The organism is Sphingomonas yabuuchiae (assembly GCF_001477495.1).
Taxonomy (GTDB): domain Bacteria; phylum Pseudomonadota; class Alphaproteobacteria; order Sphingomonadales; family Sphingomonadaceae; genus Sphingomonas; species Sphingomonas yabuuchiae_A.
In genome coordinates this window covers 1-89,591 of the sequence record NZ_LDTF01000051.1, presented here as the reverse complement: position 1 = coordinate 89,591, position 89,591 = coordinate 1, and the positions used below count along the sequence as shown (strand labels likewise).

Sequence of the window (89,591 nt, the reverse complement as noted above, 5' to 3'; positions counted from 1 at the left end):
CCCCAGAGGCTCCCCCGCCATCCCCCGCCGGACCGCGCGTTCAGAACGCCGCGCAGCAGGGCGGCGGCGGGGACCCGCCCTGCCGCTACCAGCGGCCGCGCGCAAAAGGCGAGCGCGATCAACAGGCCATAGGCCGCCGCCAACGCCAGCGGCCCCGGCGCGATGGTCAGTCCCGGCGCCACCGGCAACACCGCTCCCACCATGATCCCGACCAGTGGCACCGCGACGATCCCCGCCAGCAGGCCGAGCAGAATGCCGACCCCGGCGACGGCAAGCAACTGCAGCAGATAGACTTTCGCCACCAACCCCGAGGTTGCGCCGAGAACCTTCAGCATTGCAATCGTCGAGCGTCGCGCCTCCAGATACGAGCTGACGCCGTTGCCAACGCCGATCCCCGCAATGACCAACGCGGCCAGCCCGACCAAAGTGAGAAATTCCGCCATCCGTGCGACGAAGCGGCTGGCGCCGGGCGAGGCGCGGTCGCGGGTCCGCGTTTCCCATCCGGCGGTGGCAAAACGCTGCTCGAACGCCTTGGCGATCGGCGACGGATCGCGGGGCGTGGCAAGCCGATACTTGCTCTCGAACAGGCTGCCGGGCTGGATCAGCCCGGTCCGGTCCAGCCCGCCGCGCGACACGATCGCCACCGGTCCCAGCGTAAAGCCTTCGCCAAGCCGATCGGGCTCGTCCGCGATGATGCCACCAACGCGGAATGGCGCCGTCCCGAAGCGAAGCACGTCGCCCCGGCGGACCGCCAATCGCTCCGCCAGTCCGCGGCTGATCCAGACCGTGTCGTCATCCGGGGATCGGACAACCCGCCCATCGGCCAGGGTCAATCGCCCATAGAGCGGATAGGCTGCGTCGACCGCTTTCAGTTGAACGGGCGCAGTCGATCCGTTCGCCGTGACCGCCATCGACTGCATTCGCTGGGTTTCAGAGACACGCCCGGCCGCTCGCATCGCCGCCAGCTCTGGCGGATCGGCTCGGCGCTGCGACACCGCGAATTCCAGATCGCCGCCCAGCAGCACTCGACCTCGCGCCGCCAATTCGCCGCCGATCGCGTCGCCCAGGCTACCGATCGCCGCCAGCGCCCCCACGCCGAGGAACAGGCAGAGCAGCAACAGCCGCAGCCCCCGAAAGCGAACCGAAAGCTCCCGTCGGGCGAGCTTCCACGCCAGCGCCCAACCCCTCACGCGGCAATCCGGCCATCGGCGAGTTCGACCACCCGGTCACAGCGTCGGGCCAGTGCAGGGTCATGGGTGATCACGACCAGGGTCGCGCCGGTCGCGGCGCGCCGATCGAACAGCAGGTCCATTACGCGCGCGCCTGTCGCGCCGTCGAGATTGCCGGTCGGTTCGTCGGCGAAGACGATTTGGGGGCGTGGGCCGAGTGCACGCGCGATGGCCACCCGCTGCTGCTCGCCACCCGATAGCTGGGCGGGATAATGGTTCATCCGGTGCGCCAGCCCGACCGCCGCCAATTCCGCCTCCGCTCGCGCAAAGGCGTCGGTTTCCCCGGCCAGTTCCATCGGCACCGCGACATTCTCGCGCGCGGTCATTGTCGGAAGAAGGTGGAAGGCCTGGAGGACGATGCCGATCCGCCCGCGCCGGGCGATGGCCAGCCCGTCCTCGTCCAGCGTCCCGAAGTCGGTGCCCGCCACCTCGACACGCCCCGACGTCGCGCGTTCCAGCCCGGAGAGCACCGCCATCAGCGAGGACTTGCCCGACCCCGACGCGCCGAGCAGCGCCAGGCTCTCGCCATACGCTACCTCCAGGTCGATACCCTTCAGGATATCGACCGGCGCAGCCCCGCCAAGCGTCAGCCTTACATCCGTGGCCCGGATGACCATATTGCCTACGACCATAGTTGCGGGGATTCCACGCCAGAGATGATGAAGATGCCATATGTGGCCGGGGCCGCGCTTCTCCAAGTCGCCGCACTCCTGTCGGCCTGCAACAGCCGGAGCGACGAGCCGTTGCCCGCGACCAATGCCGCCACGCCCGCGCCTGCTACCGCGGGGTCCGACGTACCGGTATCGGGTCCGAAGCGCGTCGTGCTGGCTTTCGGGGACAGCCTCTATGCCGGTTACGGTCTTCAGCGCGGGCAGAGCCTGCCCGACGCGATCCAGGCGCGGCTGCGCGGCCAGGGTATCGATGCGACGGTGGTCAATGCCGGTGTATCCGGCGATACCAGTGCGGATGGGCGGCGGCGGCTCGCCTATACGCTCGACCGAATGAAGACCAAGCCCGACCTGGTGATGCTGGGTCTCGGCGGGAATGACGTGTTGCGCCAGGTCGATCCGGCCGAGACGCGCGCGAATATGGCGGCGATGCTGGATGAGCTGGAACGTCGCGACATTCCGGTGATCCTGACCGGCATGCTGGCGCCACCAAATCTTGGGCCTGATTTCGGGAACAGGTTCAATGTGATATGGCCGGATCTTGCGCGTGAACATAAAGCCGTGCTCGACCCGTTCATCCTTCAGGGCGTGCTGGGGCAGCGGCAGTTGATGTTGGGCGATGGCGTCCACCCCAATGCGATCGGAATCTCGCGCATCGCCGATCGGGTGGCGCCACTCGTGGCCAAGCAACTCGACGACTGACGTTGCAAAGGGTCAAAGCCCTTCGGCATGAACGGTGATCGCTTCGCACAGTCCGTGCGTCGCAAGGATCGCATCGGAGGCGGTGGGGCGGCCGTCCTTCACGGCCGTCAGGAAGTCGGCACACATCGCTTCGAACCCGCGCTGCCTGCCGACCGTCGTCCAGTCGCCCCGGCGCTGATGCTGCTCGGTCCCGTCCATCCGCCGCTCGTCCGCCATGTTGAGCACCGAATGGCGAAGGCCGTTGCCGTGCACGTCCAGCCGCTCTTCGTTCAGCCCGCTATTGCGGTGCATGGTTCCGATCGCGGTAAAGCCGTCGCCGGCGAGCATCAGCGCGACCGAAAGGAGTTGGCCCTGATCGACATGCGTCTCGATCGTCTGGCGCAGGACCGGGCTGGGCGCGAGGAACAGCAGCGTGTCGACGACATGGATGAAGTCGTCGAAGATCACTCGACGCAGTATATCCGGCTGTCGGTGGCGGTGCTTTTCCATGACGATCATATCGGCTTGCAAGGATTTCAGCGCGACATGGCCGGGGGCGAAACGACGATTGAAACCGATCGTTAGCAGCACCTTCTGCCGCTCGGCCAGCGCGACCAGTTGCTCGGCCTCGCCTAGCGTGTCGGCGAGCGGCTTGTCGACCAGGGTGGGGATGCGCCGGTCGAGCAGGGTCCGTACCAGCGCGGGATGCGCATCGGTCGCGGCGTGAACGAAGGCGGCATCGAAACTCTCGGTGCCAAGGGCTTCATCCAGGCCGGAATATAGCCCCGCCACGCGAAAACTGCGCCCGGCCTGCGCGAGTACCTGCGTGTTGCGGGTCGCCAGGTGCAACTCGACCCCCGGCATGGCGGACAGGACCGGCAGATAGGCCTTGTGCGCGATGTCGCCCAATCCTGTGACCAATATCCGCATGTCGCCTCCAAGTCCTTCAAACCACGCCTATCGCATGTCGGCGCGCTTGTCGTCTGCTGGCGGCGCAGTGGAGGCGCGGATCGCCAGTTGGGCGGGGGTGACGACCGGGCCGCTCGGCATGTCCTGCCCGGCCTGCTCGGCGATGATGAGTTCGACCGCACGAGCAGTGACGGCGGCGATCGGCTGGACCACGGCGGTCAGCGGGGGATGGACGAAGCGCACGATGGGCGTGTCGTCGAAACTGACCAGCGACAGGTCGCGCGGTACGCTCAACCCCCGTTCGCGAGCCAGTTCCAGCGTGGCCAGCGCCATCTGGTCGTTGCTGGCGATGATCGCGCTCGGGGCGATATCGCCGTCGAATAGCGCCGAGGCGGCGGCGCGGCCGGAGGCGAAGCTGAAATCGCCCTGCGCCAACAAGCCTTCGCACGGCAGCCCCGCCGCCGCCATGGAGCTGCGCCATCCCGCGATCCGCCAGCCGCTGAGTTCATACTCGTCGGGCCCGGCGATGAAGCCTATGCGTTCATGACCCAGCTCGATTAGATGATCGGTCGCCTGTCGCGCCGCGCCTTCGTCATCCAGCGACAGGGCAAAGCCCGTTCCGGGCTTGAGCGATCCGATCCGGGCAAAGCTGATCCCCTGCGCCTCCAGCAGGCCGGTGATCAGCGGGTTTTCGGAATGGGGCGGGGTCAGGATTACGCCATCGGGTTGCAGCGCGGCGATCGCGGCCAGCAGCTCGCGCTCGATATGGTCACTATGCGTGTCGACCAGTTCGACGATCAGACGATAGCCATGTTCGGCGCAGGTCAGCATGCCCCCCAGCATCATCTGGTCGACCCAGTCGGTGCCCTGCCGGTTGCGCCAGTCGGCGATAGTGCGCTCCCGGTCGTTGAGCGCGACGATCAGATAGGAGCGCGAGCCCCCCATGCGCTGTGCCGCGATCGAGGGCACATAGCCCAGCTTGGCGATCGACGCCTGGACCCGCTCCATCATTTCGGGGCGGACATTGGGCTCCCTGTTGATGACCCGGCTGACGGTCTGAAGCGAGACGCCCGCATCGGCGGCGACATGACGGATGGTGACGGACTGGCGGCGACGCGGCGGCATGGCTGGGGTCAGGCCGCCGTGCCGCAATGGCGCGCGACATAGTCCGGATGGGCGGGCAGGCCGCGCACCGTCGTCGCGATATTCTGGCGCAGCGTGGACAGCAGTCGCTCCAGTTCCTCGTCGGTCAGCCGCGCGGTGATCGGGTGATGAGCTTCCGGCATGATGCCCTGGCCCATCATGACCTGTACCCAGCTATTCTCGGCGAACAACTCGTCATTGCGGCGGAAGACGCGACCCGTCTCGCGGAACAGCGCGATCCTGTGCGCCAGGCTGTCGGGCACCTCCATATCGGCGCATTGTCGCCAGAAGGCGCTGTCGCGGCGTTCGTGGACCTTGTAATGCAGGATCAGGAAGTCCCGGATTTGCAGCATGTCGGTCATCTGCTGATCGTTGAACTCGGCCACGTCATGCGCGCTGATCGGGCCGCCGGGGAGCAGGCGGATCAGCCGCAGGATCGCGCGTTGGATCAGGTGGATGCTGGTCGATTCCAGCGGCTCCAGGAACCCGCCCGACAGGCCGACCGCGATGCAGTTGCGATGCCATTGCTTGCGCCGCGCACCGGTTTGGAAACGCAGCATGTTGGGCTCGGTCAGCACCTTGCCCTCGACGGTCGACAACAGCCTCTCACGCGCCGCGTCGTGATCGATATAGCGGCTGCAATAGACGATGCCGTTGCCCGCCCGATGTTGCAGCGGGATGCGCCATTGCCACCCGGCCTCATGCGCGATCGCGCGGGTATAAGGGACGGGCGGCCGCACGCTTTCGGTCTGCACCGCGACCGCGGCGTCGCAGGGCAGGTAATGGCTCCAGTCGTCGAACCCGACATGCAGCGCCCGCTCGATCAGCAGCGCGCGAAAGCCGGTGCAGTCGAGAAACAGGTCGCCCTCGACCCGCCGCCCGCCGTCGAGCACCAGCGCGGCGATGTCGCCGGTGTCGCCATCGAGGTCGACCTCGGCGATCCGCCCCTCGATCCGTACGGCATTATCTCCCTCGGCCATGCCGCGCAGGAAGCGGCCGTACAGCGTCGAGTCGAGCTGATAGGCATAGTTCATCCGCTCGTCGGGGAGATGCGCGAACCGGCCCTCGCGCGCGGCAATCAGTTCCAGGCAGTAATCTTCATAGGGCGCGTCATGCCCTCGGCTAAGGCCGTCCAGCCAGAAATGCTGGAACCCCGCCGCCCAGTGATCCTTGCCGGTCAGGCCGAAGGAATGGAAATAGCGATCCTCCGGACCTTTCCACCCATCGAACTGGATGCCCAGCTTGAAGGTCGCCTGGGTTGCGGCCATGAACTCGGCTTCGTTGATGCCGAGCAGACGGTTGAAGGTGATGATCGGCGGAATGGTCGACTCGCCAACGCCGATGGTGCCGATGGCGTCCGACTCCACCAGCGTCACGGTGACCGCGCGACCCAGGGTACGGGCCAGGGCGGCGGCGGCCATCCAACCGGCGGTGCCACCGCCTGCGATGACGATCCGGCGCGGCGTGCTCATCGGCTGAGCGCCCGCAGCAGGAAGGCACGGATGCGCCCCGCCAGGTCCGGAGTCATCGGGGCTAAAATTCCGCGCCCGCCCTTGGGGATATGGCCGACGACGCTCTCATCATTGGCGAAGACATAATGGTCGAACATCTCGCGCCAATGCGCCTTCTGGTCGGCGGGCAGGTCGCGGATCGTCATCATCGCGTGGTTCAGCGCCTCTTGCGGCTGGCCCATCCAGCGGGGCGCGTCGCGCCACCAGTAATTCACCAGCACGTTGAAATCTTCCGTCCCCTCGACATGGTGCCACCACAGCGCGGGGATGAAGACCGCGTCGCCCGCCGCCAGATCGGCGACCTGCGCCGTTTCCAGTGCCTCGGCGAAGCGCGGATGGCGATCGAAATCGGGGGCGTGGAAGTCGACCATGCTGACCGCGCGGCCCGCTGGCGTATTGTCGACGGGGCCGAGATAGAGGTTGCGGAACTGCTCACGCGGGAAGAGCGTAAAGCGGCGTCGACCGACCGCGCAGACCGCCAGATTGTGCGGCACGTCGTTATGCGCCGCAATCCGGCTGCGGGTGCCGATCCAGATGCTGGCCAGCAGCTCGCGCTCGCCCAGATCGATATGGTTGGCCTCGTGCAGCCCGTCGAAATATTGCTGCATGTCGATGGAGGCGAGATAGATGGACGGTGCCTCCGGCTTTCCGGAGAATTCGGCGATGCGGGCGAAGATCTCGGGGAGGCCCGCCTCCATCATGCGGAAATTCATCGCCATGGCGTCGTCGTAGAACAATCGCCCGCCGCTGCCGGGCACGCCGACCGAGACGGTAAAGGGCCGGTCGTGATGATGGTCGAGTAGATACGCCCGCGCCACCTCCGCCGACCGCCGCCCGGCCTGGACCAGCGGCCAGTCGGCAGCGAGTCCACGCACGACGAAGGGGCGGTCGGCGGCGCGCAACATCCGGTCGAGTTCAGCGGCGTTGGCGACCATCACCTCGGGCACCGGGGGAAGGGCGGTCAGCCGCCCCGGATCGGCATCAGCCACGTGCAGCCCGCCGGTTGCGCCGCGCGATCAGGCCGCTGAATTGGCTGAGCGAGGCCATCGCCATATAGATGGGCTCCAGATGGCCTGCCGCCTGAAGCTCGGCCAGGGCCGTACCGCTCAGCGAGGCCAGTCGTGCTTCGTTGATGATGTGATAGCCGACCAGCCGATTGTCCGACCGATCCTCCAGCGTCACCTCCAATGTGAAAGGCTCTAGAAGTTCGTGACGCTGCAGTGCGGCGAAGAAATCGCTGGCTTCGCGAAAGCCATGGTCGAGTTCACCGATCTGTTCGATCACTCGATCCAGATAGGGCGTGGGGCGGCCATGCTTGTCGAATATGCGGACGCCTTCGTCGCCGGTCGCGATGCGGGGGGATTCGACATCGATATGGACTTGCTTGGGACCGTCCTCATCGGGGCGGCCGCCGATCAGGAATGGCTGGATATCGATCGCCAGCGGTCGATAGCGCGCGTCCCAGCCGCCGTCTGCCAGATACAGATTCTCGCCATTCTCGAACCCGAACATCGCCAGTGCACTGAACCGGTCGCGGGTTTCGTTCAGACGGAACAGGATGGGATACTCCGCCTGGAGCGCGCGGAACTCGGCGGGTACGGCGATGCAGGCCATGCGGGCATCGCCCAGCGCAGTGTCGCGGCGCTCCTGGATGCGCAGGTCACGATGATCGTCGGGGGTAAGGGCTTCGTGGCGGGGCATCAGGCGCGTCTCTCGGAAATGGGGGCCTGTTCGGCGCGCAGGGCGTCGAGATAGGCGCGATTGGTCGGCAGGCTCGCCGCCAGGGCACGACCGCGCTGGTCGATCTGGCGAAGCTGGCTCGATAGATCGGGGCGAAGTGGCCGCGGCACGGGCGAGGGCAGGGGGGCGGGGAAACCCATACCCCGAAGGATGTAGCGATAGCTGGCCGCCGGGAACAGTTCATCCTGCATGGGCAGGTCGAAAGCGGACGGGCTGCGGTAACGCCACAGCGCGAGCATCTCCGCCAGGCGATCGGGCTGGGAGGCGGGATCGCGATGGGCGCGCCAATAGGGCTCGTCGCGATGGCTGAGGATATAGTGCAGCTTCAGGAAGTCGACGATCCGTTCCCAGCGATAGGTCGCCAGCGCATTGAAACGCCGCGCCTGGATCGGCATCAGACTGGAGACGGCGGGAAAGTCGTCCAGCAGCGCGTCGAGCGACAGTTCGATCATGACGATGGCCGACGCTTCCAGCGGCTCCATGAACCCCGCCGACTGGCCGATGGCGAGGCAATTGGCCGCCCAGGGCCTTGACCGATAGGCGGAGCGGAAGGTCAGCCGACGCGGGGCGGGGCTATCGACCGAAATCCGGCGGCAATATTCCGCCAACACGCCTTCGGCCTCGTCGTCGCTCAGGAACGCGGAGGCATAGACGCAGCCGATCCCGCGTCGCATCGGCAGGCCGATGTCCCAGATCCAGCCCGCGCTGTGCGCGGTCGCCACGGTCTGCGACGCGATGGGGCTGTTCGGGGGGACGGGCAATTGCACCGCGAGCGCCCGGTCGTTGAACAGGACGGAGGAGGCGTCGACCGTCTCCACGCCCAGCGTCTTGCCGATCAGCAGGGCGGCATGGCCGGTACAGTCGAGGAAGAGGTCGCCCGCGACGATCTCAGATCCGCGGACATGGACCGCCGTGATGCCGCCGTGCTCGCCGCGCTCGACCCCGGTAACGTGATCGCGGACATGCCGCACGCCCAGACGAGTGGTCGCGTGCCGGGTCAGCAGCGCGGCGAGCTTCGTCGCGTCGAGATGGTAGGCATAGTTCAGCGCCCCCGCATAATCGGGCATCCCACGCTGGCGCGGAGCAAGGTCCTCGGCACAAACCAGCGGCTGGGGGCAGGTGGCGAGGGCATAGGGGATATCGCGGGGCAGGTCGGCGGGGTCGGCATCGATCGGTGGCACGAAGGGATGGTAATAGCGATCATCGCTCGCGCCGGTCGCCCATCCGTCGAAGCGAGTCCCCTGTTTGAACGACCCGTCGCAGCCGAGCAGCAGCTCGGTCTCGGTGATGCCGATCCGCTCCAGCGTGCGGCGGATGGTCGGCCAGGTGCCTTCGCCGACCCCCAGGGTCGGGACGTCGGGGGACTCGATCAGCGTGACCGTCACCGACCCGGCGGTTGCGGCGGCGATGCGGGCGGCGGCCAGCCACCCTGCGGTGCCCCCGCCGACAATCACGATCCGGGTGATAGCTTTGTCCACCGCAGTCCCGATCCCCGGCCCGTCATCCAAGCCCGCAAATTGCCCATATGGTCCGTAAAAAAGCCAGCCTCTCCGTGGCGGAAAAGCTGGCTTTACCGTCGTCAGAAGGTGAAGCGCACGCCCGCTGAGTAGCGCGCATCCTGCTTCGTCACGAAGTTGACATTGCGATCCGAACGGAGGTGACCGCTGCGGTTCTCACCCAGGATGTTGATCCCCTCGGCAAAGATCGCGACGCTCTTGGTCACCGCATAGCTGGCGCTGGCGTCCAGCTGGCCATAGCTGTTGACATAGGCAGGGTTAATTCCGGCCCCGTTCAGATAGCCCCGGCGCCAGTTATAGGCCGCACGCGCCTGGATACCGAACTTGTCGTAGAACAGGACGGCATTGGCACTGTCCGACAGGCCGGTGATCGCGAACTGCGACACGCTGGCGGGCAGGCGGTTGTCGTAATTCCGGTTCCCGTTGACGATCGTGTAATTCAGGATCGTGCCGAAGCCGGTGTCCCAGAAGCTGTGCTGGATCGCGAACTCGAAGCCGTCGACCTTGGCGGTCTGATCGCTGTTAAACGGCGTCGTGACGACGAAATTGACCAGCGGATCATTGGGCTGCGCGACGATCGTGCCGTTGACCACGCCGCCGGGGAAGTTGGCGCCGATATAGTCGCGGATCTGCGCGAAGGTGGCATTGGCCCCCAGCGCGTTGATCGCCGCCTGATAGCGCGGGCCATTCTGGGTCACGCCGTTGAAGCTCGTGGTGGGCGAGGTCAGGCCGGGCACCGTCAGGTTGACCTGCGTATTGCCGATATAGTTCGACACGACCTTGTGGAAGAAGCCGACCGAGATGTAGCTGTCCGGCTTGTAATACCACTCCGCCGACAGATCGATGTTCTTCGACTTGTACGGAATGAGATTGGGGTTGCCGACGCGGCCCGTGCCGCCGCCGATGCGGAACAGCTGATCCAGGTTGCGGCCGCCCTGCAGGCTGCCATAATCGGCGCGGGTGATGGTGTGGCTGTACGACGCGCGCAGCTTGACGTTTTCCAGCGGCTGGAAATCGAAGTCGATCGAAGGCAACCAGTTCTGGTAGCGGCCCTTGAAGGTAGTAAATCCGCTGCCCGAGAACAGGATGTTGAACTCGTTCTGCGAATTCTGCCGTGCGCCGACTGGCGTCGGAACCAGCGCGGAGGCCGAGACGTCGGTATTCTCAAACCGCAAGCCTGCGATCAGGTGTGCGGGGCGCGCAAACAGGTCCATCTTGCCGTTGAACTGGAAGTAGGGCGCAACGGTCTTCTCGCGGATGCGCGAATCCGTCGTGTACGGGATCAGGCACTGGCCGTTGCCGCCGCAAATGCCATAGGCCTTGTCGAGCAGCGACACCATCGACGGCAGGTCGAAGCCATAGAAGGACTTCACGATCGCCGCATTGTTCGCGCCACCGATGCCGGAAAATTTGTCGGGCACGCTGATCTGCTGGAACAGATCGTCGGGGATCAGGGCGGCGGCGGCCGCACGCTGCGCCGCGCTGTCGCCGCCGGTGCCGCCCCAGGTGTCGTTCTGAAGCACGCTATAGGCCGAGCGGACCTTGTTGTCGGTATAGTCGAAACCCCAGTCCAGGCTGTCGAGGAAGCCCTGTTCATGGTCGTAATGGCCACGGAACTGGACCTGATTGATCTCGTCGCGGAAATAGGAATTGCGGAAGGCACTGCCCGTGGGGACGATGTTCGCGGCGTTCAGCGGGTCGATGCCGGGCTGCATCGCGAAGGAGATGACGGGCAGCTTGTTGTCGAAATTGATCGTCTGGCTCTGCACGCCGAAGATCGCGGTGCCGACCGAGTTGCTGTTGCCGTAGGGGTTATCGGGCTTGGACTCGGCGGTCGAGTGATGCGCGTCGATCGACAGGGTGACGCCGCCCGGCGCCTTCCAGGTCAGGTTGCCGCCCAGCGACTTGTTGATGCTGCGGGTCGAGGTCTGGGTCGCCGAATAGGCCAGGTCCTTGGCCTCGGCGGCGGTGAAGCGCTCGGTATAGAAGACCGGCCCGGCGATCGGGCCGTTGGTCCAGGCGCTCGACGTGTCGTTGTGGTTGTACCAGATGCCGACATTGTTGTCGCGGATGTCGAAGGTGTTCTGCGAATAGGTATAATCGACCGTCGCGGTCAGATCGTCGATCGGGCGGAATTGCAGGACGGCCTGGCCGTTGATGCGCTCGCGGCGGCCGTTGACGATGTTATAGCTGGCGTTCTGCGGCACCTGATACACGTCATTGGCACCGGGACGGTTGGTGATGTTGGCGTAGCGCGGATCGCCTTGCTGCGCCAGCGAGCCCCAATTGTTCTCCGATCCCAGATAGCCGTCGCGCCAGCCGACATTGGCCTGGTTCTGGCTGAAGTTGCGGCGCTGATAGGCGCCGGTGACCAGCACGCCGATCCGGTCGTCGGCAAAGGTGTCGGAGAAGATGCCCGACACTTCGGGCGTGATGTCCTTGCCGCCATTTTGCGACGTGTCGATCACCCCGCGTGCCGAGATCGAACCGCGCAGGCCCGACTTGTCGAGCGGACGCGGCGTGCGGATGTTGATGGTCGAGCCGATACCGCCCGAGGCGACCGTCGCGCGGCCGGACTTGTAGACCTCCAGCGCGGCGACGCCTTCGGAGGCGAGGTTGGCGAAGTCGAACGAGCGCGAGCCCGGCGCGCTGTTGCCGTCGCCGATGGTCGAGGTCGGCATCTGCCGCCCGTTGAGCGTGACGAGATTATATTCCGGCCCGAAGCCGCGCACCGTCACGAACTGGCCTTCGCCGTTCGAGCGGTCGATCGACACGCCGGTGATGCGCTGGAGCGACTCGGCGAGGTTGGTGTCGGGGAACTTGCCCATCTCTTCGGCACTGATCGCGTCGACCACGCCCTGTGCATTGCGCTTGATATCGATCGACTGGCGAAGCGAGGCGCGGATGCCGGTGACGACGATATCGCCATCGCCCTGAGCGGGGTCCGTCGGGCCGGTCGTCGGCGCTTGCGGATCGGTCTGCGCGGGACCCGGATTGCCCATCGTCGCGGCGGCGTCCTGCGCCAGCGCGGCGGCGGGCAGGGTCAGAGCGACGGTGGAAACGCCAATAGCGAAATTGGATAGCAGGCGAGCACGAACGCTACGCATGGAAAACCTCCCCTCATGAAACCGACGCGGTTCTCCGCGCTCTTGAGAACGTTCACTCCGCCAAAGCCGAAAGACTGTCAAGGGTGTCCGCCGTTGATTTTACAGGATTGTGAACGTTCTCTGGACAGGCGTGCAACAATGCAACACAAGGCCGCAAAAGGTGTGTTCGGGAGAGGATGATGGTGACGAAGGGCAAGATGGCAGGCGGTCTGACGATGATTGCGCTGATCGCGGCGGGCACCGGAGCATCGGCGCAGACGCAGCAGCGCTCGCCGGAAAAGGCAGTACGCAACGGCATTGCCGACGCGAGCGCCCGCGCAGACCGGATTGTTGCGAAGATGACCCGCGAGGAAAAGATCCTGCTGGTCCACGGCCTGTTCCCGACCATGGCGGCGGGCAAGTCGAAGGAGGAACTGATTCCCTCTGCCGGACATATCGACGGCATTCCCCGGCTGGGCGTGCCGGTGGTGCGCGAGAGCGACGCCTCGCTGGGCGTGGCCAACCAGGTCGAGCAGCGGGTCGGTGACGTCGCCACCGCACTGCCCTCGGGCCTTGCGACCGCCGCCAGCTTCGACCCCGCCATCGCGCGCGCGGGCGGTGCGATGATCGGAGCGGAGGCACGCGACAAACGGTTCAACGTGCTGCTGGCGGGCGGCGTCAACCTGACCCGCGATCCGTGGAACGGGCGCAACTTCGAATATCTGGGCGAGGACCCGTTGCTGGCCGGAACGCTGGGCGGCGCGCATATCGCGGGCGTGCAGTCGAACCGCATCGTATCCACGATCAAGCATTATGTGCTCAACGCGCAGGAAACCGGCCGCAATATCCTGGACGCCCGGATCGGCGAGGCGGCGCTGCGTATGAGCGACCTGCTCGCTTTCCAGATTGCGATCGAGCAGGGTCGGCCCGGCTCGGTCATGTGCGCCTATAACAAGATCAACGGCGACTGGGCGTGCGAGAACCGGCATCTGCTCACCGACGTGTTGAAGCGCGACTGGGGCTATCATGGTTGGGTCATGAGCGACTGGGGCGCGGTGCATTCGACCGTGAAGGCCGCCAATGCCGGGCTGGATCAGGAGTCCGGGCAGGAGCTCGACAAGGCCATCTATTTTGCCGAACCGCTTGCCGAGGCGGTGGCCAAGGGCGAAGTGCCGGAGGCCCGGCTGAACGACATGGTCGCGCGCTATCTGACCGGACTGATCGAGACCGGGGCCTATGACGCCCCGATGCCCGCCCAGGCGGTGACGCCCGACTATGCCGCCCATGCCGAGGTTGCGCAGCGCGCGGCAGAGGCGGGGATCGTCCTGTTGAAGAATGACGGCAATCTCCTGCCCATCGCGCGCACTGCCAGGCGGATCGTGGTGATCGGCGGCAATGCCGATGTCGGTGTGCTGTCGGGCGGCGGATCGTCGCAGGTCCGCTCGGTCGGTGGTGCGCCGGTCGAGATCCCGCTGGCGTATGGCGGCTCGTCCTCGTTCGCGCGGATCACCTATCACGCCTCGTCGCCGCTCAACGCTTTGCGCAAGGCGCTGCCCGGTGTCGAGATCGAGTGGCAGGACGGGCGCAACCTGAACGCGACCGTCGCGGCGGCGAAGAAGGCGGACATGGCCATCTTCTTTGCGACCCAATGGACGACCGAGGCGGACGACGTGCCCGACCTGCGCCTGCCGAACCAGCAGGACGCGCTGATCGCCGCGATCGCGGCCGTCCAGCCGCACACCGTGGCGGTGATGGAAACGGGCGGCCCGGTGCTGATGCCCTGGATCGCCAAGGTCCCCGCCGTGGTTCAGGCCTGGTATCCGGGCCAGCGCGGGGGCGAGGCGCTGGCCGCGATCCTGACAGGCCAGGTCGACCCCTCGGGCCGCTTGCCGATCACCTTCCCCGCCGATGCCTCGCAACCGCCGCGCCCACGTCCGGTCGGGCTCGACAAGCTGAGCGAGGTTGAAGCTGCGGCGGCCGCCAATCCTGCGGCGACGCCGGCCCCGACGCTCCAGAGCTTCCCGGTCGATTATGTCGAGGGTGCCGATGTCGGCTATCGCTGGTATGAGAAAAAGGGGCTGAAGCCGCTTTTCCCCTTCGGTCACGGGCTCAGCTATACCAGCTTTGCGTATCGCAATCCCGTCATCACCGGCGGCAAGACGGTCCGCGTCACCGTCGATATTGTGAACACCGGCCAGCGCGCTGGGTCGGACGTGCCCCAAATCTATGTGACGCGTGACGGCAGCGGCGATCCGATGCGGTTGGCCGCGTTCCAGCGCGTGACGCTGAAGCCCGGTGAAACGCGCCGTATCACCCTGGTTGCCGAGCCGCGCCTGCTGGCGGATTACGACACCACGCTTCCCGGCTGGCGGATTCGGGGCGGTACGTATCGTGTCGCGGTCGCGCATGACGCGACCGACCGGGCGATGGTCGCCACCACCCGGATCGATGCGCAGACGATGAAGCCGTAAGGAAGCTGTCACGGCCGTTGCCCTTGGTGTACGATCGGGGGCAAGGGTGGGCGATGGCCCCGTCCTCCGATCGCATCCATCCGCGCCAGCGTCCACCCTTGGGGCTTTATGCGCTGGCCAATATAGGCGGGGTGGCGGCGTATCTGCCGCTGCTGACCCTGTTGGTGCCGATGAAGGTCGAGGCGGTGAGCCCCGATGGCCGGATCGCCTTGCTCTCGCTGGTCGCGGTCCTGGGCGCGGCGACGGCGAGCCTGGCGAACATCCTGTTCGGCTGGCTGAGCGATCGGTCCCGGCGGGCGGGGCGTGGTCGGCGGGGCTGGATGGCGATCGGCTTGGCGGGGGTGGCGGCCAGCTATGCCGCCATCGGCATGGCGACGACGCCCGTGATGCTTGTCGCGGCGATCCTGTTCTTCCAGTTCGCGGTCAACGCGCTGCTCGCGCCGCTGATGGCGATCATGGCGGAGGAGATACCCGATGCGAAGCGCGGGCTGACGGGCGGCCTGATCGCGCTCGGCAATCCGGCAGCCTCCGCCCTCTCGACCTGGCTGGTGGGCGCGCCGCTACTGGGTGAGCAGGGGCGGCTGGCGGTCGTAATGATCGTCGTCATGCTCTGTGCCCTGCCGTTGCTGCTGGTCGGAGCAGGGGGCGCCATGCCGGGCGAGCGTGTCGCGGCAATAGGGGCGCGCCCGCCGAGGCGGGATTTTGTCATTGCGGGCTTGGCGCGGCTGTGCATCCAGGTCGCGGCGGTGGTGACCCAGGTCTATCTACTCTATTATTTCGAGACGATCGTACCGGCCGCCGACTATGCCGATCTGCCCCGCTGGGTCGGACAGGTCTTCACCTTTGCCTTCGTCCTGCCCTTGCCGATCGCCTTGCTGCTGGGGCGGCTGGCGGATCGAATGGAGCGACGCCGGTACATCCTGTCGATGGCGGCGCTGGTCGCGGCGCTGGGTTTGCTGGCCATGGCTGCGGCGGACAGCCGACAGGCCGCCGCCGCAGCGTTCATCCTCTACACGGCCGGATCGTCCGTCTTCATCGCGCTGCACGTCGGGTTGAGCTTCCAGCTTCTGCCCGATCCCCGGCATCGGGGGCGCGACCTGGGCCTGTTCAACCTGACCAACACCCTGCCGACGATCATCGGCGCAGGCCTGACCTGGATGTTCGCCACGCCGCACGACTTCGACGTAGTGCTGCTGGTGCTCGCGCTGATCACCTTGGCGGGCGGCCTCGCCATCCTGGGCGTCCGGGCGTGGCGATAGAATTATTGTCGGAGCAATACCCGCTCAAGCTCGACGGAGCGGTCCGTTGCCGACCGGCTCGCCGAAATCGGGCGAGCCGTCCGCGCGGTAACCGAAATACTGCATCCGCGTATCCCGATTGGGGTCGAACAGCGGGTCGCCCTTGATCTCCAGATAGTCGCGCGCGTGATAGACCAGCACGTCGCGCCCGCGCTCGTCGACCGTGAAGCTGTTATGCCCCGGTCCGTAGACCTTGTGCGCGGCCGAGGTCCTGAAGACCGGCACCGGCGACTTGGACCAGTTGGCCGCGTTCATCAGGTCGGCATCGGCGTTGCAGGTCAGCATCCCCATGCAATAGCGGGCATCGGTCGCGCTGGCCGAATAGGTCATGAACAGCTTGCCGTTGCGGGCAAGCAGGGCGGGCGCCTCGTTGACCTTGAAGCCCTGGATCTCCCAGTCCAGTGTCGGCACCGACAGTCGCACCGGCTTGGCGGCCAGGGTCAGCGCGGTCTTGAGCGGGGCGAGATAGAGGTTGGAATTGGTCGCGATGCCCGGCTCGCTCTGCGCCCAGGCCAGATAACGTTGGCCCTTGTGGACGAAGCTGGTCGAGTCCAGGGTGAAGCTGTCCCATTCGGTCTGCAACTGTCCCAGCACCGACCAGTTGCCGGTCATCGGGTCGGGGCCGTCGCATATGACCGAGAAGGTGCGGATGCGGAACACATCCTCGCCGCCGCCGCTCGGCCCCGCCGCGAAATACATGGTCCAGCGGCCGTCGATCAGATGCATCTCGGGGGCCCAGATGAAGCCCGACATCGGCCCGCTCGGCAGATGCCGCCACAACACCCTTTCGGTCGCAGTGGTCAGACCCGCCAGAGTCTTCGAGCGGCGCAGGACCAGCCGGTCATATTCGGGCACCGATCCGGTCATGTAATACCACCCATCGGTGTGGCGGAAGACCTGCGCATCGGCGCGCTGACGTACCACCGGATTGACGATGGTCGGCGTACCCGCCGCCTGGACGATCGAGGGTACGGCCATGGCGGTGGTCGCACCAGCCATGAAGGAACGTCGGGTCAGCATGGTCCATCCTCCGCCTGTCGGCCGCGTCGTCCCGAAAGGGATCGTCTCGGTCCTTGTTGTTCGAATCGCCACGGGGCACATCGAAGCCACAGCCCTAACCCAAAACTCCGACATTACAAATGCGTGGATTTGAAGATCTTGGGCATCCATTGGCGCGGGGCGACGTTGACGCGCCATGTCTTCTTCCGATCCGGGTCGCTACCCCTTTCGCCCCATCATCGACCGCCCCGCCTATGACTGGCCCGAGGGGCGCAGGGTCGCGATCTATCTGGGCGTCAATCATGAGGTCTTCGATTTCGGCGGCGGCCTCGGCGCCGAACTCGCGCCGTCGCAGAACCAGCCGGACGTAATGAACTATGCCTGGCGCGATTATGGCAATCGCGTCGGCGCATGGCGGCTGTTCGAACTGTTCGACCGGCTGGAACTGAAGACCACGGCGCTGCTGAACGCGGATGTGCTGGATCGCTGTCTCGGACTGGCCGAGGCGTGTCGCGACCGGGGCGACGAGATCGCCGCGCATGGCGGCAGCAATGCGAAGGCGCAGGGCAAGCTGGGTCAGCAGGAGGAACGCCGCCTGATCGCCGATGTGACCGACAAACTGGCCGCGCTCGGCACGCGACCCACGGGCTGGCTTGGGCCATGGATTTCGGAGAGCAAGTCGACGCCCGATCTGTTGAAAGCGGCTGGCTATCGCTACGTGCTGGACTGGGCGCATGACGACCAGCCGACCCGGTTGGCGACCGAGCATGGCGAACTGCTGTCCATCCCCTATTCGCAGGAAATCAACGACCTGCCCGCGGTTATCCAGCGCAAGCAGGAGGCGGATGTCTTTGCCGCGATGATCCGCGATGCCGTCGCGCAATTGCTGTCCGAGGCTGATCGCCGTCCCTCGGTCCTCGGGATCGCGCTGCACCCCTATATCATGGGGCAGGCCCACCGCGTCCCGCCGCTTGCCCGCGTGTTGACGGCCCTCCGCGAGGCCGACGATCCCCGGATATGGTGGACGACCGCCGGAGCGATCGCCGACCATGTCGAGGCGAACGGGCTCGCCGCCTAGCGTCCCGACGCCAAGAAGCGGTCCGCCGTGCGCAGCGACAGGGCCATGATCGTCAGCGCAGGGTTCGCCGCCAGCGCGCTGGGGAAGACCGAATTGTCGCAAATCCACAGATTGGCGATGTCGAAGCTGCGCCCGTCCGCGTCGACCACGGCTTCGTCGCCATTGTCGCCCATGCGGCAGGTGCCGATGGTATGCGCCGAGCGATCGACGGCAAAGATGTCCTGCGCGCCCGCCGCTTCCCAGATGGCGGTCATGACGCGGCGGGAATGCTGGTCGATGGCGCATTCATTGGCATGATAGCTGAAGTCGATCCGCGCCTTGCGATGGCCGAACGCGTCGGTTTCGTCCGACAGGGTCAGGCGGTTGTCGGGATGCGGCAGGCAATCGCCATTGATGCCGATCCCCGCCATGCGGTTGTAATTTCGCAGGATCGACTGAAGCCGCGTCCCCCACATGCCCGCCCCGCGCGCCAGTCCGGTGGCGAGGTTGACCGGCAGCACGCCGAGGCTTTGCATCAGATAGCCCCCGACGCAATCGGCATCGGCGGGGCGCATCATGTCTTCGCTGATCAGCGAGGAGGGATAGCCCCGGTTCATCCGCATCTCGTCATCGAAGCGTCCCCAGACCTGGGTCGCGACATGCGCCATGAAGTTGCGGCCGACCTGTCCGCTGGAATTGGCGAGACCCAGGTTCAGCAGCAGGCGCGGACTCTCGACCCCGCCTGCGCACAGGAAGACGGCGCGGCAGCGCTGACGATGCTCCTGACCGCCCTGATGATAGACGACCCCGTCGATCAGCCCTTGCTGGTCGAACTCGAAGGACAGCACGCGCGCTTCGGAACGGATCTCGGCTCCATGCGCGACGGCCATGGGCAGATAGCTGGTGTCCATGCTGGTCTTGGCTGCATTGCGGCAGCCTTGGTGACAGGTACCGCAATTGACGCAGGCCTGACGCTGTCCCCAATGCGGCTGTTCGCGGTCGCGCGAGACAAGCGCGGCCGGAGCGTCCGTCGCCGTGATGCCCAGCGCCTCGCACCCCCGCGCCATCACGTCGGCGGAGGCATTGCGGGGGACCGGCGGATAGGCATAGCGGCGGCTGTCGTCCCAGGGGTAACGGGCGGGGCCGGAAACCCCGGTGAACCCCTCCACCTCTTCGACATAGGCGATCAGTTCGGCATGGGGGACGGGCCAGTCCGCGCCTTGCCCCGTCATGGTCTTCAGTTGCAGATCGCGCGGATCGGGGCGCGGGCAAAAGGCACCCCAGTGAAGTGTCGAACCGCCGACGCCCATGCCCGAATTGTTGGAGCCGAAGGCGGTCGGGTCGTTGCCGCCGCTCAGTCGCTCTTCCATCCAATAGATATCGGCGGCGAGTTCGTCCGCGACATGCTCGCTCGGGGTGAAGGACCGGCCCGCCTCCAGCGCGACAACCGACAGCCCGGCCTCGGCCAGCCGTGCCGTCAGCGGCGCACCACCCGCACCGGTGCCGATGACGACGGCATCGACCGTCTCGGTCTTGGCATAGGGGGCGCGGCTCATGCGATCTTCTCCTCTACCGACTGCCAGGCCTCGACGTCGTTTGCCCCGGTTCGGCGATAGCCCTGTTTGCGCGGACCATCGCCGCCGACCGCAAAGCCGTCATAACCGATCGCCGCCATCGTGGAGGGAAGGGCGGCCCATTGGCGCACGACCTCCGCGCGGACGTCCTGGAACCATAGGGCCATCTGGCGGGGCGAGAACGGTCCCGTGCTTGCGACCCCATCATCGCCATTGGCGATCCGGTCCAGCCATTCGGCCTGGGTGCCGTGGTCCAGCGCGGCGAAACCGCCGGTGAGCGTGTCGAGCGTCTGCAAACCTTGCCGCCAGGCCTCCGGATCGGGCGGCAGATCGGCGAAGCGCCAACCGTCCCCCGACCCCAGCGTGATCGTCGCCTCGACCCGCCGGGCAAGATCATGTGCGGAGACATCCTCCGGCAGGATTTGGGCGATCAGGGCCCGGACCGTTGCCCGCTCGGTGTCCGACCATGGAAGCCCGGCGTCGGAGACTGGTCGCGTCCGTTCCAGCATGGCGGCGCGGGCACGGCGGCTGACCCGGTCGGAACTTAGGATGTCGACGAACCCGCTCGGCAGGACCGATGGGGCCAGCGATGCGGCATGGTCCAGAAGCAGCCGGGCCAGCGCTTCGGGCTTTTCATAGGGGATCATGTGGGCAGCACCGTCGACGACGCGAATATCGGCGTGACGGTAATGCGGAGCGTTCAGCCTGCGTTGTGCATCCTCGTTCAGATCGCCATCCTCCGAGCCCGCGACGATGAGGGCAGGAACAGAGATTTGGCCGACCTGACCACTCCAATCCTCCAGACTGCCCCGCTCCAGCCAGCCGAGCCAGGCTTCACGACTTGAGCGCCGTACGTCCGCCACCGCCCGGTCATGCAGTTCGGGCGGCAGAGCCGAGGCGGTGTTGGCCACCACGAACGTCTCGGCGTCGTCCTGTCCGATCGATCCACCGTCGACCCAGCCGATCATTTGCGTGCGCCGCTCCTCGTCCATCGGCTCGAGAGAGGGCGGTGAAGCGGCGACCAGCACGACGCCGACGACCCCGGCCAGCCCGATCTCGCCCGCCGCCGCGCGGGCCGCGACGATGGTGGCGATCTTGCCGCCCATGCTGTGGCCGACCAGGATACAGGCGGTCAGGCGATGGCGGCGGATCGTGTCGGCCAGGTCGTCGGCCATCGCGGCGACATCGGCATAGCCTTCCTCGACCCGCTCTCCAAAGCCCGGCAGGTCTAGTGCGATGCAGGGTGCGCCGTTGAGATGGCGGCACACCAGCTCCCATTCCCGGTGGCTGGAACCCAAAGCGTGGAGAAAGACGAAGGTGGGTTGACTCATGCGGCCGGGTTCCTCGAAAGCCCATGCTGGACGCCGCACGGCACGGTCCGTTCCGGACAAATGCCTCTCAATTAAAATTAATTTGGATCACAGGCGATAATTCTTGCGGGTCGCGCGATGCCGCAAAATTCATGGAACCGTGCGCGGCGGCAAGCGCTTGGCCTCGGTCCTTATCCATGATCGGAGTAAAGTCGTGGCCGATACCGACCAGGCGCAGCCGCAGTACAAGATCGAATATCGTGAAATCCAGCCCTTCGGCACGCTGAAGGATTTGCCGCTGGGGCTGTCCGACAATGCCCGCAAGCAAAGCGTGTCGATCCTGAACCAGGTTCTTGCAGACACAATGATGCTGCGCGATCTTTACAAGAAGCATCATTGGCAGATGTCGGGCGCGACCTTCTATCAGCTGCATCTGCTGCTCGACACCCATTACGAAAAGCAGGCCGAACTGGTCGACATGGTGGCCGAGCGTATCCAGGCGCTGGGCGGCATCAGCATCGCGGTACCGCATGACGTTGCCGAGATGACCCGTATCCCTCGTCCGCCACGAGGCCGTGAAGACGTGCCGACGATGCTTGCCCGCCTGCTGGACGCCCATCGCATCGTGCTGGAACAGGCGCATGAGGGCGCCAAGACCGCCGACGAGTCCGGCGATGACGGCACCAACGACCTGTTGGTCAGCGACATCATCCGCTCCAACGAGCCGCAGGTCTGGTTCATCGGTGAACATCTGGCGGCGACCGCGCTCCAGCGCGCCGACTGACCCCGAGAAAGCAGGAAAGGCAAGAGGCGATGGCGGATCGTGATCTGGCGAAGGGCATCGCCTCTGGCGAGGTACAGGAAGGGCATATCGTCGCCGGTGTGCTGGACGGGCAGGATGTCGTGCTCGTCCGGCACAAGGGGCGGGTCTGCGCGCTGTCTGGCCAGTGTACGCATCTGAAGGCGCCCTTGGCCGATGGGATCGTCGCCGACGGTACGCTGCGCTGCCCTTGGCATCATGCCCGGTTCGATATCGAGACCGGCGAGGCCGTGGGTGCACCCGCCTTCGCACCGTTGGAGCGGTTCGAAGTCGTCGAGAATGACGGCCAGTTGCGGATCACTGGCTCTGCCGAGCCTGGCCCAGCGCCCGAGGCGGCGGATACCGCAGGACTGGGCCGCATCGTCATTATCGGAGCAGGCGCAGCCGGTCATGCCTGTGCCGAGATGCTGGCGCGTCACGGCGCGGGCGAGGCGGTAACGGTCATCAATGAAGAGGGCGACGCGCCCTATGATCGCACCTTCTGTTCGAAACAGTATCTGGCGGGGAAGGCGGATCGAAAGGAAGCCGCCTTGCCGGCGCTGGACGGGGTGGCCGTCCGGTCCGGCATCGCAGCGTCGCGCATCAATCGCGAAGCAAAGATCATCGTCCTGAAAGATGGCGACGTCATACCCTATGACCGGCTGGTTCTCGCAACCGGCGCGGCGGCGGTTGCTCCCGACTTTTATGGTTCGGATCGTAAGGACGTTTTCGGCCTACGGATTTTGGCGGATGCCGACCGGCTGATCGCTGCGGCGGGGCAAGCGAAGCGCGCCCTCGTGGTCGGGTCGAGCTATATCGGCCTGGAGGTCGCGGCTTCGTTGATCGCACGGGGGCTGGCAGTGGCGGTCATATCCGATGATGCACTGCCGTTGGAGAAGACGGCCGGGCCCGAAGTCGGCGCGATGATCCGCAATCTGCACGAATTCAAGGGCGTCACCTTCCACCTGAACCGCCGCATCGCGCGCTGGGACGGCCATGTCGCCATGCTCGATGACGGGTCCGAAGTGATGGGAGACATGGTCGTTGCCGGGATCGGCGTACGGCCACGGGTGAACCTGGCGGAAGCAGCTGGACTCGATCTAGCGGACAAGGCCGATGGCGGCGGCGTGAAGGTCGATGCTCAGCTGCGGACGTCCGATCCTGCCATTCACGCGATCGGCGATATCGCCAATGCACCGGATCCTCGTCTCGGTCATCCCATCCGGGTCGAGCATTGGGTGGTGGCGCAGCGCATGGGGCAATGGCTTGCCCGATATTTCATGGGACAGGCGAGCGGAGACTATCGCGAGGTGCCGTTCTTCTGGTCGGGCCACTACGACCTCAGCCTGCGCTATGTCGGCCATGTCGCATCATCCGAAGATCGGACCATCGATGGCGATGTTCCGGCCAAGGACTTCGCAGTGTCGTTTGCCGAAGACGGCCGCGAACAGGCAATTCTGACGGCGGGGCGCGACGAACTGGCGCTGCAAAAGGAATTGGAATGGGAGAAGGACGGCGGCTCACAGGCTGGAGACAAGATGCCACTGGGGTGAATAATCGGTCATCATGAGTCGCCGAGCTTGATTTGGGGGCGAGCTCGACGATCTTGCGGGGCACAAGACAGGAGTGCCCCGATGAACGCCGAAGAACGCACGCTGCTGACCCGCTTTTTGGATGAATTGTCCGCCGCGCGCACGAGCGCGAAGGACCCCGAAGCAGATGCTATGATCGCCCGGACGCTGTCCTCCAATCCGGACGCGGCCTATCTGCTGGTCCAGCACGCCATCGTTGCCGACCAGTCGCTGCACGCGGCACAGCAGCGCATCGCCGAGCTGGAGCGCCAGCAACAGGCGCCCCCCGCACCGGCAAGCAGCGGCTTCCTGCCGCAGGGCGCTGGCGGCCCCTGGGGTACGCATCCGCAGGACAGCTATTCGCCACCTCCGCCCGAGGCCCGGCCCGGCGTCTTCTCCGGCGGTGGCGGGCTGGGCAGCTTCCTGCGCAGCGCGGGCACAACGGCGGCGGGTGTCGTCGGTGGTGAGATGCTGTTCTCAGGCCTGTCGGACATGTTCGGCCATCGCGGCGGCGGTGGCGGCATGTTTGGCGGTGGCGGTCAGGGTTTTATGGGGCAACCGGAGAATGTCACCATCAACAACTTCAACGATGACGATGGCGGCCGTTTCGACGACAGCGCTTCCGACTTCGACAATTCCGACGATTATTAGGCAATGATCGGCTGGGCGGCGTCCCCTTCTTCGGGGGCCGCCCGGCGTCCCGCAGACGACGCCCCGATGGCGGCCAGACTTGCCGCCAACTCCTCGCTCCGGAACGGCTTGGTCAGCCGCGCGATCTCGACGTCCAGCCCCTCCGCCTCGGCATAGCCCGATACGATAAGCGAACGAAGTCCGGCCAACTTGTCCTGCAACTCGCGCGCGAGCTGCGCGCCGCTCATACCCGGCATGAGGTGATCGGTGACGAGCAGGTCGGGGCGCAGCCCGGCCTGGACCAGTTCCAGCGCCTGTTCGCCGGACGATGCCTCGACCACGCCGTAACCCAGATCGGCCAGCATGTCGGCGGTGCTCATCCGTACCAGATCCTCGTCGTCCACCAGCAGGACCGTGCCGATGCCATCGGCCCTTGCCGAGGCGGGGACCACGGGCGCAGTCGTCGCCGTCTCGACACTGCTGAGCGGCAGCCAGAGCGTGATCGACGTTCCATGCCCCAGCGCACTCGAAATCGTCAGTCCACCGCCAAGCTGCGCGGCCAGGCCATGGACCATGGACAGGCCCAGGCCCGTCCCCTTGCCGACGCCCTTGGTCGAGAAAAAGGGCTCGATCGCGCGCACGCGAGTCTCCTCGTCCATGCCCATGCCGGTATCGCCGACACTCAGGCAGATATAATCACCTGCCGGCACGTCGGTCGTCTGCTGCCCGTCGACCTCGCAGCGATGGACCTTGACCGACAGCGTGCCGCCGCTCGGCATCGCATCGCGCGCGTTGACCGCCAGGTTGAGCAACGCCATTTCGAGCTGGTTGGCATCGGCATTGGCCGGAGGAAGGAGGTCGGCGATCTCCACCTTCAGCGTGATGGTCGGGCCGACCGTGGATTCGATCAGATCGGCCATGCTGTCGACCAGCTTACCCAGATCGACGGCGGTTGGCTGGAGCGGCTGGCGGCGGGCAAAGGCGAGCAGGCGTTGGACAAGCGTCTTGGCCCGTTCGGCCGATTGCAGCGCCCCGTCGATCAGCCGTTGTTCGCGCGCCGTGCCGGACCCTCTGCGCGTCAGCATGTCGAGCGAGCCGATGATCGGTGTCAGCAGGTTGTTGAAGTCGTGCGCGACGCCGCCCGTCAGGCTGCCCATGGCCTCGACCTTCTGGCTTTGTCGCAGGGCATCCTGCGCCGCCTCCAGTTCGGCCGCGGCCTCCAGCCGCTCGGAAATGTCGGTGGCCTGGTGAAAGGCCGCGATCACCCGGCCCGCGCTATCGCGAAGCGGCGTGTAGGTGATTTCCCAGTTCGGCTTGGCAAGCTCAGGGCTGCCAAAGGCTTCGACGACGGTGAAATGCTCGCCGGTCAGCGCCCGGGTCATCAGCGCCCGAATGGTATCCCGCTGGTCCGGCACGAACTGATCGGGAAACACGTCGCCGATCTTGGTGTCGAAACCGAAGACCCGGCGGAATTCCTGATTATGCGCCTTGTTGAAGGCGATCAGCCGATAGTCGGTGTCGAAGGCGCAGATGGGCGAAGCGATCGCCTCGACGATCTCATGATAGCGGCGGATTTCGACGGTGCGCTCGACGACCTGCTGCTCCAACGTGTCCTTCAACTCGCGCAGGGCCATCTCGGCGCGGGCTCGCTCGATCGCGACCTTGACCCGTTCGCCGACATTCTGGATCAGCGCTTCTTCCTCGGGGCTCCAGGTGCGCGGCGTGGCGCTCTGGACCGCGAGCAGGCCGACCCATTCGGTTTCCTCGAACAGCACGACATCGACGAATGCGCCGACCTCGCGCGCCTGAAGCCCCGAACGCGCGCCGTCGCTCAGGCGGTCGTCGGCGCCGACATTGGTGACCACCACCGGCGCGCCGCCACGATAAGCGGCCAGCAGGTCCGGCCCGAAACTGACCAGCGAATGGCGGCCGACGATCGAGGATACGCCGCGCGCATAATCGCGCTCGACGGTCATCCAACCCTTGCTCGTGATCTCGGCATAGAAGACGCGGCTGGCCGACAGTTCCTCGCCCAACCGTTCCGCCGCCAGCGCCATGATTGCGGTGGGCGTCTCCAGCGCCCGCATATGATCGGCCAGGGTCAGCAGGAACGCCGCGCGCCGCTCCGCCAGAACCCGCTGCGTCGTATCGGCCAGCAGGCACAGGACGCCGACCGGCTTGCCCTGCGCATCGACGATGGGCGACGTATCGAAATTGGCCCAGGCCTGCGTTTCCTGCCCATTCCGGTAGAGGGTCGCGGGCAGGTCCGGGAAGTGCAGCGTTTTGCCGCCGAGACCGGCGGTCATGATGACGTCGTTAAAGGCGGCAAATTGAGGCCAGCCGTCATGGACCGTTTTGCCCAGTAATCCCGGATGGCCGTCCCCGACAAAGCGGGCATAGGCGTCGTTGTACAGCATCACCCCGTCCTCGCCCCAGAACAGCAGGTACGGCACGGCCGAGCGCAGCACCAAGGCGAGCGTCATCGTCAACGAGATCGGCCAGCTTTCGACCGGGCCGAGCGCCGTGGCGGACCAGTCCAGTCGCGCGATCCGATCGGCACAATCGCCACTGCCGATGAGAGAGGGGGGCATTTCCACGCCGCTACTGATGGCAGCGACGCCCTCGCCATGCGGCACGCTGGAGGAAGGGGAGGGGGCGGTCACCGGTGCACGATACTCGATAAAGCCGAAAGCGCGAAACAATCATTGATCGACGCTAGAGTCAGACGGTGCTCCGCTGATGACAACAGCACCGCCCGCAAAAAAAAGGCCCCGGTTTTCACCGGGGCCTCTGTCCGATCGCGAGGGATGAACGATCGAAAGCTTAGAAGGTGCCGCGCAGACCGATCAGGAACTGGCGACCCGGCTTGTACTGGGTGAACGTCGCGTTCTCGAACTGGAAGTAGGAGCGCAGCGTCGCGTTGGTGAAGTTGGCGACGTTGACGGTCAGCTGCGGCGCCCCCGGAATACCGAAGATTTTGTCGAGGTCGAACGCCGACGAGAAGTCATAGGTGGTATAGTCGGTACCGAACAGCGCGGCGGCCGGGATGCCGTTCTGCGCCGCGCCGCTGTTCTGCGCGCCCTGACGCGAGGTCGTGGCGACCCGCAGCATCACGCCGTTCTTTTCGTAATAGCCGGTGATGTTGTAGGTGAAGGGCGCGACGCCGAAGGCGATGGCCGGGCCGTCGCTGCGCTGGTCGACGATCGTAGCGTTGGCGTTGAACCCGAAGCCCGTGATGCCAAGCGACCGGGTCAGGAAGTCTAGCGGCTGAACCCACTGGAATTCCAGGCCATTGATGGTCAGCTTGTTGGGTACGTTGACCTGCGAGGTAACCTGCACCTGCGCCTGGCTCGGGCCACCACGCGAGTTGATCGCGATCTGCTGCGTCGGGTTCAGCGTGTCATAGGTGATGCCGTACTGCGCCAGGTTGGAGAAGGGCACCGTGCTGATCGCGGTCGTCGTGAAACCTTCCAGCGACTTGCGGAATGCGTTGAAGCTGATCACGCCCTCACGGCCGGTATAATATTCGAAGCCCAGGTCGAGATTGGTCGACAGATAGGGCGCCAGCGCCGGATTGCCGATCGAGGCCTGGTCGGCTGACGGCGCGCCGAAGTTGATGCCCGGCAGCTGCGCCGACGGGTCCGGACGGGTCATGGTGCGCGAACCCGCGACGCGGACCACCGCATGGTCGCCGATGTCATAGGCGAAGGTCGCGGCGGGCAGCCATTCCGAATAGACGTTCCGCGTTTCGGCGATGTTGATGATGCTCGGGTAGCGGCTGCCATCGGGCAGCGTCGCGCCGCTGGCGGTCGTGTTGCGGGGATCGGGAAGCGAGACGCGGCCCGAGATGGTCTGGATCGTGTTGACGTAGCGCAGGCCGACGTTGAAGCGCAGCGTGTTGCCCCCCAGTTCCTGCGCGCCGTTGACGGTCGCGAAAGCCGACTTCACGACCTCGCGGATGAAGCCTGCGCTGGCGCCGGTGTTCGCGCCGCCATTCTCGGGCGCATTGTCGTGGAAGAACTGGTAATTGCTGGCCTTGGCGAAGGCGGGCCAGTTGACCGTCACGAAACCCGCCGGTCCGGGCGACAGATAGCTGGACGCCGCGCTGTTGGGGATCAGCGAACCGCCATAGCTGACGGGGCCGCTCATGCCCGAGCTGAAGCCGGTGCCATAGCCCGGATAGGTCGGATAGCCGGCAGGGGCCGCACCCGGCGCGTTCAGGCCTTCGCAGGGCGGCTGCGAGTTGGGCGAGGGGACGGCGACGTTCGGATTGTTGCCGCAGACCGCATTCTGCCAATATTGGCTGTTGTCGAAGCCCCGGATGCGGCGCGACGTATCGTCATAGGCGCCACCGACCTTCAGGTTTAGCGCGGTATCGCCCCAGGTCAGGTCGCCGCGAAGCCCCTTGTTGATGTTCAGGCGACGCTCGTCCTGCAGGTTGACGCGGCTGCCCGCATACCAGCCAAAATTCTTCGGATCGTTCAGGTCCAGCGCGCTGGTGATCGTCGGAATGCCGCCGGTGTTCGAGAAGGTGACGGTGTTGCCGACGCCCAGCGGCGTCGTCATGCCGACGGTCGGGCTTTCGCGGTGGAAGGTCGAGCGGGCATAATTGCCTTGGAAGTTCAGCTTCAACTTGTCGTTGATCTGCCACTCGGCACCGGGATTGACGCTCCAGAGGCGCGTCGTCTCAGTATAGGGGCGGAATTCGTTGAAGAACTGGGCGTTGGCGAAGGTGCCGCCGGTGACGGTGCAGCCCGCGCTGCAATCGGACTTGTCGAAGGTCAGGTTGGTCGGGATGATCGCGCCGTTGCGGACGATCCAGGCCATGTTCTCACGGATCAGCTCGTTCTTCTTGAAGCCGTACAGACCGTCGACATAGAAATGCAGCTCGTCGGTCGGGCGATATTCGGCGCTCAGGATCGCGTTGATGCGGTCGCGCGGGCCACGAATGCTGGTGACGCGGCCCAGGCGCGGCAGCAGGCCGTTGTCGATCTGCTGGATGGTCGCGCCCGGATTGTTGGCGAGCAGGAAGTTGCGATCGATCACCGTGCCGGGAACGAGGCCCGCACCGGCGCCGACCGGCACCGTCGCCGGGATCGTCCAGTTGCCGCCGCCGGTGCTGTTGCAGCCGCTGGTCGCGCCGCACTGCGCCGCCGTCAGCGCCGGGTTGGTATAGCCGATCGTCTCGAAACCGCGCGTATCGGTGAACAGCCGCTGCGCCGACACGCCCGCCAGCACGCCGAACGTTTCGTTGCGCCAGCTGCCGATCAGCGAGCCGCGTGCACCGATACGGTCTTCCGGCGTCTGCTTCGATCCCTGGATATTATAGGCGAGGAAGGGGCCGCTGCGGTCGAACGGACGGGCCGAACGCAGGTCGATATTGCCCGCCGCGCCACCTTCCAGCAGGTCGGCGGTGTAGCTCTTGTTCACGGTCAGCTTGGTGAACAGGTCGGTCGGGAAGAAGCTGAGGTCGACCGAGCGATCGGTGCCCTGCGCGTCGGTCGAACCCGACGAGGCGACCGCGATCGGCGCGCCGTTCAAGGTCACGTTGGTGAAGTTCGACCCCAAGCCGCGAATGGCGACGTTGGTGCCCTCGCCGGTCACGTCGCGGGTGATGGTGACGCCTGGAATGCGGTTGAAGGACTCCGCGATGTTGGTGTCCGGGAACTTGCCGATATCCTCGGCGAAGATCGAGTCGGTGAAGCCGGTCGACGCGCGCTTGGCGTTGGTCGACTTGGCTAGGCTCGAGCGATAACCGGTAACGACGATGTCCTCGGACGGGGTCCCCTGGGTCTGGTCGGTCTGCGGCGCGGGCGGCACGGAGGGGCCGTTATCCTGGCCGTCATTGAGTATCTGCCCTTGCGGGGCCGGAACCGCCTGCGCCCAGGCGGTCGATGCGCTCATCGCGCCGACGGCCGTGGCGCATAGCAGGGCGATGCGGCTGAGGCGGATGGTGGGCACGGATTTCATGTCAGGTCCTCTCTTGCGGTCCGCTGTCGTTCGTCGCGACATGCGGAATAATTTGGGATGTATCGGTGTAGGTGGCGGCGGCGGATCAGCCGGCCGACGGGGCGCGACAGTGGCCGGGGCGCTGCGCCACGCGGTCTGCCACTGAGTCGCCCGTGATGATGCCGTCAACCATGCTATCCCCTCCGACCGTCTGATGCGGCGTATGCTGATAGCGCTATCGTTCTGCGCTATTGGTCCACAAGTCAATGCAAATTGGTTAGGCCGCAGTGGGATCATGTCGAACTATGGCTGTTCTGCCACAGCTTTGCCGTCTCGTGTTGAGACATCTGCATTTCAACTTGCCAAGTTCGATAGCAGGCAAGTTAAACTGCAATCGATTTATAATCTGGCAAGTATAGGCCGCATCGGCCCGACCAAATCGGGACTCGCTGGTTTTGCCGATGCGGTGGAGCGGATGGTCGCAGCCAGGGCGGGCTGCGACCAACGATTGTCCTACGAGGTATGGCCGGGCGCGTAGGGGGAGCGCTGTGCCTTGTACCAGGCCAGATCATGGTCCGGCGCGCGTACCCCGGCGGGCAGGGGGCGGTGGTTGACCGACATCCAGTAGGCCAGGCTTGCATCGCGCCACCAGCGGGCTTCCCGCTCCTGGACGGCAAGATAGGTCGCGGTCTTCTGCCACCGTTCGGCATCGATCTTCGGGCGCAGGCCGTCCCACTGTTTTTGCATCTGTGCGACATAGGCGACGCCACGGTCGTAATGGGCCACCAGATCCTCCCAAAGGGTGCGACCGCTCGCCATCCGCCTGTCCCAGGGCACATGGTGAAACCAGAGCAGCAGGGCCTCCGGTGTCGTCTCCGGCTTGGCAAAGGCCTTGGCGACCGGCCCCGCATATTGGCTGACCGCATTGCTGCCCGTGGCGGTGCGATCGAAGCCGATCCCGTTCGCGTCGGCGCGGTGATAATAGGTCGGGTTCCATTCCGGCCGTGCCAGTTCGGACACCCATGGCCCCGGTCCATAATGATGACCCGTCGCCATCAGATGCGCGAGGCCCAGTGCACCGGTATAGTCGACCACCGCCTCCCGGCTTCCCATCATCATCGCGGTGACGGTATCGATGACCTGGCGGTCGGTGCCAAACGTCTGGGCGGCCCAGGCGCGTGCGATATCCTCTGCGGACAGATCGGGGTCCCAGGCCAGACGGCCAAAGGCGTACCAGTTCGCCTGGTTGAAGGTCGATCCGCTCCAGTCGCGGTCGCGCCCGATATTGGCGACGCCCGCCATGCCGGAGAGTTTGTGATGCTCGGCCTGGCCGTCGACGACATCGGCCACCGTCTCGCCCGGCTTCTGCCCGGTCTTTGCGTCCAGCACCTCGGTGAAGAGCGGGCCGAGATAGGCGAGGTGAGTCGCAAACCCCAGATATTCCTTGGTGATCTGGAATTCGATCATCAGCGGTGTGCGCGGCATCGCGCCGAACAGCGGGTGAAAGGGTTCGCGCGGCTGGAAGTCGATCGCGCCGTTTTTCACTTGTACCAGCACATTGTCGGCGAACTTGCCGTCGAGCGGCTTGAATTCGGTGTAGGCCTGTTTCGCGCGATCCTCGGGATCGGTTTCGGCGTAGACAAAGGCTCGCCACATCACGATGCCGCCATGGGGTTTCACCGCAGCGGCGAGCATGTTCGCGCCATCGGCATGGGATGCGCCATAGTCACGCGGGCCGGGCTGGTCCTCGCTATTGGCCTTGACTAAGAAGCCGCCGAAATCTGGGATGGTGCGATAGATTTCGTCGGCCTTCGCCTTCCACCATGCCGCCACCGCCGGATCACGCGGATCGGCGGTCTTCAATCCGCCCAACTCGATCGGTGCGGAGAAGCGGACCGACAGATAGACCTTGATGCCCCAGGGCCGGAACACGTCCGCCAGCGCCGCGGCCTTGGCGATATAGGGCGCGGTCAGGCTGTCGGCCTTGGCGTTGACGTTGTTCAGGACGCTGCCGTTGATGCCGATCGAGGCATTGGCGCGGGCATAGTCGGTGTAGCGGGGATTGCGGAAGTCTGGCAGCGTCCACCAGTCCCATAGTGACTGGCCCGCATAGCCGCGCTCAACCGTCTCATCGAGATTGTCCCAATGGTTGAGCACGCGCAGCTTGACCTTGGGCGCCGAGCGGAGCGCAACGCCATCCGCCGTACCGCCGGTGGCGAGATGGCGGATCAGCGCGAAGGCACCATAGAGCGCACCGAGATCGCTGTTTCCCGCGACCAGAATGACCCTCTGGTCACCCAGCATGACCGCGCGGACCAGATACCCTTCCTCACCCAGTCCCTCGAACGGCAGGCGCAATGGGCGAAGGGCGAGGTCCGATGCGGTCGCCACCAGCACGGGCGGCGTACCGGCGCGCAGCGCGCGGCGCAGTTCGGCGCCCGCCAGATCCAGCGTCGGCGACACCCCTGACACTCTGACATTCACCTGTCCGACCGATGGTGCGACGTTGCGCAGCCATAGCGCATAACCATCTTCCGCCGCTGCCGGAAATGGCAGTGCGACCAATGACAGGGACAGCGCGGTGGTCCATGCGCGAATCCGTTTCATCCATACTCTCCCGATGTGTCGGCGATTGACAAGCCGACGCTTGGCCCGCACGTTACCGCTATCAGACCAATTGGCAAGTCGGGTCGGACCGGCTGCCTGACAGGAGGGGCCTGAATGACCAGGTGGCAACCTATGACCCGCCCCATGACCGGCCATGCCGCTTCGTGCGGCCGTCCCTTCGTCGCGCCCCCATTCGCCTGAAGGACGTTCCCATGCCCAAGATCGTTTCCGCCCGCCTGATCGTCACGTCGCCAGGACGCAATTTCGTCACGCTGAAGATCGAATGCGACGACGGTACCACCGGCCTGGGTGATGCCACGCTCAACGGGCGCGAGATGGCAGTCGCCAGCTATCTGCAGGATCACGTCATCCCCTGCCTGATCGGGCGCGAGGCGCACCGGATCGAGGATATCTGGCAGTATCTCTACAAGGGAGCGTACTGGCGGCGCGGGCCGGTGACCATGACCGCGATCGCGGCCGTCGACATGGCGCTGTGGGATATCAAGGGCAAGATCGCCGGACTGCCCGTCTATCAGTTGCTGGGCGGGGCGGCGCGGGAAGGCTGCATGGTCTATTGCCACGCCAATGGCACGTCGATCGAGGATACGATCGCCACCGCGATCCGCCACCGCGACGAGGGGTATCGCGCGATCCGCCTGCAATGCGGCGTGCCGGGCCTCGCCTCCACCTATGGCGTCGCCAAGGCGGGACAGCGTTACGAGCCCGCCGATGCCGACCTGCCCAGCGAAAGCGTCTGGTCGACCGAGAAGTACTTACGGGTCGTGCCCGAACTTTTCGCGGCGGCGCGCGAGGCGCTGGGTTGGGACGTGCATCTGCTCCACGACGTCCACCATCGGCTGACCCCGATCGAGGCGGCGCGGCTGGGCAAGGATTTGGAACCCTATCGCCCCTTCTGGATCGAGGACGCGACCCCGGCCGAGGATCAGGACGCATTCCGCCTGATCCGCCAGCATACGACGACGCCGCTGGCGGTGGGCGAGATTTTCAACTCGGTCTGGGATGCCAAGCATTTGATCGAGAACAGGCTGATCGACTATATCCGCGCCACCGTCGTCCATGCGGGTGGCCTGACCCATTTGCGGCAGATCGCCTCGCTGGCGGACCTTTACCAGGTGCGAACCGGCTGTCACGGCGCGACCGATCTGTCGCCCGTCACCATGGCGGCGGCGCTGCATTTCGGGCTGTCGATCCCCAATTTCGGCATCCAGGAACATATGCCGCACACCGATGAGACGGATGCGGTCTTCCCGCATCATTACCGGTTCGAAGACGGCATGATGCATCCCGGTGATGCCCCCGGCCTGGGCGTCGAGATCGACGAGGCGTTGGCGGAAACCTATCCTTACAAGCGGGCCTATCTGCCGGTGAACCGTCTGGAGGACGGGACCTTGTGGAGTTGGTAAGGTGAGCGACCTGACCCAGGCCGCCGCCGCAGCGCCCGACACCGTCGCCCAAGCCGTGCCGCCGCCGCGCGGGCGAGTGCGCTGGGTCATCTGCGGATTGCTCTTCGCCGCTGTCGTACTGAGCTACATCGACCGGTTGGTTCTCGGTGTGCTCAAGCCGCAGCTGACGGCGCTCTATGGGTGGACCAATAGCGGTTACGGCGACATCACCGGCTATTTCCAGGTCGCCTATGGCCTGGGTTTCCTGCTGTTCGGTTGGCTGATCGACCGGATCGGGCCGCGGGCGGGCTATCTGCTGGCGATGGGGGCGTGGACGGTCGGCCATTTCGCGCAGACGCTCGTCACCTCGACCACCGGCTTCGCGCTCGCCCGCATTCCGCTGGCGCTGGGGGAGGCGGGGACTTTCCCCTCGGCACTGGCGGCCGCCTCGCAATGGTTCCCGAAGAAGGAACGCGCCATGGCCATCGGCATCTTCAACGCCGGGGCCAATGTCGGCGCGGTGGTGACGCCGCTTCTCGTCGGCTTCCTGATCGCCGATCTGGTGCTCGACTGGCGCTGGGCCTTCATCATCACCGGGCTGTTCAACCTCGTCTGGCTGACGGCGTGGTGGCGGCTGTACCACCCGCCCCACAGCCATCCGCGCATCAGTTCCGAGGAGCGAGCGTGGATCGAAGCCGAGCCGGTCGAAACGGTAGGCCGCGCAGGCTTCCTGACCGTGCTGCGGCACCGCGAGTCCTGGTCCTATATGACCGGACGCTTCCTGATCGATCCGGTCTGGTGGACCTTCCTGTTCTGGCTGCCGGACTTCTTCCACAGCCGCTACGGCTATGACCTGAAGAATTTCGGTCCGCCGCTGGTCGCCATCTATATCATGGCCGATGTCGGGGCGATCGTCGGCGGCTGGTATTCTTCACGGCTCTTGAAGCGCGGCGTCGAAACGGGCCGGGCGCGCAAGCAGGCGATGTTCGCCTGCGCGCTGTTCGCATTGCCGGTGATGTTCGCCGCCCAGGCGAGCAGCATCTGGGTCGCGGTGGCGATGATCGGCCTGGCCTGCGCCGCGCATCAGGGCTTTTCGACCAATCTCTTCGCGCTGCCCGGCGACCAGTTTCCGCGTTATGCGCAGGGGACCTTGATCGGGCTGGGCGGTTTTGCCGGGGCGACCGGCGGGTTCATCGCGTCCAAGGCGTTGGGTGCGTTGCTCGACCGGGTGGGGAGCTATCAGCCCTTCTTCATTGCATGCGGCGTCGCCTATCTCGTCGCGCTGTTGATCTTCCATATCCTCAATCCGCGCTACCGCGACGTGCGCATCCACCCCATGTAACATTTCATGTCCCGATCGCGGCGGCGGACATATGGCCGGATCGGGTGGTTCCTCGCTGCAAGCAGCCGGGAGCCAATATGAACAGGATCGCCTTCGCCCATCTTCTTCTCGCCTCGACCATGGTCGCAGGCGGGGCCTCTGCCCAATCGGCGTCAAAGGTCGTCGGACTGCCGCCCCAGCCCGAGCCCTATGCGACGGAGTCGGTGGTCAACCATCCCAAGACCATCGGCTGGCCGGAAGGACGCAAGCCCGTCGCCCCGCGCGGCTATGAGGTGGTGAAGTTCGCTGGCGGGCTCGATTATCCACGCCAGGCGCTGCTGCTGCCCAATGGCGATGTGATCGTCGCGGAGGCGCGGACCAAGCCCAAGCTCGACGCCGATCCCGAGGTGCAACGTGGGCAGGCTTTATCGAAGACCACCGGCTTCAGCGCCAATCGTCTGACGCTCTTGCGCGATGCGGACCGGGACGGGGTGGCGGAACAGCGCTTCGTGCTGCGCGAGGGACTGAACCAGCCATTCGGCATGCAATATGTCGACGGGCGGCTGTATGTCGCGAACACCGACGGCGTGGTGAGCTTTCCCTTCCAGCCCGGCCAAACGACCATCACTGCCGCACCCAAGCCGCTGATCGCGTTGCCCGCCGGGGGTTATAACAATCACTGGACCCGCAATCTGCTGCTCAGCCCGGATGGACGCACGCTCTACGTCTCGGTCGGCTCGGCCTCGAATGTCGGCGAGTTCGGCATGGACGAGGAAAAGCGGCGCGCCGCGATCCTGGCGGTTGATCTGGCGAGCGGACGCGAGCGGCTTTACGCCTCGGGGCTGCGCAATCCGGTCGGCATGGCCTGGGCACCCGGCGGGGTGTTGTGGACGGCGGTCAACGAGCGGGACGAAATCGGCGACGATATCTCGCCCGACTATTTGGTCGGCGTGAAGGAAGGCGGCTTCTATGGCTGGCCGTACAGCTATTACGGAAAGCAGGATCCCCGCCACGCCAATGAGCGTCGCGATCTGCTCGCGACCACGCTGATGCCCGACGTTGCGGTCGGCGCCCATGCCGCCGCGCTGGGTATGGCGTTCGACAAGGGGAATAACGGGCAAACCGCCTATGTCGCACGACATGGTTCGTGGAACCGGTCCAGCTTCAGCGGCTATGATGTGCTCGCCGTGCCGTTTTCGGGTGGCCGCCCGACCGCCGCGCTGCAGCCCTTCCTGACCGGCTTCGTCGCCGATGCCAGGAAGGGCGAGGTCTATGGTCGCCCGGTCAGCATCCAGACGCGCGAGGACGGCGCAATTTTCGTGCTGGATGATGCGGGTGATACAGTCTGGCTGGTCCGCCGGGCTTCGTGAGACGCGGACATGGTGCGGCGATGGCGGCTATCTTGTTAGCCATCGTCGCGGTCGCTGGCCCTGCCAGGGGTCAGTCCATTCCGTTTGCCGATACCGAGGATGCCACGCTTTCCGAGATCGACGTAGAGGACCGGGGCAGGAATTGGCATCCGGTCGTAACGCTCGACATCCGCAACGGTGATTATGCTCGCGGTGCGCTGGATGACGATGATGCCGCGCTCGACCGGGTGCCGGTGCATGTCGCCTTTGGCGGTGCGTTGGTGCTTCGGCGCGGACGGGATGGCAGCGGCGACCTGTTCCTCATCGGGCAAAGCTCCAACGGCTTTCATGCGCCGCAAGCGGATGAGCGCGTCGCGCCGCGTGCTTGGTATGAAAGCAACAATCTGCTTGGGCTTGCCTGGCGTCCTGCGGAAGGACTGACCACCGCCGCGACCTATACGATCAAGACCAGCCCTAATGGGGTGGCATCGACCACGCATGAAGCGAGCCTGAGCATCCTCTATGCGGCGGATCGTGGTCTTGGTCGATTGAAGCCCCGCGCGGCGATCACCCGCCGGACGCAGGGGCAGGGTGGTCTTTACACCATTGCCGGGATCAGTCCGTCCTTCGCACTTTCGCGGCGCGAGGACGGACCGTCGCTCAGCGTGCCGCTATTGGTCGGTATCGGCTGGCACGGCTTTTACGCCGAGCAAAGCGGCACGCGGGTTTATGGCAGCGGAGGGCTCTCCATCGCCTATCCCGTCAAGCTCGGCGGCAGCGCCGCGACCTTGCAAGCCGATATCCTCGCGCTGGTCAGGGACGACCGACTGCGCCGACTGGACGCGCCAAGTGGGACGACGGCGACGGTGGTCCCGCATGCCACCATCGCGCTGATGCTGGCGTGGTAGGCCAATCCAGACGAAGCGGGAGCCGACTTCATTTCGGTGCGTTTACGATCTGAAATGAGGGAGCGACGAACGGATATGCGGACGGGATCGGTATTGGCGCTGGGGCTGCTGCTGTCGGCATGTGGTGGTCAGGTCGCGACGGATCAGAATGCCACGTCTTCGACGAAGGAGCAGGCCGGTCCCGCCCAGTGGAGTGATCGCACGCGCGGCCAGTTACGTGAGGCGATCGATGGGCGGGCTGCGCATGGCCTGGACCATATGACATTCGACATGTCGGGCAGCGACGAGGCCAAGACCAGCGAACAGGCGCTCCGCTTCGCCACGGCCCTGGCGCGGGGTGCGACCGATCCCACCAAGCTTTACGACGTCTATACTGTGCCGCGCCCGTCGCCCGACCTGAAGGCCGGACTGGCGGCGGCGTTGCGCAGCGGCGACCTGACCAAATGGCTGAACAGCCTCGCGCCGCAGGACGGCAATTACAAGCGGCTCTCCGACGCCTATCTGAAGCTGCGTCAGCAGCCCCAGGATGCCGAGGTGAAGATCGCGGGAACCGGCGAGCCGATCAAGCCGGGCGCGACTGACCCGCGCCTGCCGGTCATCATGCGCGAGCTGGTCATCCTCGACTATCTGGCGCCCAAGGCGGCGCAGGGAACCAGCTATGGTCCGACCGTCGTCGATGCGGTGCGTCGGATGCAGGCCGATTACGGGATGAAGCCCGATGGTATCATCGGCAGCGAGGCGCTGGCGATTCTCAACATGTCAAACGCCGACCGGGCGCGCGCCATCGCGGTTGCGATGGAACGGCTGCGCTGGCTGGAGCGGACGCCGCCCGCCACGCGGATCGACGTCAACATTGCCGCCGCCCGCCTGACCTATTGGCGGGACGGCAAGATCGTCGATAGCCGCAAGGTCGTCGTCGGCGAGCCGGACACCGAGACGCCGCAGCTCGGGTCGCCCATCTATCGTCTCGTCGCGAACCCGACCTGGACCGTGCCGCGCTCGATCCAGCAGAAGGACTTGGCCAAGAAGGGCGCTGGGTATCTCAAGGCCAACAACATGGTTTGGAAGGATGGCTGGATCGTGCAGCAGCCGGGGCCGAAGAATTCATTGGGGCTGGTCAAGTTCGACATGCTGAACGACCATGCCATCTATCTGCACGATACGCCTGCCAAGGCGTTGTTCGGCATGGTCCAGCGCCAGCGGAGCCATGGCTGCGTCCGTGTCGACGACGCGCTGGGCTTTGCCGAGATGCTGGCCAAGGACGAGGGTGTGCTGGACGAATGGCACAAGGCCCGCGAGACCGGCAAGGAGAGCTTCGTCAAGCTGCCGCGACAGATCCCCGTCCGGCTTCTCTACCAGACAGTGCTGTTCGACGATGGTGGCGAGCCGATCGTGCGCAACGATCCTTATGGCTGGGACGACCGGGTGGGCGCGGCATTGGGCTTCAAGGCGGGCAAGGCGCTCCGCGTCGTGACCGGCGCGGCGGATGTCGGGCCGTAATCGCCGGGCGGCTTAACCTCTCAGCATGGTGACATGCGACAGGAAATTGGCGATTTCGCGGCGGCGCAACTGTTCATCTGCGAATTCGCCATCCACCCCCAGCCGCCAGCGAAGCGCCCGGTTGTCGGGCGTTTCGTAAAGTGCATCGAGATCGCCGCACCATGCTTCGACATCGTTTTCGGCATTTGCCAGCCCCGCCTCGACAAGGTCACCGGCCTGTGCGGTGATGGCCAACGCGATCTCGCGCAGCGCCAGTTCGGGATGATATTGCACGCCCCAGAAAACCCCAGATTCAAAGCGGATTTCCGCCGCCTGCACACGGGTCACGGCGTTGCTCGCAAGCAGCGTAGCGCCGGGCGGTAGTTCCTCCACTTCGTCACCATGAATAGCGGGCGCATCCCAACAGGGCGGCCGACCCGCGAGCAGCGGATGGCCGCGCCCCGCCTCGGTCGGGGCGATGCGGCGGGCGATACCGGCCTCCATCCGTTGCGGCATCTTGCGCACCCGTCCGCCTGCGGCCGCTACGGCGATCTGCAATCCGGCGCAGGAGCCGAAGGATGGCACGCCTGCCGCGAATACCCGGCGCATGAAGTCGAGTTGACGCCGGACCTCGGGACTGTCGTCATAGACGTGCATCGGCGAGCCGGTGAGGAAGACCGCATCAAACGCCGCCAAGCTGTCGGTTGAAAAAACGGGGGCTGCATCGTCGGCCGGGGAGACGATCGTCGTGGCAACGCCCGGCTGCATTTGTTCCAGCGTCGCCGCATAGGTCTCACCGGAACTTTTGCCGGCACGGCGGCGACGGGCTTCGCGTTCTTCGGGCAACTCGCTTTGCGCGATCAGATAATGCGGCACAGGATGCTTTCGATGATGAACCCCACCAACGCGTCCCTGAACCGGACGGTCCATCTCTAAGCTTCGAGTATTTCGCCGAAAATGCCTGCGGCTGGTACGCAAATAAGGGGCTGGTGTCCGATGAAGAACAGGATTGGTGCCATCCAGCTAATGCGACCGATTTGCAATTTTGAATTCTTTTGCCTAAGAGCCGCCACCACAAAGGGGGTGGCGGATATGAATATCGGTTGGCGGCTTCTGGCGATGACCTCGGTCGCGCTCTATCCGGCGATAGCTCAGGCGCAGGATAAGGCGGAGGCACCAGAAGCGGGCGATATGCCCGCGCAGGACATCGTCGTGAGCGCGGCGCGCTCCGTCCTGCCGCCCAACGCCTTGCCGCTGACCATCGACATCATCGACAAGCAGGCGCTGGATCAGCAGATCGCCATCTCCGGCTCGGTGGTCGATGCCGTCGCGACCCTGACTCCATCTTTCTCGCCGACCCGCCAGAAATTGTCCGGTGCAGGCGAGACGCTGCGGGGGCGCTCGCCGCTTTATGCGATCAACGGTATTCCGCAGACCACGCCGCTGCGCGACGGCAGCCGGGACGGCTATACGATCGACGGCTTCTTCATCGACCGGGTCGAACTGATCTATGGCTCGAATGCGCTGCAAGGTGTCGGCGGGACGGGTGGCATCGTCAACCAGGTGACAGTCGGCGCGCCCCGTCGTGAAGGACTGAGCGGCCGCGCACTGGTGCAGGGCACGGCCGACGCCGATTTTCACGGCGACGGGCTGGGCGGCAAGGTTGGCGGGCTGCTGCAGTACAAGTCGGGCCGCTTCGATATCAGCGCAGGCGCGGTCTATGAAAAGCGCGGCGTTTTCTATGATGGGGAGGGGCGCCGGGTCGGCCTGAACCTGACTCAGGGCGAGACCCAAGATTCGCGAACCACCTCGCTGTTCGCGCGCGCGGGCTATGCGGTGACCGATACGATGAGGCTCAACCTGATAGCCAGCCGGTTCGAACTGAAGGGTGACGGCGATTATGTCGCGGTGGCGGGTAACCGCGTCACCGGCCTACCGACCAGCGCCCAGCGCGGCGATCCGCCGGGTCGCAGTGCTGCGAGCCGAACGGAGAGCGTGGCGCTGTCGCTCACCGATCCGGACCTGGCCCGGGGCAACCTCGTCACCCAGATATTCTGGAACCGCACCCGTGACACCTTCGGGGCGGAGATCAACCCGATCGCAACCTTCCAGGACTCACTGATCGCGCCGGTGGGGACTCTGATCGACCAATCGCAAAACCGCAGTCGCAAGATTGGCGGCAAGATCAGCTATGAGCGCGCGATCCCCGGTTTCGAGGCACTGACCGCGATCATCGGTTTCGATGCCTTGTGGGACAAGACCGAGCAGCGGCTGATCCTGACGAACCGCGTCTGGGTGCCGCCCAGCGACTTCCGGAGCCTAGCGCCGTTCGGCCAGCTGAACCTAGCGCTGTTCGACAAGGCGGTGCGACTGGCGGGCGGGGTGCGATGGGAGAATGTCCGCATCGGTATTGCCGACTATACCACGCTGGCGACGTCGAACCGTGTTTCGGTAAAGGGCGGTACGCCGACCTTCCAGGACGCCCTGTTCAACGGCGGCGTCATCGTCGAGCCCATCCGGGGCATCCGTGCCTATGCCAGCTATGCCGAAGGTTTCACCGTCCCCGATATCGGCCGCATCACCCGCGCGGTGAACCAGCCGGGTGTTTCGATCGACACCTTCCTCGACATCGCGCCCATCGTATCGAACAATCGCGAGATCGGTATCGAGGTGAAGCGCGGGCCGTTCGATGCCAGCACCGCCTATTTCTGGTCGTCCAGCGACAAGGGGCAATTGTTGATCGCCAATCCGGGCGGCATCTTCGACGTCCAGCGTCTGCGAACCGAAATCCAGGGGCTGGAGATCAACCTGGGCATGCGCCTGCCGCTGCCGGGCACGCGCCTGTCGATCGGCTATGCGCATCTGTCGGGCCGCTATGACAGCAATACGCCGCCCGACGGGATCGTCGACACCGATCTGGACGGCACCAACATCTCGCCAGACCGGCTCAACCTGGCGGCCAGCTATGATCGCGGGCCGTGGTCGGCGCGGTTGCAGAGCCAATTCTTCCTGTCGCGGACATTCAAGGGGCGGCTGCGCGACCCGCGCAACGATTTTGGCGGCTATACGGTCGTCGACGGCACCATCGCCTATGATACCGGCAAGGGTACGATCTATATCGCGGCGCAGAACCTGCTCGACCGCTTCTACATCGACTATTCCAGCGACACCCGGCTGCCGACCGACAATTTCAGCTATTTCGCCGGGCGCGGGCGCACCGTTACGCTGGGCTGGGACGTAAGGTTCTGACGATGAAGTGGCTCGATCTGCTCCACCGCTGGACGGGCGGCATCATCGGTCTGGTCCTGGGTCTGCTGGGGCTGACCGGGTGCCTACTGGTCTGGAAGACCGCGTGGATCACGGTGCCGGGCAAGACGATGCCGCTGATCCGCGATCCGGCCTCCGTCGCGACGGCGGTCCAGCGTCTGCTCCCTCAGCCTGAGGGCGGCGAGAGCGTGGTGTTCGCCGATAACGGCTTTGCCCTGCACCAGCTTCGGCTTGCCCATGGGGCGGGTGCCTATGCCGATCAGGGCGGGCGGATCGTCGAACGCTGGAGCAGCCAGTGGGAGCGACCGGAGCTGTGGCTGTTCGACTTCCACCATCATCTGTTCGCCAGCGATATCGGCGAGACGGTGATCGGGATTGCGGGGCTGTGCGGGCTGTTCTTCGTGGTGTCGGGCACGATCCTGTGGTGGCGGACCCGGCGAACGTTCAAATGGCGGCTGCTGCCGAAACGCATGAGCCGTCCGGCGATCGTCATGCATCACCGCGATCTGGGTATCATCGTCGCACCGCTGCTCTTGCTGTCGAGCATTACCGGCGCGGCGATGGTGTTTCGCCCGGTGGCGATGATCGTCGTGGCGCCGTTCGGCTCCCCCGCCAAGGCGCTGGCGGCGTTGCGGCCGGGCAAGGTGCATGGCGGGTCGCTGTCGGCCAATCCGCCCTGGCGCGCGATGCTGACGACGGCGAGCCAGCGTTTTCCCGATGCCGTTCCTCGTATCCTGTCCATGCCGCGCAAGCGGGGAGACCCGATAACACTGCGAATGCGACGGGCAGACGAGTGGTTGCCCAATGGGCGAACTACCCTGGTCTTCGATGCCGCCACCGGCCGCCTGCTGTCCAACACCGACGCGATGGCGATGCCGCGAGCCGCCCGCGTCTATACCATGTTCTATCCGCTTCATGCCGGGCGTGTGGGTGGGCTGGCGTGGAAACTGCTGATGACCGTCAGCGGTCTGGCGCTGAGCTTGTTGGGATCGTTGGCGGTCTGGACCTTCTGGTTCCGGCGACCGCGCCGTCCGGTCCGCGCGTCCCGGCCTTAGCCCGCCGCCTAAGGCTTGCGCAGGGCAGAGGCGAGGGCGATACCGGCCGCCAGTTGCAACAAGCCATAAGCCCGGCGGCGTAGCGGATGGTCGGCAAAGGGACGGACGAGCAGATCGACTGCCGGAACATCCGATCGCCAGAGTTCGACATGCCGTTTCGGTTGCAACAGGCCGAGCAGGCCATCGCCGATCATGAAGACGGCGGCCATTTCGCCGCTGCGGCGCAGGCCGATCTGAAGGTTGGTCCGGTCGCTCATCGCCGCTCTCCCAAAACTCCCCAACGCGAAAGCGGGGCTATGGTCGCATGGCGGCAGGCCTGTAGAGAAACTCAGGCGGCGGCGCGTTCTTCGTCGATGATGGCGCGTGCCAGGACCGCGCACTGGCCGCATTTGGGCTGGCGACCGAGCGCCTGATACATTTGACACGGGGTCATGGAACCGGCGCGCGCCGCATCGCGGACCTGGGATTCCCGAATGGCATTGCAGACGCAGACGACCAAGGCGCTCTCCATCGATTACGTCCTCTGTCTAGCGCTAATGAGAGTGGATCGCAAGCATATTGCGAGCCGTTTGCAGAAAATTATCCCGCCCGGCCGACTACGCCTCGACTTGCCAATCGCCATAGGCGCTCGAGTGGACCTTGCCCGAAACGGGCCAGCCAGGGCTTCGACCAGAATATCATCAACCCCCACATCATGGGCGCCAGAATATAGAGTTCTGCCCGGCTCCAGCGGGCGAACTGCCCCAGACCATGACCGTAAAAAACGGCCGTCATGAGGAGGCTCGTCGCGATATAATTGGTGAAGGCCATGCGCCCCGCCGCGGCGATCCGCACCGTCCACCAGCCGCCGGGCCGCATCAGCAGCAGTATCAGCGCGGCATAACCGATCGTCCCGATCAGTCGAAAGGGCACGTTCAGGAGCAGTTCGACCAGGGTCACCGCGCGAACGTCGTATCCACTGGCCATGATACCCGACGCCATCGCGGCATAGGCGGGAATGGTCAGTCCAAGGCCCCATACCGCCCAGCGGCGATAGGCGGCGCGCGGCCAGCCGCCCGTCAGGTAGCCCGACTTGAATGTAGCCATGCCCAGCAGCATCGCGCTGAGTGTGTCCGGGCCGATCTGGATGAGATCGATCAACGGATTACCGTTATTCTCCAGCCGAAAGGCCGTCGCCATAACCCAGGACCCGCGCATCGCGGTGATTTCCGGGGCGAGGCTGGCGGTGGGAGGCGTGCCGAACGCCAGTTGATAGCTGTCCCATAGGCTCGCCATTTGCGGCGTGTTTCGCGCGGCGGCGACGAACAGCCCCAGACAGTCCAGCGCACCGAATGCCATGGATAGTCCGGCGCAGCCCAAGGCGGTCCAGCACAGGGCCCGTGGCGTCAGGCCGACAAAGGCGAGCGCGACGACGCCGACGAGCGCATAATGGGCCAGGATATCCCCGGTCCAGATGAAGGTCAGGTGGACCATTCCCAGAACGAACAGCACCGCCATCCGCCGCAGGTGGAAGGACGCTCCGTTCCACCCCGCCGCATCCGCCCGCTGGATGACCAACAGGGTCGATGCGCCGAACAGCAACGAGAATAGCCCGCGCATCCGCCCGTTGACGAAGCTTTCGGTCAGGAACCACATGACGATGTCGATCGGTCGTCGCCCGCCCCACCCCATCGGGTTGGAATAAGCGGAGTCGGGCAAGGCAAAGCCGGGCAGGTTGGCGAGCAGGATCGCCATCACCGCTACGCCGCGCAACACGTCCAGCGACAACAGCCGCTCACCGGGGGCGGCCGAACACAGGGGAGGGGCAGGGGCAGGACCGTCGGCCAAGGAATAGCTCCGTCTAACTTGCCGGGGCTTAGCCCGCGTTGGTGGGGATGCAACCACCGTGCTGGCGAGGCATTGGAATCCCATGGGATTATCGCCTCGTCTGACCGGCCGCACCATCGCGCGTGCGCATCATTCGCCCGCCGCGTCGGCGTTCCTGCGCAAGATCGAGCCGCTGTTCGCAGGACGGGAGGTCACGGGCGGCCCGTTGCTGCTCGCGACGATCCTGGCGCTGGCGATGACCAACAGTCCCTGGGCGGGCGGTTTCGAGCGTTTCTGGGACACGCCCGTCACCATCGGGTTCGGAACGGGCGAGGTGTCGCACCGGCTGGCCGAGTGGATCGACCATGCCCTCCTCCCGCTATTCTTCGTGATCGTGGGGGCGGACGTGAAGCGGGAAATGGCGATAGGGCCGTTGGCGCACTGGCGCAGCGCAGCGTTTCCCCTGTCGGGGGCCTTGGGCGGGATGCTGGTGCCGGTGGGGCTCTATCTGGCGGTCGCCGGAGGCACGCCCGCGCAACCCGGCTGGGGCGCGGTCATCACCACCGACACGGCTTTCGGTCTCGCGCTGATCGCCGTCTTTGCGAACCGGCTGCCAGCGGGTTTGCGCGCGACAATGCTGGCCTTTGCCGCGGTCGACGATGTCGGCGGGCTGCTGGTCATCGCCTTCGCCTATAGCGGTGCGATCGATCCATGGGGGCTCGTTGTCGCGGCGGCTGGGCTGGCGGGCATCATGGGGTTACGCCGGATAGGCTGGGTGTCGTCGGTGCCCTATGTGCTGCTCGCGTTGCTCGTATGGGGCGGCGTGCTGGAGTCCGGCATCCATGCGACGATCGCCGGGGTTCTGATCGGCCTGACCGTTCCCGTCCAGCCCCGGCTGCAACAACATGCCTTTGCGCAGCGGGTCCAGCGGCGGGTCGACGAGTTTCGCGACGCGCATGATGCGGCCGAAGGGGCTGATGATGACGAGGAGGAGCATCGGCACCGCGAGCGGGCCGAGGAACGGCTGGGCTATCTGCACGAAATGGCGTCGGCCACGCGTGAAGCGAGCAGCCGGTTGATCGAGGTGCTGACCCCCTGGGTCAATTATATCGTGCTGCCGCTGTTCGCACTGTCGAACGTGCGCATCCACATTTCGGGGGATTTGCTATCGATGATCGGCGGGCCGCTGGTGATGGGCGTGGTGCTGGGCCTCGTGATCGGCAAGCCGCTGGGCTTCCTGACCTTCACCTGGGCGGCAAGCGCGCTGGGGCTGGCGCGGCGGCCCGATGAGGTGACATGGCCGATGGTGGCGGGCGTCGGCGCCTTGGCCGGGATCGGCTTCACAATCTCGCTGTTCATCGCGGGGCTGGCATTCGGCGATGGCGAAATGCGCGAGGCGGCGTCGCTGGGCGTGCTGTTGGCCTCGGTACTGGCGGCGGCGATCGGCTATGCGATCCTTCGCCACTGTGCGGAGCCCCGGCACGCCGCCGAGGCTCCGCCAGAAGGTTAGGCGAGGGCGGCGTCCGCGCCCATCAGCGCGGGGAAGAAGCCCTCATGCGCGCCCCGCAGGTCGTCGAGCGCCACGACGAAATCGCCGTCCTCGCGCTCGAAGATCAGGCGCGTGCCCGCCGTGCGACCGATCCGCTCGACCTCGACGCCCGCCTGATGTGCGTTCGCCAGGAAGTCCATCAAGGCGGTGTCCTCGACCGTGGCGATGTAAAGTCCCTGGTCCTCGGCGAAGAGCTGGCGGCAGGCCTCGCCTTGCTCGGGGAACTGGATCAGCGCGCCGATATTGCCAGCCAGCGCCATCTCGGCGACCGTCACCGCGATGCCGCCGTCCGAGACGTCGTGCACGGCGGTCAGGTGACCGGCGGTGATCGCTTCGCGCACCAAGTCACCGGTACGACGTTCCGCGTCCAGGTCGATCGAGGGGGGCGGCCCCGCCTCGCGGCCCTCGATCCCGTGCACTTCGCGCAGCCACAGCGACTGGCCGATTTCACCCTTGGGGGTTCCGATGAGGACGATGACGTCGCCGGCGCCCTTGAAGGCGATCGTCGCCGACTTGGACCAATCGGCCATCAGGCCGACGCCGCCGATCGCCGGGGTCGGCAGGATCGCCGAGCCGCCGCCGGTCGCCTTCGACTCATTGTAGAGCGAGACGTTGCCCGACACGATCGGATAGTCGAGCGCGCGGCACGCCTGGCTCATGCCTTCCAGGCAACCGACGATCTGGCCCATGATCTCTGGGCGCTGCGGATTCGCGAAGTTGAGGCAGTTGGTGATGGCGAGCGGCTTGGCGCCGACCGCCGTGATGTTGCGCCACGTCTCGACCACCGCCTGCATGCCGCCGGTAACCGGATCGGCATAGCAGTAGCGGGGCGTGCAATCGGTGCTCATCGCGAGCCCCTTTTGCGTGCCATGGACGCGAACCACGGCGGCGTCGCCACCGGGGCGCTGCACCGTGTCACCGCCGACCATATGGTCATACTGCTCCCAGATCCACCGACGCGAAGCGATGTCGGGCGAACCCATCAGCTTGAGCAGGTCCGCCGCCGGGTCCTGACAACCCGGCGACGTGATCGCAGCCGGAACCTCGGTCGGCACATGCGGCCGGTCGTAAAGCGGTGCGTCGTCGGCCAGCGGCGCGAGCGGGATGTCGCACACCACTTCGCCCTTGTGGCGAAGGACCATGCGGCCGGTCTCGGTGACATGGCCGATGACCGCGAAGTCCAGCTCCCACTTGCGGAAGATCGCTTCGGCGAAATCCTCGCGGCCGGGCTTCAGCACCATGAGCATCCGCTCCTGGCTTTCCGACAGCATCATCTCATAAGCCGTCATGCCCTCTTCGCGTTGGGGCACATCGTCCATGATCAGTTCGATTCCGACGCCGCCCTTGGACGCCATCTCGACCGACGAGGAAGTCAGGCCCGCCGCGCCCATGTCCTGGATCGCGACGATCGCGTCCGACGCCATGAGCTCCAGGCACGCCTCGATCAGCAGCTTTTCGGTAAAGGGGTCGCCGACCTGCACGGTCGGGCGCTTCGCTTCCGCATCTTCGCCGAAATCGGCCGACGCCATGGTCGCGCCGTGGATGCCGTCGCGGCCGGTCTTGGAGCCGACATAGACGATCGGATTGCCGACGCCGCTGGCGGCCGAGTAGAAGATCTTGTCCTGATCCGCGACGCCGACGGTCATCGCGTTGACGAGGATGTTGCCGTCATAGGCAGGGTGGAAGTTCACCTCGCCGCCCACGGTCGGCACGCCGACGCAGTTGCCGTAACCGCCGATGCCATGCACCACGCCCGAGATCAGATGGCGCATCTTGGGGTGATCGGGACGCCCGAAGCGCAGCGCGTTCAGGTTGGCGACCGGCCGCGCACCCATGGTGAACACGTCGCGCAGGATGCCGCCGACGCCGGTCGCCGCACCCTGATAGGGCTCGATATAGGAAGGATGGTTATGGCTCTCCATCTTGAAGATGGCGGCCTGGCCGTCGCCGATGTCGATGACGCCCGCATTCTCACCGGGACCGCAAATCACCTGAGGCCCTTCGGTCGGCAGCTTCTTCAGGTGGATGCGGCTCGACTTGTAGCTGCAATGCTCGGACCACATGACCGAGAAGATGCCAAGCTCCACGAGGTTCGGCTCGCGGCCCAGCGCGGTCAGGACGCGCTGATATTCTTCTTCGGACAGGCCGTGGTCGGCGACGATCTGGGGCGTGATCTCGGTCATGGCCCGCGCCTTTAACGCGGTGTCGCGGGTTCGTCACTATCGGGATGCGAAGATGTTATCCGAAGTGCAGCGCGATCGCGATGGCGACGCCGGAAAAGGCCAATGCGGCCGCGATCCAGCCTGTGCCGGTGCGGATCGCCGCTTCGATGCCGCCGGTGGAAGGGGCCGCCGGTTCGCTCTCCATCTTGCGCGTGGTCGCGCGGATCAGGCGGGGGAGGTCGTCGCCCAGGCGGTCCAGCTCCAGCGCCAGTGAAGCCGCGCGTCTGGTCCAGCGTTCGGGGGCAAGACGCGCCTCGACGATTCGCGCGCTGGCCCGACGAAGCGCGGCCGACAAGTCGAAGTCGGGCTCGATACCGCTCAACACGCCGTCGATGGTGATGAGCGCCTTGAACAGCAGCAGCATGTCGGGCTGCAGGACGATGCGCTCTTCGCGAAGCACCGGGAATATGTCGCCGAGGATCGCCGCCAAGCGCAACGCGCCGCCGCCATGCCGGGCCACGAGCCGGTCGGCGACCGCCTGAAAACGTTCGGGCGCAATATCGTCGGTTTGCGACCAGTTCTTCAACGTTTCCGTGAGCAAGGCGGGGTCGCTGTTCGCGATCGACTGGGTAAAGGCGATCACCTCTTCGCGTCGACGCGGGGACACATGGCCGATCAGACCCAGGTCGAGCATGGCGATCCGATTGCCGGGCAGGCAGAGCAGGTTGCCCGGATGCGGGTCGCCATGGAAACGCCCGTTGATCAGCGTCATGTCGAGCACGATGTCCGCCCCGGTCGAGGCGATGGCGGAGGGATCGATCCCGGCCTGTCGAAGGATCTCGGCATTGCGCGGCGGCACGCCATCGATGAAGTCCATCACCAGCAGCGTTTCGGAGGTCTGTGCCCAGTGGATCGCCGGGACGATCACGCGGGCATCGCCAGCAAAATCCTCGCGAAGTCGGTCGGCGTTATGACCTTCATTGGTGAAGTCGAGTTCTTCGAGGATGTCGCGGCCGAGTTCGCGTACCATCCGTACCGCGCCGTAACGCCGGGCTTCGGCGTTGGCGGCCTCGACCAGCACCGCCAGCTGGGTCAGGAGGCGGAGGTCGGCTTCCATCACCGGCCGGATGCCGGGGCGGCGAATCTTGAGGACGACCTCCGTGCCATCCGCCAGCGCGGCGCGATGGACCTGCGCCATCGAAGCCGCGGCCAACGGCTCGGGATCGAACCGGGCAAAGGCGCTTTCGGGCGGCTCGCCCAGCGCGGCTTCGACCTGTTCGCGCAGATCGGCGAAGGGCAGGCGGGGAGCGGCACTATGCAGCCGTTCGAACTCGGCGATCCATTCCGGCGGCAGCAGGTCGGCGCGGGTGGCCAGGATCTGGCCGAGCTTGACCCACACTGGACCAAGGGCCTCCATCGCCTGCCGGGTGCGCGCGGGCAGGTCGAAGGGCAGGGCATCCGGATCCCGCCGCGCCGGGTCGAGCCCGAGCCGCGCCAACAGCACGTCCAACCCGAAGCGCGAGGTGGTGGCGATCACCTCGGCCAATCGGGCGCGGTCGCGTGCCGCAACCCGGATCGCACCCAGCATCATGGCGTCAGATATAGGGCGGTTGGGTATAGCCCGCCGGGCTGAGCGTAAAGATTTCGCAGCCCTCTTCGGTGATGCCGATCGAATGCTCGAACTGCGCCGACAGCGAACGGTCTCGCGTCACCGCCGTCCAGCCATCGTCGAGCAGCTTCACGTCCGGGCGACCGGTATTGATCATTGGCTCGATGGTGAAGATCATACCGGGCTTCAGTTCGGGGCCGGTGCCGGGGCGACCGACATGGACGACCTCTGGCGCATCGTGGAACAACAGGCCCAGGCCATGGCCGCAAAAATCGCGGACCACGCCGTAACGATGCTTCTCGGCATGCTGCTGGATGGCATGGGCGACATCGCCCATGTGGTTGCCGGGCTTGGCCTGTTCGATGCCCAGCATCAGGCACTCATAGGTCACCTCGACCAGCTTGCGGGCCTTCAGCGGCACGTCGCCGATCAGGTACATGCGGCTTGTATCGCCATGCCAGCCGTCGACGATCGGGGTCACGTCGACATTGACGATATCCCCGGACTTCAACGTCTTTTCGGACGGAATGCCGTGGCAGACGACATGGTTGATCGAAATGCAGGTCGAATGCGTATAGCCACGATAACCCAGCGTCGCGGGTACGCCGCCACGTTCCAGGATGAACTGGTGGATCAGCCGGTCGATCTCGGCCGTGGTGACGCCCGGCACCATATGCGGGACGAGCATGTCCAGCGTCTCGGCGGCCAGGCGGCCCGCCTTGTGCATCCCGTCAAACGCCTCGCGGCCCCAGAGCTTGATCGCGCCGGTCCGCCCCTGAGGCGCGTCGGCGGAAACGGTCACATAATCGGTCATGGCCGCGATATAGCGTGGCGCGACCGTTTTTGCGAGGCTATGTCGGGCGCATGGAAACCGCGACCTCACCTGAGCGTATCTGGACCGCAGCACTGATCGTCATCGGTGACGAAATCCTCTCGGGTCGGACACAGGATCGCAACATCGCGCAACTGGCCACCTGGTTAAACGTACAGGGAATCAGGCTTGCCGAAGTTCGGGTCGTCGCTGACCGGCCGGATGCGATCGGCGAAGCGGTGAACACGCTGCGCGTACGCAACGACTATCTATTCACGACCGGCGGCATTGGGCCGACGCATGACGACATCACGGTCGACGCGATCGCCGCAGCGCTGGGCGTGCCGGTGATCGAGCATCCCGAAGCTCGCGCGATCCTGGAGGATTATTATACGACGCGCGGCGGGGTGACTGCCGCCCGCGCGCGGATGGCACGCACGCCGGAAGGTGCTTCGCTGATCCCCAACCGCGTCTCCGGCGCGCCGGGCATCCGCATCGGCAACATCTTCATCATGGCCGGAGTGCCGCACATCACCGCGGGTATGCTCGACGCGTTGACCGGAACGCTGGAAGGCGGCCGACCGGTCGTGTCGGGCACGATCGGTTGCTGGGTCGGCGAGAGCGAGGTCGCCGAACTGCTCCGTCAGGCCGAAAAGGCGCATGAGGGTGTGGCGATCGGAAGCTATCCCTTTTTCCGCGAGGGTCGGACGGGGGCGAATTTCGTCGTGCGAAGCCCCGATGCGGCGCAGGTCGACGCCTGTCTGCGGGACTTGACCCTCGCGCTGGAAGCCGATGGTCGCGACGTCATCGCAGGCGGTATCTGAACCGCCGATCCATTTGCATTTTTGTACTTTTTCAAGACTGACGCCCTAGAGGCGGGTCATAGGGACGATTGTGCCCGTCCTGAATGACCGAAGAGATGGAGTGCTTGGATGCGGATTACGGTGACTGGAACGGGGCGGAACGCCCGCCCCGGCGCGGTTCTGGGTAGTTAAGCCGATGGCCGCACCCATCCTCGTCACCGGCGCGGCGGGCTTTATCGGTCACGCCACCGCCCATTGCCTGCTTTCGCGTGGTGAGACGGTGATCGGGATCGATAATCTCAATGACTATTACGAACCGGCGCTGAAACGGGCGCGGCTCGCCAGTTTGCAGAGCGTTCCCGGATTTTCCTTCCATATGATGGACGTGGCGGATGCCGGAGCCGTCGCCGAGCTATTGAGGGAGCATGGCGCGGACCGCGTCGTCCATCTCGCGGCACAGGCGGGCGTGCGCTATAGTATCGACAACCCCTTTGCCTATGAACGCTCCAATATTGGCGGCCATCTTGCGATACTGGAGGCATGTCGCCACCAGCCGGGCTTCGTCCACCTCGTCTATGCCTCGTCCAGCTCGGTCTATGGCGACAAACCGATGGGCGGGCAGGGGTTCAGCGAGGATGAGCCCGCGGTCTCCCCCGTGTCGCTCTATGCCGCGACCAAGCGCGCCTGCGAGTTGATGAGCCAGTCCTATGCGACGCTTTATGGCTTTCCGCAGACGGGGCTGCGCTTCTTCACGGTCTATGGCCCATGGGGACGGCCGGACATGGCCTATTTCTCGTTCACCCGCAAAATCCTGAACGGCGAGCCGATCGAGATTTTCGGCGAGGGCCGGATGGCTCGGGACTTCACCTATATCGCGGATATCGTCGACGGCATCGTCGGTGCACTGGACCATTCGCCCGAGCGCGGCAGCCACCGTATTCTCAACATCGGCGATAGCCAGCCGGTCGGTTTGATGGACATGATCTCCACGCTGGAGCGGGCGCTGGGTCGCGATGTGATCAAGATTATGAAGCCGATGCAGCCAGGGGACGTGACCGCCACTTACGCCGATGTGTCGAAACTCAACGCACTGACCGGCTATGCACCCAAGGTCGCTCTGGCCGAAGGACTGGAGCGCTTTGTCGCCTGGTATCGGGATTATTACCGCATGTAAAAATATGCGGTGACCATTGAGGTGATGGAGCGGGTGAAGGGATTCCGTTCCATGATTTGGCCACACTGAAACCCGCAGAAAACTGCGGTTTCTAGATCGTCCGAAAGGCTATGTGCTACAGTTTGGTGCCCAGATCAATGCGCCTTCCCTGCAACAGATTCAATAGCCTCGATGGATCGAAGATGCGCGTTTTGCAGCCGAAGAAACGGAGTAGTCGCGCCGCCTCTTAGATGCACACGCGCGAATAAGACCGCTCATGCAGTGGCCCGTAGAGCCGCAGGATGTGGGGCGGCGGATCTCCAGCGCCCAGCCCAAGAGCGGGCCGGTCGCGCGCATAGCGCTGGTTGAGCGCGGCCAGATGGTCGGGGTCGGCAAGGTCACGGAGAGGCATCAGGTAATTCCAATTCGCAGCGCGAGCGCCGCCAGCGTTATGAGCAGGACAGGCACGGTCAGCGTGACCCCGACCCGGAAATAATAGCCCCATCCGATGCGCACGCCCTTCTGCCCCAGAACGTGCAGCCACAGCAGCGTCGCGAGCGAGCCGATCGGCGTCAGCTTGGGGCCGAGGTCGCAGCCGATCACGTTGGCGTAGATCATCGCTTCCCTGACGGCCCCGGTCGCGTGCGTTGCGTCGATCGACAGCGCGCCCACCAGCACGGTCGGCATGTTGTTCATCACCGACGACAGGACCGCTGCGATGATGCCCGTGCCCAGCGCAGCGCCCCATACGCCGCCTTGCGCGCTGCTATCGAGCAGCGCCGCCAAATGATTGGTCAACCCTGCGTTCCGTAGGCCATAGACGACCAGGTACATGCCGAGCGAGAAGATCACGACCTGCCACGGGGCGCCGCTCAGCACCTTGGCCGTTGGGATAACGTGGCCCCTCCCTGCGATCACCAGCAGCAGGATCGCGCCGGCAGCGGCCACGGCGCTGACCGGCACGCCGAGTGGTTCGAGCAGGAAGAAGCCGGCGAGCAGCAAAGCGAGCACGATCCATCCAGCGCGGAACGTTGCAGCATCGCGGATCGCCTCGCGCGGCGCGCGCAGCGCCCGCACGTCGTGGTCTGTGGGTATGTCGCGTCGGAAGAACAGCAGCAGCGCCGCCAACGTCGCGGCGATCGACACGAGGTCGACCGGTACCATCACGGACGCATAGTCACCGAACCCGACTTGGAAGAAGTCGGCCGACACGATGTTGACGAGGTTCGACACGACCAGCGGCAGACTGGCGGTGTCGGCGATGAACCCGGCCGCCATGACGAACGCCAGCGTCGCCTTATCCTTGAACCCCAGCGCCCGCAGCATGGAGATGACGATCGGCGTCAGGATCAGCGCAGCACCGTCATTGGCGAACAGCGCGGACACGCCTGCGCCGAGCAGCACGATCAGGACGAACAACCGACAACCTTGCCCCCCGCCCCAGCGGGCGACGTGCAGCGCCGCCCACTCGAAGAGCCCGGCTTCATCGAGCAACAGGCTGATGAGGATGATCGCGACGAACGCAGCGGTCGCGTTCCATACGATGCCCCATACCACCGGCACGTCGGACAACGTGACGACGCCCGCGAGCAGCGCCACGACGGCCCCGCCTATCGCGCTCCACCCGATTCCGAGGCCTTTGGGTTGCCAGATGACGAGCGTGATCGTCGCGACGAAGATCAGGATGGCAAGAAGCATCAGGCGACGCGCTGACCCAAAGCATCTACCACCTGTTCGCCGTCCTCCTTCGCGAACGCGGCAAGCTGTTCGCTCGGCAGCAGATCGAGGACGGTTTCGGACGGGCGGCACAACTTCACGCCGAGCGGCGAGGCGATTAGCGGCCGGTTGATGAGGATCGGGTGTGCCATCATCGCATCGACCAGCACATCGTCGGACAGCGACGTGTCGCCCAGGCCCAACTCCGCATAGGGCGTCCCCTTCTCGCGCAGCAGACCGCGGGGCGTCATGCCGGCGCGGTCGATCAGCTCGACCAGCAGCGCACGCGCGGGTGGGGTCTTTAGATACTCGACCACATGCGGCTCGATGCCGGCATTGCGGATCAGCCCAAGGGCGTTGCGCGACGTGCCGCATTCCGGATTGTGATAGATGACGATATCGACAGCCACGGGGCGTTCTTTCAGCAGCAGGGGGCGAGTTCGGCGATGAGCGGCGCGCACAGTTCCGCGTTGCCCGCGCAGCAATCCTTGACGAGGAACAGCGTCAGCGCCCGCAGGCCGTCAAGGTCGGCACGGTAGATGATCGACCGGCTATGCCGTTCGGAGCGGGCCAGTCCCGCGCGGGCGAGAATACCAAGGTTCGCGGACATGGTGTTCTGCGGGACATTGAGTTGGCGGGCAATCTCGCCAGCCGCCATCCCGACGGGTTCGTGGAGCACCAGCAAGCGGAACACATCTAGGCGCGTTTCCTGCGCGAGAGCGCCGAGCGCAATGATTGCCGAATCGGTTTCCATATATCCAGCATAGCGGATTTGTTGCTATTGTCATCGTGATGGATAGCGTCGGCCTATCCACTCCTACCCAAGCCAGATTCTGCTAGGGGCAGAATTTCTTCATGCTACTACCGTCGAGTTGGCGGCGAGACGCGCCAATGCACAACCACAGACGATGGTCAGTTCGGCCCGTTATCATACCCTATCAGCGCCCTTCAGCGCCCAGCGGTGTAACGCGATCGGAACACTGCTTGCCGTCGTGTAGCGCATCGTTGGTGCAATGGCTGACCGCCGTCGCGGCAGCGCCGGTGTCTATCGTTGCTTGCCCGCCACCTCACAAATGCATTTTGGCGTTCACGCGTGGAAAACAGACCTTTGTTCGCCGCGATCCGATCCGCCTGTCCGTCCAATAATACGCGCGCATATGTCCGCCAGACTGTCGCGCATTCGGCCCGGTTGCGGCCCACTTCTCGATCGGCGCGGTAATGCTTCGCACCTTCATCCATATTCTGTTGGTGCGATCGATCCGCGCCGCGTTTGACGCGTCGCGAACAGCGCCGTTATCCTGCCGCGTCCCGCCTCGTAACCGTGACCGTCTTGACAGTTGCCGTGCCCCCCACTTAGAGAGCCGTGGCAACGGATTTCCGTTGATTTGCGGGTGTAGCTCAATGGTAGAGCAGCAGCTTCCCAAGCTGAATACGAGGGTTCGATTCCCTTCACCCGCTCCATCTCCGCACTACACTGAACCCATGGATTTCCGGCGTCCGGCCAGGCTTCGCGGGATACGTGGCTGTAGCACCAAGCTGTGCACACGCTGCCGTCGTCCGCCCGCAATCGAAGCCTGTGCCAGCGACCGGACGAGACGGGGACATGGCCTCGATCACCTATCTGTGCCAGCGTGGTGCGCGCTATCACTATCGCTGCCGCCTGGACCGACAGAGCGTCGAGCTTAGTGCGGTTACAAAACCCCTGCACAACCGCCGTGCCAATCCCCCTGGCATCATGACACGCCGAAGGTCCAGCCCTCCGTTTGCGCAACTTGACGGGTGAGGCCCGCTGGACGCCAGAGATCGTCGCGCGTCGCCATGGCGCGGAGCCATGCGGCGGTCAGGATCGCATCAGTACTGTGATCGTCGTAGCGATCGAGCGGATCGTGCAGTTCGCTGCCCAAGGCGATCAGCGCATTGTTCAGCGCTTCGGCACTTCGTATCTTGCTCCGCCCACGCGGGCGGCCAGCATCACGGGCGGCGATCGAGGTATAGATTTCGACGACCAGCGCGCCCGATGGCGGAACTGGATCGAACGGCCAGATCGCGACATGTCCATCCAGACGCCGCAACATCCGCATTCCGGCAAAGCTCGCCTTCGCTACCTGCGACGCGCCGATCGCGTCATAGACGGTCGAAGGCTTGCGCGCGCCGCCGATCGCGATCTCGCAGGTTCGCCAATGGAGAAAGTCCGCCTTTCGCCCGTCTGCGGCCCCGAAATAGAAATGCCGCCCGCGACGCGCCTCAAGGAAACTGCGTGCGCCCAGATCGGGATCGTCGCAACTATCGTCGACATAGGCCCAGAGCGCCCGCGCATCCGCGGTCGGCCTGTCCCCCGGCAAATGCGCCCCGCGCATGACGAACGGGGCCGAAAAGCTGAAGTCGAAGCCGATCAGCAGCGGCTCGTCCGCCCGCGTGAGCAGCCAATCGGCTACGCCTTCGCGCGACCAGGCCCGACCCGGCGGCGCAACGATGACGGGCGCGGCGTTTCCCGAATGGCACAGGGCGACCTGGATACCCGGATGCGCAACACCGTGCGCACCCGACCAGTCGATCGCGACGAAGCCGCTGAAACGGTCAGCCGTGACGGTCATCGCCGCCATCCTGCAAGGCCCGACGGCGCTCGTCCCACCAGGCCATGCGCTCGGCGATGCGCTTCTCCAGGCCGCGCCCAGACGGTTCGTAGAAGCTTTGTGGTGGCAGTTCGTCGGGCCAGTAATTCGCACCCGAAAAACCGCCATCCGCGTCGTGGTCGTACTGATAGCCTGCGCCATAGCCGATCTGCTTCATCAGCTTGGTCGGCGCGTTCAGGATATTGGCGGGCGGCATCAGCGATCCGGTGTCCTTCGCGGTCCGCCATGCCTGCTTCTGCGCCTTATAGGCCGCGTTCGATTTGGGCGCGGTGGCGAGGTACAGGCACGCCTGCACGATCGCCAGTTCTCCCTCCGGAGAGCCCAGGAACTCATAGGCATCCTTGGCCGCGAGGCACTGGGTCAACGCTTGCGGATCGGCCAGCCCGATATCCTCGATCGCCGTGCGGGTCAGGCGACGCAGGACGTATAGCGGCTCTTCGCCCGCCGTCAGCATCCGCGCGAGATAGTAGAGGGCCGCCTGCGGGTCCGATCCCCGGATCGATTTGTGCAGCGCCGAGATCAGATTATAATGTCCCTCGCGGTCCTTGTCATAGACCGCGACCCGGCGTTGCAGGAACGCCGACAACCCAGCCGCTTCGAGCGGTTCGGGAAGGTCGACCGCAAACAAGGTCTCGGCCTGGTTGAGCAGGAAACGGCCATCGCCATCCGCGCTGGCAAGCAGCGCATCGCGGGCGGGCGGTTGCAGGGGCAGGGGGCGCTCCATCAACGTCTCGGCCCGCTCCAGCAACTGTTCCAGCGCAGGTTGGCCAAGCCGGTGGAGGATCAGCACCTGCGCGCGGCTCAGAAGTGCGGCGTTGAGTTCAAAGGAAGGATTTTCCGTCGTCGCGCCGACCAGCGTGACCGTGCCATCCTCGACGAAGGGCAAAAAACCGTCCTGCTGCGCGCGGTTGAAGCGGTGGATCTCGTCCACGAACAGCAGCGTTCGCTGGCCGAGCCGGGCATGATCGCGCGCCTCGGCGAAGACCTTTTTAAGGTCCGCGACGCCGGAAAACACGGCCGAAATCGCGGCATAGCGCAGCCCCACTTCGGCGGCGAGCAGCCGGGCGATGGTCGTCTTGCCCGTGCCCGGCGGTCCCCAAAGGATCATGGATGACAAGCGCCCGGCCGCGACCATCCGCCCGATGGCGCCCTCCGGCCCGGTCAGGTGATCCTGCCCGACGACCTCGGCCAGCTTTAGCGGGCGCAAGCGATCCGCAAGCGGCGCATCGACCGAGGAAGAGGGCTGGACGGGGGCGGGGTCCATACCCGCGAAGAGATCGGCCATAGCGGTCATGTAGGGGCGCCGAAGTCCCCCGTCACCATTACTATCAAAGATATATCGTGAGTCATCTTGACGAACTTTCCGTGCGATATATCTTGAGCGTATCAAAACCCAATTCGGAGTATCAGAATGCGACATTTTCATGAGCACGGACATGGTCAAGAACATCACCAACGGCGCGGCCGGTGGAGTTTCGGGCCGCAGGAAGTGCAATGGAATTTCGAAGACCCACGGGGCGGACTGCGAGGGCCGGGCGGTGGTCGCCGGGGTCGGATGTTCGATGGCAGCGAGCTGCGGCTTGTGCTGCTGAAGCTGATCGCCGACGAACCGCGCCACGGCTATGACCTGATCCGCGAGGTCGAGGCGATGACCGGAGGCGCTTATGCGCCCAGCCCGGGTGTCATCTATCCGACGATTACCCTACTCGACGAAATGGGCTTTATCGAGGAACAACGTTCCGAGGGGGTGAAAAAGCGTTTCGCCGCGACGGATACCGGCCGCACGCACCTGACCGAGAATGCCGAACAGGTCGAGGCTTTGCTCGCACGGCTGCGGGCCCTTGGCGAACATCGCCAGCGGGTCGATGCGGCGCCGATCCGGCGTGCCATGGGCGGGCTGAAAATGGCCGTAATGGACCGCTTTGGCAGCGGCGATGCGCCTCAGGAGATGGTGCATGAAGTCGCCGCAATGATCGACGAACTCGCGCAGAAAGTGGAACGCCTGAAATGAGCCTGTCCGTCGCCCGCGTGCCGACCCAGTCGGCCAGCCGCTACCTCCAGCAACTCGCCAAGCACTGGAGCCACAAGATGGAGGTGTCGTTCACCGCCGAAGAGGGCATGATCCTGTTCCCCAACGGGTCCAAACTGGACATGCGCGCAGCCAGCGAAACGCTGGATATCGTGTTAACGGTGCCCGTGGACGGCGATGTCGCCCAAATGCGACAGGTGGTCGCCAGCCATCTCGACCGCTTCGCCTTTCGCGAAGCGCCGCTGACCTTCGACTGGCGCGAAGGTTAAACGAACAGGGCGCGATAGGCGTCGAGCACCGCGTCATTGACCCTGTCCCACCGGTAATCGGCGACGCGGGCCTGTCCCGCTTCGCTGAACCGGTGGCGCAGGGCCTGGTCGGTGGCGATCCGCTCCAACGCGTCGGCATAGCCGGTGATGTCGCGCGCGCCGACCAGATAGCCGGTCTCACCATCCGCCACGAGGTCCATCGCGCCCGTCGCGTTGGCCGCCACCACGGGGACGCCCGCCGCCATCGCCTCGGTCGTGACGTTGCCGAAGGTTTCGGTCACGCTGGGATTGAAGAAGATATCCATCGATGCGACCGCCCGACCCAGGTCGTCGCCGGTCTGATAGCCCGCGAAGATGGCATCGGGTGTCGCCTTGGCGAACCAGTCCTGCGCGGGCCCCTTGCCGACGACCAGCACCTTGTGCGCCACGCTGCGCCGCCGAAGCTCCGCCAGCGCCTCGGCAAAGACGTCGAGGCCCTTTTCCTTGACCAGTCGCCCCAGGAACCCGATCGCCACCTCGTGATCGGCGATGCCCAGCGAGCGCCGCCATTCCAGGCTGCGGCGCGACGGCCGGAAACGGTCGTGATCGATCCCGCGCGACCAGATGCCCATCGGCGGTGTTACGCCCCAGCCACGCAGCAGTGCGATCATGCTGGGGCTGGGCGCCACGATCCGGTCGAACTTGTTGTAGAAGCGGGTCAGCAGCTTGATAATCGCCGGTTCCAGGAAACCCAGATGGTAATAGGCCGGATAGGTCTCGAAGCGGGTATGGACCGAGGCGATCGACGCCACGCCGTTCTCCTGTGCCCAACGCACGGCAGCGTGACCGAGGAATTCGGGCGCCGAGACGTGGACGATGTTGGGCGCAAATGCCTCCAGATCGGCCCGCACCTTGGCCGGAAGCCCGCGCGCCAGCTTGTAATCGGCCCGGAACGGCAGCGGGATGGCGGGCACATCGACCAGATCGCCGACCGGCGGAAAGGCGGGCGTGGACGAGGTTGGCGAATAGACCCGCACAGCGACGCCCCGCGCCAGCAGATGGCCGACAAGCAGGTTCAGGCTCTGGTTCGCGCCGTCGCGCGTATAATTATAGTTGCCGCTGAACAGCGCGACACGAAATTGTTCTGGGATCATGGAGTTCGCCCCATAGCCGTGTGGGCCTCCAAAGACCACTCCCGCCGCCCGATCAAATCCGTTCCATTTTCGTTCCGCTCCGGCTAGAGCATCGGCATGGCCAAGATCCAGAAGCGCTATGTCTGCCAATCCTGCGGTTCGGTGTCCTCCCGTTGGCAGGGGCAATGCCCCGATTGCTCCGAATGGAACACGATGCTGGAGGAAGCGCCGGTCCAGCTGACGCCCTTTGCTGCGAAGCATAACCTGCAAGGCGGCGGTAGGGCGATTCAATTGGTCGGACTGGACGCCGATATTCCGCTGCCCGACCGGATGGCGACCGGCATCGCCGAACTCGACCGCGCGCTGGGCGGCGGCTTCGTCGAGGGCTCGGCCACGCTGATCGGCGGCGATCCGGGGATCGGTAAGTCGACCCTGCTGCTCCAGGCAGCGGCGAAGCTGGCGATGGCGGGCAAGCCGGTCGCCTATGTCTCGGGCGAGGAAGCCGCCGATCAGGTCCGGCTGCGCGCACGGCGACTGGGGCTGGGGCAGGCGCCCGTGCGGCTGGCGGCGGCGACCTCGGTTCGCGACATCCTGACCACCCTGTCGATCGGGACGCCGCCCGCGCTGCTGATCATCGACTCGATCCAGACCATGCACTCCGACCTGATCGAGGGTGCGCCGGGCACCGTCAGCCAGGTGCGTGCCTCGGGACAGGAACTGATCCGCTTCGCCAAGGAGCGCGGTACCGCCGTCGTGTTGGTCGGTCATGTCACCAAGGACGGTTCGATCGCGGGGCCGCGCGTGCTGGAACACATGGTCGACACCGTCCTCGCCTTCGAAGGCGAGCGCAGCCACCAGTATCGCATCCTGCGCGCAATCAAGAACCGCTTCGGCGGCACCGATGAGATCGGCGTCTTCGCCATGCAGACCGAGGGGCTGACAGAGGTCGGCAACCCGTCGTCGCTCTTCCTGACCAATCGCGAGGAAGGGATTACCGGCGCAACCGTTTTCCCCGCGCTGGAGGGTACGCGGCCGGTGCTGGTCGAAATCCAGGCGCTGACGGTCCGCCTCGCCTCGGGCGCGACGCCACGCCGTGCGGTCGTCGGCTGGGATACCGGACGTCTGGCGATGATCCTGGCGGTGCTGGAGGCTAGGTGCGGGCTGAGTTTCTCATCGGCCGAAGTCTATCTGAATATCGCGGGCGGCTACCGGGTACAGGACCCGGCCGCCGATCTGGCGGTGGCGGCGGCGCTGATCTCGGCGCTGTCCGAACGGCCGGTGCCGACCGACGCCATCGTCTTCGGCGAAATCGCGCTGTCGGGCGAAATCCGCTCCGTCGCGCATGGCCCGTTGCGATTGAAGGAGGCCGGCAAGCTCGGTTTTGAAAAGGCGATCGTGCCGCGCGCCATGGCCAATGACGAGGGCGGCCTGCGCATGACCGGCTTTCGCACCCTGGCCGAGTTCGTTGACCATATGCTGGGGCGGGGGTAGCGAAGGGGCCTGAAGGCGCCATGCCCCGATGATCGTGGCTCATGGGCTGTTTGAGATATGGGATAACAGGCGTTGACGGCCCTAGATATTCTTGTCCTGATCGCAGTGTTCGGCGCGGCGATACAGGGGTTCATGCGGGGCTTCGTCACCGAGGTTCTGGCACTGTTCGCCTGGGTCGCGATCGTCGCCGCGCTGAAGATGTTCCATATCGCATTGGCGCAGGCGCTGACCGGCGTGGTCGGCACGGTGTCCGGCGCGGCCGTGCTGGCCTTCGCACTGATCGTCGGCGTGACCTATCTGGGCGGCCGCATGATCGCGCGGGCCATCGGTTCGCGCACGCGTACCTCGATCCTGGGGCCTGTCGATCGCGCCCTGGGCTTCGGCTTCGGCGCGCTCAAGGGCCTGATCCTCGCCAGCCTCGTCTTTCTGGTCGTCGCCCTCATGGTCGATACGGTCAGCGGCGGACCGGCGCGGCGGCCCGAATGGATGGTCAAGAGCCGCACCTACAAGCTGTTGAATGCAACCAGCGCCGGGATCGCCGATTTTGTCGATCGCCGTCGCCGGGGCCTGCCGGTCTTCGGCACCCCAACACCCACCAGCGCCTCTGGCCTGTCCAATAGCAGCGAGACCCCGTGATGAACGCGCCCCTCTACAACGCGGAGATTTTGCGCCTGACCACGGCGATCCCGCATGACAAGCGCCTGACCGACCCCATGGCCAGCGTCGAGCGCCGCTCGCCCATTTGCGGCAGCCGGGTGACGGTGGACGTCAACCTCGACGAAGCGGGCCACGTGGCCGAGGTCGGAATGCTGGTCCGCGCCTGTGCGCTCGGGCAGGCGTCGGCGGCCCTGCTCTCGGCGCATGTCGTCGGGCGAAGCGTAACCGAACTGGTCGCCGCGCGAGACGAACTGACAGCCTGGCTGGCGTCGGGGCAGGGGGATGCCCCCGCCTGGCCCGGCCTCGACATCTTCACCCCGGCGCTGTCCTACACCGCCCGCCACCCCTCGATCCGGCTGGCGTTCGAGGCGGCGGCACAGGCCGCCGAGGATGCAGCGGCCGGAGCCAAGAGCTGATGCACGGCGAGGTGTCGCTGTTGCGCGACGGCGCCATCCTGTTCGGGTTCGGGCTGGCCTTCGTCCTGATCTTCCGGCGGCTGGGGCTTGGCGCGACGCTGGGATATCTCGTCGCGGGCGCGGTCGTCGGCCCGCACGTTCTGGGGCTCGTCGGCGACGCCGAGTCCAAGCTGGGCATCGCCGAGATCGGCATCACACTCCTCCTGTTCATCGTCGGGCTGGAACTGAACCCCGCCCGGCTGTGGCGAATGAAGCATGAGATTTTCGGCCTCGGCCTGCTTCAGGTCGCGATTTGCGGTCTGGCGATCACCGGCATCGTCATCCTCGCGCATTTCTCGCCGGAAGCGGCTCTGGCGCTCGGCCTGCCGCTCGCACTGTCCTCGACCGCGCAGGTGCTGCCGATGCTGCAGTCATCGGGGCGGATGCGCACGCCCTTCGGCGAGCGGGCCTTTTCGATCCTGCTGTTCCAGGACCTGTCGATCGTCCCGCTCATCACCATCGTCGCGGCCATGTCGCGCAACCCGGCCGATCATACCGGGCCGCCGGGATGGATCCTGGCGCTGGAGACGATCGGCGCGATCATCGGCCTGATCCTGGCGGGGCGCTTCCTGCTGCGGCCCCTGTTCCGCCTGATCGGCAATATGGGCGAGCGGGAGATGTTCGTCTTCGCCGGGCTGTTCACCGTGGTCGCCAGCGCGGCGGTAATGGAGTTGCTCGGCCTGTCGACGGCGCTGGGCGCGTTCATCGCGGGCGTCATGCTGGCCGACAGTCCGTATCGGCACGAACTGGAAGCGGATGTCGAGCCGTTCCGCTCGATCCTGCTCGGGCTGTTCTTCCTGGCGGTCGGCATGATGCTCGACCTGCCCGCCATCGCCGAGCGGCCGGTCTTCGTCGCGATCATGGCGATGGCGCTGATCGCCACCAAGACGCTGGTCATCACGCTGATCGGGCTGGCGTTCAAGATGAAGTGGCGCTCTGCCCTCGCGCTCGGCCTGCTCATGAGCCAGGGCGGCGAGTTTGGTTTCGTGCTGTTCGCCCAGGCCCAGCAAGGCTATCTGATCGCGCCGGAGGCGGCGACCCTGTTCGGGGCGATCATCACCCTGTCGATGGCAACGACTCCATTCCTGATGGGCGCTACCCGCCGTATCCGCGAAGAACCGGTCATCACCCGTGGCAGCCAGCGCGAGGGGCCGGTGACGGACGGGGCCAATGCCTTGATCGTCGGCTATGGTCGCTTCGGCCAGACCGTCGCGCAGATGCTGATCGCCAGCGACGTTCCCGTGACCCTGATCGACCGCGATATCGAGATGATCGACATCGCCGCGTCCTTCGGTGCCAAGGTCTATTATGGCGACGGCACCCGGCTGGACCTGCTGCGTCAGGCGGGCGCGGCGGAAGCGGAACTCATCCTGTTCTGCCTGGATGACGATCAGATCACGTTGGAATTGCTGGAAAGCGTCCATGCCGCTTTTCCCGACGCCTCAATCTTCGTCCGCGCCTATGATCGCCGCGCGGTCCTTCGGCTCAAGGGCGGTCCGGCCTCCTATGTCGTTCGGGAGGTGCTGGAATCCGCGGTCAAGATGGCTCGCCTGGCGCTGGGCAGCCTGAAGATCGACCATGCCGAGATCGACCGGGTGGAAATCATGTACCGGGCCCGCGACAAGGAACGGCTGGCGGCGCAGGCGGCCGCAGGTGACCTGCGGGCGGCCAGCGACCGGATCATCACCCAGGACGAAAGGAACGGCTGACCTATGGGACTGGTGGCAATCCTGGCGGCGCTCTCGGGAGCGATCGCGATCGCAGCCGGAGCCTTCGGCGCACACCGGGCCGAAGGCGTGGCCGTCGAATGGCTGCGCACCGGTGGACAATATCAGTTGATCCATGCCGTCGCGGCGCTCGTTGCGTTGCGGATGGAGGCGAGGGGGGTCGCTTGGACCTTCGTCATCGGTGCGGCGCTCTTTGCGGGCACCCTCTACGCCATGGCCTTCGGCGCCCCGCGTTGGTTCGGCGCGATCACCCCGATCGGCGGCACGTTCCTGATCGGCGGATGGCTGTGGCTCGCATGGTCGCTGCGCTGACGCTTCACGGCGGGCTTCACCTGCGCCTGGGGATGTTCTAGGGACCGGCCATGGCCGATCCATTCTACATCACCACCGCCATCCACTATCCCAATGGCCGCCCGCATATCGGCCATGCCTATGAGATGGTGGCGGCCGACGTCATCGCCCGGTTCCAGCGTCAGGCGGGCCGCGATGTCCTGTTCCAGACCGGCACCGACGAGCACGGGCTGAAGATGGCCCAGGCGGCGCGGGCGCGCGGCATCTCTACGCGCGAGTTCGCGGACGAAATGTCGAGCCATTTCCATGTGATGGCCGACCGTCTTGATATCTCCTACGACCGTTTCATCCGCACCGTCGATACCGATCACTATGCCGCCAGCCAGGCGATCTGGAAGGCCATGCAGGACGAGGGCGACCTGTATCTCGACCGGTATGAGGGCTGGTACTCGGTCCGCGACGAGGCGTTCTATGACGAAAGCGAACTGACCCTAGGCGAGGGCGGCACCAAGCTGTCGCCGCAGGGCACGCCGGTCGAATGGACTGCAGAGGAGACCTGGTTCTTCCGCCTGTCGAAGTATCAGCAGCCCTTGCTCGATCTATACCGGGACAACCCCGATTTCATCCGACCAGAGAGCCGCCGCAACGAGGTGATGCGCTTTGTCGAAGGCGGCCTGTCCGACCTGTCCGTGTCGCGGACCAGCTTCGACTGGGGGGTGCCCGTGCCCGACAGTCCGGGCCATGTCATGTATGTCTGGGTCGATGCGCTGACCAATTATCTGACGGGCACCGGTTATCCGAACAAGGACAGCGATCTGGCGCGCTTCTGGCCCGCCAATCTGCATCTGATCGGCAAGGACATTGTGCGGTTCCACACCGTCTATTGGCCTGCCTTCCTGATGTCGGCCGACCTTCCTCTGCCGCAATCGGTGTTCGGCCACGGCTTTCTGCTCCACCGGGGCGAGAAAATGTCCAAATCGGTCGGCAATGTCGTCGACCCGATGGGACTGACCGATGCCTTCGGCGTCGATGCACTGCGCTACTTCTTCCTGCGCGAGGTCAGCTTCGGACAGGACGGTTCCTATTCGGCGGAAGCCATCGTCACCCGCGTCAACGCGGAACTGGCCAACAGCTTCGGCAATCTGGCCCAGCGCACTCTGTCGTTCATCGCCAAGAACCTGGGCGGCGAACTGCCCCGGGTCGGCCGCAGCGATCCGTCCGACGCCATGCTTCTGGAAGAGGTGGTCGTCGCGTGCGCCGCGCTGAAGACCGCCTTCGACGATCTGGCGCTCAGCCACGGGATCGAGGCATGGATGCGCGGCGTCTATACCTGCAACCAATATATCGACGTGCAGGCCCCCTGGTCCTTGCGCAAGACCGATCCGGAGCGCATGCACGCCGTGCTCGGCACACTGGTCCGCGCGATCCGTATGCTGGCCATCGCCATCCTGCCGGTGACGCCGCGTGGCGCTGGACTGGTGCTCGACACGCTCGGGGCCGAGGAACGCGATCATGCCGCGATCGACGATGACGGCTGGTATGCCCGTCGCGCTGGCAACGGCGTACCGCTGGCCGCCCCGACCCCGGCATTCCCGCGTCTCGAAATCCCGGCAGAGGCCGACGCCTGATGCTGGCCGACAGCCATTGCCACCTCAATTATAAGGGGCTGGTCGAGGAGCAGTCGGCGATCCTGACCCGCGCACGGGATCGGGGCGTCACCGCGATGCTCAACATCTCGACGCGGGAAAGTGAATGGGATGCGGTGATCGCCACCGCCGAGCGCGAGCCCGATGTCTGGGCGACGGTCGGCATCCATCCGCATGAGGCCGATGCACACCCGCATATCGACACCGCCAAGCTGATCGAGCGGGCACGGCATCCGCGTGTCGTCGGCATCGGTGAAAGCGGCCTCGACTATTATTACGATCACAGCGACCGTGCGCGTCAGCAGGCGAGCTTCCGTTCACATATCGCTGCCTGCCGTGAAACCGGCCTGCCGCTCGTCGTCCACACCCGCGACGCCGAGGAGGATACCGCCGCTATACTGAGTGAAGAGATGGGGAAGGGGGCCTATCCCGGCGTCATCCACTGCTTCACGGCCAGCGGAGACTTCGCCGATAAGGCCCTGGCATTAGGCTTTTATATATCCATATCGGGTATCGTGACGTTCAAGAGCGCGAAGGATCTGCAGGAAACGGCTGCACGCCTGCCGTTGGAGCGATTGCTGGTCGAGACCGACGCGCCGTTCCTAGCCCCGGTACCCCATCGGGGCAAGACGGGGGAGCCGTCCTTCGTCGCCGACACCGCAAAGTTCCTCGCCGATCTGCGTGGCGAGACGGTTGAACAATTGACCCAGGCGACTGCCGAAAACTTCCATCGGCTGTTTGCAAAGACCCGCGCGTGAAAATCCGCATCCTCGGTTGCGGCACCTCGTCGGGTGTCCCACGGATCGGCAACGACTGGGGGGCATGCGATCCGACCGAGCCTCGAAACCGGCGAATGCGCTGTTCGGCCTTGATCGAGCATGACGGCACCCGCATCCTGATCGACACCGGACCCGACATGCGCGAGCAGTTGCTGGCGGCCGATATCGGGACGGTCGATGCGGTCATCTGGACCCATGATCATGCCGATCACTGCCATGGTATCGATGACCTCCGTCAGATATTCCACGCATTGGGCGAGCCGGTGGCGGGCTATGCGAGGCCGACCACTGCCGCGTCGCTGGAAGGGCGTTTCGGTTATGTGTTCCGGGGAAAGACGGGTTACCCACCGACCGCAACCATGACCCAGATCGACGGCGAATTGACGATCGGCCCGATCCGCATACGGACGGTGGACCAGCCGCATGGCCGCATACTGTCGGCAGGCCTGCGCTTCGAATGCGACGGGAAGAGCATCGGCTATGCCACTGATTTCCATGACTTAACGCCTAAGATGTCTGAGCTCTACCGTGACGTCGACCTTTGGGTGGTCGATGCACTCCGCCGCCACCCGCATCCCGCGCATGCCGACCTGCCATCGGTTCTGCATTGGATCGATATTCTGAAGCCACGCCGCAGCGCGTTGATCCATATGGATCAGTCGATGGACTATGCGACCCTGTGTCGCGAACTGCCCATAGGCGTCGAGCCTGCCTATGACGGCATGGAGTTGATCCCTTGAGTGGCGATCGGGCCATGGACATCGTCTATTATGGTCTGATCTTTCTTCTACCGCTCAGCGCGCTCGCAGCCCGGCGTATTCCGATCGGTCAGACGTTGCGAATGGCACTGGTCTGGATCGCGATATTCGGCGCCGCTTTCCTGATCGTTGCACAACGAGACCGGCTGACAGGTCTGTGGTCCCGTGAGGCTATGCCCGAAGGCGTGGTCCACATTCCGGTGGCGCAGGATGGGCATTTCTACACCGTCGTTCGCATCTATGGGGTTGAGCGCCGGATGCTCATCGACAGTGGCGCAACGACCACGGCCTTGTCCGAAGCAACCGCACAGGCCGCAGGGCTCGACCTCGACGAAAGTCCGTTCGGCAGCCTGATCGAAACCGCCAACGGCCGCGTTACGGCATCGCATGTCACCATCGCCGAGCTCGGCATCGGCCCGATCCAGCTCAAGGAAGTCGGCGCCGACGTATCGTCAAACTTTGGCAATCAGGATATCATCGGCATGAACGTGCTTCGGCGCCTGCGTTCATGGAGGGTGGAGCGAGGCACACTCGTCCTGAATGCCGTGCCCTAAGTAAATTTTACATAATATATATTATCAACTTCGAGAATTATAAGCACCGTGGATGTTCACCGATCGACCTTTCTGCGGCGAAAATCAAAATCCGTTACAGCCGCGGTTTGAGTTACAGCGCTTAGACGATAGCGATCGGAGCGAGGGTTTATGAGCCCTTCGGGTGTCGGGTCGTAGAACCCTAGAAAAGGTCAAAGCCTCGCTTTTATGGAAACCCCTTCTACAAGGGCGATCTACGGGTCTTGGCTAATTTTGAAGGCTTAAACCCGCCTTCTCTTTCGAGCCGGTAGAGCATGACAATCAGCGCCGCCTCTCACACTGCTCAGGTATGAAAAAGGTTCGGAAAGGCTGCCGATTTTGGATTGACCCGCTCCACGCGATGATTCAATGCAGCGAAACCCACGGATTTGTGCGGGCTCTGGGTCTTTTGCCGGATTAGCACAGCGGTAGTGCAGCGGTTTTGTAAACCGAAGGTCGGGGGTTCGATCCCCTCATCCGGCACCATTTCCAACCTATTATGGAATTGGCACCAAAAGCCTGTCGCTGCGTTACAGTGGCGGAATGATCAAGGTCGCCAGCTACAATATCCGGAAAGGGATCGGCGCCGACCGGCGGCGCAATCCCGATCGCATCCTGGATGTCCTGCGTGAGGTCGATGCCGATGTCATCGCCCTTCAAGAGGCGGATCGTCGCTTCGGCGAACGTGAAGGCGTGATCCCTCTCCATTTGCTCGATGACCATAGCGACTGGAAGCCCATCGTCTATGGCATGAAGGCCCGCTCCATGGGGTGGCACGGGAACACGATCCTGGTGCGCAAGAGCATGCAGGTCCTGGATTTCGAGGCGATCCACCTGCCCTCGCTGGAACCGCGCGGTGCGGTGATGGCCGATCTGCGGACCAGGGCCGGAGTGATTCGGGTGGTGGGCATGCACCTCGACCTGTCGGGGCTGTGGCGGCGGCGGCAGGCGGCGGCGATCCTCGCGCATCTGACGAGCTGTGCGCACCGGCAACCGACCGTCATGATGGGCGATCTGAACGAATGGACCCGAGCCGCCGGGTGCCTGAAGGACTTTACCCGCGACTTCGCCGTGGCGGAAACGGGGCCGAGCTTCCACGCGATGCGGCCGATCGGACGGCTCGACCGCATCATGGTGTCCTCAGAGCTGACGATCGGCACATGCGGTGTCCATGCGACCCCGATGTCGCGGCGCGCCTCCGACCATTTGCCCATCTGGGCCACGATCGGGCCTCGCTGATGCGCGAAAAGGAGCTGCGGCTGGCGCTGGTCTGCTATGGCGGGATCAGCCTGGCCGTCTACATGCACGGCATCACCAAGGAAATTTGGAGGGTCGTGCGGGCGAGCCGGGCTTCGCATGAGGGCGATCCCCCGGCGTCGGCGGTCGATGCGGTCTATCATGATCTGCTGGACGAAATGGCCGAGCGCGGCGGGGTTCGTGTCCGCATCCTGGCCGACATCATCGCAGGCGCGAGCGCCGGCGGCATCAACGGCATATTCCTGGGCCATGCGATGTCGACCGGCCAGTCCCTCGATCCGCTGACCGACCTTTGGCTGGAAGCGGCCGATATCGAATCGCTGATCGCGCCCGAAGCCGCGCCGACCTCGCGCTTCTCCAAGATGTGGGCGCTGCCCATTGCCTGGATGGCGGCGGGGCGCAGTGGCGAGAAGGTCGCGGCGCTGGATGAGGAGACCCGTGAGGAGGTGCGCTCCAAGCTCGGTCACCTGATCCGTTCGCGCTGGTTCGAGCCGCCTTTCGCCGCCGACGCACTTACCGGACGATTGCTCGAAGCGTTCGATCGTATGGCGAACGGTCCGGTCGGCAAGCGACTGATCCCGCCGGGCCAGCCGCTCGATCTGTTCGTGACCGTAACCGACTTTACCGGCCAGCCGCAGCGGTTGCGGCTCCATTCGCCCGGCGAGGTGGTCGAGACCGAGCATCGCATGGTCGTCGACTTCACCGATAGCGGCGGCGGCAAGCTGGCGGCGATCCCGGAACTGGTCTTTGCCGCCAGGGCGACGTCGAGCTTCCCCGGTGCCTTCCCACCCTTCACCGTCGCCGAATTGGACCGGGTGCTGGCAGTGCGCGAACAGGACTGGCCCGAGCGTGATGACTTTCTGCGCCGCGTGCTTCCCCGCCATCATGCGGCGGGCGCGGCGGACAAGGCGGTCTTGATTGACGGATCGGTGCTGGTCAACGCGCCCTTCCGCCCTGCCATCGACGCGCTCGGACGCCGCCCGGCGCGGCGTCAGGTCGACCGTCGCTTCGTCTATATCGACCCGTTTCCGGGCATGCATTTCCGTCTGCCCGGCGGTGGCGGCCATCCGGGCTTTTTCCAGACCATCATCGGCGCGATCAGCGAACTGCCCCGCCAGCAACCGATACGCGACAATCTGGAAGCGATCGCCGCCCGGTCCGGCCGGATCGATCGCATGCAGGCCATCCTCGCGGCCATTCGCGAGGAAGTGGAGCAGGAGATCGAACAACTGTTCGGCGGCACCCTCTTCCTCGACCGCCCGACCGCTGCGCGACTGGCTTCGTGGCGGGTTCGCGCGCAGGCTGCTGCCGCCGCGAAGGCGGGGTACAGCTATGCCGCTTATGGTCATCTGAAGCTTGCCAATGTCATCGACGGCATGACGACGATCCTGACCGAGGCCATGGGCGACGATGGTCAACCGAGCCGCCATCGCCTTCGCGCGATGATCGAGCGGACGGTCGCGACCCGCCATGTCGGTGGCGAGGCGATCAGCTTCACCGGCGGATCGAGCGGTGGCGCGCGGACGTTCCTGCGCGCCTTCGACCTCGGCTATCGCATCCGTCGCCTTCGGTTGCTCGCCCGGCGGCTGACTGAATTGGAGGCGGATCACAGCGAGGCGGAACTGGCACCCGTTCGTGATGCCATCTACGAATCGCTGGCCGAATTTCTGGAGCGCCAGAGCGGTGTCGGTCTGGAGGAATGGGCGGAGGATATCCGTGCCGTTCGCGATGATGGCGGTCCCTTGCTCGATCGACTGGAAGCCAGGCTCGACCTGATCCGGCTGGACGGTGAGACCGATGCCCGGCTGGCCGCCGCCTTCGCAGGGTTGCCCCGTGCCGCCCGGCGGACCCTATTGCTGACCTATCTGGGCTTTCCCTATTTCGACGTCGCGACGCTGCCATTGCTGCAGGGCGAAGGGCTAGACGAGTTCGACCCGATCAAGGTCGACCGCATATCCCCCGACGATGCCACCGCCATTCGAGCAGGCGGCGCCGAAGCGACGTTGAAGGGCATCCAGTTCCTGACCTTCGGCGCGTTTTTCAGCCGCAGCTACCGCGAGAATGATTATCTCTGGGGTCGGCTGCATGGGGCAGAGCGGATGATCGACATCGCCGTCTCCACCCTACCCCCGACCATACGGCTGAAACCCGGTGCGGTGGCCGCGTTCAAACGGCGCGCTTTCCTGGCCATACTCGACGAGGAAGAGGCGCGATTGACCGCCATCGCGCCCCTGATCGCCTCGCTTCGCCAGGAGATCGGCTGAAGGCTGGTCATGCAGGACCAACGCCGCTAGACCGCATCGCCGAACCCGGTGATGCGGAGAAACCCATGCAGTTCCTGAAAATGCTCTTCTGGTGCCTGCTGGCCTTTCTGGCCGCGGCTTTCACGCTGGGGAACTGGACGACCGTGCCGATCCGGCTGGTTGGCGGATTGGTGGCAGATGTGAACCTGCCGCTGCTGCTGTTCCTGACCTTCCTGCTCGGGCTGGTGCCGACGCTGATCTGGCAGCATGCCGCGCGCTGGAGGCTGCGTCAGCGGTTGAGCGCCGCCGAGCGTTCGCTGGCCGCGGTATCGGCCGAGACCAGCGCCTATGTCGCCCCCGCGGCGTCCAACCCTGCCACCTCCAACACCCAGCCGATGGTCTGATCCCTTCATGAGCAATCGCATCTACGTCGCCATCGATACCCCCGATCTCGCTCGCGCCCAGGCGCTGGCGCAGAAGGTCCGCCACCATGTCGGCGGGCTGAAGCTGGGACTCGAATTCTTCTGCGCGCACGGCGCGACCGGCGTGCGCGAGATGGCGCATATCGGCCTGCCCATCTTCCTCGACCTGAAACTGCACGACATCCCGAACACCGTGGCCAAGGCCGTCCAGTCGCTCGGCCCGCTCGCCCCCGCCATCCTGACCGTCCATGCCAGCGGCGGCCGCGCGATGCTGGAGGATGCCAAGGCTGCAGCGCCGACCGGCACCAAGGTGGTCGCCGTCACCATGCTGACCAGCCTGGACGCCAGCGACCTGAGCGACACCGGCGTCATCGGCTCTCCTGCGGATCATGTCCGCCGCCTGGCCGATCTGGCCGCCGAGGCAGGCGTGGACGGTATCGTGTGCTCCGGCGAAGAGGTCGCCGCCGTCAAGAAGGCGTGGCCCAAGGGCTTTTTCGTCGTCCCCGGCGTGCGTCCGGTCGACGGTATGATCGGTGACCAGAAGCGCGTCGTCACTCCGCGTGCGGCGGTCGATGCTGGCGCTTCGATCCTGGTGATCGGCCGTCCGATCACCCAGGCCGAGGACTCCGATGCCGCCGCACGCGCGATCGCGGCCACGCTCTAATCCCGTTTTTCGGACCCTCCCATTCGGGAAACGACCATGCCGACCACTGCCAAGATCTGCGGATTGACGTCGCCCGCCACGCTCGACGCCGCACTGGGCGGCGGGGCGAGCCATGTTGGCTTCGTCTTCTTCCCTGCCTCTCCCCGGCACCTGACGTTCGACGTCGCGGCGGGACTGGCGGGACGGGTGCCCGACCATGTCCAGCGTGTCGGTGTCTTCGTCGATCCCGATGACCAGTTGCTCGAGGCGGCGGTCCGTGCCGGAATGCTCGACGCCATCCAGCTTCATCGCACGGCACCGGCGCGCGTGGCCGCGATCCGATCGAAGTTCGACCGGGAAGTCTGGGCGGCGGTCGCGATCAAGCTGCGCGGCGATGTCGAAAAGGCTCGCGACTATGCGGGGGCGGCCAGCCTGATCCTGTACGACGCCAAGACGCCGGACGACGCATCGTTGCCCGGCGGCATGGGCCTCCGCTTCGACTGGAGCCTGCTCGACGGGGTTCGCCACCCGCTGCGCTGGGCCTTGTCCGGCGGGCTGGATGCCGGGAACGTCGCCGAGGCGATCCGGCGGACGGGGACGCCCTTGGTCGATGTATCCTCTGGCGTCGAGAGTGCGCCGGGCGTCAAGGATATGGACAAGATCGCGACGTTCCTTAAAGCCGTTGCGACAAATCAGTGACAGGATCGTTTGCAGGGGTCGCCCCGCAAATGCCCAAGGGAAACGAGATGAACGCCCCCAATTCCTTCCGTGCCCAGCCCGACGAGCGCGGCCATTTCGGTGATTTCGGCGGGCGCTACGTCGCCGAGACGCTGATGCCGCTGATCCTCGACCTGGAGCGTGAGTATCGCGCCGCACAGGTCGACCCGGCTTTCAAGGCCGAGTTCGACGATCTGATGACCCATTATGTCGGTCGTCCCAGCCCGATGTACTATGCCGAGCGCATGACCGAGACGCTTCGTGCGAGCGCGCCCGAGGGCAAGGGGCCGAAGGTCTATTTCAAGCGCGAAGAGCTGAACCACACCGGCGCGCACAAGATCAACAATTGCATCGGCCAGATCCTGCTCGCCAAGCGGATGGGCAAGACGCGGATCATCGCCGAGACCGGCGCGGGCCAGCACGGCGTGGCGACCGCCACCGTCGCGGCGCGCTTCGGCCTGCCCTGCACCATCTTCATGGGTGCGCGCGATATTGAGCGTCAGGCGCCGAACGTCTTCCGCATGAAGCTGCTCGGTGCGGAAGTGCGCCCGGTCACGTCTGGTGCGCAGACACTGAAGGATGCGATGAACGAGGCGCTGCGCGACTGGGTCGCCAATGTCCACGACACCTTCTACATCATCGGCACGGCGGCGGGCCCCCACCCCTATCCGGAAATGGTCCGCGACTTCCAGTCGGTGATCGGCACTGAGTCGAAGGCGCAGATTTTGGAAGCCGAGGGCCGCCTGCCCGACCTGCTGATCGCCTCGGTCGGCGGCGGGTCGAACGCCATCGGTCTCTTCCACCCGTTCCTGGACGATGCCGAGGTCGCGATGCTGGGCATCGAGGCGGCCGGACACGGCCTGAACACCACCCAGCATGCGGCCAGCCTGACCGGCGGCAAGCCCGGTATCCTGCATGGCAACAAGACCTATCTGTTGCAGGACGAGGACGGTCAGATCGCCGAGGCGCATTCGATCTCGGCCGGGCTCGACTATCCGGGGATCGGGCCGGAGCATAGCTGGCTGAATGATACCGGCCGCGTCGTTTACGAAGGCGTGACCGATACCGAGGCGCTCGACGCATTCCAACTGTGCTGCAAGGTCGAGGGGATCATCCCCGCGCTGGAATGCAGTCATGCTTTGGTCGGCCTGATCCGTCGCGCGCCGCTGATGGATCGCGATCAGATCGTGCTGGTCAATATTTCGGGTCGTGGCGACAAGGACATCTTTACCGTCGCCGACGCGCTGGGAGCCAAGATGTGAGCCGGATCGCCGATACCTTTGCGGCCTGTGCCGATGCGGGGCGTGCCGCGCTCGTCAGTTTCGTGACCGCCGGCGATCCGACGCCGGGCGACACCGCCGCCATCCTCGACGCGCTTGTCGAGGGGGGCGCGGACGTGGTCGAGCTCGGAATGCCCTTCACCGATCCGATGGCCGATGGCCCCGCGATCCAGAAGGCCAATATCCGCAGCCTAAGCGCGGGCACCCGCACCGCCGACGTGCTGGCGATCGCGACCGCCTTTCGCGCCCGTCACCCCCAAGTGCCGCTGGTCCTGATGGGCTATGCCAACCCGATGACGGTGCGCGGCCCCAAATGGTTCGCCGAGGCGGCGGCCCAGGCGGGGGTCGATGGCGTAATCTGCGTCGACGTGCCCGCCGAGGAAGACGATGCGCTGGGCGTTGCGCTGCGCGAGAAGGGCATTGCCTCGATCCGCCTCGCCACCCCGACCAGCGATGCGGTGCGCCTGCCGACGATTTTGACGGGGGCGGATGGTTTCCTCTATTATGTCTCGGTCGCAGGTATCACCGGGCAACAGCAGGCGGTGCAATCCTCGATCGAGGATGCGGTCGCCCGGCTGAAGGCGGCGACCCATTTGCCGGTCGCGGTTGGCTTCGGCGTCCGTACCCCGGAACAGGCGGCGGCGATCGGTCGCGTGGCCGACGGTGTCGTCGTCGGCTCGGCGATCGTCGATCTGGTGGGCGAGCATGGGGCGAACGCCCCCGCCCCGGTCCGCGCCTATATTCAAACCCTGTCGTCGGCACTGGCCGATGCACGCAAGGAACTCGCATGAGCTGGCTCAACAGCGTCCGCAACGTCATCCCCTTCGTCGTCAAGAAGGAGACGCCCGATCATCTCTGGCACAAGTGCAAGGGTTGCGGGCAGATGGTCTTCACCAAGGAGCTGGAAGACAATCTGAACGTCTGCCCGAAATGCGATCATCATGATCGCATCGGGCCGAAGGCGCGTTTCCGGCATCTGCTCGATGAAGGCAGCTGCAACGAGCTTCCGGCGCCCAAGGTGCCCGAGGATCCGCTCAAGTTCCGCGACTCCAAGCGCTATGCCGATCGCCTGAAGGCGGCGCGGACCAGCGCGGCCGAGAACGATGCACTGGTCAATGCGCGGGGCACGATCCAGGGCCATAAGGTCGTGGTCGGCGTACAGGACTTCGCCTTCATGGGCGGGTCGATGGGCTTGGCGGTCGGCGAGGCTTTCGTGCGCGGCGTCGAGGCGGCGATCGCGGACAACTGCCCCTATGTCATCTTCACCGCCTCGGGCGGCGCGCGCATGCAGGAAGGCATTCTCAGCCTGATGCAGATGCCGCGCACCACCGTGGCGATCCAGATGCTGCACGATGCGGGCCTGCCCTATATCGTTGTGTTGACCGACCCGACGTCGGGCGGGGTGATGGCGGCCTATGCGATGCTGGGCGACGTACAGATCGCCGAGCCCAAGGCGATGCTCGCCTTTACCGGCCGCCGCGTGATCGAAAGCACGATCCGCGAAAAGCTGCCTGACGATTTCCAGACCTCGGAATATTATCTGAATCACGGGATGCTGGACATGGTGGTCCATCGCCACGACCTGCGCGAACGTCTGGCGACCGTGATCGGCTATCTGACCGGGTCGCGTCAGGCCGCCTGAGCCGTCGCCTTTTTCAACTGATGGCATTAGAGGGGCGGGCCGAGAGGTCCGCCTCTTGTCATATCCGCTTTCCAAGAGTCCGGCCGATGCCCGATCACGCCCGTTCCGACCATCCGGCCGTCCAGGCACAGCTCGACCGGCTATGGAGCCTGTCGCCCGGTGCGGATGTTCTCGGTCTGGAGCGGATCACGACCCTCCTCGGACGACTGGGGGATCCGCAACGGCATCTGCCGCCGGTCTTCCATGTCGCGGGCACCAACGGCAAGGGCTCGACCTGCGCCTTTCTGCGCGCCGCGATCGAGGCATCCGGGCAAAGCGTACATGTCTATTCCAGCCCGCACCTCGTCCGCTTCAACGAACGTATCCGGCTGAATGGCCGCTTGATCGGGGACGATGCGCTGGCGGCGGTGCTCGACGAGGTGCTGGGTCGAGCCGAGGGGATCGGCGCCAGCTTCTTCGAAGTGACGACGGCGGCTGCGTTCCTGTCCTTCGCGCGCAATCCGGCCGCCGCGACGATCGTTGAAGTGGGCTTGGGCGGTCGTCTGGACGCTACCAATATCCTGCCCCCTCCTGCCGTGTGCGGTATCGCTGCGCTGGGTATCGATCACGAGGCGTTTCTGGGCCGCCAACTGACCGGCATCGCACGCGAAAAGGCGGGGATCGCGAAGCGGGGCACGCCGCTGGTCACCATGGACTATGCCCGCCCCCTGCGAGACGCGATCGCCGACGTTGCCGCAACCGCCGAGGCTCCTGTCTTCGCGCGGGGACAAGCTTGGTCGAGCACGTCCACGCGCCATGGCGTGTCCTACGAAGACAGGCACGGACAAATCACGTTGCCCCGGCCGGGCCTGACGGGTGGGCATCAATCGCGCAACCTGGCGCTGGCGGTGGCGATGCTTCGGCATCAAAAGGCCTTGATCGTGCCGAATGCTGCTTTGATGCAGGCAGCGACTAGCGTCCGGTGGCCGGCTCGGATGCAGCGTTTAAGGCACGGGCCGTTGACGCGGGTGCTGCCCGCCGAGACCCAATGCTGGCTGGACGGCGCACACAATCCCTCCGCTGCGACGCCGGTGGCGCGGGCCATGGCGGGATGGCGTTCCAATGGGCCGACTGCACTCGTTCTGGGCATGCTGGCGAACAAGGAGGCCGGGCCGGTTCTGGAGAAGCTCGGCGGCATGGTCGACCTGATCGTCACCGTGCCCGTGCCCGACCACGCTTGCCACTCGCCCGAAAGTCTTGTCGAACAGGCCCACGCCTTGGGCCTGAAGGCCGTTTCTGCCCGTGGCCCTTCGCACGCGCTCGCTCTGATCGCCGATCGGTTTGAGAACCCGGCCCATGTCCTGATCGCGGGATCGCTTTACTTGGCCGGACAAATTCTCTCGGAGAATGACGAGGCGCCGCATTGATGCGACGAGCCGACAACGTCGCCTCCTTTATTTGCGATTGACTATCAATAGCGAGCGTTTAGCATGGGATCCGTAATTACGGAGTCCCCGCCGATGGCCGAAACCACCACCCTCGCCGCAGCGTTGCCCCACATGCTGCCGGCCTGCCCCCATGCCCGGATTGCCCTGTTCGCGATACGTCGGATGGGCGCGCACGGGCTGGCGGATGCCCGCGCGTCGCACACGCTGTTCACTATGTTCGGGCAGGATTTCCGGCGTCCGCTGATCCTGATGCGGACGCTGATGGCCGATCTGGCCGCCCATGCCTCGGGGCAGATTGCGATTGCGCCGTGCTGCTGTGCGCGGATGACGGCGGCGGAGGCAGCGCTGATGACCATCCTTGCCCAGATGGAAACAGCACCGCAAAAGGCGCATTTTCTCATGACCGATCTGCTCGGCGTTCGGCGGGTCGACAGCGTGCTGGTAAGCGCCGCCGCCGTCGCGGCGGCCTTTGCGGACGAGGGACGGCCGATCAGTTACTGACCGGCGCCTCGCGACGGGCGTCGCCTTCTCCGGCGACGCCTGCGCTGCCGATCGAACGGTCGACCAGGCCCGACCTCGCCATCCACCAGAACAACAGGACGCCCGGCACCGCGACGACCGTGGTCAGCAGATAGAAATCGACATAACCGAATTGCTCGACCAGCGCGCCCGCCGTCGTACCGCTCAGGATACGCCCGACCACGCTCGCCGCCGCCGAGATGAGCGCATATTGCGCGGCGGTGAAGCGCAGGTCGGTCAGCGCGGAGAAATAGGCGACGACGGTGACGCCGCCGATCCCGCTCGAAAAATTCTCGAACCCGATCGCCCCCGCCATGCCCCAATTGGAATGACCCAGCGCGGCAAGCCCCGCAAAGGACAGGTTCGACACCGCCATCAGCACCAGACTGATCAGCACCGAGCGCTTCATCCCCAGCCGCGCATAGAGCACGCCGCCGACGAACACGCCGATCAGCAGTGCCCAGAAGCCGACGCCCACATCGTACAGCGCAATCTCGTCCTTGCTGAACCCCAGGTCGTTGAACAACAAGCGGAAGGTCAGGTTGGCCAGCGTGTCGCCGATCTTGTGGACCAGGATGAAGGCCAGGATGACGAGCGCGCCCTGACGGCGGAAAAACTCGGCAAAGGGGCCGACGACCGCGCGGACGATCCCCTCGCTAGGGCGCTTGGCGGTGATTTCGTTATGCCGCTTCGGCTCGCCCATGAACAGCGCGGTCAGGACTGCGGGCAGCGCGAAGGCACAGCTTACCATATAGGCCACGCTCCACCCCGCCCGTGTCGCGATGACCAGCGAGAGCGAGGCGATCAAGGCCGATCCGATCCGCCAGCCATATTGGCCCATGCCCGCCCCCACGCCTAACTGGCGCGGCTCGAGCAACTCGATGCGATAGGCGTCGATCACGATGTCGAACGTCGCCCCCGCAACTCCCAGCGCCAGGGCCGCCATCGCCGTCTGTGCCAATGACACGCGCGGATCGGCGAGGCCCAGGCTGATCGCCGCCGCACACACCAGCGCCGCCACGACCAGCAACCACGAGACACGCTGGCCCAGCCGGTGGAGGACAGGAATCTTCACCCCCTCGACGATCCAGGCCCAGAGCCATTTCAGATTATAGGCCAGGATCACCAGCGCAAAGGCCGTGACGCTCTTCTTCTCGATCCCCGCTTCTGCCAGCCGGCTGGCCAGCGTCGCGTTGATCATGGTCAGCGGAAAGGCCGACGAGATGCCGAGCGCAAGCGAGGCCAGCGGTGCGGGCTCGACATAAGGCCGCACTCCATCCAACCAACGCGCACTCGCCATAGAACCGCTCACCTTACCGGAAAGCGGAGACCCTATAAGGCTTGGCCATCAGGGGCAACGGGGCCGGACGATCCGGTCCGGGTGAAAAGCCGAAAGCCCGACGGCAGGCGGCCGGGCGCCTTTCCCGCGCGACGCTCCTCGATTGCATCGATCGCGCCCAGCAGTTCGCGCGAGCCATAGGGCTTCATGAGCAGCCCGTCGGCGAGTTGCTCGACGCCGTCGGGCGGCGTGCCGGTGATGAACAGAACGGGGATGTCGCGGGCATGGGCCGCCCGCGCGACATCGACACCGCTGCCATCCGCCAGCCGCACATCGGCCAGAACCAGATCGATCCCCGCCCCCCCATCGATCAGGGTGACGGCTTTGCTGACCCGGTCGACGGTGGCGACCACCTCATAATCGGCATCGGTCAGGACGTGTTCGGTGTCGAACGCGACCAGCGGCTCGTCCTCAACGACGAGCAGCTTGACCAGCTGTCGTTTCTTTCGCCCGAAGAATCTCATCCCTCTATCGGCCTGTCCTGCTGTCCCGCTCGCTCGCGTAACGCTTTGTCTGCGAGAAACGACGCAATTAATTTCCTTTGGTCGACACCCTCTGTATCAGCGTGGATCATGACACCAGATCAACGTATAGCAAAGCTGCTCGCGCGGGCAGGAGTCGCGTCGCGTCGCGAGGTCGAGCGGATGATCGCCGAGGGACGGATCGCCCTGAACGGCGTGACCATCGATACCCCGGCGACGCTTCTCTCCACGCTCGACGGCGTGACCGTGGACGGCGACCCCGTAGCGGCACCCGAACCGACGCGTCTCTTCCTCTACCACAAGCCCACTGGTCTGCTCGTTACCGAGCATGATCCCGCCGGGCGGCCGACCATCTATGACCGCCTGCCCGAGGGGTTGCCGCGTCTGGTGCCGGTCGGACGGCTTGACCTCAACACCGAGGGGCTGCTGCTGCTGACCACCGACGGCGGGTTCAAGCGTCAGCTGGAATTGCCCGCCACCGGCGTCGAGCGCACCTATCGCGCCCGCGCTTATGGCGACATCACCCAGGCGCAGCTGGAAGAGCTGATCCACGGGATCGAGATCGACGGCATCCGCTATGGCCAGATCGACGCCAATCTCGAGCGGCGGACCGGCGCGAATGTCTGGATCGAAATGACGCTGCGCGAAGGCAAGAACCGCGAAGTGCGCCGCGTGCTCGAACATCTGGGACTTCAGGTCAGCCGGTTGATCCGGCTGCGCTATGGTCCGTTCGTGCTGGACGAGCTGCCGGTCGGTGACATCGGCGAGGTCCGTGGTGCCGATATCGTCGAGTTCCGGCGATCGCTGGAGGGCGGCATTCCCGCCGATGCGATCAAGCCCGCGAAGATCAAGCCCGGCTTCCGCACGCCGCCGACGCGCGCCGCAGCAGGTGAGCGCCCGGCACGCGCTGGTGCAGGCGAGGCCCGCGGTGGAGCAAGTGACCGCCCCCGGTCGCAGGAGCGGATGGGGTATGGCGACCGGAGCCGCCGTGACGACGCGCGTCCGTCGTCGGCCTATGCCCGGAACGACCGCCCGGCCCGCGAAGGCGTTCGGTCCGACCGACCGCGTGAGGGCGCGAAACCCTATGGCAAGTCACCGACCAACGAGCGGTCCGGCTTTGGCGGACAACGCCCATCACGCTTCGAGGACCGTACCGAACGCCCGGCGCGTGACGGTGTCCGGTCGGATCGGGCGCGGCCGGGGGCCAAGCCCTTTGCCAAATCCCCGACGGGCGAACGGTCGGGTTCCGGCGGTCAGCGGCCATCGCGTTACGATGACCGGGCCGAGCGCCCTGCTCGCGAGGGTGGTCGTTCCGATCGGTCGCGTCGGGATGCCAAGCCTTTCGGCAGCGCTGCCACCGGCGAGCGCTACGGCTCCGGTGGACAGCGGGCGTCGCGTTTTGACGACCGGGGCGAACGCCCGGCACGGGACGGCGCGCGCTCCGACCGTTCGCGTGGCGATGCCAAGCCCTTTGGCAAGCCCGCAAGTGGTCCACGCCAGCCGCGTTTCGACGATCGCGGTGACCGCCCCGCCCGTCCGTCGCGTGGCCCACAGGGTTCGTCCGGTCGTTCCGGTGGCCCGTCGCGCCCTCACAATCGCGGAGGACGACCCGGCGGAGGCGGCTCGCGTCCCGGTCGGCCCGGAGGGCAACGCTGATGCGTGTGATCGCCGGACAATGGCGCGGACGCCCGCTCGTCGCGCCCAAGGGTGACGTGACGCGTCCGACCGCGGACCGAACGCGCGAGGCCTTGTTCTCGATGCTAACGGCGCGGCTGGGCGATTTCGAGGGGCTGGCGGTCGGCGATTTCTTCGCCGGTTCGGGCGCGCTCGGGATCGAGGCGCTATCGCGCGGGGCGGCGTCTTGCCTGTTTGTTGAGCAGGACCGCGCCGCGCTCGACGCGCTGCGCGCCAACCTCGCCAAGCTGGAGGCGAAGGGCGATGTCCGGGCCTCGTCGGTAATGGCGCTGGGGCCTGCGCGTGCGCCGCTCGATCTGATCCTGATGGATCCGCCCTATGCAACGGGCGCGGGCAGTGTCGCGCTCGACAAGCTGGCCCGACTTGGCTGGGTCGGTGCAGGCACCTGGGTCAGCATCGAAACCGCCAAGCAGGAAGAGGTCGAGATTGCGGGTTTCACCGTCGACGCCACTCGCGTCCACGGCAAGGCGCGACTGACCCTGCTTCGTCAGGCCTGATCGCCGCTCCGCCCGCGCATCAGGGCGAGCCCGGCGAGGCTGAGCAGACCGGCGGCGACCAGATAGCCGCCGACGAAGTTCAGCCCGCCGCGCTCGGTCAACGCCTGTGCCGCGATGGGGGCCAGGGCACCGCCGATGATGCCGCCCAGATTGAACGTCATCGACACGCCGGTATAGCGCACGCCCGCCGGAAACAGCGCAGGCAGCCAGCCGCCCAGCGGGCCATAGGCAAAGCCCATCACGAACAGCGCAGCCGCCAGCCAGACAAACACGATCGCGAGCGAGCCCGATCCCAGCATCGGTCCCATCGCGATCCCGACCAGCACGCAACCCGCAAAGCCCAGCCGCAACATGAAAGGCGCACCATGTCGGTCCGCCATCACGCTGGACACGACGACGCCGAGCGCCAGGAACAGGATGGCCACGAGCTGAATGCCCAGGAACGCCTCGCGCGGATAACCGAGCACGGTGGTTCCATGCCCCAGCGCAAAGGCGGTCGCGAGATAGAAGATCGCAAAGCAGGCAACCACCCCACCCGTCCCCGCCAGTAGCGCGCGGCCATGCCCCTGAAGCAGGGTAGCGATCGGTACGCGGGGCAGCGCCTCGGCCTTCTTGGCTTCGGCGAAATCGGGCGTCTCGGTCAGGCGCAGGCGAACCCACAGACCCAGCAGCACCAATACCGCGCTCGCCAGGAACGGCAGGCGCCAGCCCCAGGCGCGGAACTGATCGTCGGTCAGGATCAGGCCCAAGACCAGGAAAAAGCCGTTGGCCAGAATGAACCCGACCGGCGCACCCAGCGGCGGGAACATGCCCCAGGTGTTGCGCTTGCCGGGCGGGGCATTCTCCACCGCGAGCAAGGCAGCTCCGCCCCATTCGCCGCCCAGTCCGAGGCCCTGCCCCAGCCGCGCGATGCACAACAGTAGCGGTGCGATCCATCCGGCCTGCGCATAGGTCGGCAGGAAGGCGATGGCGACGGTCGATCCGCCCATCAGCATCAGGCTGACCACCAGCGTCGATTTGCGGCCGACCCGATCGCCGAAATGACCGAAAGCAATGGCCCCCACCGGCCGGGCCACAAAGGCGAGACCGAAGCTGGCGTAGGACAAGAGCAACTGGGCCGTCGCCGACGAAGCCGGAAAGAACAGCGGACCGAACACCAGCGCCGCCGCTGTCGCGTAGATATAGAAATCGTAGAACTCGACCGCCGTGCCGGTCAGGCTGGCCAGCAGGATATGGCGATGCGACGGAGGCGAGGCTTGGGTCATGCCTCGTTCGTGAAGAAGCGAGCGCCCGGCGTAAAGCCCTATCCGCTTACCCTGCCAGCACGCCAGCCAACTGCAACAGCAGCCAGTAGAGCGTGCCCGACAGCAGCATGGCCGCAGGCAGGGTCAAGACCCAGGCCAACAGCATGTTGCGGATCGTCCGGAACTGAAGACCAGCGCCATTGGCGACGGAAGCGCCTGCCACACCGGAGGTCAGGATGTGCGTGGTCGACACCGGACGGCCGATATATTCCGCACCGAAGATCGTGGCCGCCGTCATCAACTCGGCCGCGGCGCCCATGCCATAGGTCAGATGCGTCTTGCCGATACGCTCGCCGACCGTGACGACGATCCGCCGCCATCCGACCATGGTGCCCAGGCCAAGCGCCAGCGCGACGGTAACCTTCACCCAGAGCGGGATATAGCGGGTGCCCCGCTCCAGCGATCCGGCATAGCTGTTGAGCGCCTCGATCTCCGCAGCGGTGAAGCGCTGCTTGGCCGTCTCGCTCTTGGTCACCATGCGGGTCGTGTCGAGAACCAGATACATGTCGTTGCGCAGATTGGGCACGACGGCGGCGGGGACGCGGCTGAGTGCACCGTAATTGCCGATCCGCTCGCCGATGTCGCGCGACAGCGCGGACAGACCCGCGTAGACCTTCGGGGTATCGATCGCCTTCTTACGGACGCCGTCGACCACGTCTGCGCGCGCCTGGTCGACCGACGGAGTAGCCTGCGCACCATGTGCGGCATAGGACGTCGCCGCGACCTGGGCGCTGCGTACGAAAGCGGGCATCGCGCTCTCCGGCAGCGTGCGGTTCAGCGCATAAGCGGTCGGCGCGCAGCCGATCAGGATCAGCATGATCAACCCCATGCCCTTCTGCCCGTCATTGCCGCCATGCGCAAAGCTGACTGCCGTACAGGTGAAGATCAGGAGCGCGCGGATGCCACGTGGCGGCGGCGTGTCGCCCTCCGGCTCCCGATAGAGCCGCTTGTCGCGCAGAAAGCGCTTCATGACGAGCAGCAGCATCAGGGCACCGGCAAAACCGATCAGCGGGCTAAACAGCAGCGCGGAGAGGACCTTCCACACCTGTGCCATGTCTACCCCGGAGGTGCCGGGAATGCTGGACAGCAACTGATTGGCAAGCCCCACGCCCAGGATCGAACCGATCAGCGCGTGGCTCGACGAGTTGGGTAGCCCCACTGCCCAAGTCGCCAGGTTCCAAAGGACAGCCGCCAGCAGCAGCGCGAAGATCATCGCGAACCCGCCAGCCGATCCGACATGCAGCATCAGGTCAATGGGCAGCAGCGTGATGATCGAATAGGCGACGGCCCCGGTCGAGGTCAGGACGCCCAGGAAATTGAAGAAACCGGACCAGATAACGGCCAGCGGGGCGGGCATCGAATGGGTGTAGATGACGGTCGCGACCGCATTGGCGGTATCGTGAAAGCCGTTCACGAACTCGAAGCCCAGCGCGATCAGCAGCGCGAGCCCCAGAAATGCGAACACGCCCATGGCCATCGGCTCGCCAACGCGGGCCGTGTCGACCGCAATGCTATAGCCCGCATAGGCGAGACCGCCGATCAACAGGGCGGTGAACACCCAGCGGCCCATCGGATGGAGCCCGGCGTCGAGACGTGGCCCGCGAACGCGGGATTCGGATTGGCCACCGGCGAGCGCATAGGATGTCATGACCAATCGCGTTGCCCCTTTCCGGTGACATTTTCATGACGGTTGCCCGGTGTCTGCCGGTCCTGGCCGTCTCGCATCGGAACGCGACCGGGCGGTGCATCGAACCGCCCGGCCGAGTGCCGTGCATGATCTCAGTTCTTGCTGGCCAGCGCGACCGGCGCAGCGGACGACAATGCCGCGACCTTGATCGCCGCATCCGCCATCATCTCCCGGCGGCAGCGCGCGATATCGGCATTGCGGCGCAGGTCGACCGTCACATGACCGCACGCCATGGTAGCAGCACGGCGGATACGCGCGTCGAGCTGGGCGCGATCATCGGCACGGTACAGGTCGAGATCGGCGTGACGGACGGTGACGGTGACGGGCTCGCGCATTTCGGCCTGAGCCGTTGCGGACGCAAACAGAGAAGCCGCAATGGCGGCTGCCGTAAACTTCTTCATCTTGGGGTGCTCCTGCATCGGATCGTGCCCGTCACGGCGGCGTGAGTGGTCGGGACACCCCACTGCTCGTCGGCACGCCGCGCCTTTAGGCGGTGGACATGTCGCTTTCGCGTCGCACAAAAGACGCCACGATGACGCATCCCGCGATGAAACAAGGTGGTGCCGAGGATGCGGGTGGTTGCCCCCGCCGCAAACGTTCCCTAACTGTTCGCGATGACCGTGCCTTCCACCGATCCCGCCGCTTCGCTGGCCGACTATCCCTATCTGCGGACGTTGAACCCCGCTCAGCGCGAGGCGGTGCTGACCACGGACGGGCCGGTGCTGGTGCTGGCGGGCGCGGGCACGGGCAAGACGGCGGCGCTGACCGCGCGGCTGGCGCACCTTCTCTATACGCGGAAAGCCTGGCCGTCGGAGATCCTGTCGGTCACCTTCACCAACAAGGCCGCCCGCGAGATGCGCGAGCGGGTCGGACGGCTGGTCGGCGATGCGGTGGAGGGGATGCCATGGCTGGGCACCTTCCACGCAATCGGGGCCAAGATGCTGCGCCGCCATGCCGAACTGGTCGGGCTGCAGTCCAACTTCACCATCCTCGACACCGACGATCAGCTGCGTTTGCTCAAGCAGTTGATCGTCGCGGCGGACATTGACGAAAAGCGCTTTCCGGCACGCGCGCTGGGCGGCCTGATCGACGAGTGGAAGAACAAGGGGCTGGTCCCCGGCGATATCGATGCGGGCGAGGCCGAGCGTTACGCCAACGGCCAGGGCGCCGACCTATATCGCCAGTATCAGGACAGGCTGCGCAGCGTGAACGCCTGCGACTTCGGCGACCTTCTGCTCCACATGCTCACCATCCTGAAGACGCATCGCGACGTGCTGGAGCACTATCAGCAGCGTTTCCGCTATATCATGGTGGACGAGTATCAGGACACCAACAGCGTCCAGTATCTCTGGCTCCGCCTGCTCGCCCAGGCGCGCAAGAACATCGCCTGTGTCGGCGATGACGACCAGTCCATCTATTCGTGGCGTGGCGCACAGGTGGAGAATATCCTGCGCTTCGAGCGGGACTTCCCGGGCGCCAAGGTCATCCGGCTGGAACAGAATTACCGTTCGACGCCGCACATCCTTGGCGCGGCGTCGGGGGTGATCGCGAACAATGGCGGACGGCTCGGCAAGACGCTTTGGACCGAGCTGGACGTCGGCGAGAAGGTCCAGGTGCTGGGGGTCTGGGATGGCCCCGAGGAAGCACGGCGCGTCGGCGAAGAAATCGAGTCGGCGCGACGGTCCGGTACGTCTTACGACAATATCGCAATTCTGGTTCGCGCCTCGCATCAGACCCGCGAGTTCGAGGATCGCTTCATCGCGATCGGCCTGCCCTATCGGATCGTCGGCGGGTTCCGTTTCTACGAGCGGGCCGAAATCCGCGATGCGCTCGCTTATCTGCGCATCGTCAACCAGCCGTCGGACGATCTCGCATTCGAGCGGATCGTCAATGTGCCCAAGCGCGGGCTGGGTGACAAGGCGCTGGCCAAGATTCATCAATTGGCGCGGGCCGAAGGACTACCGCTGACGATCGCCTCGGCACGTATCCTCGACACCGACGAGTTGACGCCGCAGGCGCGGCGGAGCCTGGGTAATCTGATCGGTGACATCGCGCGCTGGCGCGACATGGCCCGCGACCTCGCGCATCCGGAGTTGGCGCGGCAGCTGCTCGATGAGAGCGGCTATACCGCCATGTATCAGAACGAGAAGTCGGCCGAAGCGGCCGGGCGACTGGAGAACCTCTCCGAACTCGTCCGCGCGATGGAGGATTACGAGTCGCTCGGCGCGTTCCTGGAGCATGTCTCGCTGGTCATGGACCGCGACGGCGACCAGCGCGAGCCCGAAGTGACGATCATGACGATCCATGCCGCCAAGGGGCTGGAGTTCGATACGGTGTTTCTGGCGGGCTGGGAAGAAGGCCTGTTTCCATCACAGCGTGCGATCGACGAAGGTGGTACGCGCAGCCTGGAGGAGGAGCGGCGGCTTGCCTATGTCGCGATCACCCGCGCCCGGCGCAAGGCGGTGATCCTCCACGCGGCCAATCGCCGCATCTATGGGCAGTGGACATCGAGCCTGCCGAGCCGCTTCGTCGGCGAGCTGCCGCCCGAGCATATCGAGAGCGAGACGAGCATGACCGGCGGCGAAAGCCTGTGGCGGGCCAACTGGTCCGAACATGCAGACCCCTTCGCCAAGGTCGGGCGCGGCACCGGGCGCGGGCCGGGCTGGCAGCGGGCCGCGACGGGGCAGAACGCAACCCCACCCCGCCCCGCCCGGATCGTCGAGTCGCGGTCGCCCTCCGTGGGACTGGGGCAGAAGGGGCGCGAGGATCTGCGTGTCGGCGAGCGCGTGTTCCACCAGAAGTTCGGCTATGGCGCGATCGCGGCGATCGCGCCATAGCCGAACTTCTGGTGGAACACGCCCGTCTCTTATACACATCC

The 89,591-nt window shown here is 65.4% G+C and carries 73 protein-coding genes, 2 tRNA genes and 2 pseudogenes; 43 read left to right on the top strand and 34 right to left on the bottom strand.

Translation table 11 applies throughout. The features are described from left to right. A partial coding sequence (locus NS355_RS10765) for an ABC transporter permease (RefSeq protein ID WP_153008187.1) occupies nt 1–1,190 on the bottom strand: 1,190 nt, incomplete at its 3' end. After that, nucleotides 1,187–1,846 (bottom strand): ABC transporter ATP-binding protein, encoded by a 660-nt coding sequence (locus NS355_RS10760; protein ID WP_084787839.1) that lies wholly within the window; start codon nt 1,844–1,846, stop codon nt 1,187–1,189. The genes NS355_RS10765 and NS355_RS10760, both read right to left, overlap by 4 nt. 39 nt (nt 1,847–1,885) lie before the next feature. Between NS355_RS10760 and NS355_RS10755 the strand changes: the two genes are divergently transcribed. Then, a complete protein-coding gene (locus NS355_RS10755) occupies nt 1,886–2,599 on the top strand; it encodes an arylesterase (protein ID WP_058745712.1) in 714 nt (237 codons plus the stop codon). A gap of 12 nt (nt 2,600–2,611) precedes the next feature. Here NS355_RS10755 and NS355_RS10750 read toward each other — a convergent pair whose 3' ends face one another. The 7 genes from NS355_RS10750 to NS355_RS10720 form a co-directional block, all read right to left on the bottom strand. Continuing rightward, nucleotides 2,612–3,508 (bottom strand): Gfo/Idh/MocA family protein, encoded by an 897-nt coding sequence (locus NS355_RS10750; protein ID WP_058745711.1) that lies wholly within the window; start codon nt 3,506–3,508, stop codon nt 2,612–2,614. 27 nt (nt 3,509–3,535) lie between these two features. Further along, nucleotides 3,536–4,612: a LacI family DNA-binding transcriptional regulator gene (locus tag NS355_RS10745; protein WP_058745710.1), complete on the bottom strand. Its 1,077-nt coding sequence runs from the start codon at nt 4,610–4,612 to the stop codon at nt 3,536–3,538. An 8-nt stretch (nt 4,613–4,620) separates the two neighbouring features. Further along, a complete protein-coding gene (locus NS355_RS10740; protein ID WP_058745709.1) occupies nt 4,621–6,102 on the bottom strand; it encodes a tryptophan halogenase family protein in 1,482 nt (493 codons plus the stop codon). Next, a complete protein-coding gene (locus tag NS355_RS10735; protein WP_058745708.1) occupies nt 6,099–7,130 on the bottom strand; it encodes a cupin-like domain-containing protein in 1,032 nt (343 codons plus the stop codon). The genes NS355_RS10740 and NS355_RS10735 overlap by 4 nt, the downstream gene beginning before the upstream one ends. Further along, nucleotides 7,123–7,842 carry a SapC family protein gene (locus NS355_RS10730; RefSeq protein ID WP_058745707.1) on the bottom strand — a complete coding sequence of 240 codons (720 nt, stop codon included), beginning with the start codon at nt 7,840–7,842 and terminating at the stop codon, nt 7,123–7,125. Before NS355_RS10730 ends, NS355_RS10735 begins: the two co-directional genes overlap by 8 nt. Further along, complete coding sequence (locus NS355_RS10725) at nt 7,842–9,359, bottom strand: tryptophan halogenase family protein (protein ID WP_058745721.1); 1,518 nt, start codon at nt 9,357–9,359, stop codon at nt 7,842–7,844. The genes NS355_RS10730 and NS355_RS10725 overlap by 1 nt, the downstream gene beginning before the upstream one ends. A 101-nt stretch (nt 9,360–9,460) precedes the next feature. Then, nucleotides 9,461–12,505, bottom strand: a complete 3,045-nt coding sequence (locus NS355_RS10720; RefSeq protein ID WP_058745706.1) for a TonB-dependent receptor — start codon at nt 12,503–12,505, stop codon at nt 9,461–9,463. 176 nt (nt 12,506–12,681) lie between these two features. Here NS355_RS10720 and NS355_RS10715 point away from each other — a divergent pair, with 176 nt between their 5' ends. Continuing rightward, a complete protein-coding gene (locus NS355_RS10715; protein ID WP_430727009.1) occupies nt 12,682–14,955 on the top strand; it encodes a beta-glucosidase in 2,274 nt (757 codons plus the stop codon). 53 nt (nt 14,956–15,008) lie between these two features. Further along, nucleotides 15,009–16,214 (top strand): MFS transporter, encoded by a 1,206-nt coding sequence (locus NS355_RS10710; protein WP_058745705.1) that lies wholly within the window; start codon nt 15,009–15,011, stop codon nt 16,212–16,214. A 36-nt stretch (nt 16,215–16,250) separates the two neighbouring features. On the opposite strand, the pseudogene NS355_RS10705 reads toward NS355_RS10710, so the two are convergent. Beyond that, nucleotides 16,251–17,231 (bottom strand): annotated as a pseudogene (locus tag NS355_RS10705) (glycoside hydrolase family 43 protein); the annotation flags it as partial. Between the two features lie 217 nt (nt 17,232–17,448). On the opposite strand from NS355_RS10705, the gene NS355_RS10700 reads away from it, so the two are divergent. Continuing rightward, on the top strand, nt 17,449–18,330 hold the full coding sequence (locus tag NS355_RS10700) for a polysaccharide deacetylase family protein (protein WP_058745703.1): 882 nt from the start codon (nt 17,449–17,451) through the stop codon (nt 18,328–18,330). Here the strand turns inward: NS355_RS10700 and NS355_RS10695 are convergent. Beyond that, nucleotides 18,327–19,865, bottom strand: a complete 1,539-nt coding sequence (locus NS355_RS10695; RefSeq protein WP_058745702.1) for a GMC family oxidoreductase — start codon at nt 19,863–19,865, stop codon at nt 18,327–18,329. The genes NS355_RS10700 and NS355_RS10695 overlap by 4 nt on opposite strands. After that, nucleotides 19,862–21,214, bottom strand: coding sequence for an alpha/beta hydrolase (locus NS355_RS10690; protein WP_058745701.1), 1,353 nt, complete (start codon nt 21,212–21,214; stop codon nt 19,862–19,864). The genes NS355_RS10695 and NS355_RS10690 overlap by 4 nt, the downstream gene beginning before the upstream one ends. 193 nt (nt 21,215–21,407) lie before the next feature. On the opposite strand from NS355_RS10690, the gene NS355_RS10685 reads away from it, so the two are divergent. The 3 genes from NS355_RS10685 to NS355_RS10675 all read left to right on the top strand — a co-directional run bounded on the left by NS355_RS10685 (nt 21,408) and on the right by NS355_RS10675 (nt 24,214). Beyond that, a complete protein-coding gene (locus NS355_RS10685; RefSeq protein WP_209445064.1) occupies nt 21,408–21,977 on the top strand; it encodes a Dps family protein in 570 nt (189 codons plus the stop codon). Nucleotides 21,978–22,006: 29 nt separating this feature from the next. Then, complete coding sequence (locus NS355_RS10680) at nt 22,007–23,545, top strand: FAD-dependent oxidoreductase (protein ID WP_058745700.1); 1,539 nt, start codon at nt 22,007–22,009, stop codon at nt 23,543–23,545. Between the two features lie 81 nt (nt 23,546–23,626). Next, nucleotides 23,627–24,214, top strand: coding sequence for a DUF2076 domain-containing protein (locus NS355_RS10675; RefSeq protein ID WP_058745699.1), 588 nt, complete (start codon nt 23,627–23,629; stop codon nt 24,212–24,214). Here the strand turns inward: NS355_RS10675 and NS355_RS18325 are convergent. From NS355_RS18325 to NS355_RS10660, 3 genes are all read right to left on the bottom strand, one after another. Further along, nucleotides 24,211–26,784 (bottom strand): GAF domain-containing hybrid sensor histidine kinase/response regulator, encoded by a 2,574-nt coding sequence (locus NS355_RS18325; RefSeq protein ID WP_084787837.1) that lies wholly within the window; start codon nt 26,782–26,784, stop codon nt 24,211–24,213. The two genes, NS355_RS10675 and NS355_RS18325, sit on opposite strands and share 4 nt — an antisense overlap. A 232-nt stretch (nt 26,785–27,016) precedes the next feature. Continuing rightward, a complete protein-coding gene (locus NS355_RS10665) occupies nt 27,017–30,163 on the bottom strand; it encodes a TonB-dependent receptor (protein WP_058745698.1) in 3,147 nt (1,048 codons plus the stop codon). 492 nt (nt 30,164–30,655) lie between these two features. Continuing rightward, complete coding sequence (locus NS355_RS10660) at nt 30,656–32,749, bottom strand: alpha-glucuronidase family glycosyl hydrolase (RefSeq protein WP_058745697.1); 2,094 nt, start codon at nt 32,747–32,749, stop codon at nt 30,656–30,658. A 212-nt stretch (nt 32,750–32,961) separates the two neighbouring features. Between NS355_RS10660 and manD the strand changes: the two genes are divergently transcribed. The 5 genes from manD to NS355_RS10635 all read left to right on the top strand — a co-directional run bounded on the left by manD (nt 32,962) and on the right by NS355_RS10635 (nt 39,230). Continuing rightward, nucleotides 32,962–34,173: a D-mannonate dehydratase ManD gene (gene manD, locus NS355_RS10655; RefSeq protein ID WP_058745696.1), complete on the top strand. Its 1,212-nt coding sequence runs from the start codon at nt 32,962–32,964 to the stop codon at nt 34,171–34,173. 10 nt (nt 34,174–34,183) lie between these two features. Further along, the gene (locus NS355_RS10650) at nt 34,184–35,494 is read left to right on the top strand and encodes an MFS transporter (RefSeq protein WP_058745718.1); all 1,311 of its coding nucleotides are present in this window, start codon (nt 34,184–34,186) and stop codon (nt 35,492–35,494) included. 77 nt (nt 35,495–35,571) lie between these two features. Next, nucleotides 35,572–36,843 carry a PQQ-dependent sugar dehydrogenase gene (locus NS355_RS10645; RefSeq protein WP_058745695.1) on the top strand — a complete coding sequence of 424 codons (1,272 nt, stop codon included), beginning with the start codon at nt 35,572–35,574 and terminating at the stop codon, nt 36,841–36,843. Nucleotides 36,844–36,863: 20 nt separating this feature from the next. Then, nucleotides 36,864–37,730 carry a hypothetical protein gene (locus NS355_RS10640; RefSeq protein WP_058745694.1) on the top strand — a complete coding sequence of 289 codons (867 nt, stop codon included), beginning with the start codon at nt 36,864–36,866 and terminating at the stop codon, nt 37,728–37,730. 75 nt (nt 37,731–37,805) lie between these two features. Next, nucleotides 37,806–39,230 (top strand): L,D-transpeptidase family protein, encoded by a 1,425-nt coding sequence (locus NS355_RS10635; protein ID WP_058745693.1) that lies wholly within the window; start codon nt 37,806–37,808, stop codon nt 39,228–39,230. Nucleotides 39,231–39,242: 12 nt separating this feature from the next. On the opposite strand, the gene NS355_RS10630 is transcribed toward NS355_RS10635, so the two are convergent. Continuing rightward, entirely contained in the window at nt 39,243–40,085 is an 843-nt protein-coding gene (locus NS355_RS10630) for a type 1 glutamine amidotransferase (RefSeq protein WP_058745692.1), read from the bottom strand. A 216-nt stretch (nt 40,086–40,301) separates the two neighbouring features. On the opposite strand from NS355_RS10630, the gene NS355_RS10625 reads away from it, so the two are divergent. Next, nucleotides 40,302–42,458: a TonB-dependent receptor gene (locus tag NS355_RS10625; protein ID WP_058745691.1), complete on the top strand. Its 2,157-nt coding sequence runs from the start codon at nt 40,302–40,304 to the stop codon at nt 42,456–42,458. Between the two features lie 2 nt (nt 42,459–42,460). Further along, nucleotides 42,461–43,531, top strand: a complete 1,071-nt coding sequence (locus NS355_RS10620; RefSeq protein ID WP_058745690.1) for a PepSY-associated TM helix domain-containing protein — start codon at nt 42,461–42,463, stop codon at nt 43,529–43,531. A gap of 8 nt (nt 43,532–43,539) precedes the next feature. Here the strand turns inward: NS355_RS10620 and NS355_RS10615 are convergent, their stop codons facing one another. The 3 genes from NS355_RS10615 to NS355_RS10605 form a co-directional block, all read right to left on the bottom strand. After that, complete coding sequence (locus NS355_RS10615) at nt 43,540–43,788, bottom strand: hypothetical protein (protein ID WP_058745689.1); 249 nt, start codon at nt 43,786–43,788, stop codon at nt 43,540–43,542. A 71-nt stretch (nt 43,789–43,859) separates the two neighbouring features. After that, nucleotides 43,860–44,030 carry a (2Fe-2S)-binding protein gene (locus NS355_RS10610; protein ID WP_058745717.1) on the bottom strand — a complete coding sequence of 57 codons (171 nt, stop codon included), beginning with the start codon at nt 44,028–44,030 and terminating at the stop codon, nt 43,860–43,862. Between the two features lie 80 nt (nt 44,031–44,110). Continuing rightward, entirely contained in the window at nt 44,111–45,358 is a 1,248-nt protein-coding gene (locus NS355_RS10605) for a DUF418 domain-containing protein (protein WP_244489648.1), read from the bottom strand. An 82-nt stretch (nt 45,359–45,440) separates the two neighbouring features. Between NS355_RS10605 and nhaA the strand changes: the two genes are divergently transcribed. Beyond that, nucleotides 45,441–46,847: a Na+/H+ antiporter NhaA gene (gene nhaA, locus NS355_RS10600; protein WP_058745688.1), complete on the top strand. Its 1,407-nt coding sequence runs from the start codon at nt 45,441–45,443 to the stop codon at nt 46,845–46,847. Here nhaA and purL read toward each other — a convergent pair. From purL to map, 3 genes are read right to left on the bottom strand one after another with little or no spacing between them, the layout of a single operon-like run. Beyond that, entirely contained in the window at nt 46,844–49,069 is a 2,226-nt protein-coding gene (gene purL, locus NS355_RS10595; RefSeq protein ID WP_058745687.1) for a phosphoribosylformylglycinamidine synthase subunit PurL, read from the bottom strand. The genes nhaA and purL overlap by 4 nt on opposite strands. 55 nt (nt 49,070–49,124) lie before the next feature. After that, nucleotides 49,125–50,636 carry an ABC1 kinase family protein gene (locus tag NS355_RS10590; protein WP_058745715.1) on the bottom strand — a complete coding sequence of 504 codons (1,512 nt, stop codon included), beginning with the start codon at nt 50,634–50,636 and terminating at the stop codon, nt 49,125–49,127. A gap of 7 nt (nt 50,637–50,643) precedes the next feature. After that, entirely contained in the window at nt 50,644–51,471 is an 828-nt protein-coding gene (gene map / locus NS355_RS10585) for a type I methionyl aminopeptidase (RefSeq protein WP_058745686.1), read from the bottom strand. A gap of 50 nt (nt 51,472–51,521) precedes the next feature. On the opposite strand from map, the gene NS355_RS10580 reads away from it, so the two are divergent. Both NS355_RS10580 and NS355_RS10575 read left to right on the top strand, forming a co-directional pair. After that, nucleotides 51,522–52,292, top strand: coding sequence for a competence/damage-inducible protein A (locus NS355_RS10580; protein WP_058745685.1), 771 nt, complete (start codon nt 51,522–51,524; stop codon nt 52,290–52,292). Between the two features lie 175 nt (nt 52,293–52,467). Beyond that, nucleotides 52,468–53,445, top strand: a complete 978-nt coding sequence (locus NS355_RS10575; RefSeq protein ID WP_058745684.1) for an NAD-dependent epimerase/dehydratase family protein — start codon at nt 52,468–52,470, stop codon at nt 53,443–53,445. A 163-nt stretch (nt 53,446–53,608) separates the two neighbouring features. Here NS355_RS10575 and NS355_RS18320 read toward each other — a convergent pair. The 4 genes and pseudogenes from NS355_RS18320 to NS355_RS10560 form a co-directional block, all read right to left on the bottom strand. Beyond that, nucleotides 53,609–53,836: pseudogene (locus NS355_RS18320) on the bottom strand (arsenical resistance protein ArsH); the annotation flags it as partial. Further along, nucleotides 53,836–55,122, bottom strand: coding sequence for an arsenic transporter (locus NS355_RS10570; RefSeq protein ID WP_058745683.1), 1,287 nt, complete (start codon nt 55,120–55,122; stop codon nt 53,836–53,838). The gene NS355_RS10570 and the pseudogene NS355_RS18320, both read right to left, overlap by 1 nt. Beyond that, on the bottom strand, nt 55,122–55,550 hold the full coding sequence (arsC, locus tag NS355_RS10565; RefSeq protein ID WP_058745682.1) for an arsenate reductase (glutaredoxin): 429 nt from the start codon (nt 55,548–55,550) through the stop codon (nt 55,122–55,124). The genes NS355_RS10570 and arsC overlap by 1 nt, the downstream gene beginning before the upstream one ends. Nucleotides 55,551–55,561: 11 nt before the next feature. Further along, nucleotides 55,562–55,894, bottom strand: coding sequence for an ArsR/SmtB family transcription factor (locus NS355_RS10560; protein WP_058745681.1), 333 nt, complete (start codon nt 55,892–55,894; stop codon nt 55,562–55,564). A 633-nt stretch (nt 55,895–56,527) separates the two neighbouring features. Here NS355_RS10560 and NS355_RS10555 point away from each other — a divergent pair. Continuing rightward, nucleotides 56,528–56,601: transfer RNA gene (locus tag NS355_RS10555), tRNA-Gly, on the top strand. A 272-nt stretch (nt 56,602–56,873) separates the two neighbouring features. On the opposite strand, the gene NS355_RS10550 is transcribed toward NS355_RS10555, so the two are convergent. Then, nucleotides 56,874–57,734: a hypothetical protein gene (locus NS355_RS10550; protein ID WP_058745680.1), complete on the bottom strand. Its 861-nt coding sequence runs from the start codon at nt 57,732–57,734 to the stop codon at nt 56,874–56,876. Continuing rightward, a complete protein-coding gene (locus NS355_RS10545) occupies nt 57,718–59,058 on the bottom strand; it encodes a replication-associated recombination protein A (protein WP_058745679.1) in 1,341 nt (446 codons plus the stop codon). Before NS355_RS10545 ends, NS355_RS10550 begins: the two co-directional genes overlap by 17 nt. Before the next feature lie 270 nt (nt 59,059–59,328). Here NS355_RS10545 and NS355_RS10540 point away from each other — a divergent pair, with 270 nt between their 5' ends. Further along, the gene (locus NS355_RS10540; protein WP_345938805.1) at nt 59,329–59,784 is read left to right on the top strand and encodes a PadR family transcriptional regulator; all 456 of its coding nucleotides are present in this window, start codon (nt 59,329–59,331) and stop codon (nt 59,782–59,784) included. Beyond that, nucleotides 59,781–60,071 (top strand): DUF2218 domain-containing protein, encoded by a 291-nt coding sequence (locus tag NS355_RS10535; RefSeq protein ID WP_058745677.1) that lies wholly within the window; start codon nt 59,781–59,783, stop codon nt 60,069–60,071. Before NS355_RS10540 ends, NS355_RS10535 begins: the two co-directional genes overlap by 4 nt. Here the strand turns inward: NS355_RS10535 and NS355_RS10530 are convergent. After that, nucleotides 60,068–61,204 (bottom strand): glycosyltransferase family 4 protein, encoded by a 1,137-nt coding sequence (locus tag NS355_RS10530; RefSeq protein ID WP_058745676.1) that lies wholly within the window; start codon nt 61,202–61,204, stop codon nt 60,068–60,070. The two genes, NS355_RS10535 and NS355_RS10530, sit on opposite strands and share 4 nt — an antisense overlap. A 96-nt stretch (nt 61,205–61,300) precedes the next feature. On the opposite strand from NS355_RS10530, the gene radA reads away from it, so the two are divergent. The 20 genes from radA to NS355_RS10430 all read left to right on the top strand — a co-directional run bounded on the left by radA (nt 61,301) and on the right by NS355_RS10430 (nt 79,691). Then, entirely contained in the window at nt 61,301–62,674 is a 1,374-nt protein-coding gene (radA, locus tag NS355_RS10525) for a DNA repair protein RadA (protein ID WP_056434901.1), read from the top strand. Between the two features lie 72 nt (nt 62,675–62,746). Then, nucleotides 62,747–63,310 carry a CvpA family protein gene (locus NS355_RS10520; protein ID WP_058745675.1) on the top strand — a complete coding sequence of 188 codons (564 nt, stop codon included), beginning with the start codon at nt 62,747–62,749 and terminating at the stop codon, nt 63,308–63,310. Then, nucleotides 63,310–63,747, top strand: coding sequence for an iron-sulfur cluster assembly scaffold protein (locus tag NS355_RS10515; RefSeq protein ID WP_058745674.1), 438 nt, complete (start codon nt 63,310–63,312; stop codon nt 63,745–63,747). The genes NS355_RS10520 and NS355_RS10515 overlap by 1 nt, the downstream gene beginning before the upstream one ends. Further along, nucleotides 63,747–65,495 (top strand): cation:proton antiporter, encoded by a 1,749-nt coding sequence (locus tag NS355_RS10510; protein ID WP_058745673.1) that lies wholly within the window; start codon nt 63,747–63,749, stop codon nt 65,493–65,495. The genes NS355_RS10515 and NS355_RS10510 overlap by 1 nt, the downstream gene beginning before the upstream one ends. Before the next feature lie 3 nt (nt 65,496–65,498). Then, entirely contained in the window at nt 65,499–65,825 is a 327-nt protein-coding gene (locus NS355_RS10505; RefSeq protein WP_058745672.1) for a DUF423 domain-containing protein, read from the top strand. A gap of 50 nt (nt 65,826–65,875) precedes the next feature. Then, complete coding sequence (gene metG, locus NS355_RS10500; RefSeq protein ID WP_058745671.1) at nt 65,876–67,432, top strand: methionine--tRNA ligase; 1,557 nt, start codon at nt 65,876–65,878, stop codon at nt 67,430–67,432. Next, a complete protein-coding gene (locus NS355_RS10495) occupies nt 67,432–68,208 on the top strand; it encodes a TatD family hydrolase (protein ID WP_058745670.1) in 777 nt (258 codons plus the stop codon). The genes metG and NS355_RS10495 overlap by 1 nt, the downstream gene beginning before the upstream one ends. Then, nucleotides 68,205–68,969, top strand: coding sequence for an MBL fold metallo-hydrolase (locus NS355_RS10490; protein ID WP_058745669.1), 765 nt, complete (start codon nt 68,205–68,207; stop codon nt 68,967–68,969). Before NS355_RS10495 ends, NS355_RS10490 begins: the two co-directional genes overlap by 4 nt. A gap of 14 nt (nt 68,970–68,983) precedes the next feature. After that, nucleotides 68,984–69,541, top strand: coding sequence for a retropepsin-like aspartic protease family protein (locus NS355_RS10485; RefSeq protein WP_058745668.1), 558 nt, complete (start codon nt 68,984–68,986; stop codon nt 69,539–69,541). 429 nt (nt 69,542–69,970) lie between these two features. Continuing rightward, a tRNA-Thr gene (locus NS355_RS10480) sits at nt 69,971–70,045 on the top strand. A 57-nt stretch (nt 70,046–70,102) separates the two neighbouring features. After that, nucleotides 70,103–70,798: an endonuclease/exonuclease/phosphatase family protein gene (locus NS355_RS10475; RefSeq protein WP_058745714.1), complete on the top strand. Its 696-nt coding sequence runs from the start codon at nt 70,103–70,105 to the stop codon at nt 70,796–70,798. Further along, on the top strand, nt 70,798–73,080 hold the full coding sequence (locus tag NS355_RS10470) for a patatin-like protein (RefSeq protein WP_058745667.1): 2,283 nt from the start codon (nt 70,798–70,800) through the stop codon (nt 73,078–73,080). Before NS355_RS10475 ends, NS355_RS10470 begins: the two co-directional genes overlap by 1 nt. Before the next feature lie 65 nt (nt 73,081–73,145). Beyond that, nucleotides 73,146–73,463 (top strand): lipopolysaccharide assembly protein LapA domain-containing protein, encoded by a 318-nt coding sequence (locus NS355_RS10465; RefSeq protein WP_058745666.1) that lies wholly within the window; start codon nt 73,146–73,148, stop codon nt 73,461–73,463. 7 nt (nt 73,464–73,470) lie between these two features. Beyond that, entirely contained in the window at nt 73,471–74,145 is a 675-nt protein-coding gene (gene pyrF, locus NS355_RS10460; protein WP_058745665.1) for an orotidine-5'-phosphate decarboxylase, read from the top strand. 36 nt (nt 74,146–74,181) lie between these two features. Then, nucleotides 74,182–74,823 carry a phosphoribosylanthranilate isomerase gene (locus NS355_RS10455; RefSeq protein ID WP_058745664.1) on the top strand — a complete coding sequence of 214 codons (642 nt, stop codon included), beginning with the start codon at nt 74,182–74,184 and terminating at the stop codon, nt 74,821–74,823. Between the two features lie 47 nt (nt 74,824–74,870). Continuing rightward, entirely contained in the window at nt 74,871–76,103 is a 1,233-nt protein-coding gene (gene trpB / locus NS355_RS10450) for a tryptophan synthase subunit beta (RefSeq protein WP_042488874.1), read from the top strand. After that, nucleotides 76,100–76,912 carry a tryptophan synthase subunit alpha gene (gene trpA, locus NS355_RS10445; protein WP_058745663.1) on the top strand — a complete coding sequence of 271 codons (813 nt, stop codon included), beginning with the start codon at nt 76,100–76,102 and terminating at the stop codon, nt 76,910–76,912. The genes trpB and trpA overlap by 4 nt, the downstream gene beginning before the upstream one ends. Beyond that, nucleotides 76,909–77,763 (top strand): acetyl-CoA carboxylase, carboxyltransferase subunit beta, encoded by an 855-nt coding sequence (gene accD, locus NS355_RS10440; protein WP_058745662.1) that lies wholly within the window; start codon nt 76,909–76,911, stop codon nt 77,761–77,763. Before trpA ends, accD begins: the two co-directional genes overlap by 4 nt. 86 nt (nt 77,764–77,849) lie before the next feature. Then, nucleotides 77,850–79,169, top strand: a complete 1,320-nt coding sequence (locus NS355_RS10435; protein WP_058745661.1) for a bifunctional folylpolyglutamate synthase/dihydrofolate synthase — start codon at nt 77,850–77,852, stop codon at nt 79,167–79,169. A gap of 93 nt (nt 79,170–79,262) precedes the next feature. Beyond that, on the top strand, nt 79,263–79,691 hold the full coding sequence (locus NS355_RS10430; protein WP_058745660.1) for a DUF6628 family protein: 429 nt from the start codon (nt 79,263–79,265) through the stop codon (nt 79,689–79,691). On the opposite strand, the gene NS355_RS10425 is transcribed toward NS355_RS10430, so the two are convergent. Continuing rightward, nucleotides 79,681–81,009 (bottom strand): AmpG family muropeptide MFS transporter, encoded by a 1,329-nt coding sequence (locus NS355_RS10425; protein ID WP_058745659.1) that lies wholly within the window; start codon nt 81,007–81,009, stop codon nt 79,681–79,683. The two genes, NS355_RS10430 and NS355_RS10425, sit on opposite strands and share 11 nt — an antisense overlap. A gap of 32 nt (nt 81,010–81,041) precedes the next feature. Continuing rightward, a complete protein-coding gene (locus NS355_RS10420) occupies nt 81,042–81,512 on the bottom strand; it encodes a response regulator (RefSeq protein ID WP_058745658.1) in 471 nt (156 codons plus the stop codon). Nucleotides 81,513–81,620: 108 nt separating this feature from the next. On the opposite strand from NS355_RS10420, the gene NS355_RS10415 reads away from it, so the two are divergent. After that, on the top strand, nt 81,621–83,186 hold the full coding sequence (locus NS355_RS10415) for a pseudouridine synthase (RefSeq protein WP_058745657.1): 1,566 nt from the start codon (nt 81,621–81,623) through the stop codon (nt 83,184–83,186). Next, complete coding sequence (gene rsmD, locus NS355_RS10410) at nt 83,186–83,722, top strand: 16S rRNA (guanine(966)-N(2))-methyltransferase RsmD (RefSeq protein ID WP_058745656.1); 537 nt, start codon at nt 83,186–83,188, stop codon at nt 83,720–83,722. Before NS355_RS10415 ends, rsmD begins: the two co-directional genes overlap by 1 nt. Here the strand turns inward: rsmD and NS355_RS10405 are convergent. The 3 genes from NS355_RS10405 to NS355_RS18315 form a co-directional block, all read right to left on the bottom strand. Beyond that, a complete protein-coding gene (locus tag NS355_RS10405) occupies nt 83,713–84,987 on the bottom strand; it encodes an MFS transporter (RefSeq protein WP_058745655.1) in 1,275 nt (424 codons plus the stop codon). The two genes, rsmD and NS355_RS10405, sit on opposite strands and share 10 nt — an antisense overlap. 46 nt (nt 84,988–85,033) lie before the next feature. After that, a complete protein-coding gene (locus NS355_RS10400; RefSeq protein ID WP_058745654.1) occupies nt 85,034–86,674 on the bottom strand; it encodes an inorganic phosphate transporter in 1,641 nt (546 codons plus the stop codon). A 131-nt stretch (nt 86,675–86,805) separates the two neighbouring features. Further along, nucleotides 86,806–87,114: a UrcA family protein gene (locus NS355_RS18315; protein WP_167345441.1), complete on the bottom strand. Its 309-nt coding sequence runs from the start codon at nt 87,112–87,114 to the stop codon at nt 86,806–86,808. Nucleotides 87,115–87,327: 213 nt separating this feature from the next. Between NS355_RS18315 and NS355_RS10390 the strand changes: the two genes are divergently transcribed. Then, nucleotides 87,328–89,550, top strand: coding sequence for an ATP-dependent helicase (locus NS355_RS10390; RefSeq protein WP_244489647.1), 2,223 nt, complete (start codon nt 87,328–87,330; stop codon nt 89,548–89,550). The last annotated feature ends 41 nt before the right edge of the window (nt 89,551–89,591 follow it).

Excerpts from the sequence above, each read along its gene's own strand:
- NS355_RS10695 (WP_058745702.1), bottom strand. The coding sequence starts at position 19,865 with ATGAGCCGCGCCCCCTATGCCAAGACCGAGACGGTCGATGCCGTCGTC.
- manD (WP_058745696.1), top strand. The coding sequence starts at position 32,962 with ATGCCCAAGATCGTTTCCGCCCGCCTGATCGTCACGTCGCCAGGACGC.
- accD (WP_058745662.1), top strand. The coding sequence starts at position 76,909 with ATGAGCTGGCTCAACAGCGTCCGCAACGTCATCCCCTTCGTCGTCAAG.
- metG (WP_058745671.1), top strand. The coding sequence starts at position 65,876 with ATGGCCGATCCATTCTACATCACCACCGCCATCCACTATCCCAATGGC.
- NS355_RS10455 (WP_058745664.1), top strand. The coding sequence starts at position 74,182 with ATGCCGACCACTGCCAAGATCTGCGGATTGACGTCGCCCGCCACGCTC.
- NS355_RS18325 (WP_084787837.1), bottom strand. The coding sequence starts at position 26,784 with ATGCCCCCCTCTCTCATCGGCAGTGGCGATTGTGCCGATCGGATCGCG.
- NS355_RS10465 (WP_058745666.1), top strand. The coding sequence starts at position 73,146 with ATGCAGTTCCTGAAAATGCTCTTCTGGTGCCTGCTGGCCTTTCTGGCC.
- NS355_RS10690 (WP_058745701.1), bottom strand. The coding sequence starts at position 21,214 with ATGAGTCAACCCACCTTCGTCTTTCTCCACGCTTTGGGTTCCAGCCAC.
- NS355_RS10430 (WP_058745660.1), top strand. The coding sequence starts at position 79,263 with ATGGCCGAAACCACCACCCTCGCCGCAGCGTTGCCCCACATGCTGCCG.
- NS355_RS10530 (WP_058745676.1), bottom strand. The coding sequence starts at position 61,204 with ATGATCCCAGAACAATTTCGTGTCGCGCTGTTCAGCGGCAACTATAAT.
- NS355_RS10740 (WP_058745709.1), bottom strand. The coding sequence starts at position 6,102 with ATGAGCACGCCGCGCCGGATCGTCATCGCAGGCGGTGGCACCGCCGGT.
- NS355_RS10570 (WP_058745683.1), bottom strand. The coding sequence starts at position 55,122 with ATGCTTCTTGCCATCCTGATCTTCGTCGCGACGATCACGCTCGTCATC.
- NS355_RS10665 (WP_058745698.1), bottom strand. The coding sequence starts at position 30,163 with ATGAAATCCGTGCCCACCATCCGCCTCAGCCGCATCGCCCTGCTATGC.
- NS355_RS10625 (WP_058745691.1), top strand. The coding sequence starts at position 40,302 with ATGAATATCGGTTGGCGGCTTCTGGCGATGACCTCGGTCGCGCTCTAT.
- NS355_RS10420 (WP_058745658.1), bottom strand. The coding sequence starts at position 81,512 with ATGAGATTCTTCGGGCGAAAGAAACGACAGCTGGTCAAGCTGCTCGTC.
- radA (WP_056434901.1), top strand. The coding sequence starts at position 61,301 with ATGGCCAAGATCCAGAAGCGCTATGTCTGCCAATCCTGCGGTTCGGTG.
- NS355_RS10495 (WP_058745670.1), top strand. The coding sequence starts at position 67,432 with ATGCTGGCCGACAGCCATTGCCACCTCAATTATAAGGGGCTGGTCGAG.
- NS355_RS10745 (WP_058745710.1), bottom strand. The coding sequence starts at position 4,612 with ATGCCGCCGCGTCGCCGCCAGTCCGTCACCATCCGTCATGTCGCCGCC.
- NS355_RS18315 (WP_167345441.1), bottom strand. The coding sequence starts at position 87,114 with ATGAAGAAGTTTACGGCAGCCGCCATTGCGGCTTCTCTGTTTGCGTCC.
- NS355_RS10390 (WP_244489647.1), top strand. The coding sequence starts at position 87,328 with ATGACCGTGCCTTCCACCGATCCCGCCGCTTCGCTGGCCGACTATCCC.
- NS355_RS10580 (WP_058745685.1), top strand. The coding sequence starts at position 51,522 with ATGGAAACCGCGACCTCACCTGAGCGTATCTGGACCGCAGCACTGATC.
- NS355_RS10750 (WP_058745711.1), bottom strand. The coding sequence starts at position 3,508 with ATGCGGATATTGGTCACAGGATTGGGCGACATCGCGCACAAGGCCTAT.
- NS355_RS10635 (WP_058745693.1), top strand. The coding sequence starts at position 37,806 with ATGCGGACGGGATCGGTATTGGCGCTGGGGCTGCTGCTGTCGGCATGT.
- NS355_RS10560 (WP_058745681.1), bottom strand. The coding sequence starts at position 55,894 with ATGGAAACCGATTCGGCAATCATTGCGCTCGGCGCTCTCGCGCAGGAA.
- NS355_RS10535 (WP_058745677.1), top strand. The coding sequence starts at position 59,781 with ATGAGCCTGTCCGTCGCCCGCGTGCCGACCCAGTCGGCCAGCCGCTAC.
- NS355_RS10710 (WP_058745705.1), top strand. The coding sequence starts at position 15,009 with ATGGCCCCGTCCTCCGATCGCATCCATCCGCGCCAGCGTCCACCCTTG.
- NS355_RS10475 (WP_058745714.1), top strand. The coding sequence starts at position 70,103 with ATGATCAAGGTCGCCAGCTACAATATCCGGAAAGGGATCGGCGCCGAC.
- NS355_RS10540 (WP_345938805.1), top strand. The coding sequence starts at position 59,329 with ATGTTCGATGGCAGCGAGCTGCGGCTTGTGCTGCTGAAGCTGATCGCC.
- NS355_RS10645 (WP_058745695.1), top strand. The coding sequence starts at position 35,572 with ATGAACAGGATCGCCTTCGCCCATCTTCTTCTCGCCTCGACCATGGTC.
- NS355_RS10660 (WP_058745697.1), bottom strand. The coding sequence starts at position 32,749 with ATGAAACGGATTCGCGCATGGACCACCGCGCTGTCCCTGTCATTGGTC.
- NS355_RS10425 (WP_058745659.1), bottom strand. The coding sequence starts at position 81,009 with ATGGCGAGTGCGCGTTGGTTGGATGGAGTGCGGCCTTATGTCGAGCCC.
- NS355_RS10615 (WP_058745689.1), bottom strand. The coding sequence starts at position 43,788 with ATGAGCGACCGGACCAACCTTCAGATCGGCCTGCGCCGCAGCGGCGAA.
- nhaA (WP_058745688.1), top strand. The coding sequence starts at position 45,441 with ATGGGATTATCGCCTCGTCTGACCGGCCGCACCATCGCGCGTGCGCAT.
- NS355_RS10505 (WP_058745672.1), top strand. The coding sequence starts at position 65,499 with ATGGGACTGGTGGCAATCCTGGCGGCGCTCTCGGGAGCGATCGCGATC.
- NS355_RS10485 (WP_058745668.1), top strand. The coding sequence starts at position 68,984 with ATGGACATCGTCTATTATGGTCTGATCTTTCTTCTACCGCTCAGCGCG.
- NS355_RS10470 (WP_058745667.1), top strand. The coding sequence starts at position 70,798 with ATGCGCGAAAAGGAGCTGCGGCTGGCGCTGGTCTGCTATGGCGGGATC.
- NS355_RS10405 (WP_058745655.1), bottom strand. The coding sequence starts at position 84,987 with ATGACCCAAGCCTCGCCTCCGTCGCATCGCCATATCCTGCTGGCCAGC.
- pyrF (WP_058745665.1), top strand. The coding sequence starts at position 73,471 with ATGAGCAATCGCATCTACGTCGCCATCGATACCCCCGATCTCGCTCGC.
- NS355_RS10700 (WP_058745703.1), top strand. The coding sequence starts at position 17,449 with ATGTCTTCTTCCGATCCGGGTCGCTACCCCTTTCGCCCCATCATCGAC.
- NS355_RS10545 (WP_058745679.1), bottom strand. The coding sequence starts at position 59,058 with ATGGCCGATCTCTTCGCGGGTATGGACCCCGCCCCCGTCCAGCCCTCT.
- NS355_RS10590 (WP_058745715.1), bottom strand. The coding sequence starts at position 50,636 with ATGCTGGGTGCGATCCGGGTTGCGGCACGCGACCGCGCCCGATTGGCC.
- NS355_RS10675 (WP_058745699.1), top strand. The coding sequence starts at position 23,627 with ATGAACGCCGAAGAACGCACGCTGCTGACCCGCTTTTTGGATGAATTG.
- rsmD (WP_058745656.1), top strand. The coding sequence starts at position 83,186 with ATGCGTGTGATCGCCGGACAATGGCGCGGACGCCCGCTCGTCGCGCCC.
- NS355_RS10640 (WP_058745694.1), top strand. The coding sequence starts at position 36,864 with ATGGCGGCTATCTTGTTAGCCATCGTCGCGGTCGCTGGCCCTGCCAGG.
- NS355_RS10730 (WP_058745707.1), bottom strand. The coding sequence starts at position 7,842 with ATGCCCCGCCACGAAGCCCTTACCCCCGACGATCATCGTGACCTGCGC.
- purL (WP_058745687.1), bottom strand. The coding sequence starts at position 49,069 with ATGACCGAGATCACGCCCCAGATCGTCGCCGACCACGGCCTGTCCGAA.
- NS355_RS10415 (WP_058745657.1), top strand. The coding sequence starts at position 81,621 with ATGACACCAGATCAACGTATAGCAAAGCTGCTCGCGCGGGCAGGAGTC.
- NS355_RS10515 (WP_058745674.1), top strand. The coding sequence starts at position 63,310 with ATGAACGCGCCCCTCTACAACGCGGAGATTTTGCGCCTGACCACGGCG.
- NS355_RS10510 (WP_058745673.1), top strand. The coding sequence starts at position 63,747 with ATGCACGGCGAGGTGTCGCTGTTGCGCGACGGCGCCATCCTGTTCGGG.
- NS355_RS10760 (WP_084787839.1), bottom strand. The coding sequence starts at position 1,846 with ATGGTCATCCGGGCCACGGATGTAAGGCTGACGCTTGGCGGGGCTGCG.
- trpB (WP_042488874.1), top strand. The coding sequence starts at position 74,871 with ATGAACGCCCCCAATTCCTTCCGTGCCCAGCCCGACGAGCGCGGCCAT.
- NS355_RS10680 (WP_058745700.1), top strand. The coding sequence starts at position 22,007 with ATGGCGGATCGTGATCTGGCGAAGGGCATCGCCTCTGGCGAGGTACAG.
- NS355_RS10435 (WP_058745661.1), top strand. The coding sequence starts at position 77,850 with ATGCCCGATCACGCCCGTTCCGACCATCCGGCCGTCCAGGCACAGCTC.
- map (WP_058745686.1), bottom strand. The coding sequence starts at position 51,471 with ATGACCGATTATGTGACCGTTTCCGCCGACGCGCCTCAGGGGCGGACC.
- NS355_RS10720 (WP_058745706.1), bottom strand. The coding sequence starts at position 12,505 with ATGCGTAGCGTTCGTGCTCGCCTGCTATCCAATTTCGCTATTGGCGTT.
- NS355_RS10575 (WP_058745684.1), top strand. The coding sequence starts at position 52,468 with ATGGCCGCACCCATCCTCGTCACCGGCGCGGCGGGCTTTATCGGTCAC.
- NS355_RS10400 (WP_058745654.1), bottom strand. The coding sequence starts at position 86,674 with ATGACATCCTATGCGCTCGCCGGTGGCCAATCCGAATCCCGCGTTCGC.
- NS355_RS10620 (WP_058745690.1), top strand. The coding sequence starts at position 42,461 with ATGAAGTGGCTCGATCTGCTCCACCGCTGGACGGGCGGCATCATCGGT.
- NS355_RS10755 (WP_058745712.1), top strand. The coding sequence starts at position 1,886 with ATGATGAAGATGCCATATGTGGCCGGGGCCGCGCTTCTCCAAGTCGCC.
- NS355_RS10550 (WP_058745680.1), bottom strand. The coding sequence starts at position 57,734 with ATGACCGTCACGGCTGACCGTTTCAGCGGCTTCGTCGCGATCGACTGG.
- NS355_RS10715 (WP_430727009.1), top strand. The coding sequence starts at position 12,682 with ATGATGGTGACGAAGGGCAAGATGGCAGGCGGTCTGACGATGATTGCG.